This is a genomic window from Acinetobacter sp. AYS6, assembly GCF_025630795.1.
Classification (GTDB): Bacteria; Pseudomonadota; Gammaproteobacteria; order Pseudomonadales; family Moraxellaceae; genus Acinetobacter.
The window spans coordinates 1-115,343 of the sequence record NZ_JAOTNV010000008.1 but is presented as its reverse complement, the minus strand read 5'-3'; the positions used below and the strand labels follow the sequence as shown (position 1 = coordinate 115,343).

At 39.6% G+C, this 115,343-nt stretch carries 111 protein-coding genes; 71 read left to right on the top strand and 40 right to left on the bottom strand.

The features are described 5' to 3' along the window. Positions 1-86 precede the first annotated feature (86 nt). The 20 genes from OD757_RS13325 to OD757_RS13230 are packed head-to-tail and all read left to right on the top strand — an operon-like array spanning position 87 to position 17,395. Entirely contained in the window at positions 87-701 is a 615-nt protein-coding gene (locus tag OD757_RS13325; RefSeq protein ID WP_263032175.1) for a beta-ketoacyl synthase chain length factor, read from the top strand. After that, the gene (locus OD757_RS13320) at positions 686-1,489 is read left to right on the top strand and encodes a lysophospholipid acyltransferase family protein (RefSeq protein WP_081400101.1); all 804 of its coding nucleotides are present in this window, start codon (positions 686-688) and stop codon (positions 1,487-1,489) included. The genes OD757_RS13325 and OD757_RS13320 overlap by 16 nt, the downstream gene beginning before the upstream one ends. A gap of 1 nt (position 1,490) precedes the next feature. After that, positions 1,491-1,751, top strand: coding sequence for a phosphopantetheine-binding protein (locus OD757_RS13315; RefSeq protein ID WP_009390745.1), 261 nt, complete (start codon positions 1,491-1,493; stop codon positions 1,749-1,751). A 5-nt stretch (positions 1,752-1,756) separates the two neighbouring features. Further along, positions 1,757-2,011 (top strand): acyl carrier protein, encoded by a 255-nt coding sequence (locus tag OD757_RS13310; RefSeq protein WP_080649511.1) that lies wholly within the window; start codon positions 1,757-1,759, stop codon positions 2,009-2,011. After that, positions 2,008-2,562, top strand: coding sequence for a septation protein IspZ (locus OD757_RS13305; RefSeq protein WP_263032174.1), 555 nt, complete (start codon positions 2,008-2,010; stop codon positions 2,560-2,562). Before OD757_RS13310 ends, OD757_RS13305 begins: the two co-directional genes overlap by 4 nt. A 9-nt stretch (positions 2,563-2,571) precedes the next feature. Next, on the top strand, positions 2,572-4,230 hold the full coding sequence (locus OD757_RS13300) for an AMP-binding protein (protein WP_263032173.1): 1,659 nt from the start codon (positions 2,572-2,574) through the stop codon (positions 4,228-4,230). A gap of 2 nt (positions 4,231-4,232) precedes the next feature. Beyond that, a complete protein-coding gene (locus OD757_RS13295) occupies positions 4,233-4,973 on the top strand; it encodes a glycosyltransferase family 2 protein (RefSeq protein WP_263032172.1) in 741 nt (246 codons plus the stop codon). A 2-nt stretch (positions 4,974-4,975) separates the two neighbouring features. Beyond that, positions 4,976-5,902 carry an acyltransferase gene (locus tag OD757_RS13290; protein ID WP_263032171.1) on the top strand — a complete coding sequence of 309 codons (927 nt, stop codon included), beginning with the start codon at positions 4,976-4,978 and terminating at the stop codon, positions 5,900-5,902. Between the two features lies 1 nt (position 5,903). Continuing rightward, positions 5,904-7,439, top strand: coding sequence for a histidine ammonia-lyase (gene hutH / locus OD757_RS13285; protein WP_263032170.1), 1,536 nt, complete (start codon positions 5,904-5,906; stop codon positions 7,437-7,439). A gap of 9 nt (positions 7,440-7,448) precedes the next feature. Next, positions 7,449-7,877, top strand: a complete 429-nt coding sequence (locus tag OD757_RS13280; protein ID WP_000542808.1) for an acyl-CoA thioesterase — start codon at positions 7,449-7,451, stop codon at positions 7,875-7,877. After that, the gene (locus OD757_RS13275) at positions 7,877-8,506 is read left to right on the top strand and encodes a LolA family protein (protein ID WP_263032169.1); all 630 of its coding nucleotides are present in this window, start codon (positions 7,877-7,879) and stop codon (positions 8,504-8,506) included. Before OD757_RS13280 ends, OD757_RS13275 begins: the two co-directional genes overlap by 1 nt. After that, positions 8,481-10,796 carry an MMPL family transporter gene (locus tag OD757_RS13270; RefSeq protein ID WP_263032168.1) on the top strand — a complete coding sequence of 772 codons (2,316 nt, stop codon included), beginning with the start codon at positions 8,481-8,483 and terminating at the stop codon, positions 10,794-10,796. Before OD757_RS13275 ends, OD757_RS13270 begins: the two co-directional genes overlap by 26 nt. Before the next feature lie 29 nt (positions 10,797-10,825). Continuing rightward, positions 10,826-12,121, top strand: a complete 1,296-nt coding sequence (locus OD757_RS13265; RefSeq protein ID WP_263032167.1) for an NAD(P)/FAD-dependent oxidoreductase — start codon at positions 10,826-10,828, stop codon at positions 12,119-12,121. Positions 12,122-12,123: 2 nt separating this feature from the next. Then, a complete protein-coding gene (locus OD757_RS13260; RefSeq protein ID WP_263032166.1) occupies positions 12,124-12,669 on the top strand; it encodes a DUF3261 domain-containing protein in 546 nt (181 codons plus the stop codon). Continuing rightward, positions 12,666-13,868, top strand: coding sequence for a beta-ketoacyl-[acyl-carrier-protein] synthase family protein (locus OD757_RS13255; protein WP_263032165.1), 1,203 nt, complete (start codon positions 12,666-12,668; stop codon positions 13,866-13,868). The genes OD757_RS13260 and OD757_RS13255 overlap by 4 nt, the downstream gene beginning before the upstream one ends. Beyond that, a complete protein-coding gene (locus tag OD757_RS13250) occupies positions 13,868-14,293 on the top strand; it encodes a 3-hydroxylacyl-ACP dehydratase (protein ID WP_000762337.1) in 426 nt (141 codons plus the stop codon). The genes OD757_RS13255 and OD757_RS13250 overlap by 1 nt, the downstream gene beginning before the upstream one ends. A 23-nt stretch (positions 14,294-14,316) precedes the next feature. Then, complete coding sequence (locus OD757_RS13245) at positions 14,317-15,042, top strand: 3-ketoacyl-ACP reductase FabG2 (RefSeq protein WP_263032164.1); 726 nt, start codon at positions 14,317-14,319, stop codon at positions 15,040-15,042. Continuing rightward, on the top strand, positions 15,042-16,268 hold the full coding sequence (locus OD757_RS13240) for a beta-ketoacyl-ACP synthase (RefSeq protein WP_263032163.1): 1,227 nt from the start codon (positions 15,042-15,044) through the stop codon (positions 16,266-16,268). Before OD757_RS13245 ends, OD757_RS13240 begins: the two co-directional genes overlap by 1 nt. Positions 16,269-16,279: 11 nt before the next feature. Further along, on the top strand, positions 16,280-16,714 hold the full coding sequence (locus OD757_RS13235) for a hypothetical protein (RefSeq protein WP_004794675.1): 435 nt from the start codon (positions 16,280-16,282) through the stop codon (positions 16,712-16,714). 24 nt (positions 16,715-16,738) lie between these two features. Further along, a complete protein-coding gene (locus OD757_RS13230; protein WP_263032162.1) occupies positions 16,739-17,395 on the top strand; it encodes a 4'-phosphopantetheinyl transferase family protein in 657 nt (218 codons plus the stop codon). 68 nt (positions 17,396-17,463) lie between these two features. Here OD757_RS13230 and secB read toward each other — a convergent pair whose 3' ends face one another. From secB to rsgA, 4 genes are all read right to left on the bottom strand, one after another. Continuing rightward, positions 17,464-17,916, bottom strand: coding sequence for a protein-export chaperone SecB (secB, locus tag OD757_RS13225; protein ID WP_003654925.1), 453 nt, complete (start codon positions 17,914-17,916; stop codon positions 17,464-17,466). Positions 17,917-17,943: 27 nt separating this feature from the next. Continuing rightward, positions 17,944-18,201 (bottom strand): glutaredoxin 3, encoded by a 258-nt coding sequence (gene grxC, locus OD757_RS13220; protein WP_009390671.1) that lies wholly within the window; start codon positions 18,199-18,201, stop codon positions 17,944-17,946. Positions 18,202-18,212: 11 nt separating this feature from the next. Beyond that, complete coding sequence (locus tag OD757_RS13215) at positions 18,213-18,629, bottom strand: rhodanese-like domain-containing protein (protein ID WP_004794673.1); 417 nt, start codon at positions 18,627-18,629, stop codon at positions 18,213-18,215. 98 nt (positions 18,630-18,727) lie between these two features. After that, the gene (rsgA, locus tag OD757_RS13210; protein ID WP_263032161.1) at positions 18,728-19,789 is read right to left on the bottom strand and encodes a small ribosomal subunit biogenesis GTPase RsgA; all 1,062 of its coding nucleotides are present in this window, start codon (positions 19,787-19,789) and stop codon (positions 18,728-18,730) included. A gap of 125 nt (positions 19,790-19,914) precedes the next feature. Between rsgA and orn the strand changes: the two genes are divergently transcribed. From orn to OD757_RS13195, 3 genes are all read left to right on the top strand, one after another. Then, positions 19,915-20,481, top strand: coding sequence for an oligoribonuclease (orn, locus tag OD757_RS13205; protein WP_009390807.1), 567 nt, complete (start codon positions 19,915-19,917; stop codon positions 20,479-20,481). Between the two features lie 155 nt (positions 20,482-20,636). Next, positions 20,637-21,368, top strand: a complete 732-nt coding sequence (locus OD757_RS13200) for a Bax inhibitor-1/YccA family protein (protein ID WP_263032160.1) — start codon at positions 20,637-20,639, stop codon at positions 21,366-21,368. Positions 21,369-21,505: 137 nt separating this feature from the next. Next, positions 21,506-22,309 carry an enoyl-ACP reductase gene (locus tag OD757_RS13195; RefSeq protein ID WP_003654938.1) on the top strand — a complete coding sequence of 268 codons (804 nt, stop codon included), beginning with the start codon at positions 21,506-21,508 and terminating at the stop codon, positions 22,307-22,309. Between the two features lie 68 nt (positions 22,310-22,377). Here OD757_RS13195 and OD757_RS13190 read toward each other — a convergent pair whose 3' ends face one another. From OD757_RS13190 to leuS, 6 genes are all read right to left on the bottom strand, one after another. Beyond that, positions 22,378-23,772: an efflux transporter outer membrane subunit gene (locus OD757_RS13190; protein WP_263032292.1), complete on the bottom strand. Its 1,395-nt coding sequence runs from the start codon at positions 23,770-23,772 to the stop codon at positions 22,378-22,380. Between the two features lie 22 nt (positions 23,773-23,794). Continuing rightward, positions 23,795-25,789 (bottom strand): MacB family efflux pump subunit, encoded by a 1,995-nt coding sequence (locus OD757_RS13185; protein WP_009390666.1) that lies wholly within the window; start codon positions 25,787-25,789, stop codon positions 23,795-23,797. Between the two features lie 2 nt (positions 25,790-25,791). Next, entirely contained in the window at positions 25,792-27,129 is a 1,338-nt protein-coding gene (locus OD757_RS13180) for a MacA family efflux pump subunit (protein WP_263032159.1), read from the bottom strand. A gap of 107 nt (positions 27,130-27,236) precedes the next feature. After that, the gene (holA, locus tag OD757_RS13175; RefSeq protein WP_009390791.1) at positions 27,237-28,226 is read right to left on the bottom strand and encodes a DNA polymerase III subunit delta; all 990 of its coding nucleotides are present in this window, start codon (positions 28,224-28,226) and stop codon (positions 27,237-27,239) included. 18 nt (positions 28,227-28,244) lie between these two features. Then, positions 28,245-28,754: an LPS assembly lipoprotein LptE gene (gene lptE, locus OD757_RS13170; protein ID WP_009390692.1), complete on the bottom strand. Its 510-nt coding sequence runs from the start codon at positions 28,752-28,754 to the stop codon at positions 28,245-28,247. 27 nt (positions 28,755-28,781) lie between these two features. Then, positions 28,782-31,406 (bottom strand): leucine--tRNA ligase, encoded by a 2,625-nt coding sequence (gene leuS, locus OD757_RS13165; protein ID WP_263032158.1) that lies wholly within the window; start codon positions 31,404-31,406, stop codon positions 28,782-28,784. Positions 31,407-31,939: 533 nt separating this feature from the next. Between leuS and OD757_RS13160 the strand changes: the two genes are divergently transcribed. From OD757_RS13160 to OD757_RS13140, 5 genes are all read left to right on the top strand, one after another. Beyond that, complete coding sequence (locus OD757_RS13160) at positions 31,940-33,664, top strand: acetolactate synthase 3 large subunit (RefSeq protein ID WP_009390847.1); 1,725 nt, start codon at positions 31,940-31,942, stop codon at positions 33,662-33,664. Beyond that, on the top strand, positions 33,664-34,155 hold the full coding sequence (ilvN, locus tag OD757_RS13155) for an acetolactate synthase small subunit (RefSeq protein ID WP_001215920.1): 492 nt from the start codon (positions 33,664-33,666) through the stop codon (positions 34,153-34,155). Before OD757_RS13160 ends, ilvN begins: the two co-directional genes overlap by 1 nt. Before the next feature lie 32 nt (positions 34,156-34,187). Next, a complete protein-coding gene (ilvC, locus tag OD757_RS13150; protein ID WP_003654954.1) occupies positions 34,188-35,204 on the top strand; it encodes a ketol-acid reductoisomerase in 1,017 nt (338 codons plus the stop codon). A 325-nt stretch (positions 35,205-35,529) separates the two neighbouring features. After that, positions 35,530-37,584, top strand: a complete 2,055-nt coding sequence (locus OD757_RS13145; RefSeq protein WP_263032157.1) for a GGDEF domain-containing phosphodiesterase — start codon at positions 35,530-35,532, stop codon at positions 37,582-37,584. Between the two features lie 1,045 nt (positions 37,585-38,629). Next, positions 38,630-39,190, top strand: a complete 561-nt coding sequence (locus OD757_RS13140; RefSeq protein ID WP_263032156.1) for a TetR/AcrR family transcriptional regulator — start codon at positions 38,630-38,632, stop codon at positions 39,188-39,190. A gap of 276 nt (positions 39,191-39,466) precedes the next feature. On the opposite strand, the gene OD757_RS13135 is transcribed toward OD757_RS13140, so the two are convergent. Beyond that, positions 39,467-40,039, bottom strand: coding sequence for a TetR/AcrR family transcriptional regulator (locus tag OD757_RS13135; RefSeq protein ID WP_009390751.1), 573 nt, complete (start codon positions 40,037-40,039; stop codon positions 39,467-39,469). A 323-nt stretch (positions 40,040-40,362) separates the two neighbouring features. Here OD757_RS13135 and OD757_RS13130 point away from each other — a divergent pair, with 323 nt between their 5' ends. From OD757_RS13130 to OD757_RS13100, 7 genes are all read left to right on the top strand, one after another. Beyond that, a complete protein-coding gene (locus tag OD757_RS13130) occupies positions 40,363-41,226 on the top strand; it encodes a hypothetical protein (protein WP_263032155.1) in 864 nt (287 codons plus the stop codon). 232 nt (positions 41,227-41,458) lie between these two features. Further along, positions 41,459-43,051, top strand: coding sequence for a peptide chain release factor 3 (locus OD757_RS13125; protein ID WP_009390900.1), 1,593 nt, complete (start codon positions 41,459-41,461; stop codon positions 43,049-43,051). Between the two features lie 69 nt (positions 43,052-43,120). Further along, positions 43,121-43,963, top strand: coding sequence for a hypothetical protein (locus OD757_RS13120; protein WP_263032154.1), 843 nt, complete (start codon positions 43,121-43,123; stop codon positions 43,961-43,963). Positions 43,964-44,054: 91 nt separating this feature from the next. Then, positions 44,055-44,996: an RsiV family protein gene (locus tag OD757_RS13115; RefSeq protein ID WP_263032291.1), complete on the top strand. Its 942-nt coding sequence runs from the start codon at positions 44,055-44,057 to the stop codon at positions 44,994-44,996. Next, a complete protein-coding gene (locus OD757_RS13110) occupies positions 44,996-45,808 on the top strand; it encodes a TatD family hydrolase (protein WP_263032153.1) in 813 nt (270 codons plus the stop codon). Before OD757_RS13115 ends, OD757_RS13110 begins: the two co-directional genes overlap by 1 nt. 124 nt (positions 45,809-45,932) lie before the next feature. After that, entirely contained in the window at positions 45,933-48,689 is a 2,757-nt protein-coding gene (acnA, locus tag OD757_RS13105) for an aconitate hydratase AcnA (protein ID WP_263032152.1), read from the top strand. A gap of 335 nt (positions 48,690-49,024) precedes the next feature. Beyond that, positions 49,025-49,786, top strand: a complete 762-nt coding sequence (locus OD757_RS13100; protein ID WP_263032151.1) for a tRNA threonylcarbamoyladenosine dehydratase — start codon at positions 49,025-49,027, stop codon at positions 49,784-49,786. Between the two features lie 65 nt (positions 49,787-49,851). Here the strand turns inward: OD757_RS13100 and OD757_RS13095 are convergent, their stop codons facing one another. Next, positions 49,852-49,974 (bottom strand): hypothetical protein, encoded by a 123-nt coding sequence (locus tag OD757_RS13095; protein WP_263032150.1) that lies wholly within the window; start codon positions 49,972-49,974, stop codon positions 49,852-49,854. A 102-nt stretch (positions 49,975-50,076) separates the two neighbouring features. Here OD757_RS13095 and OD757_RS13090 point away from each other — a divergent pair, with 102 nt between their 5' ends. Further along, entirely contained in the window at positions 50,077-50,970 is an 894-nt protein-coding gene (locus tag OD757_RS13090; protein WP_263032149.1) for a LysR family transcriptional regulator, read from the top strand. An 8-nt stretch (positions 50,971-50,978) separates the two neighbouring features. Here the strand turns inward: OD757_RS13090 and OD757_RS13085 are convergent, their stop codons facing one another. The 5 genes from OD757_RS13085 to OD757_RS13065 form a co-directional block, all read right to left on the bottom strand. Further along, a complete protein-coding gene (locus tag OD757_RS13085) occupies positions 50,979-51,488 on the bottom strand; it encodes a hypothetical protein (protein ID WP_263032148.1) in 510 nt (169 codons plus the stop codon). A gap of 334 nt (positions 51,489-51,822) precedes the next feature. Then, the gene (gene dusA / locus OD757_RS13080; RefSeq protein ID WP_263032147.1) at positions 51,823-52,827 is read right to left on the bottom strand and encodes a tRNA dihydrouridine(20/20a) synthase DusA; all 1,005 of its coding nucleotides are present in this window, start codon (positions 52,825-52,827) and stop codon (positions 51,823-51,825) included. A 141-nt stretch (positions 52,828-52,968) separates the two neighbouring features. Then, the gene (locus OD757_RS13075; RefSeq protein ID WP_263032146.1) at positions 52,969-54,159 is read right to left on the bottom strand and encodes an MFS transporter; all 1,191 of its coding nucleotides are present in this window, start codon (positions 54,157-54,159) and stop codon (positions 52,969-52,971) included. Positions 54,160-54,177: 18 nt separating this feature from the next. After that, complete coding sequence (locus OD757_RS13070; RefSeq protein ID WP_263032145.1) at positions 54,178-54,585, bottom strand: RidA family protein; 408 nt, start codon at positions 54,583-54,585, stop codon at positions 54,178-54,180. Between the two features lie 67 nt (positions 54,586-54,652). Beyond that, positions 54,653-55,579 (bottom strand): DMT family transporter, encoded by a 927-nt coding sequence (locus OD757_RS13065; protein WP_263032144.1) that lies wholly within the window; start codon positions 55,577-55,579, stop codon positions 54,653-54,655. A gap of 238 nt (positions 55,580-55,817) precedes the next feature. On the opposite strand from OD757_RS13065, the gene OD757_RS13060 reads away from it, so the two are divergent. Genes OD757_RS13060 through OD757_RS13050 form a run of 3 tightly spaced genes read left to right on the top strand, consistent with a single transcriptional unit; the run spans position 55,818 to position 58,738 of the window. Further along, positions 55,818-56,945 (top strand): Re/Si-specific NAD(P)(+) transhydrogenase subunit alpha, encoded by a 1,128-nt coding sequence (locus OD757_RS13060; protein WP_263032143.1) that lies wholly within the window; start codon positions 55,818-55,820, stop codon positions 56,943-56,945. An 11-nt stretch (positions 56,946-56,956) separates the two neighbouring features. Continuing rightward, complete coding sequence (locus tag OD757_RS13055) at positions 56,957-57,271, top strand: proton-translocating transhydrogenase family protein (protein ID WP_003654992.1); 315 nt, start codon at positions 56,957-56,959, stop codon at positions 57,269-57,271. 12 nt (positions 57,272-57,283) lie between these two features. Continuing rightward, a complete protein-coding gene (locus tag OD757_RS13050; protein WP_004794591.1) occupies positions 57,284-58,738 on the top strand; it encodes an NAD(P)(+) transhydrogenase (Re/Si-specific) subunit beta in 1,455 nt (484 codons plus the stop codon). Positions 58,739-58,801: 63 nt separating this feature from the next. Here OD757_RS13050 and OD757_RS13045 read toward each other — a convergent pair whose 3' ends face one another. From OD757_RS13045 to OD757_RS13020, 6 genes are all read right to left on the bottom strand, one after another. After that, positions 58,802-59,623, bottom strand: coding sequence for an SDR family NAD(P)-dependent oxidoreductase (locus tag OD757_RS13045; RefSeq protein ID WP_263032142.1), 822 nt, complete (start codon positions 59,621-59,623; stop codon positions 58,802-58,804). Positions 59,624-59,851: 228 nt separating this feature from the next. After that, positions 59,852-60,253, bottom strand: a complete 402-nt coding sequence (rsfS, locus tag OD757_RS13040) for a ribosome silencing factor (RefSeq protein ID WP_034678192.1) — start codon at positions 60,251-60,253, stop codon at positions 59,852-59,854. An 81-nt stretch (positions 60,254-60,334) separates the two neighbouring features. Further along, complete coding sequence (locus tag OD757_RS13035; protein ID WP_263032141.1) at positions 60,335-61,129, bottom strand: hydroxypyruvate isomerase family protein; 795 nt, start codon at positions 61,127-61,129, stop codon at positions 60,335-60,337. A gap of 13 nt (positions 61,130-61,142) precedes the next feature. Then, positions 61,143-62,012: an NAD(P)-dependent oxidoreductase gene (locus OD757_RS13030; RefSeq protein ID WP_009390890.1), complete on the bottom strand. Its 870-nt coding sequence runs from the start codon at positions 62,010-62,012 to the stop codon at positions 61,143-61,145. Between the two features lie 11 nt (positions 62,013-62,023). Beyond that, on the bottom strand, positions 62,024-62,812 hold the full coding sequence (locus tag OD757_RS13025; RefSeq protein WP_263032140.1) for a crotonase/enoyl-CoA hydratase family protein: 789 nt from the start codon (positions 62,810-62,812) through the stop codon (positions 62,024-62,026). A 93-nt stretch (positions 62,813-62,905) separates the two neighbouring features. Beyond that, positions 62,906-65,713: an ATP-binding protein gene (locus OD757_RS13020; protein ID WP_009390709.1), complete on the bottom strand. Its 2,808-nt coding sequence runs from the start codon at positions 65,711-65,713 to the stop codon at positions 62,906-62,908. A 172-nt stretch (positions 65,714-65,885) separates the two neighbouring features. Here OD757_RS13020 and cysM point away from each other — a divergent pair, with 172 nt between their 5' ends. From cysM to OD757_RS13000, 4 genes are read left to right on the top strand one after another with little or no spacing between them, the layout of a single operon-like run. Further along, positions 65,886-66,809: a cysteine synthase CysM gene (gene cysM / locus OD757_RS13015; protein WP_009390787.1), complete on the top strand. Its 924-nt coding sequence runs from the start codon at positions 65,886-65,888 to the stop codon at positions 66,807-66,809. A gap of 12 nt (positions 66,810-66,821) precedes the next feature. Beyond that, complete coding sequence (locus OD757_RS13010) at positions 66,822-67,640, top strand: 3'-5' exonuclease (protein WP_263032139.1); 819 nt, start codon at positions 66,822-66,824, stop codon at positions 67,638-67,640. 9 nt (positions 67,641-67,649) lie between these two features. Next, entirely contained in the window at positions 67,650-69,041 is a 1,392-nt protein-coding gene (gene rlmD, locus OD757_RS13005) for a 23S rRNA (uracil(1939)-C(5))-methyltransferase RlmD (protein ID WP_263032138.1), read from the top strand. 30 nt (positions 69,042-69,071) lie between these two features. Beyond that, positions 69,072-71,378 (top strand): RelA/SpoT family protein, encoded by a 2,307-nt coding sequence (locus OD757_RS13000; protein WP_263032137.1) that lies wholly within the window; start codon positions 69,072-69,074, stop codon positions 71,376-71,378. Positions 71,379-71,428: 50 nt separating this feature from the next. Here OD757_RS13000 and OD757_RS12995 read toward each other — a convergent pair whose 3' ends face one another. After that, complete coding sequence (locus tag OD757_RS12995) at positions 71,429-72,202, bottom strand: SDR family oxidoreductase (RefSeq protein ID WP_263032136.1); 774 nt, start codon at positions 72,200-72,202, stop codon at positions 71,429-71,431. A gap of 112 nt (positions 72,203-72,314) precedes the next feature. Here OD757_RS12995 and mazG point away from each other — a divergent pair, with 112 nt between their 5' ends. The 9 genes from mazG (at position 72,315) to yjgA (ending at position 78,951) form a co-directional block, all read left to right on the top strand. Beyond that, a complete protein-coding gene (gene mazG / locus OD757_RS12990; protein ID WP_263032135.1) occupies positions 72,315-73,121 on the top strand; it encodes a nucleoside triphosphate pyrophosphohydrolase in 807 nt (268 codons plus the stop codon). Then, entirely contained in the window at positions 73,090-73,494 is a 405-nt protein-coding gene (locus OD757_RS12985; protein WP_263032134.1) for a ComEA family DNA-binding protein, read from the top strand. The genes mazG and OD757_RS12985 overlap by 32 nt, the downstream gene beginning before the upstream one ends. 125 nt (positions 73,495-73,619) lie before the next feature. Then, entirely contained in the window at positions 73,620-75,083 is a 1,464-nt protein-coding gene (gene pcnB, locus OD757_RS12980) for a polynucleotide adenylyltransferase PcnB (RefSeq protein WP_263032133.1), read from the top strand. After that, on the top strand, positions 75,080-75,562 hold the full coding sequence (folK, locus tag OD757_RS12975) for a 2-amino-4-hydroxy-6-hydroxymethyldihydropteridine diphosphokinase (RefSeq protein ID WP_263032132.1): 483 nt from the start codon (positions 75,080-75,082) through the stop codon (positions 75,560-75,562). The genes pcnB and folK overlap by 4 nt, the downstream gene beginning before the upstream one ends. Positions 75,563-75,608: 46 nt before the next feature. Further along, entirely contained in the window at positions 75,609-76,418 is an 810-nt protein-coding gene (panB, locus tag OD757_RS12970) for a 3-methyl-2-oxobutanoate hydroxymethyltransferase (protein ID WP_009390809.1), read from the top strand. Between the two features lie 3 nt (positions 76,419-76,421). Beyond that, positions 76,422-77,270, top strand: coding sequence for a pantoate--beta-alanine ligase (gene panC / locus OD757_RS12965; protein WP_009390714.1), 849 nt, complete (start codon positions 76,422-76,424; stop codon positions 77,268-77,270). Positions 77,271-77,294: 24 nt separating this feature from the next. Continuing rightward, positions 77,295-78,146 (top strand): RNase adapter RapZ, encoded by an 852-nt coding sequence (rapZ, locus tag OD757_RS12960; RefSeq protein WP_003655028.1) that lies wholly within the window; start codon positions 77,295-77,297, stop codon positions 78,144-78,146. Further along, positions 78,143-78,412 carry an HPr family phosphocarrier protein gene (locus OD757_RS12955; protein ID WP_000567533.1) on the top strand — a complete coding sequence of 90 codons (270 nt, stop codon included), beginning with the start codon at positions 78,143-78,145 and terminating at the stop codon, positions 78,410-78,412. Before rapZ ends, OD757_RS12955 begins: the two co-directional genes overlap by 4 nt. 2 nt (positions 78,413-78,414) lie before the next feature. Beyond that, positions 78,415-78,951, top strand: coding sequence for a ribosome biogenesis factor YjgA (yjgA, locus tag OD757_RS12950; RefSeq protein ID WP_004794549.1), 537 nt, complete (start codon positions 78,415-78,417; stop codon positions 78,949-78,951). Positions 78,952-78,997: 46 nt separating this feature from the next. Here yjgA and OD757_RS12945 read toward each other — a convergent pair whose 3' ends face one another. Then, positions 78,998-80,635 (bottom strand): acyl-CoA synthetase, encoded by a 1,638-nt coding sequence (locus tag OD757_RS12945; RefSeq protein ID WP_263032131.1) that lies wholly within the window; start codon positions 80,633-80,635, stop codon positions 78,998-79,000. Between the two features lie 395 nt (positions 80,636-81,030). On the opposite strand from OD757_RS12945, the gene thrS reads away from it, so the two are divergent. The 4 genes from thrS (at position 81,031) to OD757_RS12925 (ending at position 84,845) form a co-directional block, all read left to right on the top strand. Further along, positions 81,031-82,953, top strand: a complete 1,923-nt coding sequence (thrS, locus tag OD757_RS12940) for a threonine--tRNA ligase (RefSeq protein WP_263032130.1) — start codon at positions 81,031-81,033, stop codon at positions 82,951-82,953. A gap of 5 nt (positions 82,954-82,958) precedes the next feature. After that, positions 82,959-83,510 carry a translation initiation factor IF-3 gene (infC, locus tag OD757_RS12935; protein ID WP_080592984.1) on the top strand — a complete coding sequence of 184 codons (552 nt, stop codon included), beginning with the start codon at positions 82,959-82,961 and terminating at the stop codon, positions 83,508-83,510. A gap of 228 nt (positions 83,511-83,738) precedes the next feature. Beyond that, positions 83,739-84,359 carry a glutathione S-transferase N-terminal domain-containing protein gene (locus tag OD757_RS12930; protein WP_009390762.1) on the top strand — a complete coding sequence of 207 codons (621 nt, stop codon included), beginning with the start codon at positions 83,739-83,741 and terminating at the stop codon, positions 84,357-84,359. 57 nt (positions 84,360-84,416) lie between these two features. Then, the gene (locus tag OD757_RS12925; protein ID WP_004794540.1) at positions 84,417-84,845 is read left to right on the top strand and encodes a YqaA family protein; all 429 of its coding nucleotides are present in this window, start codon (positions 84,417-84,419) and stop codon (positions 84,843-84,845) included. Positions 84,846-84,890: 45 nt separating this feature from the next. On the opposite strand, the gene nreB is transcribed toward OD757_RS12925, so the two are convergent. After that, positions 84,891-86,144 carry a nickel resistance MFS transporter NreB gene (gene nreB / locus OD757_RS12920; protein ID WP_263032129.1) on the bottom strand — a complete coding sequence of 418 codons (1,254 nt, stop codon included), beginning with the start codon at positions 86,142-86,144 and terminating at the stop codon, positions 84,891-84,893. Positions 86,145-86,380: 236 nt separating this feature from the next. On the opposite strand from nreB, the gene rpmI reads away from it, so the two are divergent. The 4 genes from rpmI (at position 86,381) to OD757_RS12900 (ending at position 88,155) form a co-directional block, all read left to right on the top strand. Next, positions 86,381-86,575 carry a 50S ribosomal protein L35 gene (gene rpmI, locus OD757_RS12915; protein ID WP_003655048.1) on the top strand — a complete coding sequence of 65 codons (195 nt, stop codon included), beginning with the start codon at positions 86,381-86,383 and terminating at the stop codon, positions 86,573-86,575. A gap of 11 nt (positions 86,576-86,586) precedes the next feature. Then, on the top strand, positions 86,587-86,946 hold the full coding sequence (gene rplT, locus OD757_RS12910; RefSeq protein WP_000124858.1) for a 50S ribosomal protein L20: 360 nt from the start codon (positions 86,587-86,589) through the stop codon (positions 86,944-86,946). A gap of 90 nt (positions 86,947-87,036) precedes the next feature. Beyond that, on the top strand, positions 87,037-87,594 hold the full coding sequence (locus tag OD757_RS12905) for an NADAR family protein (RefSeq protein ID WP_263032128.1): 558 nt from the start codon (positions 87,037-87,039) through the stop codon (positions 87,592-87,594). Between the two features lie 57 nt (positions 87,595-87,651). After that, entirely contained in the window at positions 87,652-88,155 is a 504-nt protein-coding gene (locus OD757_RS12900) for a GNAT family N-acetyltransferase (RefSeq protein WP_263032127.1), read from the top strand. A gap of 6 nt (positions 88,156-88,161) precedes the next feature. On the opposite strand, the gene OD757_RS12895 is transcribed toward OD757_RS12900, so the two are convergent. Continuing rightward, entirely contained in the window at positions 88,162-89,154 is a 993-nt protein-coding gene (locus tag OD757_RS12895) for a hypothetical protein (RefSeq protein ID WP_263032126.1), read from the bottom strand. A 158-nt stretch (positions 89,155-89,312) separates the two neighbouring features. Here OD757_RS12895 and pheS point away from each other — a divergent pair, with 158 nt between their 5' ends. The 3 genes from pheS to OD757_RS12880 are packed head-to-tail and all read left to right on the top strand — an operon-like array spanning position 89,313 to position 93,000. Next, on the top strand, positions 89,313-90,293 hold the full coding sequence (gene pheS / locus OD757_RS12890; protein ID WP_004794529.1) for a phenylalanine--tRNA ligase subunit alpha: 981 nt from the start codon (positions 89,313-89,315) through the stop codon (positions 90,291-90,293). Between the two features lie 32 nt (positions 90,294-90,325). After that, positions 90,326-92,707 (top strand): phenylalanine--tRNA ligase subunit beta, encoded by a 2,382-nt coding sequence (pheT, locus tag OD757_RS12885; protein WP_263032125.1) that lies wholly within the window; start codon positions 90,326-90,328, stop codon positions 92,705-92,707. Continuing rightward, entirely contained in the window at positions 92,704-93,000 is a 297-nt protein-coding gene (locus tag OD757_RS12880; protein WP_000126166.1) for an integration host factor subunit alpha, read from the top strand. Before pheT ends, OD757_RS12880 begins: the two co-directional genes overlap by 4 nt. Positions 93,001-93,094: 94 nt before the next feature. Here the strand turns inward: OD757_RS12880 and OD757_RS12875 are convergent, their stop codons facing one another. Then, a complete protein-coding gene (locus tag OD757_RS12875; RefSeq protein ID WP_263032124.1) occupies positions 93,095-93,325 on the bottom strand; it encodes a hypothetical protein in 231 nt (76 codons plus the stop codon). Positions 93,326-93,419: 94 nt separating this feature from the next. On the opposite strand from OD757_RS12875, the gene OD757_RS12870 reads away from it, so the two are divergent. Beyond that, the gene (locus OD757_RS12870) at positions 93,420-93,572 is read left to right on the top strand and encodes a hypothetical protein (RefSeq protein ID WP_081400098.1); all 153 of its coding nucleotides are present in this window, start codon (positions 93,420-93,422) and stop codon (positions 93,570-93,572) included. Positions 93,573-93,736: 164 nt separating this feature from the next. Here OD757_RS12870 and rho read toward each other — a convergent pair whose 3' ends face one another. Then, a complete protein-coding gene (gene rho, locus OD757_RS12865) occupies positions 93,737-95,005 on the bottom strand; it encodes a transcription termination factor Rho (RefSeq protein ID WP_004794523.1) in 1,269 nt (422 codons plus the stop codon). Positions 95,006-95,327: 322 nt separating this feature from the next. After that, complete coding sequence (gene trxA, locus OD757_RS12860; protein ID WP_003655060.1) at positions 95,328-95,654, bottom strand: thioredoxin; 327 nt, start codon at positions 95,652-95,654, stop codon at positions 95,328-95,330. 279 nt (positions 95,655-95,933) lie between these two features. Here trxA and ppx point away from each other — a divergent pair, with 279 nt between their 5' ends. Genes ppx through OD757_RS12835 form a run of 5 tightly spaced genes read left to right on the top strand, consistent with a single transcriptional unit; the run spans position 95,934 to position 101,033 of the window. Further along, a complete protein-coding gene (gene ppx, locus OD757_RS12855) occupies positions 95,934-97,454 on the top strand; it encodes an exopolyphosphatase (RefSeq protein ID WP_009390850.1) in 1,521 nt (506 codons plus the stop codon). An 18-nt stretch (positions 97,455-97,472) separates the two neighbouring features. After that, complete coding sequence (locus OD757_RS12850) at positions 97,473-98,294, top strand: acetyl-CoA carboxylase carboxyltransferase subunit alpha (protein WP_004794519.1); 822 nt, start codon at positions 97,473-97,475, stop codon at positions 98,292-98,294. Continuing rightward, positions 98,231-99,631 carry a tRNA lysidine(34) synthetase TilS gene (gene tilS, locus OD757_RS12845; RefSeq protein WP_263032123.1) on the top strand — a complete coding sequence of 467 codons (1,401 nt, stop codon included), beginning with the start codon at positions 98,231-98,233 and terminating at the stop codon, positions 99,629-99,631. The genes OD757_RS12850 and tilS overlap by 64 nt, the downstream gene beginning before the upstream one ends. Then, complete coding sequence (gene proC, locus OD757_RS12840; protein ID WP_155757891.1) at positions 99,606-100,442, top strand: pyrroline-5-carboxylate reductase; 837 nt, start codon at positions 99,606-99,608, stop codon at positions 100,440-100,442. Before tilS ends, proC begins: the two co-directional genes overlap by 26 nt. A 21-nt stretch (positions 100,443-100,463) precedes the next feature. Next, on the top strand, positions 100,464-101,033 hold the full coding sequence (locus OD757_RS12835) for a YggT family protein (protein WP_009390679.1): 570 nt from the start codon (positions 100,464-100,466) through the stop codon (positions 101,031-101,033). Between the two features lie 53 nt (positions 101,034-101,086). Here the strand turns inward: OD757_RS12835 and polA are convergent, their stop codons facing one another. Then, positions 101,087-103,858: a DNA polymerase I gene (gene polA / locus OD757_RS12830; protein ID WP_263032122.1), complete on the bottom strand. Its 2,772-nt coding sequence runs from the start codon at positions 103,856-103,858 to the stop codon at positions 101,087-101,089. 154 nt (positions 103,859-104,012) lie between these two features. Here polA and OD757_RS12825 point away from each other — a divergent pair, with 154 nt between their 5' ends. Next, positions 104,013-106,817, top strand: coding sequence for a DUF2339 domain-containing protein (locus tag OD757_RS12825; RefSeq protein WP_263032121.1), 2,805 nt, complete (start codon positions 104,013-104,015; stop codon positions 106,815-106,817). Here the strand turns inward: OD757_RS12825 and OD757_RS12820 are convergent. Both OD757_RS12820 and OD757_RS12815 read right to left on the bottom strand, forming a co-directional pair. Beyond that, positions 106,807-107,724, bottom strand: coding sequence for a mechanosensitive ion channel family protein (locus tag OD757_RS12820; protein WP_263032120.1), 918 nt, complete (start codon positions 107,722-107,724; stop codon positions 106,807-106,809). The two genes, OD757_RS12825 and OD757_RS12820, sit on opposite strands and share 11 nt — an antisense overlap. Positions 107,725-107,733: 9 nt before the next feature. Continuing rightward, positions 107,734-108,555 carry a hypothetical protein gene (locus OD757_RS12815; RefSeq protein WP_009390731.1) on the bottom strand — a complete coding sequence of 274 codons (822 nt, stop codon included), beginning with the start codon at positions 108,553-108,555 and terminating at the stop codon, positions 107,734-107,736. A 96-nt stretch (positions 108,556-108,651) separates the two neighbouring features. On the opposite strand from OD757_RS12815, the gene gspE reads away from it, so the two are divergent. Next, positions 108,652-110,142, top strand: coding sequence for a type II secretion system ATPase GspE (gene gspE, locus OD757_RS12810; protein WP_263032119.1), 1,491 nt, complete (start codon positions 108,652-108,654; stop codon positions 110,140-110,142). Between the two features lie 59 nt (positions 110,143-110,201). On the opposite strand, the gene OD757_RS12805 is transcribed toward gspE, so the two are convergent. The 7 genes from OD757_RS12805 to OD757_RS12775 form a co-directional block, all read right to left on the bottom strand. Beyond that, on the bottom strand, positions 110,202-110,633 hold the full coding sequence (locus tag OD757_RS12805) for an organic hydroperoxide resistance protein (protein WP_009390777.1): 432 nt from the start codon (positions 110,631-110,633) through the stop codon (positions 110,202-110,204). A gap of 88 nt (positions 110,634-110,721) precedes the next feature. Then, a complete protein-coding gene (locus tag OD757_RS12800) occupies positions 110,722-111,159 on the bottom strand; it encodes a MarR family winged helix-turn-helix transcriptional regulator (protein WP_263032118.1) in 438 nt (145 codons plus the stop codon). A gap of 166 nt (positions 111,160-111,325) precedes the next feature. After that, positions 111,326-111,700 (bottom strand): DUF4951 domain-containing protein, encoded by a 375-nt coding sequence (locus OD757_RS12795; RefSeq protein WP_009390722.1) that lies wholly within the window; start codon positions 111,698-111,700, stop codon positions 111,326-111,328. Between the two features lie 14 nt (positions 111,701-111,714). Beyond that, positions 111,715-112,539 carry a carbon-nitrogen hydrolase family protein gene (locus tag OD757_RS12790; protein WP_263032117.1) on the bottom strand — a complete coding sequence of 275 codons (825 nt, stop codon included), beginning with the start codon at positions 112,537-112,539 and terminating at the stop codon, positions 111,715-111,717. Between the two features lie 26 nt (positions 112,540-112,565). After that, positions 112,566-113,087 (bottom strand): anti-anti-sigma factor GigB, encoded by a 522-nt coding sequence (gene gigB / locus OD757_RS12785; protein ID WP_002117273.1) that lies wholly within the window; start codon positions 113,085-113,087, stop codon positions 112,566-112,568. A 102-nt stretch (positions 113,088-113,189) separates the two neighbouring features. Beyond that, a complete protein-coding gene (gigA, locus tag OD757_RS12780; protein WP_263032116.1) occupies positions 113,190-114,158 on the bottom strand; it encodes an RsbU family protein phosphatase GigA in 969 nt (322 codons plus the stop codon). A 111-nt stretch (positions 114,159-114,269) separates the two neighbouring features. Continuing rightward, positions 114,270-115,148: a VacJ family lipoprotein gene (locus OD757_RS12775; protein WP_009390771.1), complete on the bottom strand. Its 879-nt coding sequence runs from the start codon at positions 115,146-115,148 to the stop codon at positions 114,270-114,272. Positions 115,149-115,343 lie beyond the last annotated feature (195 nt).

The following is a 115,343-nucleotide window of genomic DNA, read 5'->3' as shown; positions in this document are numbered from 1 at the left end:
AATTTCATAACGAATGCTATAATCAGCATCTTTATAAAATAATTTATATTTCCACAGAATAACGCTGCTTAGGGTTCACTTTTAGCATGGTAACATTACATCTTGCTCAGCTTACATTTACACATGCTCAGCCCTCATATACAGCTCTTGATTGTATTCCAGCGATGCAACGTAGACGATTATCGCCATTAGCTAAACTTGCGTTGAACAGCGCGCTTGGTGCATTAAATAGTAGTAAAGCCGACTATATTGTTTGGGTGTCACGATATGGTGATGAGTCTAAAACTTTGAATATCTTGCAAGATGTTTTAAGTGAGCAAACTCCCTCACCTACACAATTTTCAACGTCTGTTCATAATGCAATTTCCGGGCTTTATTCTATTTTATGTCAGGATGATACTCCCTCTACAAGCTTAAGCTGTTCATGGACTGAAGGTTTGATTGAGGCCTATGCTCTTTTAAAGTCAATGAAAGATATTCAGCGGGTGTTAGTGGTTGCCTATGATGAACCTTTACCCAATATTTATGCTGAGGCAGTTGATTTTCCTGCCTATGCTTTAGCTGCGGTCGTTACTTTAGAGCAACCTAATTTACAAATTACTGCGTGGACGCATACAGATGAAGCAGATGCTCCTGCTTTTGCTCATTTTTGGCAGGATGCTGACCAGTTAATATCTGCATTTGGGTGGAACAAATGCTAAATCTTAAAAATCTGAAACGAAAAGGCAATTATTGCTGGCGTGTAGCGGCAACTGGCTTTAGTTTTGCCAGTTTCGGTCTGGGTGGTATGGCAATTGCCACCGTTATTGCACCTGTGCTGAATGCCACAACCTCTGATTCTGACAAGCGTCAGCAGCGTGCACAGAATGTGATTAAGTATAGCTTTAAAGGTTTTACCGAAATGATGGTTAAACTTGGCATCATGACTTACTCGGTAGAAGGTTTGGAAAAGCTACAGAATAGTCGCCAAGAGTTAGTCATTGCCAATCATCCGACTTTAATTGATGTTGTAGTACTAATTGGTATGATGCAGCAGGCTAATTGTGTCGTGAAGCAGTCTCTTTGGTCGAACCCATTTACCAAAGGACCCGTACAAAGCGCAGGTTATATTTTAAATGCAGGTTCTCAGCAGTTTGTTGAAGACTGTGTGACGCGTCTGAAAGAAAATAATGCGGCTTCTCTTTTAATTTTTCCGGAAGGAACGCGTACTGAAAAGGGAATGACCCTAAATGAATTTCAGCGCGGTGCAGCCAACATTGCCATTCGCGCAAATGTACCAATTCGCCCAGTAATTATTACCTGTACGCCATCGACATTAACCAAGAATGAAAAATGGTACCACGTGCCATCTCAACCCTTTCATATTGAAGTGAAAGTACTCGATGCTGTGCAGGTATCAGATCTGTTAGATGATTTAACAGTAGGACCTAAACAAGTTCGTCAGTTAAGTCGTAGTTTTTATAAAATTTTTGATGAAGAGTTATCTTGAAATGAGCAATCTTGCTGATGAACTAAAGCAAATGATTATTGATGTTTTAGCACTAGAAGATATCACTATTGCGGATATTGAAACAGAAGCTCCATTATTTGGAGAAGGTCTAGGATTAGACTCGATTGATGCACTTGAGTTGGGACTGGCTTTGAAAAAGCGTTACAACATTCACTTAAATGCAGAGTCGGATGAAACCAAACAGCATTTTAAATCAATCCAGAGTTTAGTTGCTTTAGTTGAAGCTCAACAGAAGTCATAAGGAGCGTGATGATGTTATCTCAAGAACAAGTATTAACTAAACTCCGCGAATGGATGGAAGATTTGTTTGAAATTGAACCAGAGTCTGTTCAACTCGATTCGAACCTTTATTCAGACCTTGATGTCGACAGTATTGATGCTGTTGATTTAGTTGTAAAAATTAAAGAGTTAACGGGCAAGCAAGTCAAACCTGAAGACTTTAAAAATGTGAGAACCGTACTTGATGTTGTAACGGTAATCCAGAACATGACTGCTGAATGAAGTTTCTTCTTAAGGGGATAATTGCAGTACTTTTTGTGCTGTATCCCTTTATTGTAGGCTGGAGTTTGACACACGGACAATTTGTTTGGGTAAGTCTTTTACTCATCGGGTTGGGTGTAGTTAGACTTTTGGGTAAAGGCAACTCGCTATTATGGCCTTTAACTGGTTTTGCCATTGTTTGTGGCAGTCTGAGCTTGCTGTCACATAATCATACTTGGTTGAAGTTATATCCAGTTGGTATGAGTTTAGGCGCATTAATTATTTTTTCGCTGACACTCATCAAACCGCCGTCTATGATTGAACGCTTTGCCCGAATCGTTGAACCCGATTTACCTGCATCTGGCGTGCAGTGGACCAGACAGGTCACTAAGGTCTGGTGTATTTTCTTTTTGTGTAATGCATTGATTGCCTTGATCACTGTGCTTTTCACTTCAATGCAGGTTTGGGTCATTTATAATGGCTTTATTTCTTATGTGCTGATGGGCATTTTGTTCCTTGGTGAATTTATTTTACGTAAGCGACATCAGCGTTTACATTCTTCAAATCATTAATTAAAAACTATGCATTGTCATTTTCAGAAATTCATTGATTCAGCTCAGCCACTTTGTATAGATAGTGCTTTGCATTCGACCAGTTTTACTCAATTTTGGCAGGACGTTGCTTTACAAGCTGCAGCAATTGCTCAAATGGAAAATCTAACTTGGGCATTATGGGAGGCAGATAGCTATGAATTTCTGGTTTTATTCTTTGCCGCGTTGCTTGCGAAAAAACAGATTCTTTTACCACCAAATCGAGTGCGTGAACTAGAGCAGCAATTTGCAGCACAACAGATTTATTTTTTAAAGCGCCAAAATACTGAAAAAGTTGTTCCTTTATCTTTTACATTAGACGATGCTTTTTTAGAGCAGGCTCAACTCTATTTTTATACTTCAGGTTCAACGGGTGAACCTAAAAAAATTCCAAGAACTCTCAGACAGTTACTTAACGAAGTTCAAGGGTTGAGTCAGAGTTTTACTTTCGATGAACATGCAATTGCGATTGCAACGGTCAGTCATCAGCATATTTATGGATTACTATTTAAATTATTGCTCCCACTTGCTACAGGCCGAAGTTTTTATGTGCCTCAAATGGCATTCCCTGAAGATGTGGTACAAGCTCAAAAACAATTAGAAACACTGGGATTAAGCAATTATTTGATCTCAAGTCCTGCATTATTAAAACGTTGGACGACCGATGTTATTTTACAACACTGCCAAATGGTCTTTAGTTCTGGTGGCAAGCTAGAAAGTGGTGTTCGCCCTTTCTTAAATCGTCCGATTATTGAAGTTTTGGGAAGTTCAGAAACTGGTGGTATTGCCCATCGTGCTAAAGATGAAGATGCTTGGATTGCATTTAGTAATGTAGCTATTCGGATTGAAGACCAACAGCTTATGGTCAAGAGTAATCATGCCTATGAGGATGACTGGATCATCACAGGTGATGGTGCAGCATGGTCAGATGAAACGTGTCAGACCTTTAAGCTGATGGGACGTACAGATCGAATTGTAAAACTTGAAGAAAAGCGTTTGAGTCTAGATGCGATCGAGCAAAGCATTCAAGCTTTAGATGTGATCCAACAATGTCATGTATTGGTACTCGAACATGAGCATCGTCAAATATTGGGATGTATTGTTGTTTTAAAAGAACAGGCTCGGGAACAGTTACAGCAACTAGGTAAGTCGGCTTTTGTTAGCCATTTAAAACAACAGTTGAAAGATCACTTGGAAACGATTGCGATTCCACGCCAATGGCGGTTCCTCAGTCAGCTACCGCAAAACTCGCAGTCTAAACTCAATAAAAGTTATTTGCAGACTCTATTTAAGCCCATGTTACAACCGGTGGTGCTGTCTCAGTCTCAAAGTTCAGATGACTCTATTTTTAGCCTTGAGTTTTCACCTGAGTTAGCTTGTTTTAAAGGACATTTCCCAACACAACCTATTTATCCTGGGGTCGGGCAAATAGGTTTTTTACAACATTTTGCTAAATCAATTTGGTCGGACTTAAATTGGTGTCAGGGTTATGAACAACTAAAATTTCAAAACCTGATCCGTCCTTATGCAATTGTACAACTTAAGCTTTCTCGAAAAGAGCATAAAGTGAGTTTTGAGCTACGCGATTCAGAACAGATTTTGGCTTCTGGGCGTTTATTATTCGCTTTGCAAACGGAAGTAGAGGGTTAAAAATGCAGACCAACTATGGCTTTGTTATCCCAGTTTATAATCATCCACATTATTTAGCAGATTTGATTGCTTATCTGGACAGTTTCCATCTACCGATTGTGCTGGTAAATGATGGAAGTGAGAATGCTTGTAGCCAAATTTTAAGAGCATTGGCAGAACAATATTCGCAAATTCATTTAATTGAACATGAAGTGAATAAAGGCAAAGGCCAAGCCGTAATGACGGGGTTACGTGCGGCTCATCAGCTTGGTTTAAGCCATGCACTACAACTCGATTCAGATGGTCAACATTGCTGGGATGACATTCCAAAATTTATTGAGCAGTCTCGACAACATCCAGATGCAATGGTGATTGGTCAGCCATACTTCGATGAATCTATCCCCAAAAAGCGCTTATATGGTCGTTACATCACCCATTTTTGGGTCTGGTTAAACAGTTTGTCTTTTGAAATTAAAGACAGTATGTGTGGGTTTCGAGTATATCCGCTTGAAAGCACGATAAAGGTATTGAATAGCGCTAAATTCCAGCCACGTATGGGCTTTGATAGTGAAATTTTAGTGCGTTTAAAATGGGAAAATATCCCTTTTATTAATGTCCCGACACCTGTGGTTTATCCAGAGCAGGGTATCTCTCATTTTCATGTTTGGCGAGATAACTTAGGATTAAGTAAAGCACACGCAACTTTGTTTATGGGCATGCTGATCCGCTTACCGAAGCTGTTAAAGCAAAAGCTGCAAGGTTAACCATGACACAATCAGCTTCTCCAAAATGGAATGATATTAAAGAGCGAGGAGGCATGTTGCCCCTCATGCTCGTGTTGTGGTTTTACCGTTTTGGTGGACGTTGCTTATGCAAGTTGGTGATGTACTTTGTCATTATGTGGTACTGGTTATTCGCTGCCACAGCAAGACAGGCTTCTTTACTTTATTTACAAAAATTGCATCATTTTGCTGGCACACAGTCTCCTTTTAGCCATCAGCCTACTTGGGCAAATAGCTATGCGCATTTTATGCAATTTGGCGAATGTATCTTAGACAAAATTGAAGGTTGGCTAGGTCATATCTCCGAGCAAAATCTAGAAGTTTTTGGACATGAAAACTTCTCGCAGCATTATCAAAAAGGTGCTCTGATTATTGTCTCGCATTTTGGCAATATTGAATTGCTTCGGGCAATTAAGTCTGAGCATCCACAGAAAATTAACGTGCTGGTTTATCAAAAGCATGCGACAAAATTTAATGAGTTTTTAAAGAAACTCAACGATAAGGCTGATGTCTGTCTTTTATCTGTTGATGAGCTGGGCATTGAAACCGCGATGTTGCTGCAAGATAAAATGCAGCAAGGTGAGTGGGTCATCGTGGCGGCAGATCGAGTACCTGTGCAGTCAGAGCGTGTACAGCACATTGATTTTTTAGGGGAGTCAGCAGCTTTCCCGCAAGGTGCATGGATTCTGGCAAATTTACTTAAAGTGCCTGTCATTGCCGTATTTTGCTACCGCATGCAGCAGCAGTTTCAGGTGCATATTCATTCAATTGCCGAGCAGGTGAATTTACCCCGCGCTAATCGTGTTGAAGGTATGCAATCTTTAACTAAAACTTATGTTGCTATATTAGAACAGCATTGCATGCGTGCCCCTTATCAATGGTTTAATTTTTATAATTTTTGGACGAAATAACATGCGTGTGTTAACCGTAGGTGAACAGCCACTGAGTATTGAAGATGTCGTTTCTGTAGCAAGAGGCGAATGTCAGGTTGCTTTACCTGAATCATCTTCGTGGCGTGAACTGATTCAAAAAGGCGCTGATTTTCTTGATCAGTTACTTGAAGAAGAAGGCGTTATCTATGGTGTGACCACGGGTTATGGTGATTCATGTTTGGTTGAAGTGCCATTACATCAGGTCAATGAATTGCCGCTGCATCTTTCACGTTTTCATGGTTGTGGTCTAGGTGAAAATTTAGATGTCATCACTGCACGTGCAGTCGTGGTGACGCGTTTATGCTCGTTAGCTCGTGGTTATTCAGGCGTTTCGATAGCACTACTTGAACGCTTGGTTTGGTTGCTGAATGAAAATGTAATTCCAGTCATTCCATCTGAAGGTTCAGTCGGGGCAAGTGGTGACTTAACACCGTTGTCTTACATTGCGGGCACTTTAGTCGGTGAGCGTGATGTCTATGTTGATGGACAAATTGTTCCAGTTGCTCAAGTCTATACTGAAAAGAATATGCTGCCTTTAACGCTCAGACCTAAAGAAGGTTTGGCGCTCATGAATGGCACTGCGGTAATGACGGCGATTGCTTGTTTAAACTATAAAAAAGCAGAGCAGATTGCACTTGCAAGTACTCTAATTACCGCTCTAAATGTATTGGCCTTGGAAGGTAATCCCAGTCATTTTGATGAAGTCCTGTTTGCACAAAAACCTCATCCAGGGCAGCAGCAAATTGCCAAGCAATTACGTGACTGGCTGAACAGTGAAGTACAAACAGCACATCAAAGTCCACGCTTGCAAGACCGTTATTCGCTTCGTTGTGCACCACACATTATTGGTGTGTTTGAAGACTCAAAAGTATGGTTACGTCAGTTTATTGAAAATGAGTTAAACTCGAGTAATGACAATCCATTGATTGATCCAGTAGGGATGCGTGTGTTGCATGGTGGACATTTTTACGGCGGACACATTGCACAAGCAATGGATAGCTTAAAAATTATGATTGCCAATATTGCCGACCTGATGGACAGACAGATTGCACAGCTAGTCGATCATAAAATGAATCATGGTTTACCACGCAATTTAACAGGTGCAACAGCCGAACGTTTACCATTGAATCATGGTTTTAAAGCGGTACAAATCGGAGTGTCTGCGTGGACGGCTGAAGCCTTGAAAAATACTTTAGCTGCTTCAATTTTTTCACGCTCAACCGAATGTCATAACCAAGACAAAGTCAGTATGGGAACCATTGCTGCGCGTGATGTGAGCCGTGTGATTACCTTGACACAGCAAGTCATTGCAGCTCTTTGCTGTGCAAGTGTGCAGGCGATTCATTTGAAAGGCCTCACCACACAGTTAAGTCCAACATTGCAGGCATTTATGCAATGGACCTTACAAAGCTTTGCATTTGTCGAAGAAGACCGACCATTACAAACCGAATTACAACAGATTGTTGATCGTTTAGACCAACTTGAATTGTTTAATCAACCAGAATTTATGGGATAAGGTGAGCCAATGCATGCAGATGTAATCATTGAAATTCCATTTCATGATGTCGATACCATGAATGTGGTTTGGCATGGTCATTATTTAAAATATTTTGAGATTGCACGCTGCAAATTGCTCGATCAATTTCATTATAACTATATGCAGATGAAAGAATCAGGCTACGCATGGCCTGTGATTGAAAGCCATGTTCGCTATGCATATGGGATTGAGTTTGAACAAAAGATTCGGGTTCGGGCCATTTTAAAAGAATGGGAAAACCGTTTGAAAATTGATTATTTGATTTTTGATGCTGAGTCAGGAAAACGTTTAACCAAGGGTTATACCACACAGGTCGCGGTAAATATTGAAGCTCGTGAAATGTGTTTTCAATCGCCACAGGTTTTATTTGATCGCTTGAATGCATGGTCTGAGTTTCAACCGAAGAGGAATGCGTGATGTCTCAATTCATCAAAACTTTAGGTTTAGGTGCTGCTGTTTGGATGAGCAGTTTAAGTGCGGTCTATGCAGCGCCAACACAGATCACTCAAATTTTTCAGCAACTGTCACAGTCTCCTACGGTTCGTGCTGATTTTGAACAGCAAAAAAAATTGCCATCGTTGAATAAAACTTTTGTATCGAACGGCTCTTTGTTGTTCTCAAAATCTTATGGTGTGGCATGGCAAATCAAACGTCCTGTACAAGCAGATTTGATTGTTACCCCAACCAAATTGGTACAGAAAACTCAGCGTACATTTAGCCAAATACAAGTTGATCAATCGCCATATAGTTCAGTCGCGACTTTATTTTTACAGCTCATGTCTGGTAATGAACAGGCTTTGGCAAAGAATTTTAATGTGGTAAGTGCCACTTATAGTCCAGCGGGTTGGAGCATGAGCTTAACTCCGAAAAGTAGCTTGTTTAAAAAGTTATTTGTGCGTGTTGATGCTCAAGGACAACAGTACGTCAACCAAATCGTGATTACCGAGAAAGCGAATAATTTAACGACCATTCGCTTTAGTCACCAGACTTCTCAACCGACGACTCTAACGGCTGCTGAGCATGCGATTTTCCAACTGGCAAAATAAATTCACTGCGCTTTGGTTAATTGCTCTGCTACTGATCGCGGTGGGGCTTGGCGTGACGTGGCTGAATAAAGATATTCATATTCAAACTAATATTTTTGCGTTATTGCCTAAAGTTCAGCAGGACCCAGAACTTGCACGTACTCAGCAGTACATGAATGAGCAACTCAACAATAAAGTATTTGTGGTGGTAGATGCCAAAGATGAAGCTGCGATACAACAAGCGACTCATTTCTTAACAGCACAGGCCAAGCAAAGCCAGTTGTGGCAACCGCTGAAGCCACAACTTGATTTTGATCAATTTGCAAAACAGTTGTATCAACATCGAGCAGGTTTGTTGAGTGCTCAAGATCAAGCCTTATTGCAAAAAAAGGATTATGCTGCGCTGACTGAACAAAGTCTGATGCAGATGATGAGTCCAGGCATGCCTGTCACTGCTGAGTCTCTTAAGCAAGACCCGCTATTGTTGTTTCCTCGTTATGCTATGCAGTTGGCAACCCCGTCACAACAAGATATTGAAATGGAGCAGGGCTTTGCCACGATTCATCATGAGCAAGGTATCTCTCGGCTTTTCGTATTACAGTTGACGCAAAGCCCATACAATATTGATTACCAAGAACAGACCTCTACTTGGATTGAGCAAACTAAGCAAAAGTTAGCTGCAATGGGATTAAAATCTCATTGGACTGGAACGATCTTATTTTCAAATTTTGGGACGCAATCGGCTAAACAGGAAATCTCAACCATTGGTGTTGGCTCGACACTGGGCTTAATTTTTCTGGTTTGGTTTGGCTTTCGCTCACTACGGCCTTTAGCGACCGAGTTTATTGCAGTTTCGACTGGAAGCTTTGTGGCGTTTGCAGTCACACATTGGGTGTTTGGTGAAATTCACCTGATGACATTGGTTTTTGGTGCAAGTCTCATTGGCGTTTGTGTCGATTTTTCATTTTATTTTATGGCGATGCAATCGCAGCACAGACAGCTTGGTGGTTTTCAAATTTTAAAACCTCTATTGCCAAGTTTGTTTATGGGCTTAATGACCACTTTGGTTGCTTACATCTTTTTGAGTTTTACCCCATTTCCGGGGTTCAAGCAGATTGCAGTATTTTCAATTGTAGGATTAACCGCAGCTTGGATTAGTAGTGTGCTTTTATTGCCAAGACTACCTGCGCTAAATGCCCAGCCAGCCATACGAGCATTGTCTTGGATTGGACAAGCACGGTTATGGTTTCAACAGCGTACCAATATACGTTATGGCTTGATTGCAGTCATTTTAGCAGTAGGTACGGCGAGTCTTTTCTATCTTAAAAGTAATGATGATATCCGTAACTTACAAGGTATGGACGCGAGTTTAAAGCAGCAGGACCAAGCAGTGCGTGGGCAATTTGGCCAGCAACAAAGTAGTGATTATTTTGTGGTGCGTGCAGCATCTGCAAATGAAATGCAGCAACAAGAGCAGCAACTGATTGGACATTTGCAACAGTTACAGTCACAAGGAAAAATCAGTGCATTTCAAGCTCTGGGACAATGGATTCCACCATTGGCGGCCCAACAACAGAATGTACAACTCTTAAGAAATATTCCAAAAGCGACTTTGCAGCAATATGCCCAAAGTATGGGTCTAAATGTCACTGATGTTTTACAGTGGCAACAACAACTGGCAATACAACCACTATTAGATTTTGCTGTATTTAAAGATCATCCCTTAGCTTTTTTACAGCCTCAAACCAATGAACGATTAGTGATGGTGACAGGGGTGAAACAACCTGAAGCGTTAAAGCAACTTCAGAATGATCACATACATTTCCAGCAACCGATTACCGAAATGTCGCAAATGTTTGCTGAACATCGAGTACAGGCTCAACATCTTCTCATTTATGCCTTAATTGGTCTGGCGGTTGGTTTAGCGCTTATTTATGGTCTAAGTTCAATTGTGCCTTTGGTTTTGCCAGTCAGTTTGGCATTACTGAGCACTTTTGCTGTTCAAGCATGGTTAGGCGTGGAGATTAATCTGTTTAGTATTATGGCGACTTTCCTGATTATTGGGATCGGCGTCGACTATGCAATTTTCTACCGACATGGACATGATCACCCGCAAGTGGTTGGAATGGCATTATTTTTATGTATGATGTCGACCTTACTTGGCTTTGGATTACTTTCATTTAGCCATACTTATGCAATTCATTGTTTTGGTTTAACGGTTTTATTTGGAGTTATTTTCTCATTTATCTATGCGACGTTGTTAACCCCCGCAGATGAAAAACATATCGTGAATTTACAAGACCATTCATAATTTGAATAAATTAAAAAGGAAGTTGTGCTATGGGCACTTTAGAAAAAATTGATGTCGTGATTATTGGGGCTGGGCCATCAGGTAGTTCTGCTGCTGCACTTCTTCGAAAAAAGGGCTATACCGTTACGGTCATTGAAAAACAGTATTTCCCTCGTTTTTCGATTGGTGAGTCATTGCTACCGCAGTCTATGGCGTTTTTAGAAGAGGCTAGTTTATTAGAAACAGTCAGTGAGCATGTTGAGCAGTATGCTTTTCAATTTAAAAATGGGGCAGCTTTTCTACGTGGCAAACAGCGTAGTTTTTATGACTTTACAGAAAAATTTACCGATGGTCCGGGAACAACTTGGCAAGTTCGCCGTGCAGATTTTGACAATTTGCTAGCAAAACAGGCTCAAGCTTATGGCGCAGACATTCGTTTTGGGCATGAGGTTTTAGATGTTGATGTTGCATCTGAACAGCCTTTGCTTACTGTATTAGATGAAGAGCAACAGCTTTATCAGATTCAAACTAAATTTTTGTTAGATGCGAGTGGTTTTGGACGCATTTTACCAAAGCTTTTAGATTTAGAGAGCCCATCAAATTTTCCAGTACGACGTGCGCTGTTTACCCATATTGAAGATGGTATTGCCGATGATCCGGAGTTTGACCGCAATAAAATTTTAATTACGGTGCATGAAAAAGATCATCGTGCATGGTATTGGCTTATTCCATTTGCGGACGGAAGGGCCTCTTTTGGTATCGTTGCAGAACAAGATTTTTTTGACAAATACACGGTCGAAAACGCTGAAGATAATGAACCTGAGGCAATGTTTAAACGCATTTTAGCCGATGAACCAAGCTTGTCACATGTCTTGCGCCGTGCAAAGTTTGATACACCAGTGCGCACCTTGGTTGGTTATTCAGCGAATGTAAAACACTTGGCAGATCGCAACTATGCGCTATTAGGTAATGCGGGTGAGTTTCTTGATCCAGTCTTTTCATCAGGTGTGACGATTGCTCTTAAATCTTCAAGTTTGGCGGTTCCTTTGGTTGAACGAGTTTTACAAGGTAAGCAAGTCGACTGGTTACAAGAATATGAAAAACCATTACGCCGTGGTATTCAGGTATTTCGTGCCTATGTTGAATCATGGTACGAAGGCGAGTTCCAAGATGTGGTGTTCTCGCAAAATCAGAATGAAGGTATTCGCCGTATGATTTCTTCATTATTGGCTGGTTATGCGTGGGATGAAAAAAATCCAATTCATAAAAATGCCAAACGCAGACTTAGCACCTTAGCAGAATATTGTCGTGAAGGCTTGGCGCAAGAACAGGTACTTGAGGGATAACCATGCAACGCAAATGGGCAACGATATTACTCAGCAGCTTTTTATTTTTAAATGGCTGTCAGGTCATGCCACATGCCAAAGGGCTACAAAGTCCTCTATGGCAGGCTCAAGCTTATCAACGGCAAGACCAGGTTGAAGTTCAGTGGAAGCAGCAAAGTTTTAGCTTCTTGTTATATCAACAGCAAAAGGGTGCTGTACTGGATATGGTCGCTTTGAGTCTGACAGGTCAGCAATTATTTAAGTTACAGTTTGATGGGCATCGGGTTCATGTTGAACAACGCATTGATCAAATGCGTTTATTGCCTTTTGAGTTTGTGGTGCGTGACCTTTTATTTGCGACATACCCTCAGTTTTCTCATTTAGGGCAGCAAGCTGTAGAGATGAAACAACAAGCAGACAAGCAAGTTGTTTATATTGAAAAGCAACCTGTGTTGCAGCTTAAACAGGGGCAAGGAAGCATTGAATTGATTAATGAACAAGTCCCTTATACCATGACGCTGAGTTCGATTGAGAACACCTTGCAGACAGAAGAAAGTTCTACGCCATGAAACATTTACCTTCAGCAAATGCAGCTCCAATGGCAGTAGGCATACAATTTAGTGTTGGTTTATCTGCATTAGGCTGCGAACTTAATCAAATTAAACAGGCATTACAACAGCCGCAGCAAACCTTGAGTTTGCGAGATGATTTAATCGCTGATCGTGATGTTTGGGTGGGACAATATACGCATTCATTATGTTCGAGCGTACCTGATGCTTTACAGTCTGTAGATTCACGTAATCTACGTTTTGCATTAACCGCATTATCTGAAATTGAAACAGAGTTAAAAGCTTATACAGCATCCTTTGAAAATAAACGTTTGGCCATTGTGGTGGGCACATCCACTTCTGGTATTGCAGATAATGAATTATTGCTTAAGCAATATTTTCAAGGGCAAACCGAGTTATCAATATCTCACTATCCACAAGAAATGAGTTGTTTAGCGAAAGCATTGCAGCAGTACTTAGGATGGGAAGGGCCAGCATATACGATTTCAACAGCTTGTTCTTCAAGCGCTAAAGCATTAGCGGCGGGGCAGAGATTACTTCACGCAGATTTAGCCGATGTTGTGCTAGTCGGTGGCGTCGATACCTTGTGCAAGTTGACCCTAAATGGATTTAATAGCCTAGAAAGTTTATCTGAACATGTTTGCCAGCCCTGCGGTGTAAACCGTGATGGTATTAATATTGGTGAAGCCGCTGCGTTTTTTGTACTAAGTAAAGAACAAGCACCTGTCATGTTAATAGGAGCGGGTGAATCTATGGATGCATGGCACATTTCGGCCCCGCATCCTGAAGGTGAAGGTGCCGCTTTAGCTATGCAACGTGCATTAGATATGGCTCAAATTTCAGCTCTAGAGATTGGTTATATCAACTTGCACGGAACAGCAACTCCACAAAATGACGCAATGGAAATTAAGGCTGTACGACAAGTTTTTGGTGATTACCAAGTTGCTTTAAGTAGTACAAAACATAAAACTGGACATTGCCTCGGCGCTGCTGGTGCCATAGAAGCTTTTATTTGTGAGCAAGTTTTAAAAGATCAAAATTGGTTGCCTTTACATCAAAATGTTGAGGTTGATCCAGAATTGGCCGACCAAAACTATGTGCAAGATGCTGAGCTAAAACAGCCTATCCGCTATGTTATGAGTAACTCTTTCGCTTTTGGGGGAAGTAATATTAGTCTTGTTTTTGGAGTGAAGCCCTGATGAAACTAGATGCAATTCAATATATTCCTCATGAGCAACCGATGGTATTTATTGATCATTTAACAGAGGTTGCAGAAGGGCGGGCGCAAGCAGAACTCACGATTACGCCAGAGCTGATGTTTTGTGAAGCAGAAGGTTTGCCGACATGGGCAAGCATTGAAATTATGGCACAAACGATTAGTGCTTATTCTGGCTGGCAAGGTCAGCAGTCAAAACAAGCGCCAAAAGTCGGTTTTTTATTGGGAACGCGTAAGTTAAATTTGCCGATTCCTTATTTCGCCTTGGGTTCACGATTGATCATTCAAATAGAACAACAATATTTTCATGAAGGACTTGGGCAATTTTCCTGTGAAATCCAATATGCTGAGCACTGCATTCAGGCAACGTTAAGTGTATTTGAGCCAACAGAATCACCATTTGAATAACCACAAAGAATTAGGAATACATTGTGACAAGACGAATTTTAGTAACGGGTTCAAGTCGAGGAATTGGGAAAGCGATTGCCTTACAACTGGCAAAGGCTGGTTTTGATGTAACAGTGCATGCACGTTCGCGTCAGGCAGAGGCTGAGCAAGTCGTACAAGAGATTCAAGCGTTAGGACAAAATAGCCATTATCTAATGTTTGATGTAACTGAACGCCAAACCGTTCAACAGATTTTAGAACAAGATGTAGAGCAGCATGGCGCATTCTATGGTGTTGTTTTGAATGCTGGTCTTACTCATGATGGCGCTTTCCCAGCACTCACCGATCAAGATTGGGATGAAGTTATTTCGACGTCTTTAGATGGTTTTTATAATGTATTAAAGCCATTAGTTATGCCAATGATCCATTTGCGTAAAGGTGGCCGTATTGTCACTTTATCTTCGGTTTCTGGGATCATGGGTAACCGTGGTCAGGTTAACTATAGTGCTGCAAAAGCTGGATTGATTGGTGCGACCAAGGCTTTAGCACTTGAATTGGCTAAGCGAAAAATTACTGTGAACTGTGTAGCACCAGGACTCATTGAAACTGAAATGGTGACAGATGAAGTCAAAGAACATGCGCTTAAAATGATTCCATTGCAACGTATGGGGCAGGTCGATGAAGTGGCGAGCGTAGTGAAATTCTTATGTTCAGATGAAGCGTCTTACGTCACTCGACAGGTGATCTCTGTGAATGGGGGACTTATCTGATGAAACGTGTTGTTGTGACAGGAATGGCTGGAATTACCTCTTTAGGTGAAACCTCCGATGAGATTTTTGCTCGATTTGACGCTGCCAAAAGCGGTATACGCTACATGCCAGAGTGGGAGCAATATGTTGATCTTCGGACTAAGCTTGCTGGCCCTGTTGAAACATTCCATGTTCCAAAACATTTTAACCGTAAAGTTACCCGTGGCATGGGACGCGTGGCCTTAATGTCTGTGGTTTGTGCCGAAACTGCTTTACAAAATGCTGGTTTGCTTGGACACGAAATTTTATCTAGTGGCGAAGCCGGGGTCGCTTTTGGTTCATCTGCGGGTAGTGTAGATGCCGTGGGTGAATTTGCGAGTATGTTGCTTCATCAGAGCATGAGTAAGATCAATGCAACAACCTATATTCGTATGATGGCCCACACAAGCGCGGTAAACATGACCGTATATTTTGGCCTAAAAGGCTTAACTTTACCGACCTCAAGTGCATGTACCTCTGGTTCTATGGCCATTGGGCAAGCCTATGAAGCGATCAAATATGGCAAACAACAGGTCATGATTGCAGGTGGTGCTGAGGAACTCAGTGCAGCAGGTGCGGCAGTTTTTGATGTATTGTTTGCGACTAGTGGCATGAATGACCAACCAGAAAAAACACCACGTCCATTTGATGCTAAGCGAGATGGATTAGTGATTGGTGAAGGGGCAGGCTGTTTAATTTTAGAAGAATACGAACATGCCAAAGCTCGAGGTGCTCATATCTATGCAGAGGTGATTGGCTACGGTAGCAATACTGATGGTCAACATGTAACCAAACCAGATGCTGAGATGATGGGCCGTTGTATGCAATTAGCCCTTAAAGATGCATCTGTAGAGGCTAAAGACATCGCTTATGTGAATGCGCACGGCACTTCAACAGATCAGGGGGATGTAGCTGAAAGTCAGGCGACAGCAACAGTTTTAGGACGTAAACCAATCAGCTCTTTAAAAAGCTACTTTGGACATACGCTGGGGGCGTGTGGGGCTATTGAAGCTTGGCTGAGCATTGAAATGATGAATCGTGGCCGCTTTATTCCAACTTTAAACCTAGATGAAATTGATCCATTGTGCGGTGATCTGGATTATATCGTTCAGCAGCCGAGAAATTTGGATGCGGACATTATTATGAGCAATAACTTTGCTTTTGGCGGAATTAATACTTCGCTTATTTTTAAACGTGTTAAACAATAAGGAACACAACAATGTTAAATAAAAAACTTTTATTTGTAGCAATGCTAAGTGCGGGTTTTACTGCCACTGTTCAGGCTGGAGATGAAGTACATCAGTTAAATTTTAAAGAAGCTGTAGACCGTGCAGTTGCAGATGGGACTTTAGATGGTTCAGTAAAGTTTTATTTAAAGGGTACAAAGTCTGGCGGTAAAATTATTCAAAAAGATGCGGTGACCAATAAAAAGACCAATGGTTTTGGTAAGTCAGCAGCAACGTCTTGTGACTGGGTTTTACGTTCAGCGCTCATCCAAATGCAAAACAATGCTAAAGCACAAGGTGCAAATGCTGTTACCAATATTGTGAGCTATTTTAAAGCCAATGAAACCACAAGTACCACAACTTACGATTGCTATAAAGGTGCCATGATGGCGGGTGTTACCTTAAAAGGCGACGTGGTTAAATTCTAATTAATTTTAAATAAGGTCGGGACAATGTCTAAGCGTAATATTGAAGTCTATACACAAACATTGTCCCAGCTTCTTTTAAAATCTAAACAAGATTTCCCTGACTTTCGTACATTTAATCATTATAAAAAACAGCAAATACATGACATTAGAAACGAGCTTATAGCGCAGAAATTACAAATTACAATAACGGATTTAGAGTTTGCGAAGCATGAACATGGCAAACCATATTTATTGAATCACGATTTAGATTTTAATCACTCTCATAGCCAACAGTATTATGCTTTAGCGATGAGTCAGCATGTTAACGATATCGGTATAGACGTTGAAGAGTTAGACCGTAAAGTACGTTTGGAAGCTCTAGCTCAGCATGCATTTCATCCTGATGAATATGCAACCTGGCAAAGTCTAGACCAAGATAGAGAATATTGGTTTAAAGTCTGGACGACTAAAGAAGCTGTTCTAAAAGCTTCAGGCCTTGGTATACGTTTAGATTTAAATACTTTAAATACTCAAGCACACCCTACAGACCGTGGTGGAATATGTTCTCATGCACTTATCGGGACATTTGCTTATCAAAACTTCGTTGTGGGTAATATGATTTTAACAGTGGCATGGCGCTCAGAATTATCTTGCCGTGGTTTTCAGTTTCCTACAATTCAGCTTCATTCACTTGATGTTTAATAAGCGAAATAGCAGACATAAAAAAACCGCGAATTACGCGGTTTTTTAGTTTAGAGCAAGCTATAAAATTAAGCTTGACCTTCAACAGCTTGAGCACGTTGCATATTTGCTTCGAACTCTGCATCAAAGTTGATTGGTGTAAGAAGTAACTGTGGGAAGCTACCTTTAGTCACTAAATCATTTACCGCTTCACGTAAGAACGGGAATAAAATATTTGGGCAATAAGCGCCTAAAATATATGGTAAGCGGTCTTCTTCAATATTATCAATCAAGAAAATACCTGATTGAGTAATATCTACAATGAACGCTGTTTCGTTGTCGTTATCGGCTTGTACCACAACTTTTAAAGAAACTTCAAAATGAGTTGGATCAATTTTTTCTGCAGCAGAAGAAAGATTGATATTGAGTTCAGGTTGCCATTGTTTCGTAAAAACCTGCGCCCCAGGAACCTCAAAAGAAATATCTTTTGTATAAATACGCTCTAAAGCTAATTGTGGTTGAACTTGTTGTTCTTCGCTCATTGTTTTTTCCTTAATATGGATGCGATGTTAAGCCAATAATTCGTCAAGTTTACCTTCACGCTCTAAAGCATAAAGTTGGTCAAAACCACCGATAAACTGATCGTTAATAAAAATTTGTGGGACAGTACGATGATTAGTGCGTTGCATTAATTCAACACGTACTTCCGGCGCTTCAACAGAAAGATTTACTTCTTTGTAAGCAATACCTTTACGCTCAAGTAACTGTTTAGCACGAACGCAATACGGGCATACAGAAGTTGAGTAAACAATGACATTTGCAGCCATAATAATTCTCCTTAAGCTTTTGGTTTGCTTTTAACAAGAGGTAAGCCTTGTGCTTTCCAGTTACTAATACCGCCATCAAGACGATAGCTGTCATGGTGAGCAACTTTTTGCAAAGCACTACCAGCAACTTGCCCCAGATTGCAAATAAATACCAATGGACGGTCACTTGCTTTTAATTCATCAGCATGACTTGCAATTTGACTGAAAGGAATATTGCGGCTGCCGCTAATATGACCTTCACGGAAGTCTTTACTATCGCGCAAGTCGATGAGTATGGCATTTTTCGCTTTCACTAAAATACCAAGCGACTGTGGTGAAATTTTACGACCATTACGTTGACCTTCAAAAATGAAGAACAACACGACCAAGACTCCGAGCGTACCAAACAAAATGGGGTGATTCCCCATAAACTCTAACCAGCGTTCCACAAGTCACCTAAAAAAAATTAAAAACAAAATTGACCTAGAGTATAGCGTATATAGATGGTGATCAAAATCACCACTTCAAGGGCAAAGCGGGCAGAAAATTAGTTTTTTTGCTGTGCTTCTTGAATCTCATCATTTAAACGCAAAAAGCTATCTAGGCGCCGTGGTAAAATTTCACCAGATTCTACAGCGTGTTTTAACCCACAGTTCTTTTCATGGGTATGGGTGCAATTACGGAATTGGCAAGAACCCAAATGTGCTTCAATTTCTGGAAAGCCCATACGAATTTTTTCTAAATCAAGATGCCAAAGTCCAAACTCACGAATTCCCGGAGAGTCAATTAACGCGCCATTTTTACCGAAATTCATTAAACGTGTAGAGGTGGTTGTGTGCTGACCGAGTGCAGAGTTTTCAGAAATAATATTTGTTTTTTGCTCTGCATCTGGAATGAGCACATTAATTAAAGAGCTTTTCCCTACACCCGATTGTCCAACAAAAGCTACTGTTTCGCCATCTAAACGTTCGGATAAAGCAGAAATATCTCCCTGTTTAGACTGACAAATCATCACTTCATAACCCAAATTTTTATATTCTTCTAATAGCGTAAGAATTGGGTCATTCTCGGTTAACAGATCAGATTTATTTAAGACTAAAAGTGCAGGAATGTTAGCATCTGCGCAAGCTACTAAATAACGATCAATTAACGTTGGCGCAGGCTCAGGAAGTGGAGAAAATACAATTACAATCAAACTGATATTTGCTGCAACTGGTTTAACCTTGTGATAACGGTCTGGACGGGTAAGTAAAGAGGTACGAGGGTGAATGGCTGTAATAATGCCTAAACCCGTGTTTGGGTCAGCTTGCCATTTAACTCGGTCACCAGTCACAAGTAACTCAAGGTTTGTTCGAGTATGGCAGCGCCATACACTTTTGAGCTCGATAGGTTTCCAGAAGGGTTCTGGTTCTCCTTCGGCGACTTGAGGTTTTTCTGGGTGATGCTCAGGTACAGAGAGTGCCTGTACTTCGAGTTGGCGACCATAATGTTGTACAACAAGTCCGTCCAAATCTTGTGAAGTATCGGCCTCTTCTTGGCGAGTTTTGTGCTGTTTTTCAATACGACGTTGCTGTTGTTCAGTTAAACGACGCTTACGAATTAAAGCCATTCATATCCCAAAAAAACCACTGTTTGAAGATGGCAAAAATAGCATGAAGCGGCTATAGAATTACAGCGCAGATGCAAGAAATTTGCTACTATTGATGTTTTTACGGCATTTTAGAACGTACATACATGAGCAGTACTTTAAATACACGATTAATTTGGATTGATTTGGAAATGACCGGTTTAGATACTGATAATGACCAAATTATTGAAATCGCAACAATTATTACAGATGATCATTTAAATGTACTTGCCGAAGGTCCGGTTTTAGCCGTTCATCAGCCTGACCGTATTTTAAATGCAATGGATGAGTGGAACACCCGCCAACATGGGCAATCTGGCTTGGTTGAACGAGTTCGTCGCAGCAAATTAACAGCTCGTGATGCTGAGTTACAGACTTTAGAATTCCTAAAAAAATGGGTCAATCCAAAAGTTTCACCGATGTGCGGTAACTCGATTTGTCAGGATCGCCGTTTCTTACACCGTCTTATGCCTGAACTAGAGCAGTACTTCCACTATCGTAATCTTGATGTATCTACGATAAAAGAACTCTCAAAACGCTGGCGTCCTGAAATCATGAGCGGTCTGAAAAAGAATGCATCACATTTGGCAATGGATGATATTCGTGATTCGATTTCCGAGTTGAAATATTACCGTGAATACTTTTTTATTATGAACACTGACGGTAAAGATTAATAACTTTGCCCAAGTGATATGAAAGGGGGCTATTGCCTCCTTTTTTACTGTTTAAAGGACATTGTTACAATAATGCCGACCCTGTGATTTGGCTTTCATATTCATTTTGCTTAAAATGATGTTTTAAATTTTTTTATTATAAAAAGAGAGCATTTATGCAAAGTAATAATCCGATACTGACGCGCGTTGAAACGGTCAGTGACTATAGTCAACCGATGACTGTGCAAGGTGCGATTCAAAAATCTATTATGTTGACAGTCATTGCAGCGACTGTGGGCATTTCTTTATTTTTATACGCAGCTTTTACTGCAAATGTGGGTATTGCTTACGCCGCTTCAATTGTTGGTGCAATTGGCGGATTGGTTTTAGCCTTAATTGCAACATTCAAACCGACGACTGCACCCACCTTGGCAATTCCATATGCACTCTTTGAAGGCGCATTTTTAGGTGGTATTTCATTTACTTTTCAAATGAAATACCCAGGTGTACCGTTACAGGCCTTATTAGCAACCTTCGTTACGACTTTGGTGATGTTTGGTTTATATAAATTTAAGATTGTACGTGCAACTGAAAAATTTAAGTCAGTCGTGATTTCTGCGTCTTTGGCTATTTTTCTTGTATTTATTGTGCAGATGATCATGCGTTTAGCGTTTGGTTCAAGCATTCCTTATATTTTTGAAAGTAACTGGTTAGGCATTGGCTTTGCTGCATTTATTGCAGTCATTGCTTCACTTAACCTGATTTTAGACTTCGATTTAATTGAAACCAACGCAGCTTACCGTGCTCCAAAGTTTATGGAGTGGTTATGTGGTATTGCGTTACTCTCAACTTTAGTTTGGATGTATATCTCTTTTTTACGTTTGATTGGTTTGTTATCTGACGACTAAGATTATATTCATCTAGAAGTCGCTCCTCATGTGGAGCGATTTTTTTTCGTGCGATTTTTGAAAAAAGATGCATTATGCAATTTCGAAAAACGTTGAATATTGGCATTATGCTTTAAATTGTTTTGAGTGAGATCGGCATGACACAAGGACTTTTAGCAGGTAAACGCTTTTTGATTGCAGGCGTTGCTAGTAAATTATCAATTGCTTTTGGTATTGCCCAAGCATTACACCGTGAAGGTGCAGAGCTTGCGTTTACTTATCCAAACGAAAAATTAAAAAAACGTGTGGATGAGTTTGCTGAGCAATTCGGTTCTAAGCTTGTGTTTCCATGTGATGTTGCAGTTGATAGTGAAATTGACAATGCATTTGCAGAACTTGCAAAACATTGGGACGGTCTAGATGGCGTAGTTCACTCTATTGGCTTTGCTCCTGCACATACGCTTGATGGTGACTTTACTGACGTGACTGACCGTGACGGTTTTAAAGTTGCTCATGACATCAGTGCATACAGCTTTATTGCAATGGCACGTGCTGCAAAACCATTATTACAAGCTCGCCAAGGTTGTTTATTGACTTTGACTTATCAAGGTTCTGAGCGCGTTATGCCTAACTACAACGTTATGGGTATGGCAAAAGCTTCTTTAGAAGCGGGTGTTCGCTACTTGGCATCAAGCTTGGGTGTTGACGGTATTCGTGTAAATGCGATTTCTGCGGGTCCAATCCGTACTTTGGCTGCTTCTGGTATTAAATCTTTCCGTAAAATGTTAGATGCCAATGAAAAAGTTGCTCCGTTAAAACGAAATGTAACCATTGACGAAGTGGGGAATGCAGCGTTGTTCCTATGCTCACCTTGGGCTTCAGGTATTACTGGTGAAATTCTATATGTAGATGCTGGTTTCAATACTGTAGGTATGAGCCAATCTATGATGGATGATGAATAAGTTTTAAAATTTATTCAGCCATAAAAAAGCCGTAGTTGAAGGACTACGGCTTTTTTAATTGGTGCAAGTTATTGAGGAAGTTCTTTTACAGGTGAACCACCTAAAGCTTGCATGAGGGTGACATAAGCGTTGTATTGACTTTGTTTGGTTTCAACAAGGCTTAATCTTGCGGTGCGTGTGGTTTGCTGAGCATCGAGAAGTGTTTTTAAAGCAACAGCACCATAACGGTAGCGAACTTCAGTTAAACGTTCAGTTTTTTCTGCAAGTTCAACATTACGTTCTTGTAAGGCTACTTGTTTGTCCAGTTCAGTACGACTCGATAAAGCATTTTCGACATCAGCAAAAGCCTGATAAAGCGTTTGTCGATATTGAATAATCGCTTTTTCATAATCCAGATTGCTAATCGCGATATCTTTCTTCATATCGTTATATTGCAAAAACGGTAAGCTTAAACTTGCACCTAAAGTTAGGGCAGGGTTACGTAACAGTTCTGTCAACGATGTACTGCTTGAGCCCAAACTACTGGTTAAGCTAATTGATGGGTAGTAGCTTGCTTTAGTTGCATCTTTAGTCGCTAGCGCCTTTTTCAAACGAAGCTCAGAGGCTTGTAAATCGGGACGACGCGATAAAATATCAGCAGGTAAACCAGCACCAATTGCAGGTAGAGCAGTGCGTGGTAAGCGCTTTGGCTCTTGAATGTTTAATTGTTGCAATGGCTCATGCAATAACACAGCAATAGCCGTTCGTGTTTCAACCAATTGTTGTTCAATCTGGCTTAAACTCGCTTTCTGGCTTTGTACTGATTGTTCTGCTTGAGTCAGATCTACACCTGAAACAGCACCAGCTTTATATTGAATTTGTACCAAGTCATAAAGCTTTTGAGAGGTTGCTAGACTTTGCTGTGCAGTTGTGTAGCGCTCATTTAAATAACCCAGTTGCCAATAAAGTTTAGCAGTGGTTGCAATTAAACTTTGCCCAGTGGCTTGCAGATCTTGTTCAGTCGCTAAAGCTTCCCATTTGCTTGCTTCAGTTTGACGTGCAAGCTTACCGAACAAATCAAGCTCATAGCTTACACCCGCACTCATTGATAGCCCTTTAGAACTGTCATCTCCTGAGTTCAAATCAAAAGAGTGTCCAGTTGAAACACTAGAGTTAGTACGTAAGCCTTGTTTATTTGCTGTTAGGTCAGCTTGTAGACGAGCTTGTTTTAAGGTAATGCCAGCAACTGCTAAATCGCTGTTACGTTCTAATACATTGTTTACAAGCTGATTGAGCTGCGCATCGTTGAAAAGAGTCCACCAACGATCAGAGTATTGATCGGCAGACATGTTTTTTGCTTTTGCTGTGTCATATTGAAAACTACCCGGAACTTGTACCGCAGGTGTTTCATAAGGGGTTTTTACTACAGCTGCGCATCCTACAAGAGAACTCGTGAGGAGAAGTGCTGTGCTAAGTTTAGTCATAGAGAAAGACATGCAATTTTCCTTATTCTCGTGATAGTGCTGCAACAGGGTCAAGTTTCGCGGCATTCTTGGCTGGCAAGAATCCAAAAACCACACCAATCAGGGTTGAACACACAAAGGCCGCAATAATTGATGTGCTTGAATAAGCTACGCTAAAGTTACCGCCGGCAAATTTATTAATGAGTTGTCCAAGGCCGAGCGATAGCAAGACGCCAAGCACACCACCAATTAAACACACTAAAATTGCTTCAATCAGGAATTGCTGCAAAATATCACTTTGTCTCGCACCCACAGCCATACGCACGCCAATTTCTTGAGTACGTTCAGTCACAGAAACCAACATAATATTCATTACCCCGATACCACCAACGACCAGTGAAATTACGGCAATTGCTGAAACCAGAAGGGTCATGGTACTGGTTGTTTTCTCGATGGTTTGACGGATACTGTCACTGTTCATGGTGAAAATATCTTGTGCACCATGGCGCTGGGTTAATAGGTTTACAATCGCATTTTCTGCGGCTGTAGTTGAATATTTGTCATTAATGCGGACCACGATATTGCGTACATTAGACTGACCCAGCATACGGCTCATTACGGTTGTATAAGGCATATAGACATTTAAAGTATCGTCTGAACCCATACCACTTGTTTGTGGTTCTACAACGCCAATAATACGCGCTGGTACACTACCAAGTAGTACTACTTGGCCAATTGGGTTGGTACCGTCACTAAAGAATTGTTTTTCAGTATTGGTATCAATCACAACATCCTGTGAGCGATCACGAACACTACGCTGATCAAAAGTTTGCCCATCTTTAAAAACAAGACCTTTCACATCGAAATAATCGTTACTCACACCATTAATGGTGGCGTTTGCTTCATTCTGCTGATAACGCATGGTCTTTGAAGTGCTGACCATTGGGCTGACAGCACTGACATACGGCTGGGTCATTAATGCATCAGCATCGGCAGGCACCAAGGTTTTAAAACTGGCGGTTTTAGAATTGTCACCAAATCCTCGGCCTTGAAATACCGTAATCGTATTGGTTCCAAGACTACTAATATTACTTAAAATTTGTTGTTGAGAACCTTTACCTAGTGCAACCACCGTAACAACAGAGGCAATACCAATAATGATCCCAAGCATGGTTAAAAAAGTACGCATGCGATGGGCATTCATAGATAATAAAGCCATTTGGAATGCTTCTGACAGGCGGTCTAAAGTCGAGCGCCATGCAGAAATACTTTTGCCTTTCTTCTGTTTCCCTTGTAATGCTGGAGCCGCATCAGGATCAGATTTAATGGGCTCTGCTGCTTGATCAGGAACATTAGGGCGGTCACTAATAATTTCTCCGTCACTAATCTCGATAATACGAGTCGCATTTTTTGCAACTTGCATATCGTGGGTGACTAAAATAATAGTGTGACCTGCGGCATTAAGTTCACGTAAAATACGCATCACTTCAACACCACTATGAGAGTCGAGTGCCCCGGTTGGTTCATCCGCAAGGATAACGTCACCGCCATTCATAAGCGCACGGGCAATCGAAACACGTTGCTGCTGACCCCCAGAAAGTTGGCTTGGTCTATTAAGTGTTTTAGTGCCTAATCCTAATTCGGTCAGTAGGGCCGTTGCACGTTGTTTACGCTCAGAAGGTGTAACACCTGCGTAAACTGCTGGAACTTCAACGTTACCCTCAGCAGATAAGTCACCGAGTAAATGGTAGCGCTGGAAAATAAAACCAAAATATTCACGGCGTAGTCGAGCGAGCTGGTCTGGTTCAAGTTTTCCGGTTTCTTGCCCACTTACCTTGTAACTACCACTAGTAGGGCGGTCCAAACAACCCAAAATATTCATGAGGGTGGATTTACCAGAACCAGACTGACCAACAATGGCAACCAGTTCACCTTCATAAATAGTAAGGTCGATCCCTTTTAAAATTTGTATTGTGCTTTCGCCAGCAGGGAATTCCCGGACCAGATTGCTGACTTCAAGCAAAGCTTGTTTTGTCATGCTTACATTCCCATTGGGCCACGGCGACGGTTATTACCACTATTTGCAGAAGCAGCAGAATTTTCTGAACTATCTGCAATCACAACTTGGTCACCTTGTTTTAATCCGGCAAGCACTTGTGCATTTACACGGTTGTTAATACCAACCAAAATTTGTTTCGGTTTGGTTGTACCATCAGCTTGTAATACGCGTACAACACTTAAAGTTAATTTGCCTTGTTCAATTAATTGTTTTTGCTCAGCAGTTAAATTTAAACGTTCTAAACGAGCACCATTACCTTGATGTTTGCGTTCTGTACTTGGAGCCGAAGCAGCTTTATCTGTAGATTGACCTGATTTTCTTTGGCCTGAAAATTGTTTAGAGCTCAGTGCAGATGACGGAACGAGTAAGGCATTTTTAGCTGAATTTAATACGATATAAACTTGTGCTGTCATATCAATACGCAATTTACCATCCGTATTTGGCACATCGAATAAGGCATTATAGTAAACAGCCGAACTGGTCGTTGAACTTGTATTACTTGTTGATTCGCTAGAAATTGAGTCAGGAGCAGGTTCAATCTGACGTAACGTTGCGTAGCGCTTAGTTTCATCGCCTAAAGTTGTAAAGTAAACCTGTTGTCCTTTTTCAACTTTCATAATGTCAGCTTCACTGACCTGCGCTTTAATCGTCATGTTTTGTAATTTTGCAATTTTGACAATAGTTGGTGCACTTTGGTTGGCGTTTACGGTTTGGCCTTCTTCAGTCACAATTGCGACTACCGTACCATCAGTTGGAGCAACAATGCGCGTATAACCAATATTGGTTTGTGCCGTAGATTTTGTCACTTTTGCAGATTCGATTTGCGCATCTAAAGCTTTAATTTGTGCCTGAGCTGTTTTATAGCTTGCCTCGGCCGATTCTAAATCTGCACGCGGTGTTGCATCTTGCGCATACATTTGTTGCTGACGACGGTATTCAAGTTGTTTTTCATTTAAAGAAGCAACTTGTTGAAGACGCTGTGCTTCTAAATTTTTAATATTTGCATCAGAAGTTTTTAAACTATTTTCTTGGGTGGTTGAGTCAATTTGTGCAATAAGTTGGCCTTGCTTAACCTGATCGCCAAGTTGTACATACATCTTTTTGACCTGACCTGATACCTGTGCACCGACACTAATAAGTTTGGTTGCATCAAGTGTTCCTGTCGCAAGTACATTATTTTCAATATCCCCACGTGTCACCTCAGCAGTAATATATTGGGGCTGCTGTTGTTTAGGTTTTAAAAACTTCCACGCTAATACAGCAATAATGACTATACAGACGATGATAATAACAAGTTTGATTGGCTTTATTTTTGGCATGGCGAGAGGTCGAAAAGTTTAAAATTTAATTAAGTATAAAAGCGAAATGAGGATAAAACGTGAATTTTTATGATATTTCAGGAATGAAGAAAAATGATTCAGCCGAATTAATGTATAAATAATGTTTTCCCACATAATTCAGCAATCGCTTGCTGCATTAAATGTTCTGCATTTTCGTTCGACATTCCTTTGATTGCTGCATCAATTTGCAATAGCAGGGTAGACCAGCCTAAAAACTGTTGTGGATTTAATCTTCTCAAAGCTTGTTGATATAAACCCACCTTTGTTTTCCATATGCCAAGCTGTAAGGCATTATGAGGCTGTTCAAACAATTGCATTAACAAGCGCATTTCTTTACTTAAAGTCCATAAAATCAGACTATCAGGTTCGCCTGCTGCAATTAAATATTGAAAAATCTTAATAGATTGGCCAAGGTTGCCTTCTAATAATGCATCACTTAAATCATAGGTGGTATAGCGTGACTGATCTTGTAGACAAGCATATAAATGCTCAATCAAAATCAGTTTTTGATCTGGAAAGGTATCTCTTACACGCATCAAGCTGTTTTTAGCTGCGAGCAAATTGTGCTCATGATGTTGCATTAACCACTGCCAAGCATCGTTATCGAGCTCGATCTCAAGCTTTTCTGCTTCTACGTTTAAAATACGTTGACGGTCTTGTGGGTAATTTGCTGTTAAGGAAACAACTACGCCATTTGCTTCAACGACTTGAAAAAAAGCAGATTTTAAACTACTACTATCTTGTTTGGGTAAAACAATTAACAGCAGGTTGTGTTCATTATGTTGTATATAACTTTTAAGTTGTTTTAAGCCATTCGCATCAGGTTTTATATTGCCGTGTACTTCAATAGCAAGCTGCTGAGAGAATAAAGATAAGCTATTAAGTGCGTTAAAGACATTTTTCCAGTCGCTCACGCTACTAATATCATAACGCTGTCTTTCAACTTCTTGTTGCTGCCAGCTTTTGCGAAAAGCATCTAATAAATTTTGTTCTAGTAAGGGCTCTTGCCCATGCAAAATCCACGCACCCCGAGCTTCCGGAGTACGTTTTAAGGCTTGTAAATAGTCAATTTTCATTGCTGGCAAAAATACAGATTAAGGCTGAGCTTTTGGTAAACGATTTGCTGAAATCTGACGAGTAATCTGTTGTGCAATATCATCAATTACAAGACGTTGTAAGTAACTTTCTTGCTGATTTTCAGTGTTGACTGTTGCCAAGTCATATTGATAACTACGAGATGCGGTTAATGAGCGTGGTTCAGTAATTTTATTACCCTGACGATCTTCAATCTGGAAGGTTACAGTTAAGCGTAATAATACTTCAGTCAGTTTTCCGTTTAAAAGCTGACGACGTGGTGTGTACTCTAAAACACGGAGTACATAGGCATCATTATCATTGCTGAATTGAACACCATTGGCAGCCAAATATACTTTTAACTGCGTTTCCAAATCATCAGTTTTTGCGGGTAACTCAAGGCTTAACTTTTTATAAACAAGCGGAGTCGCAGTCGGGTTGGTTCCTTTTAAATGAAATCCACACCCGACTAAGCCTGCACTAAGGCCTAAGGTTAAAACAACAGCGGCTAAACGTTTGGCTAAGTGCATGCTTGATCCTCTCATCAATAACTTTAATTAAACCACGAGGTTAACTAATTTATTTGGAACCACAATTTCTTTTTTTGTTGGTCCAGTTAAGAATTGTTGAACTTCAGGTAGAGCTTTAGCTTGAGCTAATAGATCTTCCTTAGAAATATCAACAGAAACTTCAAGTTTACCGCGAAGTTTACCGTTAACCTGTACAACAATCGTTTGCGTATTACGTGTTAACGCAGAAGCATCCACTTCAGGGAAGGTTGCTTTTGTTACATCTGTACCAAATTGAGCCAATAAAGTTTGGCTTAAATGCGGTGCAAACGGTTCAAGCAAAGTTAAAAGTGTGGTGATCGCTTCACGCTCTACAGCAATGTCGTTGTCATCTTTTGCTTCAAACTTGTTGCTTGCATTTAATAATTCCATTAACGCAGCAATCGCAGTATTGAATGCATGACGACGTTCAATATCATCACTTACCTTTTGAATGGTTTCGTGTGTTTTACGACGTAAATCTTGAGCGTCTTTAGATAAATTAGCTGTATCGATTGTAGAAGCTGAGTTGCCTTTTTCAAGGAAGCCAGCTACAAGGCGCCATACACGTTTCAAGAAACGGTTTGCACCTTCAACACCTGCATCAGACCATTCTAAAGATTGATCTGGTGGAGCAGCGAACATCATGAATACACGAGCAGTATCTGCACCGTATTGATCAATAATCGCTTGTGGGTCAATACCGTTGTTTTTCGACTTAGACATTTTTTCTTGTCCGCCGATGACAACTTCTTGACCGTCACCTGAATATTTTGCAGAAAGAATACGACCTTTCTCATCACGTTCTAATTCGATGTCAGCAGGGTTGAACCAAGTTTTCTTACCATTTTCTGCTTCACGATAGAACGTATCTGCAAGCACCATGCCTTGAGTTAACAAGTTAGTAAATGGCTCGTTACCTTGTACTACGCCTTCATCACGCATTAATTTGTGGAAGAAACGTGCATAAAGTAAGTGAAGAATTGCGTGCTCAACACCACCGATGTATTGGTTTACAGGAAGCCAGTTTTGAGCTGCTTCAGGTTTAACCATACCGCCAGTGAAGTCAGGAGAAGCATAGCGTGCATAGTACCAAGATGACTCTACGAAAGTATCTAGAGTATCTGTTTCACGACGAGCATCGCCGCCACAGCAAGGACATTTAGTTTCATAGAACTCAGGCATTTTGTTAAGTGGATTGCCTGAACCATCTGGTACAACGTCTGTTGGTAATACAACAGGAAGTTGGTCTTCTGGAACTGTGACTTGACCACAAGTGTCACAGTTAATCATTGGAATTGGACAACCCCAGTAACGTTGACGAGAAACACCCCAGTCACGTAAACGGAATTGAACTTTAGAATTTGCTAAACCTTGTGGTTCTAATTTCGCAAGGAATGCGTCAAACGCAGCTTGGAACTCTAAGCCGTCAAACTCGCCAGAGTTAACAAGTTTACCTTCTTTAGAACCGTACCATTCTTGCCACTCAGTTGCAGAGTAATCTGCATCGTCCGTGCCTTTGGCATCAATCACTTGTTTAATTGGCAAGCTGAACTTGTTTGCAAATTCAAAATCACGTTCGTCATGTGCAGGCACAGCCATTACCGCGCCAGAGCCATAAGACATTAATACGTAGTTTGCAATCCAAACAGGAAGCTCTTCACCAGTTACAGGATGTTTTACAAACAAGCCTGTTGCCATGCCTTTTTTCTCGGCTGTTGCCAAGTCCGCTTCAGCAACTGAACCCATGCGGCACTCTTCAATGAATGCAGCCAATTCAGGGTTGTTTTCAGCAGCTTTAAGCGCAAGAGGGTGTTCTGCTGCAACAGCAACATACGTCACACCCATTAAAGTGTCAGCACGTGTTGTATAAACAGTTAAGCCATCAGCATAGATTTCTGTATTGGCAGATGGGAAAGTAATTTCCATGCCAGTAGAGCGACCAATCCAGTTACGTTGCATGGTCAACACTTGTTGAGGCCAGCCATCTTGTAAAGTGTCAAGATCGTCTAATAATTCTTGTGCATAATCCGTGATACGGAAGTAGTACATTGGAATATCGCGTTTTTCAACCAATGCACCTGAACGCCAGCCACGACCATTTTCAACTTGTTCGTTTGCCAAAACTGTTTGGTCAACCGGATCCCAGTTTACTGTTGAAAGTTTACGGTAGATCAGGCCTTTTTTATAAAGCTGAACAAATAACCATTGTTCCCAGTGATAGTACTCTGGTGTACAGGTTGCAAACTCGCGGTCCCAGTCTACAGATAGACCTAATTTTTTTAATTGGTCACGCATGTAGGCAATGTTTTCAAATGTCCATTTTGCCGGAGCAACTTTATGGGCAATTGCAGCGTTTTCCGCTGGTAAACCGAATGCATCCCAACCCATAGGTTGGAGCACAGTTTCACCTTTTAAACGATAAAAACGGCTAATTACATCGCCAATTGTATAGTTACGCACATGCCCCATATGCAGCTTGCCGCTTGGGTAAGGAAACATTGACAGGATGTAGCGATGTTTACCTTCGACAGTGTCGGCAACTTTAAAGACTTTACGATTTTCCCAATCTTGTTGAACTGATGGTTCAATCGTGTTTGCTTGATATTCGGGGTCAATGTGAGAAATAGTCATAGACGTAAGCTATACAACAAAAATTGATATTAAAGATTGTTGCACAGCATAGCGCAAAATCGACAAAAATGCAGTTTTGGGATGGATTTATTTTCCGCTAAAAATTAAACAGGAATAAACCTGAAAAAAGCAGGGCAGTCATAAAAAAAGAAAAGTGGAAAAATCAAATAAGATGAAAAAATAGACAGTTAAAAAATAATCATAGAAAAGTGTTTCTTTAATCTTGACTTTAGTGAATTAAACAACAAAAATGCTCCTTTAGTTTTATATGCGATTATTTGATCACCCTTCGAATAACCGTCATGTTTTGTAATAGACATTCTCTCTAGCCGAGAGATTGATTTTACTTAAAGTATGTATATCCAGACTTGCTTTATTAATGTTAAAAAAGCTTATACGGCTGAAAAACAGAAATTTTTCTATTGCAACGAAAACTAGACAATATGTGTGCTATAACAGTGCAGACAATTCAATGAATGAAACACTATTTGTGCCTTCCATAAATAGTGATAAAGATTTTAGGGTGAATCACGTTGGAACTTTTATCTGGTGGTGAAATGCTCGTTCGTGCTCTTGCGGACGAAGGCGTTGAACATGTTTTTGGTTATCCAGGCGGCGCTGTATTACATATTTATGATGCGCTATTTCAACAAGACAAAATTAATCATTACCTCGTACGTCATGAACAAGCTGCTGGTCATATGGCAGATGCTTACTCGCGTGCTACAGGTAAGACTGGCGTAGTACTGGTCACTTCTGGACCTGGCGCAACTAATACTGTGACTCCAATTGCAACAGCTTATATGGACTCAATCCCAATGGTGATTTTGTCTGGCCAGGTTGCATCACATCTTATTGGTGAAGACGCTTTCCAGGAAACTGATATGGTGGGTATTTCACGTCCTATCGTGAAACACAGCTTCCAAGTTCGTCACGCAAGCGAAATTCCTGCAATTATCAAAAAAGCATTTTATATCGCATCTAGTGGTCGCCCTGGCCCAGTTGTTGTCGATATTCCTAAGGATGCGACAAATCCTGCAGAAAAATTTGCGTACGAATATCCTGAAAAAGTGAAGATGCGTTCTTATCAGCCACCTTCACGTGGTCATTCTGGTCAAATTCGCAAAGCGATTGATGAACTTTTAAGTGCAAAGCGCCCTGTAATTTATACGGGTGGTGGTGTTGTTCAAGGTAATGCATCAGCATTATTGACTGAGTTGGCTCATTTGTTGGGCTACCCAGTGACAAATACACTTATGGGTCTTGGTGGCTTCCCTGGCGATGACCCACAGTTCGTGGGCATGTTGGGTATGCACGGTACTTATGAAGCAAACATGGCGATGCATAATGCTGATGTCATTCTTGCAATTGGTGCTCGTTTTGATGACCGAGTAACCAATAACCCTGCAAAATTCTGTGTGAATGCAAAAGTTATTCATGTTGATATTGATCCGGCGAGCATTTCAAAAACGATCATGGCGCACATTCCAATTGTAGGGGCGGTTGAGCCTGTACTTCAGGAAATGTTGACGCAGTTGAAACAATTGAATGTGTCTAAGCCTAACCCTGAAGCAATTGCTGCATGGTGGGATCAAATTAATGAATGGCGTAAAGTTCATGGCTTGAAGTATGAAACACCGGCTGATGGCACAATGAAGCCGCAGCAAGTTGTTGAAGCTTTATATAAAGCGACCAATGGTGATGCCATCATTACTTCTGATGTGGGTCAACACCAAATGTTTGGCGCGTTGTATTACAAGTACAAACGTCCACGTCAATGGATTAACTCAGGCGGATTGGGCACCATGGGCGTAGGTTTACCTTATGCAATGGCTGCGAAGCTTGCTTTCCCTGATCAACAAGTTGTTTGTATTACTGGTGAAGCTTCAATTCAGATGTGTATTCAGGAGCTTTCAACTTGTAAGCAATACGGCATGAACGTGAAGATCTTGTGCTTGAATAACCGTGCTTTAGGTATGGTTAAGCAGTGGCAAGATATGAACTATGAAGGCCGTCACTCAAGCTCATATGTTGAATCATTACCTGACTTTGGCAAGTTAATGGAAGCATATGGTCATGTTGGTATTCAAATTGATCATGCTGATGAACTAGAGTCTAAGCTTGCTGAGGCAATGGCAATTAATGATAAATGTGTATTCATTAATGTCATGGTTGATCGTACGGAACATGTTTATCCAATGCTGATCGCAGGTCAGTCCATGAAGGATATGTGGTTAGGTAAAGGGGAGCGTACATAATGAGACATATTATTTCTGTACTCGTTGAAAACGAAGCTGGTGCGCTTTCTCGTTTGGTAGGTTTATTCAGTCAACGTAACTATAACATTGAGACGTTGAATGTAGCTCCAACCGAAGACCCAACGTTATCACGTTTGACGTTAACCACTTATGGTGATGACCATAAGATTGAACAGATTACAAAGCAGCTCAACAAACTTGTTGAAGTTGTAAAAGTAGTGGATTTATCAGAAGGTTCACACATTGAGCGTGAACTGATGTTGATTAAAGTAAAAGCGTTAGGTGCTTCACGTGCTGAAATTAAGCGAACAGCGGATATTTTCCGTGCGCAAATTGTAGACGTGACACCAACTACCTATACCATTCAAATAGCAGGGACAACTGAAAAATTAGATGGTTTTATCGATGCACTTGCAGAAAACACTATTCTAGAAGTCGTTCGTTCAGGTGTATCTGGTATCGCCCGTGGCGAAAAAGTATTAGCCATTTAATTTTTTAAAAAGTATTTTAGCGGAGAACACAAATGCAAATTTTTTACGATAAAGACTGTGACTTATCAATCATCCAAGGCAAGAAAGTAGCGATTGTTGGTTACGGTTCTCAAGGTCATGCTCATGCACTTAACCTTAAAGACTCTGGCGTAGACGTAACTGTAGGTTTACGCGCAGATTCAGCTTCTTGGAAGAAAGCTGAAAATGCTGGTCTTAAAGTTGCAGAAGTGCCTGCTGCTGTTAAGCAAGCTGACCTCGTAATGATTTTGACTCCAGATGAATTCCAATCACAACTTTACCGTGACGTGATTGAGCCAAACATCAAAGAAGGTGCAACTCTTGCATTTGCTCATGGTTTCTCAATTCTTTATAACCAAGTTGTTCCACGTAAAGACTTAGACGTAATCATGGTTGCTCCGAAAGCACCTGGTCACACAGTTCGTTCTGAATACCAACGTGGTTCAGGTGTTCCTGACCTTATCGCAATTCACCAAGACGCTTCTGGTAATGCACGTAACGTTGCTCTTTCTTATGCTTCAGGCGTAGGTGGCGGCCGTACTGGTATTATCGAAACTTCATTCCGTGAAGAAACTGAAACTGACTTATTCGGTGAGCAAGCGGTTCTTTGTGGTGGTGCAGTTGAACTCGTGAAAATGGGCTTCGAAACTTTAGTTGAGGCTGGTTATGCTCCAGAAATGGCTTACTTCGAATGTTTACACGAACTTAAATTGATCGTTGACTTGATGTTCGAAGGCGGTATCGCTGACATGAACTACTCAGTATCTAACAATGCTGAGTACGGTGAATATGTAACTGGTACTGAAGTAATTAACGAACAGTCTCGTGAAGCAATGCGTAATGCGTTGAAACGTATTCAATCTGGCGAATACGCGAAGATGTTCATTCAAGAGGGTGCATTAAACTACCCATCTATGACTGCTCGTCGTCGTCAAAATGCTGCACATGGTATTGAAGTAACTGGTAATAAGTTACGTGCGATGATGCCATGGATTCAAGCGAACAAAATTGTAGACAAAGAAAAGAACTAATCTTCTTTTTCTAAAGCTTGAAAAGAACCCTGCTTAGTGCAGGGTTCTTTTTTATACTGTTTTTGTTTTAATATGAAAAAGGGCGATTTGGTCAACTTGAATAGATTATAGAAATTCTATATTTTTCATATAATTGGCTGCTTAATTTTTGGTTACTCTATTGATTTATAAAGTAAAAAATACTTGACCAAAAGATAGATAATGTTATTGTTTATAACTGACTAAAAAAGTCAAATTTACTAAATTTTTTAACGTGTTTAATTGTATTTTGGGCAATGAGTTGAACAAAATAAAAAAAAGTATTGAATAATCATGGAAGTCCAATATGGGTCATGTTGATTACGATAGCACATTGATCGTCGGCTCTTTTATTGCAGCTGGCTTGATTTGTTATCTCGTAATTTCCATGGAGCAATTAATATTTAAAAAAAAATATAAGAAATTTGAGTCCTTAATTTTATTTATCAACGGCTTATTACTCGCATCAGCAATTAGTATTGTTCATATTATCGGTATACAAGCTTATCATCTGTCTGAAACAGTCAACTCGAATATTCCTTTGATTACAGTTTCATTTGCCATTAGCGCACTGCTATCGTGCATTGCCATGTGGTTGACTTCGCGTTTTACGCTCCCTTTATTCCGACTCATTTTAAGCTCTATTATTATGGGAATTGGAATTTCGGCTTCATATTACATCAGTATGTTGGGCTGGAATATTAATATCTATAAAAAAGATTACACCTCTTTCTTGCTATTATTTTCTATATTAATTGCGATGAGCGGTTCCGGACTGGCATTTTTATTGGCCTATAAATTAAAAGATACCGAACGTCATCGTCTCACTTTAAAAATCGCATTTTCGGTTATGATGACCTTAAGTATTATGGGGATGCACTATACAGCGCTCATTGCGACGAATATTACAGATAAATTTATTAGCCAATATCAGGCTGAACATGACCTACTATTATTTACGATTATTTTAGTCACGTGTTTGGTACTCGTAGCAAGTTTTATTGTTGCGATGTTGGAGCAGCGGCTCACTCAACAAAATTTAGAATTGCGTAAGGCCAATAAAGAATTAGCAAACCTCTCGATACAAGACAATTTAACTAAATTACCAAACCGCCTTTATTTAGTTGATTATGCAGAAGTATTACTCTCGGATCATCGATATAAAGACCAGAAAATTGCTTTTTTATATATTGATTTAGACCGTTTTAAATCGGTAAATGATGCTTTTGGACATCATGTCGGTGATCAATTACTCATTCAAATGGCGAACCGTTTACATTGGCAACTCAATGAAAAATGTAAACTGCTTAGAATCGGTGGCGATGAGTTTTTGCTTATCGCAGAAAATACAAATGCAGAAGAAGCCGTTGTTTTAGCCGAAAAAGTTTTACAACTGATTCAAGAAAGTTACCAAATTTCTGGCAAGGAAATTAATATTTCTGCAAGTTTGGGCGTGGCGCTCTTTCCTGAGCATGGACAGAATGTTCAGGACTTACTCATGAACGCTGATGCCGCCATGTTGATGTCTAAAGAACAAGGCCGGAACACATATACCATCTTTAGTTATTCAACCCATCAACAAGAAACAAGAAGTCAGTCAAAACTGATCAATGATCTTTATAAAGCAGTAGAAGAAAAACAGTTCATCTTATATTACCAACCAAAATTTAATACGAATCTTGAAGTTTGCGGTGTTGAAGCACTTATCCGTTGGAACCATCCAGCCTTAGGCATACTTACTCCACATATGTTTATAGAAGGTGCGGAAAAGACTGGTTTGATCATTCCAATGGGATATTGGGCACTTGAGCAAGCTTGCCAGCAAATTCAGGAATGGGAACGCACCAACACACCATTTTATCCAGTCGCTGTGAACTTATCGGCCCTACAATTTGAAAATAAAAAATTATTTAGTACGCTCGAAGCATTGTTAAAAAAATATCAAATTCAACCTCACCACTTAATTGTTGAGATTACTGAATCAACCGCAATGCGGCATATTGACTTGAGTATTCGAGCCTGTGAGCGGCTACGTGACATGGGTATCCGTGTTGCCATTGATGATTTTGGAACAGGGCATTCGAGCTTCTTGTATTTAAAAGATTTGCCTGTAGATGAATTGAAAATTGACCGTGGCTTTATTGTTGATTTAAAACCAGGTTCAAAAGAAGAAGTTATTCTAGAAAGTATTATTCATTTAGCTAAAAAGTTAGGTTTAACCGTAACGGCAGAAGGGGTGGAAACTCAGCAGCAGGTCGAGATTTTAACCCGTTTAGGATGCCAGCAATTCCAAGGTTATTTATTAGGAATGCCTGTTCAGGTTGATCAACTCATTGAGTCTCAAGGCGCTCATTTTGCTTAGGCGTTTTAGAAGGAAATAAATTTTTAAAATTTATATTTATAAATTATCTAAAAATACATTTTAGATAAACTAAAAAGTTAAATAAATTTAATGGGTTAAGTAGATTTTTTGGTTGACAGTTTTCATATCTCGGTCTATCTTTTTCATGATTGAGCTGTACAGCTAATTCATTAATCAAGTCTTGTTGAAGTTCAGAATAGGCATGTGCTTTAAAAGGGATGGTTTAATTTTTTGATGGTTGAATGAAAGTGGGACATCTATGGTGTGCTGGTTATGTCTTTCACCAGTCTGTCAACCCGCTTTTGTTCTGCCGCCATCATTTGTAGGCTGAGCTATATAGCTGATTTACTGGTTAAGTTTTGTTAAATTCAGCAGAGGTATATGCTTTTAAAGTAATGGTCTGCTAAACCTCTTGTGTTTTGCCATCTAAAATACTGTTTAAAGATAGCCATGAAAAAAAACATGGTTTTTATATTTATATAATATCTTAAATTATAATTTAGTTAATCTAATGAAAAATAATAAGAAATTTAAAAAATTGGCATAAATTCCACATTGACACTTCTAAACTCTCAGATTATGCTTTGCCTGCTGGCCTACATTGCCAGCCGGTTTTAGCAGACCGCATAGTAAGAGCATCAGATTATTCCTTCTGAGGAGTAGTCTTATGTATACAATCGTCCCTCGCTTGCTGCGGTAGGGCGAGTGAGGGACACCTTTGGGTGTGCTGGTTCTTACTATCAGTCTGCTAACCCTTGCTCGTTCTGCCACCATAATTCTAAATTAATGCTTTGGCAGAACTCCCAAGTTAAGGAGTTGGCTATGCATACTATTTCTATACCACCAGATTAGTCGTTAACAGGGTTTGATCACTTTTGAGTTTTCAGACTTTAGTTCGTCACGACTAAAAAATCATATCAATAATAAAACTTGAGATGCGCTAGGGCTATCTTTAGGGCCTTTGTATGCCTTTTTTGCTCGTTAGAGCCGCGGCAGTCTTATCTCATTTAGATACAACAAAAATTTATTTTATAACGGTCAATATATGCCACATTTAAATCTCTCTTTTCGTGCTTTAAGCGTGCTTCACACTTCAAGATATCTCTTTAACAGTCATGGGTTTCATAACGTAGGAGTAGACCGAATTATTGAGCTGTCTAAAATTCCTAAAGCAACTTTCTATAACTACTTTCACTCTAAAGCACGACTCATTGAAATGAGCCTGACCTTTCAAAAAGATGCACTTAAAGAAGAGGTGTCTTCGGTTATTTACACACATAAAGATTTAACCCTGCATGAAAAACTTAAAAGAATTTTCTTTTTACATGCCAACTTAGAGGGTCTTTACCATTTGCCGTTTAAGGCTATTTTTGAAATTGAAAAGCTATATCCAAAAGCCTATCAGGTTGTGGTTGAATACCGAAACTGGCTGATTAATGAAATTTATACATTGCTTTTGACCAAGATTCCAAATGCCTCAAAAAAAGATGCATATATGTTTTTATTTGTGATTGACGGGGCAATGGTTCAGCTTTTGGGTGACAACAGTGTGGATGATAGAGAGGTATTGTTAGAATATATTTTAAAGAATATTGCTATGGTTTAATAATATATAAAGTATATATTTATACTCAGTAAAAATTTAGTTATTCTTAATAAATCTTTTATTGAAACTACTCAAATATATATAGGTTTTAAAATTAAAAAGAAAAAGCTGACAATAGCTCATGCATTTAAACTAGCAAGGGCTTTGCTTTTGTGGGGTTGTAGAAATAAGTTAGATAAGTTTTATCAGTAGAGCTGTAGTTCATGCTCTACTCATTTTTTTTAATGATATTTTAATTCTTCTACAAAACACTTAATAAATTATTAATTTGATATGTTAAGCGGCTGCATACGCTTGGGTTGCTTCAAAATTAATAAGTTTGTTGATATAAGACCATGTTTGTTCAGAATTAATTTTTGTTTTATTTATTGTGCCATCAATAATGATGCCATCAATAATATTAAGAAAAAGACTGGTAAGCGTATGAGCATCTTTGATTTCTAATTCTAGAAATGTTGAGAAAACCAATTTGTAAATCCAGTCTCGATATTCATTAACTTGATCTTTAACAGACGGGTACATTTGTAGAACTTCTATAGTCGCTTTTTTAAATAAGCAACCATTGAAATCATCTGTATTAATCCAATCTATATACCAATTGAAAATACTTTTAATTTTAATTAACGGATTGTTAATATTATTAATTTTTTCAAAAATTGAAGATTGGATTTCTAAATTTCTTTCGTGAAGACACACTTCAATTAAGTTTTCTTTAGACGAAAAGTACTTATAAAAAGTCATTTTCGCAACATTGGACTCAGCAATAATCTTATCAACACCAACAGATGTATAGCTTTTTTGGTTAAAAAGGGATGTTGCTGTTGTTATAATATTTTCTCTTTTTGTCATTGGGTACACCATCGCGAATATTTTTGATTAACTTTGCTATTGTATGTGTTAAAGCTTAAATAAAACTTATTTTATGATATTTAAAAAATCATATTTATTCAATAGTTTGGTTAATCTTAAAAAATAATATTTTATGTATTTAATTGGCAATAATTTACTTTTTTAAATATTATTAATTAATCCATTGATTTGTTGAGTTAATAGACATAATATCAGCTTGTTAAGGATGGGTATATAAATTTTATTTTAGCAATTGAATGCAACTTGAAATAAAGGGAATCCCCAACTTAACTATAAGAAAAAACTTTTTATTGAGAATGATTATGTCAAAAAAATTTGAAGATTTTAATAATCCACGAGAAAAAGCATTGCAGGGGATGAGAAATAGTATTCCTGCACAACAATGGGATGAAAATCTAAAGTTTCTCAAACAGTTAAGAAATAAAATTGCTGAGTTACCAGTTTGTAAACACCCTGCAATTGAAATGTTAAATAACGGATATCTAGATAAGAATACTTTAACTCATATTCATTTAGAATATCGTCATGCAATTGTACAGATTTTTACTGATGCTTTATTACAAGCGCAGTTCCAAACAAAACAACTGGAACCAAAACTCCATTCTGGAGCTAAAATGTTTCCACGGGTATTATTAAGTTTAAATGTACTTGATGAATTCGGTTTTAGACCAGGATTAGGCAAAGATGATTATTATTTGGGGAATCCTGAATATGCTCATTATCCATTGTATGAAGATTTGCTTAATGATTATGGCTTAACTGAGCTTGACCGTCGTAATTATAAGCCATCAAAAGCTGCCGATCAGGTGAGAGCCTTTTTAGAATCGTCTTATGACAGTTATATCAATGTAGTGGCATTATTAGCTGTTGCAGAGGAAGAGGTTATTCTTTTTAGCCCTCCATTACGTCAAGCGACTAAATTTGTGAATATCGATGTTGAAGGTGGTGGGTATTACCATGTGCATGGTGTATCTACTGATAAAACATCTGAAGCGGCTGATGATGATCATCAGGACGATCTGTGGTTTGCGTTAGCACAAGCAATTACAGAAGAGGATTACGAAGGTTTAACTCAGCTATGTCTTGATTATTGTGCCCTATGGAATGAGTTCTGGGACGTACAAATTGCCGATGTTCAATTTATTGAAGAAAAGAAATTGGCATAAGATATTCTGCTAAGTTCTAAAAAAGCCCATCCATAATCAGATGGGCTTTTTTGATTGTAAAATTTCTAATAAACCAATTTATATTCTCAAAAAACATTCAAAAATCTTATGAGTAACTGATGGCATATCAACAAACATTAAACAGTTCTATAAATCTGCTACAATTACGCCAATTTTTATTTTGATCGACTTTAGATCTTTGGCACTGCAATCTCCGCAGTAGGTGTATTTCATGAGTTTTAAAGATGAGTTAGCGGCACAGGTTGCTCAACGCCGCACATTTGCCATTATTTCCCACCCCGATGCCGGTAAAACCACCATGACAGAGAAATTGCTGTTATGGGGTAAAGCAATTCAGGTTGCAGGGATGGTAAAAAGCCGTAAATCTGACCGTGCAGCTACATCTGACTGGATGGAAATGGAAAAAGAGCGTGGTATTTCGATTACCACCTCTGTTATGCAGTTCCCTTATAAAGGTCATACGATTAACTTACTCGATACACCGGGACACGAAGACTTCTCGGAAGATACTTATCGTACCCTAACCGCAGTTGACTCTGCGTTAATGGTAATTGACGGTGCAAAAGGTGTCGAAGAACGTACCATCAAATTGATGGAAGTTTGTCGTATGCGTGACACTCCCATCATTTCATTCGTAAACAAGATGGACCGTGAAATTCGTGAACCACTTGAGTTACTGGATGAAATTGAAAATGTCCTCAATATTCGCTGTGTGCCAATTACATGGCCATTAGGAATGGGACGTGATTTTGCTGGTGTATACAACATTATTGAAAATAAATTGTATGTATATAAAGCAGGCTTTGGTTCAACCATTACCGATATTGAAGTACGTGATGGATACGATCATGCAGATATCCGTGAAAAAGTAGGTGATTTGGCTTGGGCATCTTTTGAAGAGTCGCTTGAGCTTGTGCAAATGGCGAATGAGCCATTAGACCGCGAATTATTCTTACAAGGCAAACAAACGCCAGTTCTATTTGGTACGGCATTAGGTAACTTTGGTGTTGACCATGTATTGGATGCTTTCATGGACTGGGCACCTGAACCTAAAGCGCATCCTACACAAGAGCGTGTAGTTGAAGCGAAAGAAGAAGGTTTTTCTGGTTTTGTATTTAAAATTCAAGCCAACATGGACCCGAAACACCGTGACCGTATTGCCTTCATGCGTATTTGCTCTGGTAAATATGAAAAAGGTTTAAAGATGAACCACGTGCGTCTTGGTAAAGATGTCCGCATTAGCGATGCTTTGACATTCCTTGCAGGTGAACGTGAGCACTTAGAAGAAGCGTGGCCAGGTGATATTATTGGTTTACATAACCATGGCACAATTCAAATTGGTGATACTTTTACCAGTGGAGAAAATTTACACTTCACGGGTATTCCTCACTTTGCCCCAGAAATGTTCCGTCGTGTGCGTTTAAAAGATCCATTAAAGTCAAAACAATTGCAAAAAGGTTTGAAAGAGTTGTCTGAAGAAGGGGCGACTCAGGTATTTATGCCACAAATTAGCAATGATTTGATTGTGGGTGCGGTAGGTGTGCTTCAATTTGACGTAGTTGCTTATCGTTTGAAAGAAGAATATAAGGTTGACTGTGTTTATGAGCCTGTAAGCGTTAATACAGTTCGCTGGATTCACTGTGATGACGAAAAAACTCTGAATGAATTTAAGAAGAAAGCACATGACCAGCTTTCTATCGATGGCGGTGGACACTTAACCTATCTTGCACCAAGCCGAGTGAACTTGCAGATTATGCAAGAGCGTTGGCCCGATATTCAGTTCCGTAATACACGTGAACACTGATCATTTTAATGTGACAAACAGCTTCGAATAGAAGCTGTTTTGTTTTGAAAAATAAGAAAGGATGATGAAATGAAATTGAATAGAAAAACAGTTATTGCGCTTTTAGTTGCAGTAATCATATTAATTTTGGCTATTGGTCTTTTGGTTTGGAAAAGAACTCAGCCTTCATCATCTTCTCAAACAAAACTAGCGTCTACTCAAACTCAAAATATAGAAAAGGCTGAAGTACTACCATTTCTTAACTTACAACAAGTAAAAGCTGATTATGCTTTGCCATTTTGTGAGAAGAAAAATTGTATCGATGTTGATATTCAAACTGTAAAGACTCAAGACGCATGGCTAAATGATTGGATCGCCAAAAGTCAGGCTAAAGTCATTCAAGATCAAATTGATTTGAAGAAAGACTTAAGTTTGCAGCAAGCCATTAATGCCTATGTTAAAAAGTCTGATGAATGGCAAGATAAATATTCAAAGAATCGGGCTTATGAATTGCATCTTCATACGCGTATTGCTTCGCAGCGTAATCAATATGTTTTATTGCAATTGGGGCTTGATACCAAGCAAGAAGAGCTGACGATTAAAGATCGTTATTACTTTTTCGTTGCTGACCGAAAATTGCATAAAAGTTTAAGTTTATTAGATGTTTTAAAAAAGGATCAGCAAACGGCTATGCATCAAATGGTGCAGGTTGCCTATCAAGACTGGTTAAAAAAGCAAACTGTTGAGATAAAGAAAGAGGCACCAAAAACTTTATATTGGGGACAAGCAGATTGGTTCTTTGATGGTGAAGGTGTTGGCTTGCATTACCAGGCAAACCAAATTACTAAAGAAGCTCCACAGCTCGATATATATTTATCTAAAGAGCAAACAAAAAAAATATTACAACCCGAGGTTTATGAACAAATGTTTTAAGATGGTAGCAGAATTTGCAACCTCTATTTATATGCGCTAATTTCTTAGAAAAGGCACTGCGTAATCTCCTTAGAATAAAAGGCAAAATATGATGTTATCTTCTAAAGCTTCACTGCGATTAACTTTGCTTGCTTCGGCTATATTTTTGGTGGCATGCCAACCTAAAGCCGATCCTAAGGATTCTCAAGAGCAACAGAAACCAGCAGTTGAAGAGCAAAAGCCGGTAGAGCTGACTTTGAAAGGCGAAACAATTCCTAGCAAGGTTGTTTTACCTGATTGTGATGGTAAAAATTGTCCGGAATTTACAGTAGAGCGTTTACAGAGTAATTTTCCATTTATTGATAAAATTATAGATCAGCAAATCTTAAAGGCTCTAGATCAAATTTTAGAGATTGCTGAACCCGATGCTAAAGCGAAGCAAGCAGATCAAAAAACTGAAGCTTCTGCGGTTGCGGGTGCAGAGCAAAAAAATAGCTTTGATGCTCAGGTGCAACGCTATGCAAATTCGTTCATTGGTCTGGACAATGAATTAAAAGCTTTAAGTAGCAATCATCAGATTAATCTTTTAGTTAAACCTAAAATCTTGCAGGCTCAAGGTAAAGTCGTCACGGTTGTACTTAATAGTAGTAGCTATTTAGGTGGGGCGCATGGCTCTGCTGCACAGCATTACTATAACTTTGACTTAAAAGAACAAAAGCAGATCAAGCTTGAAGACTTGTTACGTCCACAGCAAAAAGCAGCGTTAGAAAAATTGGCGCATGAAGCCTTTAAGACTTGGGTAACGGACTCTAAATTGGCTGATAATGTTGCTGACTATGAACAAGCTTGGCCATTTAAGTTATCTGATAACTTCTTGTTAGGTGAGCAAGGTTTAATTCTTCAATATGGTGAATATGAAATTGGTCCCTATGTGGTTGGGCTACCTCGATTAGTGATTTCATATGATCAATTACAGGAAGTCTTGAAAAAAGAGTATTTACCTCAGCCTAAAGCGCAACCAGCTTCAGCACCTGTTGCAAAAAGTGGAAGCTAATGCATCTGTTCGATACCCATACGCATTTTGATGTTGCCGATTTTGATGAAGATCGGCAGCAGTTAGCGCTTAATGCGAAAAAAGCTGGGGTTGATGCATTGGTCTTAATTGGTTTTGTGCAATCACGATTTGATGAGTTAATACAAACGCATCACCAGTTAAAGAGCTGGGAAAATGTACCAACTTCATATTTAGCGCCCGGCTTACATCCGTTTTATATTGAGCAACACCAGCCAGAACATCTTTCTCATCTTGAACACATTTTGCAGCAACAAGACTGTGTAGCGGTGGGCGAAATTGGCTTAGATACTTTTTTAAAAGAGCATAAGCACCCAGATATATATGCGAAACAAAAACAATACTTTGCCGATCAGTTAGAATTAGCAACCCAATATCAAAAACCTGTACTGCTTCATATTAGAAAAGCTCATGGCGATGTACTTGCAATATTAAAAGCTCAAAAATTTAAACTGGGTGGAATTGCGCATGCATTTAGTGGCGGCGTAGAAGAAGCCAAAGGTCTCATTAAACTGGGGTTTAAAATTGGTGTGACTGGACAAATTACCAATCCGAATGCAAAAAAGCTTCATACCGTTGTGCAGGCCATAGGGGCAGAGCACTTGGTGATTGAAACAGATTGTCCAGATATGACGCCGCTTTGTTGCCAGACCTCAACTGAGCAGCGTACTCGTAATACTCCTGTTAATTTGCCTTATGTTTTGCAAAGTTTGGCAGAAAACTTAAACATATCAGAGTCAGATTTGTCGGAACAGCTTTGGAAAAACTCTCTCTCGGCTTTGAAATTATCGTAATAAAAATCAAAGATTAGAAATATTAACTAAAACAAAACACAGCGATTAAAAAAGAAGCTTAAAGTAAGAAAACAACATGTAAAAACGTGAAAAATAACATTGCCAGACATGGGAGGATAACCCAATGGCTAAGTATAGCAAGATCAATAGTTTTAATGCTTTACAGACGCTAACAGTAGGTTCCAGCAATTATCAGATTTTTAGCTTAGCCCAAGCAGAGAAAACGCTAGGAGACATTGCTAAACTGCCAAAATCTTTAAAAGTATTATTGGAAAACTTATTACGGTTTGAAGATCAGCACAGCGTTAAAACTGAGCACATCCATGCTTTAGCAGAGTGGCTAAAAAATCGAAGCTCAGATCAAGAAATTCAATATCGACCTGCTCGCGTTTTAATGCAAGATTTTACGGGTGTCCCTGCGGTGGTTGACTTAGCAGCAATGCGAGCAGCGATGGCACAAGCGGGTGGTGACCCTGAAAAGATTAACCCATTATCTCCTGTTGATTTAGTCATTGATCACTCTGTAATGGTTGACTATTTTGCTGACGATCAAGCATTTGAAGAAAACGTACAAATTGAGATGCAACGTAATGGTGAGCGATATCAATTTTTACGTTGGGGACAGTCGGCATTTAATAACTTTAGTGTGGTCCCGCCGGGTACGGGAATTTGCCATCAGGTCAATTTAGAATATTTAGCCCAAGCGGTGTGGTTAGGCGAAGATAATGGGCAAACTTTTGCTTTTCCCGACACATTAGTCGGTACAGACTCACATACCACCATGATTAATGGTTTAGGTGTTTTAGGTTGGGGTGTAGGGGGTATTGAAGCGGAAGCAGCAATGTTAGGCCAACCTATTTCGATGCTGATTCCTGAAGTCATTGGTTTTAAACTTACAGGCAAATTACCAGAAGGGATTACGGCAACCGATTTGGTGCTGACCATTACTCAAATGCTTCGTCAAAAAGGCGTCGTGGGTAAATTTGTAGAATTCTATGGAGATGGTCTGGCAGATTTGCCTCTTGCTGACCGTGCCACTATTGCCAACATGGCACCAGAATATGGCGCAACGTGTGGTTTCTTCCCGATTGATGAAGTGACATTAGGATATTTGAGATTAACCGGTCGTCAAAGTGATCGTATTGAACTGGTTGAAGCGTATAGCAAGGCACAAGGCTTATGGCGAAATGCAGGTGATGAACCTGTTTTCACAGATACTTTAAGTCTTGATATGAGTACTGTCCAAGCAAGTTTGGCAGGTCCAAAACGTCCACAAGACCGAGTGCTTTTATCAGAAGTACCTAAAACCTTTAATGCGTTGATGGAGTTAACTTTAAAACCAGCCAAGGAAGCCAAAGAACGTTTGGAAAATGAAGGCGGTGGCGGTACGGCGGTAGAAGCAAAAAAAGCGAATATTCAACATGAAAGTCCATCATGTACCATTAATGGGCAAATTTACCCATTAAATCATGGTGATGTTGTTATTTCGGCCATCACATCTTGTACCAACACTTCTAACCCGAGTGTAATGTTGGCTGCAGGGTTACTTGCTAAAAAAGCCATTGAAAAAGGCTTACAACGAAAACCATGGGTGAAAAGCTCGTTAGCACCAGGCTCGAAGGTAGTGACTGATTATTTACTGGCTGCTGGGCTTACGCCGTATTTAGATGAGTTGGGCTATAACCTGGTGGGATATGGTTGTACAACCTGTATTGGTAACTCAGGTCCACTACCTGAACCAGTCGAAGATGCAATTCAATGTCATGATTTAAACGTAGCATCTATACTTTCCGGTAACCGTAACTTTGAAGGACGAGTACATCCATTAGTTAAAACGAACTGGCTTGCTTCACCACCTCTTGTTGTTGCTTATGGTTTGGTTGGTAATATTCGTACCGACTTGACCACACAACCTATTGGACAAGGTAAAGATGGACAACCTGTCTATTTAAAAGATATCTGGCCAAGTCAGGCAGAAATTGATGAAGTCTTGCAAAAAGTGAATACAGACATGTTCCACAAAGAATATGCTGCTGTATTTGATGGTGATGTAACATGGCAAGCGATTCAGATTCCACAAAGTAAAACTTACGAATGGGCAGATGATTCGACTTATATCCGCCACCCGCCGTTCTTTGAAGGAATTGGCGAGCCGCCAAAAGCGATTAAGAATATTGAACAGGCTCGTATCTTGGCAGTGCTTGGTGACTCGGTAACGACTGACCATATTTCACCAGCAGGTAATATCAAAAAAGACAGTCCGGCAGGTCGATATTTACAAGAGCAAGGCGTTGAACCGAAAGACTTTAACTCTTATGGTTCTCGACGCGGTAATCATGAAGTCATGATGCGAGGCACTTTTGCCAATATTCGTATTAAAAACGAGATGCTTGGTGGCGAAGAGGGTGGTAATACCATTCATGTACCAAGTGGTGAAAAGCTTGCCATTTATGATGCAGCGATGCGTTACCAACAAGAACATACCCCGCTTGTAATTATTGCTGGTAAGGAATATGGAACAGGCTCTTCACGAGACTGGGCTGCTAAGGGAACAAACTTATTAGGCGTAAAAGCAGTGATTGCCGAGAGCTTTGAGCGTATTCATCGTTCAAACTTGGTGGGTATGGGCGTGTTGCCACTACAGTTTGTTGATGGTCAAACGCGACAATCTCTGAACTTGACTGGACATGAGGTGATATCAATTCGAGGTTTGTCGGATGGGATTGAACCTCACCAAATTCTTGAAGTCGATGTCAAAGGGCCAAATGGTGTAGCCAGCCACTTTAATGTGTTATGTCGAATTGATACCTTAAATGAGGTCGAATACTTTAAGGCAGGTGGTATTTTGCATTATGTACTTCGGAATTTGATTGCTTCATAAATCGATAAACTTAGCACTGCCTTATAATGAATATGTATGAGCTAGTGTTGGATTTATAGATGTATCTTTACTTTTTAAGAGGATAAAAAGTAACAAAAATCCTTTGTCGGGCTGACGGTATATCCTTATACCGCAGCCCAACTAGGCGGCATCCATGCCGCCTGTCACGTTAGTAAATGATGACTTAAATCTTAAATAATATAATTTGATTTATAATGAGAGACTTAACGTGAAATAAAGTATCCCCATCCCAAGTTTTCTTTGATATGAAATACACTTTCTTCTGAAAAGCAGTAAAATACTCCCCGTGTTTTATATCCCCTCAAAGAGTAGCAATGACCGATCTCCAACAAGATGAATATGAACGTCGTTTTGCAGGTGTAGCCAAAGTTTATGGTGATTCATCGTTCGAGCACTATGAAAAAAGTCATGTAATGGTGATTGGTATTGGTGGTGTCGGTAGTTGGGCGGTAGAAGCTTTAGCGCGGACAGGTGTTGGTGAGTTGACTCTGGTGGATATGGACGTGGTGGCTGCATCAAATGTAAATCGTCAGCTACCTGCAATGACATCAACTCTGGGTTGTGAAAAAGTTGAAATTATGGCGGAGCGTTGTCGCCAAATTAACCCGCGTATTAAAGTTAATATTATTGATGATTTCTTAACACCTGAAAATGTCACAGAGCTTTTAAAACCTGTGCCAGACATTGTTTTGGACTGCATTGATGACGTTAAAGCAAAATTGGCTTTAATGCTTCATTGTCGTTTTAATAAAATTCCTTTGATTGTTTCAGGTGGGGCTGGTGGTAAGCTCGATCCACTTAAAATTCGCGTGGCGGATCTATCAAAAACAGAACAAGATCCAATGTTAGCTAAATTACGTAGCCAGCTCCGTGCTCGAGGCATATGTAAAAAGCCTAAAGAGAAATTTGGAATTACTTGTATTTACTCAATCGACAACCCCTTTTCAAGTGCGGATGTTTGTCCATCGGCTGGTTTACGCTGTGGTGGTTATGGGTCAGCTGTGGTTGTGACTTCAAGTTTTGCGATGATTGCTGTCGCTGAAGTTTTAAAGAAACTCGATTTAAAGAAAGCCTAATTTAAATATTAAAAAGGCATGTTCTTATCGTGAGGGGATGCCTTTTATTTTTTGAGGAAAATTATTTAATCATATAACTCTATTGTGTCGTGTTTGGGCTGTGTTGGAAGCTGCTGATCATAAAATTTAAAGCACCATAAAATTAGAATAACGATGGTGAATAAAGTGAAAAATTTTAAATACTTCATGAATACTTCAATCAGGTGACTGGTCTTGAGAAAATTCTAGCGAAGGTAAACTATCTAATCTAATATGGAAAATAGACCTAATGATCTAATTTTGAGATAGTGATGCTCACATTAAAACAATTTCAATATTTCATAAAAATTGTTGAAGAAGGTAGCTTTACGGCGGCTTCAGAAAAACTCTTTATTGCCCAGTCAGCTTTAAGCCGACAAATGAAACTATTAGAAGAAGAAATTGATTTTCAGTTGTTTGATCGTACTGACAAAAGAGCAAAACTCACGACAGCGGGAGAGGTCTTCTATAAGAAAATAAAAGATAACCTGCTTTACTTAAATGAAATTATTGACCTGTCTAAAAGTGTTTCGGATGGGAAAAACCGTCAGATTAAAATTGCTCACTCGAGCAGCATTGTTATGGATTATAAAAAGGTTCAAATATTAAAAGAAGTTAGCTTAACTCAGCAACTGAGTTTTGAGCTGAATACCTTGTCCTCGGAACAACAGATCTTAGCTTTAATGAATGGTGAAATTGATATTGGTTTTATTAGGCCTCCCGTTCGGCACACACTAGATGAGATGAGTGTTCTTAAGTTATATGAAGAACCGTTAATGGTGGCTGTGCATATTGATCATGCCAAATTTGCTAAAGAGGAAAAGGTTTATTTAAAAGACTTAAAAGATGAGTGTTTTGTATCTACACCTCATGCTGAAAGAGGGGGCTTAAGTTATTTGGTCGCAAATCTGTGTTTAGCCGCAGGATTTACCCCACAAAAAGCCCTAATTCAGTCACGGAAGGTTTCGCAGCTACAATTAGTTGCTGCAAATTTAGGAATTAGTATTGTTCCTCAAGAGTTTCGGCAGATTTTGCCTGCCAATGTAAAGTTGTTACCTTTGGCAGATCATCTATTCTTTTCAGAGGTCGTTTTAGTCTATAGGAAAGATAACGATGAAATTATTCAGCATTGTGCCGAATTCATTCATCAAATGTTTCAATCTTAGAAAATTGATTAAGCCAATCTATAGTAAGTGTAGGTGACGCTATCGTCTTTATAGACATCATAGCTATTTTGTTTGAAGTCAGAGACCCATTCACTTCCAGTGTAGCCAGCAATATGTCCATAAACATGGTTACGGGTTCTATGAATGATGTAAATGTCACCTTCTTGAGGTTCATCAAAAGCTGGATTAATTTCTTTATAGCCGATCTTTTTGAGGGTATCGCCCCAATCTGAAGCTGCGATTGGATGGTTTTCGACATTGGCACCAGCAGATTCTAGTGCAAGACGGATACTACGTGCGCAACGCGCTTTACTGCGTCTAGAGGTAATACTTTCTAATTTTTCTACAAATTTATCAACATCTATAGCGGGAGTACTGGAAGTGTCTGTCTGATGACTATTGGGTTTCATGGTGAAGGGATAAGGAAGGCTTGGGGTGCTGTGCGATACAACAATGGCTGCCTGATTTGAATCCTGATACATGTAATTATCAGCTACTTGTCCGTCGTAAATAATCATCGTGAAATCTCTACCGTACTATCTATATCCATATTTAAAAAATCACCACCTACCTGTGGCGTTGAGAGATACTAATAGGCGTACCTTAAAAGTTTTGTTTATGTTATGTAATAACGTATCTTTTTCCCTGAGATTACGTATTGGTGCTAAAAAAATATTTATTCAAATAACTAACAAAAACAATTCAATATAAGTTATTGATTATATTTACTATAAATAATTAATCAGAGCTTAAATTTGAATATTTTAATTCAGTATTTGCGAATATACTCAAAATCTAAGTCTCTGATTTAAAATGCCACATTTTCTTACAATTTAAGAAGCCATCACAAGCTTAGGCTTGGTGCTCTTTTACATATTCTTCAGTACGAATTAAAGCTGCTCGCATATTGCTAATAGCTTGTTCTACATCAGCTAAAGTTTTTGCATTTCCGCCACTTAGGGCCTGACGCCATTTGCGTGCACCTGGTAAATTCTGGAATAAACCTAAAATATGACGGGTAATAATTGATAGAGGAGCACCTTCAGCCATACGTTGTTCAATATACGGTAGCATTTGTTCCATAATATCGAACCGATCCGGAGCGTCTAAATTCCAAAGCTGGCCGAGCTCAGCAAGTAAATAAGGGTTGTGATAGGCTTCACGGCCAATCATAACGCCATCAACGTGCTGTAAATGGGTTTGAGTTTCAGCAAACGTTTTAATCCCGCCGTTGATTTCAATGGTGAGATTTGGACGCTCTAGTTTTAAACGATAGACATCTTCATAGCGTAAAGGTGGAACTTCGCGGTTTTCTTTCGGTGAAAGACCTTTCAAAATAGCGATGCGAGCATGCACTACAAAATGAGTGCAACCTGTTGCAGCGACTGTATCTACAAAATGAAGCATCTCTTCGTAAGAGTGCATGTCATCAATCCCGATACGGTGTTTTACTGTCACAGGAATGTTTACAGCCTTTTGCATGGTATGGATGCATTCAGCAACCAAATCTGGCTCTGCCATTAGGCAAGCACCGATTTTATTGTTCTGTACACGATCACTTGGGCAACCTACATTGAGGTTAACTTCATCGTAACCCCAGTCTTCAGCCATTTTGGTGCAGGTCGCAAGCTCTTGCGGATTTGAACCACCCAACTGTAATACGATAGGGTGTTCTTGTGCGCTGTAGTCCAAATGGCGTTTAGCATCGCCAAAAAGAATCGCACCTGTAGTCACCATTTCTGTGTAGAGCACAACATTTGGGTTAAACAAGCGCGCAAAGAATCGATAATCCTTCGTTGTCCAATCCATCATGGGTGCGACAGAAATACGAGGTTGTAACGATTGAAGTGATTGCATAACCAATAGCCCAAAAGTCGCTAAATTAATGAAAGGGCAGCATTATACGAGGTTTATGCTTGAATCGACAGGGGCATTTAACCGAGTAATTTATAACCACCCTTGGGTTGGATATAGAAAGATGATTTATAACAAGTTAGCTTATTGGGAAACCATTTTCTTTTTTTGTAAGATCGCATCAAACATACTAAATAAAATACAAAGAACAACTAACCCAATACCTGCAAGGCAAGTCATAGTCCAGCCACCATGGTTCCACGCAAAAATTCCTAATGCCGAACCCCCTGCACCTCCAATAAAGTAAGTCGTCATATAAATGGCATTAATACGAGATTTTGCATCTGGTCGTAAACGGAAAATAATACTCTGGTTACTGGTGTGTACGAGCGCGAGTGCTAATTGAATTAAAGCAAAACCAATAATATAAGCAGAGAGTAGAGTTTGCCCATAATAGAAACAAGCCCAGCTCACCAAGAATAATCCACAGCCCATCCAGGTGAGCAAGCCCGTATGTCCTTGATCTGCATATTTACCAATGTAGCGCGTTGATAAGGCCCCAAAAATCCCGACTAAAGGCACCAGTCCAATAAACAGGTCAGGTAAGTGATGTGCTGAGGTTAAGAGTAAAGCGATGGTAGAATACAAAATACTTACTGCTGCAAAGGCGAAAGCACCGGTAAGCGCTCTTAATAATAATCGCTTTTCCTCTTTTAAAAGCTGAGCCATGGAACCAAAGATCTGTCCATAGTTCATTTTCATACGCAAGACATAAGGCAAGCGACTTTTTAAGGTATAGGCCAACAGAAGCATTAATATACCGCTTACGACATAAACCACTTTCCAGTGGAAAAGGTTAGAAAATAAACCCGCTAGACTGGTTGAGAGTAAAATCCCGACCAATAAGCCGCTCATTAAGAAGCCAATGATCTCACCAGTTTTTTCAGGTTTTACAGTCATTGTAGCAAGTGGAATCAGCACTTGAGCTGCAACCGAAAACAATCCGGCTAAAATTGTACCGATCCATAGCATGGGTAAGTTAACAGCAAAAGCAGAAGTAAATAGGCCAACGGCACAAAGCACCATTAAAAAAGGAATAGCCTTGGCTTTATTGACAATATCTCCCATTGGGACAATGAAGAGCAGTCCGAGGGCATAAGACACCTGTGCAAATGTCACTGTTAAAGCTGCTTGTGCTTGAGTTACAGCAAAATCTTGCTGAATCGAGTGAATCAGGGGCTGACAATAATAATTCACACCTGCACATAAACCACATGCTGCTGCCATCAACCAAAGCAAAGGTTTATTTTGACTGATATCTTCAGGGGTAGACATGATGTTCTCTCGATTTTATTAGGTGTATGCGGTTGCTTCGACTTCAATGAGCATATGCTCTAATGCAAGGCGTGGTACAGGAATGAGTGTACAGGCTGGAAAAGGATGATTTTTCCATAAATTTTGCATAACTTTAATTAAAATTTGATGTTTTTCGACCGAATGGTCAACAACCAAAACTCTTAATACGGCAATGTTGCTAAGTTCTGCATTGGCAGCGATTAAAGCATGTTGAATGTTATCAAAAACCTGAGTGGCTTGTTCTTTAAAATTTGGACTTAATTCACCTTTTGAGTTTTCGCCTCCTTGACCCGCAATATGAATAATCCTTTTAAAATTTTCTACCACAGCAACATGACTATAAGCATTTGGGGTAGGGTCATATAAAGTGGATGGATTTATTATTTTAAAAGTTTTTTGAATCATGGAACTCAACCGTTCAGTAAAATTTAGATGAGTATCCAACCTCAACTTAAGTTGAGGTCAAGAAAATTTAATGTTTTAGTCTTTTCTTTCTGAGTGTAATCATCATCACACCAATAATGTTTAGAAGACAACCGACCCATTGCCACATATTTAAATGCTCATTTAAAAAAGCAACGGCAAGCAAAATCGTTAAAACGGGTCCGATTGAAGCAATCATTGCCGATTGAGAGGCTCCAAGTCTTTCAATACTTTGCATGAGCATAACGGTAGGCAACACGGTAACTAAGAAGCCTAAACCAACCCCATACCAAATCACACTCGAGGGTAGTTGTAATAGTAGTTGAATAGGTTGAGGTGTGCTGAGTGCATAGTGCGTTAGTGTACCGATACAAGCCACAGTTAAAGCTAAACCTGTGAAATTCCAAGAACCAAATTTCTTAATTAATGGTGGGGTTAGTAATAAATAGCCCGCAAAAGCCACCGCACTTGCAAAGACCAAACTTGTTCCTAGCCAAAAGTTGCCCTGAATTGGTGCGTTGTTGTGCTCTTGAAGCATGACCAACACGGTTCCACCATAACTAAGAAAAATGGCACATAAACTTTTTGCATCTAATTTTTGTTTGTATAGAAAGCTTGAGACTATGACTGTAAGCGTGGGATATAAAAATAGAATAATTCTTTCTAGAGAAGCACTAATAAACATAAGACCCGTAAAATCGAGCCAACTGGCAAAGTAGTAGCCTAATAGACCAGCAAAAATTAAAATTAGCCAATCCTTCTTTTTTATGCCCTGATTATGATGCCTGTTAAACCAACAAATTAATAGAAAGAACGGTAAAGCGCTTAACATGCGTAAAGCCATCAGGACGGTACCGTCTACTAATGGAGAAAGGGCATAAGTCTGTTTAATAAAGATTGCTTTTGTACTGAATAGAAAAGCAGAGCAAAGAGCAAAAAAAGACCCGATTTGAAACGAAGATAAAGAAATTTTCATATACAAGACTGTATAAGAGAGACTGTTGTCTGCAAAAAAAGAAAAAGCTTCCTATGTTACACCTCAAATCAAACAACGTGAATCATCAGTTCAAAATATGGGTATTTATTAAATAAATATTGGGTGGTATTTTAAAAAAGTTCAATTAGAATCCAAATTCTGTACAAAGAATACACATGGGGGAAACATTGCAGCTTGCAATGTTTTTGACAATGAGAAATTAGCTTGAGGAACGCTCATGCAGATCGGAATCCCAACCGAAACTGTCGTCGGTGAAAATCGTGTAGCTGCTACGCCAGAGACAGTAAAGAAGTTGATTAGCGCTGGTCATAGCGTTGTGATTGAACGTGGTGCTGGTGTAAAGGCCGCGTACATTGACAGTGCTTATGAACAGGTCGGTGCAACCATTACGGATGATGCCTATACGGGTAGTCAAATTATTTTGAAAGTTCGTGCGCCACAAGGCGGGGAAATTCAAAAACTTGCAGCAAATACTGCTGTTGTAGCCATGTTTGATCCTTATCGTAATACCGAGCTAGATCAGTTTGCGAGTCAGCAAGTTTCTGCTTTTGCTCTGGAATTGCTTCCTCGTACGCTTTCTCGTGCGCAGAATATGGACGTATTGTCTTCTCAGGCAAACCTTTCTGGTTATAAATCAGTTTTGCTTGCTGCTGCTGAATATCAGCGTATGTTCCCAATGCTTATGACTGCTGCCGGTACTGTAAAACCTGCGCGTGTTGTGATTATGGGTGTGGGCGTTGCAGGTCTTCAGGCAATTGCAACCGCAAAACGTTTAGGTGCAATTGTTGAAGCGACCGATTTACGTCCTACTGCAAAAGATCAGGTTGAATCTTTAGGTGGTAAGTGGTTAGACGTACCAATGTCTGAAGAAGAACAACAACGTGCAGCAGATGCCGCTAAAAATGGTTATGGATGGATGCCAGGTGAGCAATACATCAAAGACCAAGCCGCGATTGTTGATAAAGCGGTTTCTAACGCTGACATCGTGATTACTACTGCGTTGTTGCCAGGCCGTGATGCTCCACGTCTGATTAAGGCTGAGACTGTTGCCAAGATGAAACCGGGTTCTGTCATTTTAGATATGGCTGTTGAAACCGGTGGTAACGTTGAAGGCTCTAAAGTAGGCGAGACTGTTTTTACAGAAAATGGTGTGAAAATTTTGGGTATTCCAAATATTCCGGCAACTGTAGCGACAGAAGCTTCTGCGCTATATGCACGTAACGTTTTCAATTTCGTAGAGACTTTATTCGACAAAGAGAAAAACTTTGCGATTAATCAGGAAGACGAAATCCAAAAAGCCCTATTGGTCACTCATGGCGGTCAAGTACTGCTTAAGCGTGGTTAAGGAGATTTCTCATGGTTGAAACTATTACAATTTTCGTCCTTGCCATCTTCGTAGGTTATTACGTAGTTTGGGGTGTTACACCAGCTTTACATACGCCACTTATGGCTGTAACCAATGCGTTGTCATCTATTATTGTGGTGGGTGCGATGTTGCAAACTGTGGGTCTACCTATTTTGGGTGTAGATGCTAACGTTGCATTTCAAAGTGTGAATGTGGTGAGCGTACTGGGTGCGATTGCAGTATTTTTGGCAAGCATTAATATTTTCGGTGGCTTTGCAGTAACTGCACGCATGCTGGAAATGTTCAAGCCTAAGCAAAAGAAATAAGAGGGCTTTGACATGGAATTTATTCAAGCAAATGCAAACTGGTTGTACCTTGTTGGCGCAATCCTCTTTATCTTGACACTTCGTGGCTTGTCTGGTCCGAAAACAGCAATTCAAGGTAACCGTTACGGCATGATCGCAATGGCGATTGCAGTTGTAACGACTTTCTTTGTTGCGAATAACCCAGTGATCTGGATGATTGTTGGTGCAATGGTGCTCGGTGCAATCGTAGGTATTGCACGTGCTCGTACTGTACCAATGACGCAAATGCCGGAAACTGTTGCGCTTATGCACTCTTTAGTTGGTTTGGCTGCTGTTTTAATTGCAATTGCTGCGATTTTACACAACAACCAACTTACTGAATTGTTTGCTCAAAATGAGGCGGCTTTAACTGCTGCTGGTGTACAACATGTGCATATGAGCAAAGTTCACTTATTTGAATTGTTCGTAGGTTGTTTCGTTGGTGCGATTACCTTTACTGCATCTGTGTTTGCGTATGGTAAATTGGCTGCGAAAAAATGGGCGAAAACAATTTCTGGTGCATGGGTTAAGCCTGTTCAAGCGCTTATCTTTATTGCGATGTTGGCTTGTGGTTTCTACTTCTTCACGACTGGCAATATGACTGCGTTCTGGGCAATGACAGCACTTGCACTTGCATTTGGCTGGGTATGGATTGCACCAGTCGGTGGTGGTGATATGCCTGTAGTGGTATCGCTTCTTAACTCATTCTCGGGTTGGGCTGCGGCAGGTATTGGTTTTACACTTGAAAACAACATGTTGATCGTTGCGGGTTCTCTCGTAGGTTCATCTGGTGCGATTCTGTCGTACATCATGTGTAAAGCAATGAACCGTTCGATCATCAATGTATTGTTTGGTGGTGCAATGGGCGGTGCAGCGGTTGCTACTGCTGCCAAAGGTGAGCAAGTTCAACGTAACCATCGTTCTGGTTCTGCTGATGATGCTGGCTTCTTAATGTCAAATGCTGACAGCGTTGTGATTGTACCTGGTTATGGTATGGCGCAAGGTCGTGCACAAAATGCTGTAAAAGAGTTATGTGAAATTCTAAAAGAGCAAGGTGTTCGCGTTCGTTTCGCAATCCATCCTGTTGCTGGTCGTATGCCTGGTCACATGAACGTATTGCTTGCTGAAGCAGACGTAGCATATGAAGACATCTTGGAAATGGATGAGATTAACTCAGACTTCCCAGCAACAGATGTTGTGCTTGTAATTGGTGCAAACGACGTAGTTAACCCTGCTGCAAAAGATGATCCAAGCTCACCAATCTATGGCATGCCAATTCTTGAAGCTCATAAAGCGCGTACGATCATGGTGATTAAGCGTTCTATGGCAACAGGTTACGCGGGTCTAGACAACGATTTGTTCTATAACGAAAAAACTATGATGATCTTTGGTGATGCGAAGAAAGTTGTGGAAGATATGACAAAAGCAATCAATGGTGGTGGTCACTAATCTGACCTCGATCAGGATTGTAAAAGCCACCCTCGGGTGGCTTTTTTTATTTGGCTTATTTGTTTAAAGAAATTTTTCTACAAGGTCTATTGACTGTTGGTAGAGGTTGCGTGCCAGTTGCTGGTTTTTGGCGTGTGAGGATTTCCAATCTGGCATATGCGCACTGACATATTCGCCATTACGATTCTGCCACGCATCTCCGATAGCCATCTCTGTAATGAGCTTTGCTGGCACTGAAGTTGGCACTAAGCCTAATTTCATTGCTGCATAAACTGGTTTTGGTAATTCACGATAAATGTCAGAAGCAACACCGCCAGGGTGTAATGCATTGTTGGTAATAGAACTACTTGCTAGTTGCTCTGCTAATGCATTGCTGAATAATAAATTTGCAAGCTTTGATTGTCCGTAATAGAACAGGGGATTGTAAAAACCTTCTGCACGAAACTTGTTGGGTTTAATTGATCCTACCCAATGGGCAATTGATGCAAGATGAACAATACGTGCTTTTGGAGACTGCTGTAAAACTGGAAGTAATTTTTGAGTTAGTAAAAAGTGACCTAAATAATTAACACCAAATTGCTGCTCAAAACCATCTACAGTCAGTTGTTTAGTTTTAGCAAATAAGCCTGCATTGTTAATGAGTACATCAAGGCTGCCATAGCGGTCAGCAATTTCATCGGCTGTTTTTCGAGTCAATTCAAGGCTGTTTAAATCAAGGGAAACTAAATCGACTTGTCCTTGGTTAAGGGTGCGTAATTTGTTTTGTGCATCTTGTGCTTTTTCTGGATTTCGGCAAGCTAAAATAACATGTTGCCCTTGTTTAACGAGTTGCTCTGCTGTGGCGAAACCAATACCTGTGTTGGCGCCTGTAATTAATATCTTCACTTTCTGTGCTCCGGTTATGCTATTTATTGGTGGGGACTTCAAGAGTTTGTATATTGCTGTAAAACTGACAATTTGTCATGTCAAATTTAGAAGTGGGTGATGACTGGCTATTTGCAGTAGGTGTTAAAGTATTTGTGTAAGAGGGGAAAGTTATTTAAGAGTTATTAACATGACTTTTAGATAAACAAAAAAGCGGCTCAAAAGAGCCGCTTTTTTAAAAGCAAAATTTTAAGCAACCGACTCTGGAGCGGTACGCCATAAGCTTTCTAAATCATAGAATTTACGAGCTGTTGGTAGCATCACATGTACTACAACAAAGCCAAGATCAATCAAGATCCATTCTGCATCTCGTTCACCTTCAACGCCAATCGGGCGGAAACCGGCTTTTCGAGCTTCTTCTGCAACATTGTCTGCGAGTGCCTTCACGTGACGAGTAGAAGTACCGCTCGCAATTACAATAGCATCAGCGACATTGCTAATTGAGCTAACATCTAACTGGAGAATATCTTTTGCTTTTACATCAACTAAAGCGTCGTGGACGACTTTGAGACAAGTTTGTACGTCTTTATTTGAAGCATTCATTGCGAAATCGTGAGAATTAGACACGCTGGGCGATGGTTCTAAATTCATATAGGGTATATTTTCCTGACAATTACTCACTATCTAATATAGTGGTTTTTGAACTAAATTTCAAACAGAACTCGTAACAGTTTATATATTTACATCATCTGAAAAATACTTTTTCTTCCAAGTAAATGACTGATTTGAAGAATTTTCAGGTTTATATTCTGCTGCAATATAGTTTTGATAAGTGCTTTGCTTTAACCAAGAAAAAATTTGTTCATAAGGAATTTGGGCTGTATCTGGCTCATGACGACCCGGACAGTCCGCAAATTGAATATGGCCAATTAAGTTAATATTCTCTTGCAAACCCTCAAGTACATCTTCGCCCATCATTGCCATGTGATAGCAGTCATATTGCATTTTTAGAGCAGGATGATTAACTGCTTCAAGCATCTCTTGTGCTTGCGCAATGTTTTGCACTAAAAAACGTGGCATATCTGTACCGTTAATCATTTCAAAAACGGGTTCTATCTCATGTTCACTGAGCAAGTTACAGGCAAATTTTAAATTAGCTGCTAAAGTTTTTAAACAAGGAAGTAAATCGGCATCTAAAGGTTGTTTACCCGCTAAAATATTAACCCGAGGGACCTTTAAAGCAGTGGCATAGCTAATGGCTAATTCTAAAGCTTCATAAAAAGCTGTTTCTTGCCCAGGTATGCCTGCTAAACCATTCCCACCTTGCATCAGATCACCAGCAGGCACATTGATTAGACAGAGACTAAGATTGTAGCGTTCGAGTTGAGTTTGAATATCGGAAATAGCCAATTCATAAGGGAATTGAATTTCTACATATTCAAAGCCCTGTGCATGGGCCAGAGCAAAGCGTTCAATTAAAGGAACTTCGGTAAAAATCATGGATAAATTGACTGCAAGGCGACCCATACTCAAACTCCGTTTATTTTTGCTCTATTAATTGAATCATAGTAGCTAAATCTTTCTCAGCAAAGCCATTTTTTTGGTGAGTTTGTAGCTGTAATAGAGCTTTTTGTGCAACTGGGATATCTAAATTAACATTGTTAGCCAATGTTACTGCGTTGTTAAGATCCTTAGATAATGTTTGAACTTTCCACTGAACAGGTTCAAATGTATGCGTTGCCATACGTGGGGTAAGAATTTGAAAGGGTTTGGAGTCCGCAAATCCGCCTGCTAAGGCAGGAGCGAGCAATGTCGTATCTACACCCGCTCGGTCTGCAAGCGCGACAGCCTCTGCAATAAGGGCGCTGTTGGCTGCAACGATCAGTTGATTACAAATTTTGGTAGCTTGGCCTGTTCCTGTGTCTCCCATTCGGGTCACGCGTTGGGATAGAACATTATAAATAGAAGTTAGGTCTGTAATCGTTTGAGCATCACCGCCTGCAAAAATGACAAGTGTGCCTTGTTCTGCTCCCGCTGTTCCACCTGATACAGGTGAGTCAATCCATGTGACGTCATGGCTAGCAGCTGCTTGAGCAAGTGTTTTTGTTGCAGCAACAGATAAGCTTGAAAAATCAACAATAACCTGTCTAGCTTTTAAGTTAGGCTGGATTTGCTCAAATACAGCTTGTACGGCTTTATCATCTGCTAGGCAGGTTAAGATAACTGGATATTCACCAATCTTTGAAAGTTCTAAAGGTTGTGCACCGATATCAATCAATTCTTCACATGCAGAGAAAGTTCGATTCCAAACCGCAACTTGAAAGCCGGCTTGAATAAGGCGGGTTGCCATCCGACTTCCCATAAGGCCCATACCTAAAAAAGCAATAGGGGTGTTGCGATCAAAATTCATAATCTAAGCTCTTATTTATATTGGCGTGGTAAGAAATTAACTTCCGGATGTTTGTCTTTTTTACGAGCAAGTTTGCTATTTTTACCAAGTAATAATTTAAGTTGCCAGATTTTTTCTAGACGCAATGATTTTTCTGGTTGATGCTCCATTGCATCAAGTACACGTTTTGCCGCAGTGAGGGCATCAGGTGAGCGCTGTAACATTTCAGAGGCAAGCTCATGTGCTCGCTCTAGAGGAGAGTCACTTAAATGAGTCACAAGACCAATTTCTTTTGCATAATTCCCATCAAAAACTCGGGCAGTTAAGGTGAGTTCTTTTGCGAGATCAACGCTAATTAAACCTTTTAATGAGCGAGTAAGTCCCATATCAGGGACTAAACCCCAACGACTTTCCATAATCGACATTTTAGTTTCTGGATGAGAAATTCGAATGTCGGAAGCCAAGGCGAGTTGCATACCCGCGCCGAAACAATATCCTTCCAATGCCGCAATAACTGGTACAGGTAAATTCTGCCAAGTTAAAAATGCTTTTTGAAAAAGGCTTTGTCCGGGTTTTACAAGTTCCCAAATGGCAAAAGCAGAGTTTTTGGGGTTGTTAAGGTCAGATAAATCAATGCCGGCACTAAACACATTCCCTTCGCCTGTCAAAATAACACAGCGAATATCTCTATCTTTTTTAAATGCTTTTGCAGTGGAAACTAACTCTTTTAATAAGGCAAAACTCATCGCATTGCGCTTGTCTGGACGGTTTAAATATACCGTTGCAATGCCATTATTTTTTTCAATACGTAAGAGTGCCATGAGATTCCTGCTTCTTTTTTATAGATGAAAGGAGCATAACATGGCTGTAATTTGGAAACATGACAGCTCAGTCATGCCTATTTGTTAGATATGTTAGTCAGGTATCACCAAGATCTGGTGAGCAGCACTTTCTACCTCTTTAACGACCAGACCTAATTCATCAAAGCGCTGCATAACCTCTTCAATAAAGCTTTCATCTGCTACACGACGTTCTTTACGCAGTGTTGAAATAAATTGCTCAAAGTCGCCCGTCACTTGCTGTAGTTTCGGGGCGCCTACATAGCGAGTGGCACCATACAGGCGATGTAAAACATGCTCAAGTTGAGGGAAGTCTTCAAGCTCAATGAGCTGCTGCATTTCGTCTAGCTCAGTTGGAAAACTATCAACTAACATTTTAAGTAGATCTTGTGCTAAGTCTTCTTTATTTGCTGCGAGCTGCAAACTTTGTTGCCAATTTAAAATTTGTGGGTCTAATGCTTCTGCGACTACATGATGGTCTTTATCTAAGGCTTTTGCTGTAAAGTTATTTTTAGTCCATTGCGTTAAGATCTGGATGATTTGTTCCATTTGAATTGGTTTGGTGACATAGTCATTCATACCAACTTTAAGAAGCTTTTGCTTTTCATCTGCAAGGGCATGGGCGGTTAACGCAATAATTGGAAGCTGCATTTCCCCATCTAAAGTCGACTCTAAAGAACGGATCGCACGAGTTGTATCAATGCCGGACATAACTGGCATTTGAATATCCATAAACACCAAATCAAATGGTTTGAGTTTCTGATCAATTCGCTCTTGGATCAGGTTAAGAGCTTCTTGGCCACTCAGCGCTTTAGTTGTTTTAACGTTTAGTTCACCTAATAAAGCTTCTAAAACAATTAAGTTAGGAAGGTGGTCATCCACTGCTAGAATGTGTAAACCCTGACCATTAAAGTCTTGTTGTTCCTCTTCAAAAATAGGTTGATCATTTAATAGTTGAATGAGCCCACTTCGACTTAATGGTTGATATAAAGGACGAGCGCGGTATTCACTGAGCATGTTTGGCTCAAGCGTCATTTGATAACCATAGACGGCTAAATTGCCTTGATAACGGCTACGAATTTCTTTTAATAACGCTTCTGTATCACCACTATGATCAACAATGAGCCATGTATTATCTTTCTGATCAAGATGTTTTAAACGACTAAACAGGTCCAGAATCGATTGTGTTTCGATATGAGACACATGGTAGTTTTCAAGGTAGTAACGTAAAACACTTGCTGTAGCAGGATGCGCAAGATAAGACACTACTTGTAAATGCTCAAAGTGTGGATGTTCGATTTCATAATCTTCATCTACCACAAATTGTGCAGTAAACCAGAAAGTTGAGCCTTTTTCTGTGGGTGCACGTTCCTGATTATCTTCAAAGCCAATTTGACCATGCATCAGATGAACAAGCTGTTTAGAGATGGCAAGACCTAGACCAGTACCGCCAAATTGACGTGTAACGGATGCATCACCTTGCGAGAATGATTCAAATAATTTTTTACGATCTGTACCACTTAAGCCAATACCACTATCTTGAACACTAAAATGAAGCAGACATTGTCCAATATCATCATGTTCCATACGAACACGAACAATAATTTCTCCGTCTGGAGTGAACTTGATTGCATTAGAAATTAGGTTGGTCAGAATTTGTTTGAAACGTAAAGCATCACCAATAACTTCTTGTGGAATGTTATCCGCATAGTAAAAAGCCATGGCGATATGTTTTTGAGCAGCCAACGGTGACAGCATGTCCATGACATCAAAAATGGCTTCTTCTAAGTCAAACGGTGCTGTTTCAAGTTCTAGCTTACCCGCATCAATTTTTGAGAAGTCTAATACATCGTTAATTAATGCCAATAAATGGGCAGATGACTTGCGAATGGTTTGTAGATAAAGATTCTGTTCGTTATTTAAATTTTGTTGACGAAGTAATAAATGAATAAAGCCATCAATACTGTTGAGAGGTGTTCGAAGCTCATGACTGATATTGGCAAGGAAAACGGACTTCGCTTGGTTTGATGAAATCGCTTGGTCACGTGCTTGACGATAGGTAATGTTTTGGACTTCTAAGGTATCTAATGTTCTGCGTAAGTCTTCTTCTGTTTGTTCAGTGTGTTCTTTTAACTCTAAAAAACTAAAGTGTAATCGCTTAACAACATTTGCAATATCACGCTGTAGTAAGCGTAACTCCCCAGTACTGTTAATCACGAGGTGTTGGTCTAAAGTATCGGCATTTAAACGTTGTAACTGCATGCGAATTTCATACATCGGCGCAATCCAGCGACGAGAATAAAAATTCAGGCAAAGTAAAAGTAACAGTAAGGTCATTAACCCAGTAATGACGAGAGCAATCATAATGCGATAACGTGCCAGCTCGAGAGGCTGGTTATCCATTTCAATGACTAGCCAGACTGGCGCTTTTCCTGGGGTATTGCTAATTTGCAGTCCATAAATATTGTTGCGGTTATAAGAAATTGGACCAAAAAAATTATTGCTACTAGGAAAACTAGGCCAATAACGATTATCACGATAACCAATACTTAAATAAGTTTGTCCGTTGTTATCGATGAGTACCGCACGTCTTAGATTTTTTTCGCTAAACATGCTTTGCATGATGTGCTGGGCATGATCGTATTCATCAGGCTCTAGTTCGACTAGCGTATACAAGTCTTTCGCAATTTGATTGTAGCGAGCTAAAATTGCTGAGGCATGATGTAGCTGTTGTTGTTTTACCGAATGGGATGTTTCAGTTAAAACCAGAAAAGCACCGACCCCTGTTAAAATCATAATCGGCACAAAGATGAGAGCAATCAATTGCCCATATGCATGATTTAGACGTAAGCGTTTCGATAAGGTTTTATTGAAATTAAACATGGCTACATCAGATTTATCTCTCTGTACGGCATCTTATCACGCTTTATTTTAAAACAGACGGCATTTTATAAATGACCGAGCTTTAATCTCTTTCATGAAAAAGCATATTGAAATGGGTGCAGTGCCGAGCATTTTTTCATACAATAGGCCCACCTCGATATAGGTGTTGATCATGAGTAATACACAACCTGATTTTTTAGCCGACGAATTTTTGTTAGATCACTATGTAGGTAAGACACCTCTAGTTCGTTTGCAGCGATTAGCTTCTCATACGCAAGCGACAGTTTTAGCAAAATTAGAAGGTAATAATCCGGCAGGTTCTGTAAAAGACCGTCCCGCATATAACATGATTATGCAGGCAGAAAAACGTGGTCAAATTAAGCCAGGAGATACATTGATTGAGGCAACCAGTGGGAACACGGGTATTGCTTTGGCAATGGTTGCTGCAATGCGTGGCTATAAAATGAAATTAATCATGCCGGGGAATTCAAGTCAGGAACGTAAGGATGCGATGCGTGCTTATGGTGCAGAATTGATTGAAGCGCCAAATATGGAAGCTGCACGAGATATGGCATTGCAAATGCAAGCTGAAGGGCTAGGTTTGGTCCTCAATCAGTTTGGCAATCCAGATAATGTCGAAGCTCATTATTTAACAACTGGCCCTGAAATTTGGAAGCAAACGGGTGGAAAGATTACCCATTTTGTAAGCTCAATGGGTACAACTGGTACCATTATGGGTATTTCAAAATATTTAAAAGAACAAAACCCAGATATTCAAATTATTGGTTTACAGCCTTCAGAAGGTTCAAATATTGCTGGGATTCGTCGTTGGCCACAAGAATATTTACCTACGATTTTCGATCCAAAGCGTGTTGATCAAATTATGGATATTCCGCAAATTGAAGCGGAAAAAATGGCTCGCCGTTTAGCACGTCAGGAAGGAATTAGTGCAGGCACATCTTCTGGTGGGGCGGTGTGGGCTTCAGTAAAAATTGCAGAAGAAAATCCAGATGCTGTTATTGTTTGCATTATCTGTGACCGTGGCGACCGCTACTTGTCTACAGGGCTGTTTTCAGTACAGGACGATAACTCATAATTGAGAGAAATAATGCGTTTCCCTACCTTAGTTTTTGATATTGAAACTTTAACTGATTTAAAAGCGGGAGCGCATTTATATCATCTTGATTTACCAGAGGCTGATGTAGAGCAAGCATTGACTAAACTGCGCCGACAAGAATCAGGCATGGATTTCCAGCGCTTACCATTGCATGAAATTGTTTGTATTTCTGGCCTATGGATTGATGAATCTGGTTTCAGATTATTCTCTTTTAGTCGGGAACAATATTCTGAAGCTGAGATTTTGCAGAAGTTCTTGTCAATTTTTGATAAGCGTCATCCAACTTTAGTGAGTTGGAATGGTTCGCAATTTGACTTACCCGTTATTCTATTTCGCGCGATGTACCATGGCCTTTCTGCACCGGGCCTATTTGATCAAGGCGAAATTGATAGCCAGAAGCGTTTTAATAATTACCAAAACCGTTATCACCATCGCCACATTGATTTAATGGATGTGATGGCAATGTTTAACGGACGTAATTTTCAGAAGCTCGATGATATTGCCTGCATTTTAGGTTTGCCGGGGAAACGCGGTGAGTCGGGTTATCATGTGCCAGAATATGTTCGTACACAGCAGTGGTTAAAACTGACCAGTTATTGTGAAGGAGATGTACTGAATACATGGTTTATCTATATACGTTGGTTGCTACTAAAAGGACAATTAACTGTAGATGAGCATAATGATTGGGTAAACTCTAGTATTGATTATTTGAAAAATATTCCTCAGCAATCAGATTTTCTTGAAGTATGGGAACGTACCTCGAAACATACTGAATTTACTTCACACTATTTTAATCCTTTAGATTTTTAGGTTCATCCTTTGAAACAACAAGCCAAATCTCGCAAGCCCCAACAACCTGAATATATTTTTCAAGTTGAAACACTTTCTCATGAGGGGCGGGGAATTGCGCATTATGGTTCTCATCCTGATCATCCCGCAGATAAGCATGGCAAGAAAGTTTTTATTCGTTATGCATTGCCCGGAGAAACTGTAAAGGCTCAGATTACCCATCAAGCGAAGCGTCTTGAAGAAGCCGAGATGGTGCAGTTATTAGGAGAGCCTTCAACTCATCGTATAGATGCAATTTGTCCTCATTATGGTATTTGCGGTGGCTGTAGCATGCAGCATATTCATCCTGATGAACAAATTCGTTTAAAACAAAGTGTGCTTCAATCGCATTTACAGCATTTTGCAGGTATTCAACCTGAACAGTGGTTAGAGCCGATTCGATCTTTACAAAGTGATTATCGTCGTCGTGCACGAATCGGTGTGCGCTATTTGCCTAAACCAGATCGCTTAATTATGGGGTTTCGTGAACATCATAGTAATCGCTTAACTTCTATCCATAGCTGTAGCGTTTTGGATAAAAATTTATCAAATAGTTTGCCTGAGCTGCGTATTTTACTCCAAAGTCTAAAAGGCAAAGCGCATATTGGTCATGTAGAATTAGCAAAAGGTGATCATGAAATTTCTTTATTGGTTCGTCATGTAGAAAAATTAAACAATTCTGATGTCAACCAATTAAAGCAATTTGCGTTAGACAAGGGGTGGCAGTTGTATTTGCAACCTAAGGGGCCTGAAAGCATTCATCGTATTGATGATGAAAAAGGCGCTTTACGTTTACATTATGCTTTAAAGAGGTTTAATGTAAATTTTGCTTTTTCGCCATTGGATTTTACTCAGGTCAATGCCACAGTAAATGAACAAATGGTCCAATTGGCATGTGAATTGCTTCAATTGCAACCGGGTGAAAAAGTACTTGATCTATTTTGTGGATTAGGCAATTTCTCGCTCCCGTTAGCACGATGTGTTGGTGAGAGTGGTCAGGTTGTTGGTGTGGAAGGGAGTGAAGAAATGGTGAAGCGCGCAACAGCTAATGCAAAAAGCAATAGTTTGGTGCAAGCAACCTTCTTTACACAAGATTTAACAAAAGATTTTTCGCATCATTCTTGGGCAAATCAAGGATTTGATGCATTATTAATTGATCCTCCTCGTGCTGGTGCATATGAAATTATGCAATATGTATCAAATTTTGGAGCAAAAAGAATCGTTTATGTATCATGTAATCCAGCTACACTGGCAAGGGATGCGGGTGTTTTGGTCCAATATGGTTACCAGTTAAAAAAAGCAGCGGTGATGGACATGTTTACGCATACAGAACATGTTGAATCCATTGCACTATTTGAAAAAATTCAAGAGATAAACGATTAAAAACATGAGTTACATATTGAGGAGAATGGTATGGTCACAGTACGTGAACAGTTACCTGAACAACTAACTGAGTTGTCCGAGGAAACGACTGTAGAGCATGCCGCCGAAACGCAAATCGGTTTAGCCTCATGGTTGGATCGGGTGCGTGAAATATTAGATGGGGCGAAGCTTGAACAGCTTGAAAAGGTTGCGAATGAGACCCTGCAAAAAGAGTTAGAATCAACGGTTAATCATCGCTCCAATACTTTTGCTACAGGCGTTGGAATGGCTGACATTCTAGCGCATCTCCATGTAGATGAAGATACTTTATCGGCAGCAATGCTCTATCGTAGTGTTCGTGAGGACATTACTGATATAGAAGAAGTAAAACAGAAATTCGGAGAGCAGGTCTATAACCTTGTCAAAGGCGCTTTGGCAATGGGTAAACTCTCGGAACTTATTGAGAAAAATAAGCGGTTAGAAGACCACTTTAATAACAATCAACGAGAACATTTAAGTGGCATTTATAAAATGCTGATTTCGGTCACTGAAGATGTTCGTGTTGTTTTAATTAAACTTGCTGAACGTACCTATTCTTTACGAGAGCTGGCAAATTCCTCTCGTGAACGTCAAGAACGCGTAGCACGTGAAATTCTTACTATTTATTCGCCATTGGCGCATCGACTCGGTATTGCCCAGCTTAAATGGGAACTTGAAGATTTAGCTTTTCGTTATTTGGCTCCAGACCGTTATAAAGAAATTGCTTCATTACTGAATGAAAAACGTTTAGAGCGTGAACATTATATTCAGTTCGTCATTGACCGTTTAAAAAATGAGTTGGCGTCATACGGAATTGAGGCAGAAATTACAGGTCGAGCAAAACACATTTATTCGATTTATCGGAAAATGAAAAGCAAAAACCTGAGTTTTGATCAGCTTTATGATATTCGTGCCTTACGTGTATTGGTGAATAGTGTTCCTGAGTGTTATCACTCTTTAGGTATCGTTCATCAAATCTGGCGTCATATTCCGCATCAGTTTGATGACTATATTACCAACCCGAAAGCAAATGGCTATCGTTCTTTGCATACTGCTGTAATTGCCGAGAATAAATCGCTTGAAGTACAAATTCGTACTCATGAGATGCACGACGAAGCAGAGTTAGGTGTATGTTCGCACTTTAACTATAAAGAAGGTTCGAAGAATACTGACCATTCCTTTAATCATCGTTTGCATTCATTGCGTGCTGTTCTAGAACACTACCAAGAACGCAATGAAACGACGGTACATCAAAACGAAGATGAAACAGAAGGCTTTGAACAGTTACAAGACTTTGAAGGTTTTGAGAAGATTTACGTTTTTAGTCGTGATGGTGACATTAAGGAATTGCCACGTGGCTCAACAGTTTTAGATTTTGCTTATCATGTGCATACGGAAGTAGGGAATAAATGTTACGCAGCGCGAGTTAACCAGCGTTATGTGCCACTTACCTATACTTTAAAAACTGGTGAGCAGGTTGAGATTTTAACTAAAAAAGATCGTGATCCAAACCGAGATTGGTTGGTGAATTCTTTAGGTTATATTAAAACCTCTCGTGCCCGTGACAAGCTACGTCATTGGTTCAGACAACAAGACCGTAGTAAAAATCTTGAAGTAGGTCGTGAGCTTCTTAATAAAGAGTTAGCTCGTCTAGCGATTCATCCAAAAAGTATCGACCTAAACGATTATTCATCACATTTTAACGTGAAAACGGGTGATGACATTTTAGTGAGTCTGGTAAGCGGTGATATTAGCTTACATGCCTTGATTAATCAGGTGAATCGTCAAATGCATCTAGATCAGGATGAACCTGAACTAGTGCTTAAACCAGCATTAAATCCACGTGCTAGCCATACGTTATCGGCCCACGGAATTTTAATTGATGGTTTAGACAATGTAGAGCTGCATATCGCGCAGTGCTGTCAGCCCGTACATGGTGAGTCAATCGCTGGATATATTACTTTGAACCGTGGTGTTAGCATCCACAAAGTCATTTGTTCAGACTATCAGCGTATGATTAAGCAAGAACCAGAGCGTGCTGTTGAAGCCGATTGGGAAATGCAACCAACACGTGGTCAAAGCGTTCAAATTGTGGTGGAAGCTTATGATCGTCGTGGTCTGCTTAAAGACTTAACTCAAGTGATTTTCTCTGACCAAATCAATATTCGTCAGGTCAATACAATTTCTGAAGCAGATGGTATTGCCAATATGAAATTGTTAATTGAGGTTAAGGGTTTAGCGCAGCTTTCTCGTTTGTTGGCACGCTTAGAGCAGCAGCCGGGAATCATTAGTGCGCGACGCATGATTCAAGGCGTTTAAATAAATTGAGTAAAAAAAGGCTGTCAAATGACAGCCTTTTTTATATTGGATTATTTTCTCGATAAATAAATGTTAGTGAGCCGATTTAAAAACTGCGGGCTTAAGGTCGAGAGTTGATAAAGCAACTTAGTTTTTATGCCAACTGGAGTGTGAGTAGGTGTCCAGAAATGAGCCTTTTTCTCTACGAGCGTAAGTACCTGTTGAGCAATATCATTTGGTGTTAAATCTATCCCCATATTTTGAATAGTGCCTGCATTCATATTGTTGACCATTGCAGTTTGTACGAATAGCGGCATCACATCTAAAACACGAATACCATATTTTTTCCATTCTACATCTAAGCCTTCAGTAATCCCCCGAACAGCAAATTTACTGGCTGAATAAGAAATCAAATCGGCTTGTCCATAAATTGCAGAAGCTGACGAAAGATTGATAACACGTGCAAAAGAAGCTTGCTTTAAATAGGGGAGTGCCGCGTGGCAGCCATTGATAACGCCGTTTACATTAATATTTATTGTTCTTTGGTGAGCTTTAATATCAGTTGTTTCAAATGCACCAGAATATAAAATGCCAGCGTTATTCACCAAGATATTGAGTTCGCCAGCCCAGTCAGTAAATTCTTTTAATATACGTTGCCACTGACTGTAATCACTTACGTCTAGATAGCCAGCACGGGCATTTGGCCCTAAGCCGTTTGCCAATTCTTGAGCAAGCGATTCATTAATATCATAAATACCTACTTTATATCCTTGTTTGTAGAATACACGTGCAATTTCAGCCCCAATACCTTGAGCGGCGCCACTAATCAGAATACTGTATCTCATCTTTTTTCTCTTTGTCAGTACAATAGTGCGACTGATTTAATCGCTTTGATTTTGATCATAACAAATTAAGATCTTAGTTTGACTGACCGACTTTTTGAACTTGAGGGTTACCATGGATAAGTTGCTTAAAATTATGCAAGAGTTACGTGAAAAATGTCCGTGGGATCAGGCGCAAACACCTATGACTCTTACTAAATATGCTATTGAAGAAGCCTATGAGGTTGAGGCTGCTATTCGTCAGGGCGATATCGATGAAATCAGAAATGAGCTGGGCGATTTGTTATTACAAGTTGTGTTTCAATCACAAATGTTTAGTGAGCAAGGCGCTTTTAACTTTAACGATGTGGTTGAATCGATCTGTGAAAAGTTAATTCGTCGTCATCCCCATGTTTTTCAGGCAGATCAATTTAATAACTTAAGCTCTGATCAAGTAAGTGAGCTTTGGAAACAAATTAAACAACAAGAAAAACAAGGAAAGCCGCAATCAAGGTTAGATGAAATTAAACATGGGCCAGCACTAAATCAAGCTCAGGAAATTCAAAAAAATGTCGCAAAAATTGGGTTCGATTTTGAAACCGTAGAAGATGCTTATACAAAACTAGAAGAAGAGCTAGATGAGTTCAAGCAGGCGCTAAAAAATCAAAATATGGATGAAATTCAAGATGAATTTGGAGATTGCCTGTTTTCATTGGTGAATGTTGGACGTAAACTTGCGATTTCAAGTGAAACATCACTTTTATCAACAATACATAAATTTAGAATCCGTTTTGCTTTTATTGAAGATCAAGCGCACAAACAGCAAAGAACATTAGAGGACATGACCTTGTCTGAAATGGATGAATTGTGGAATCAGGCAAAGCGGCAGTTAAAGTTAGGGGAAAAAACACATGCAGATCAGCATGAGTCTTTGGAAGAGTAAATATTATATTTTTATTATTTTATTTGGGAGCTTGATTTCATCAACAATGATTCAAGCCCAATCTTTTGATCAAAATTTTAAGGAGTGGAAAGCTAAACAGCAGATGTATGATCAGAAGTTGAGCATGCAACACTCCTCTCATTCTAGTGTCTCAAAAAGTACAACTATGACTGATTCTTCAGGGCAAATTCACTTGAATCAAGCCACTATTGATGAGCTTCAAAAGCTAAAAGGGATTGGTGAGAAAAAGGCTCAGGCGATTGTGGAATACCGTCAAAAGAATGGTGGCTTTAAAAATATTGATGAATTTAAAAACGTAAAGGGCATAGGTCCAGCCATTTTTGAAAAGAATAAAGCGCGGTTGAGTTTATAAATCATGTGTTTGTCAATTGTCATTTCATACGCAAACTACAGAGAATCAAATTGCCCTTTGTGTGCGTTAGAGCTATGATTAGCGACAACTTGTTATTTACGTACTGACGTAGGAGACAGCGTCTTTTGCAAACCTTGCGAGCGTCAAAATGTGGTTTGTCCACAGCCCAACTTCCTTCTTCGATTTTAGATGTGATCGATAGCCTGAATAAAGCTGGCTATGAGGCTTATATTGTTGGGGGTGGTGTCCGTGATTTAATGCTAGGGCTTAATCCTAAAGATTTCGATGCAGTCACCAATGCGACACCTTCTCAAATTAAAGAAGTTTTTGGCCGACGTTGCCGAATTATTGGTCGTCGATTTGAATTAGCACACGTGTATTCTGGGCGTGAGCTCATTGAAGTTGCAACATTCCGTGCCCCCCCTAAAAAAGCAGTTACAAGTGCCTCGGGCATGATTTTACGTGACAATAACTGGGGTACCATCGAACAAGACTTTGCTCGACGTGACTTTTCTATCAATACTTTATATTACCAACCGCGCAAGAGTATTGTGCTCGATTTCTGTAAAGCGATTGACGATGTTAAAAACAAAACTTTGCGTTTATTGGGCGATCCGGCACAGCGCTTTGAAGAAGACCCTGTGCGTATGCTTAGAACGCTACGTTTTGCAGCCAAATTAAATTTCAAAATTGATTCAAATATTCTCGATATATTTAATGCTGAAATGACGCAACTATTGCGTGATGTCTCTCCGCATCGTTTATATGATGAATCTCAAAAGCTGTTCACAATGGGGCATTTGGCGCGAGTTTTGCCAATGTTGATTGAGTTTGGCGTCTGGAAGCAACTTTTTGCCGATGTTCAGCCTAATCTCACGCCATTCATTCAAAGAGCAGCAAAGAATACAGATCAACGTATCCAAGTAGGTAAAACTATTAACCCTGCATTTTTCTATGCAGTGTTATTGTGGCAGCCGTTTTTAGAGCGTTGTGAGTTTTATTTATCTAAAGGTATTGTGCCAGCTGAAGCCCGCGCACAGGCTGGTTTAGATGTCTTAAAACGTCAAGCGACACGCACAGTTATTCCTCGCTTTGCAGAAACTTTTATTCGTGAAGTTTGGGAAATGCAAACCCGTTTGCTCAATCCAAAACCACAGCAAATAGAGGCATTGGCAGGACATGCTCGCTTCCGTGCTGGTTTTGACTTCTTGTTACTTCGTGAAAAGTCAGGTGATGACACAACACAAGGAATGGGAAGTTGGTGGGAAACCTACCAAGAAATGTCAAATGACGAAAAAGAAGCTGCTATTAGCCAATATAATCGTCAAAAAGCTAAAAACCGTCGTAAGGTAGCTGCTGAGCCTATTGAAAGTAATAAAGTTGAAACGGAAATTGAACCTTTGGTTGATATTCCGGAACCACGCACTCGCCGTGGGAAAAAAGAACGTACGAGACCAGATCAGGCAGTAAGCCGATTTGTTGAAAAAGCGACCACTTCCGAAGCAGGTGTGACGGGTGATCATCCAATTTTAAAACGTAAGCGGGTACAACGCGATTTAAGCCAAGTTGTTTTTGGGCCAACGCAATGACAATCACCACTTATATTGGTTTAGGAAGTAATTTAGGCGATTCGCGTCAAATTTTATCTGAAGCTATTGCTAAGCTTAAAACCTTAGGAATGGTTAAAGTTTCTAGACTTTATCAAAGTCCACCTATGGGGCCTCAAGATCAGCCAAATTATTTAAATGCAGTTGCAGAATTAAATACGAATCTTGCACCTTTAGAGTTGCTAGATCATTTGCAACGTTTTGAGCAAGAAGCCGGTCGTGTGCGACTTCGCCGTTGGGGCGAGCGAACCTTAGATCTGGATTTGCTTATATATGGCAATGAAAAAATTCACAATGAGCGCTTAACTGTGCCGCACATAGGAATTTTACAACGAGATTTTGTTGTAATTCCCTTATTAGATTTAGATGCAGATTTACAATTGAATGGTCAGCCACTCAAAGATTTAGAGCTGATACAGCAGCCGACACTGACTGTACTTGCTGATGAGTCTTGGGCTTAAGCTCTCGATTCATTATGTTCTGCGAACTCCTGTAGAGGATATCATCATGATTAGTCTAAGTGACTTAAGAAAATTTAAAACCGAAGGACGCAAGTTCTCTTGCCTGACTTGCTACGATGCAAGCATGGCAAAAGCAATGGAACTTGCCGAAGTTGATACAATCTTAATTGGTGATTCTCTTGGAATGGCAATTCAAGGGCGAGATTCAACTTTGCCAGTAACTGTTGAAGATATGGCTTATCATACGGCAGCTGTTCGTCGTGGTAACCAGCATGCCTTGATTATGACTGACTTACCATTTATGAGTTATGCAACCTTAAATGATGCTTTGCAAAACGCAAGAACAGTCATGCAAGCCGGCGCTCAAATGGTGAAAATCGAAGGTGGTGCATGGTTGAGCGAAATCGTGCAGGTTTTAACCCGTAATGGTGTGCCTGTTTGTGTACATTTAGGCTTAACACCTCAATCTGTACATGTGTTTGGTGGCTATAAATTACAAGCTAGAACACGTGAAGCAGCAGATCAGCTTATTGCTGATTGTACAGCAGTGGTTGAGGCGGGCGCAGCGGTATTATTACTTGAATGTGTTCCTGCTCAGTTGGGACAAGAAATTGCTGAATTATTCCCAAATACGCCTGTAATTGGTATTGGTGCAGGTAATGCAACCGATGGCCAAGTATTGGTTGTACAAGATATGTTAGGTTTAACTTTTGGTCGAGTTGCGCGTTTTGTACGTAACTTTATGAAAGAACAATCAGGTGAAACTGCCATTTTAGATGCTTTTAAAGCTTATCATGCTGCGGTACTTGATCAGTCATTCCCTGCTAAAGAACATACTTTTCACGTTGAGCTGTAATTCATGAAAACAGAAACCACCATACAAGGTCTTGCAGCTTCTTTAAATCCTGCTAGAGCTGCACGTAAAATTATTGGTTTTGTCCCAACCATGGGAAATCTACATGAAGGACATCTCACCCTTGTTCGTGAAGCGAAAAAGCTATGTGATGTTGTGGTTGTAAGCATCTTTGTAAATCCGACTCAATTTGGACCGGGCGAAGATTTTGACAACTATCCTCGTACTTTAGAGCAAGATAGCCGTCTGCTTGCCGATGTCGGCTGTGACATTATTTTTGCGCCATCAGTTGAGCAAATGTACGGTACACAACCGCGCTTAACTAACATTAGTGTCAGCCAGATTACTGATGCTTTATGCGGTAGTTCACGTCCAGGACATTTTGATGGTGTAGCTTTGGTTGTAACGAAGCTCTTTAATATTGTGCAACCGAACTACGCTTTCTTTGGACAAAAAGATTACCAGCAGTTAGCCGTTATTCGCCAGTTTGTACAAGATTTAAATATTCCTTTAGAAGTAATTGGTGTACCAATTGTTCGCGCAGCAGATGGTTTGGCACTTAGCTCAAGAAATGGTTATTTAAGTGCTGAGCACCGTCAGGTGGCTCCGGTTATTTATCAAAGTTTGAAGCACGCCGAGCAACAGTTACATCAAGGCAAAGATTTGCAACAAGTTATAGAAGATATCAAAACTCAGTTGACAGATAATGGTTTTGTTGTTGATTATGTCGAAGCTCGTCAGACAAATCTGTTACCTGCTACTCAATTTGATCGTGATATTGTGTTATTTGTCGCGGCAAAACTGGGGGCAACACGTTTGATTGATAATTTAGAAGTCGCCTTTACACCCCAATAAAAGAGATCAAAGGACAGCCATGCCATGAAGCGTATACTTATCGTGACAGGACAGTCTGGTTCAGGAAAATCTTCAGCCCTTCAAGTATTAGAAGATTTGGGCTATTACTGTATTGATAATTTGCCTTTGGCATTGCTGCCTGAAATTGTGGCAAAGCTCGATCATGAAAATAATCTGGAGCAATTAGCTTTAGGTGTGGATGTGAGAAGTACTCGGGCAGATATGCAAGAGTTCGACCATGTTTTTGAGCAATTACAAAGACATGGCACTGTTGATGTTATTTATCTGACTACGCAAGATCAGGATTTGATTGCACGTTTTAGTGCATCACGTCGTCCACATCCACTCGCTAACCGTTTTAAAAGCCTGTTGCAATGTATTCATGAAGAAAAGCAGTTGCTGCTTCCTATTCAGTTCCGCGCTACGGTTCACATTGATACAACGGATAAAAGCGTTCATGATTTAAAGCATATTTTACTGTCTAAATTAGGGCAGTCAGATAAGCTTATTGTCATATTGCAGTCCTTTGGATATAAACATGGTATTCCTTTAGATGCCGACTATGTTTTTGATGTACGGCATTTACCAAATCCCCATTGGGATTTAGAATTAAGACGTTTTTCTGGTTTGGATGAGCCAGTAAGACAATTTTTAGAAGCAAGTCCACAAGCAAACGAAATGTTTGATGATATTCTTCACTTCTTAAAAAAATGGCTTCCAGCATTTGCTGAAGGACATCGTCACTATATGACGATTTCTATTGGTTGCACTGGAGGTCAACATCGTTCGGTTTATATCGTAGATAGACTAAAACAAGCACTTGAGGCAGAATGGTCTGTTCAGGTCTTACACAGAGAAATGAAGCACTGGTCATGATAGACACAACTGTTGATGTAATTAATAAACTCGGTTTACATGCTCGTGCATCAGGAAAACTGATAGAGGTCACTACAAAGTTTCGTTCGTCGATCCAGATTGGAAAAGGCGATCATTTGGTAGATGCAAAAAATATTATGTCTTTGCTGATGTTAGGTGCAGGTAAAGGGACCACTTTGCGATTGGTCATTGATGGCACCGATGAAGAACAGGCATTAAATGAAGTACAGGCGTTATTCGCAGCAAAATTTTATGAGGCAGATTAATCGTGGCACGTGGTTCCCAACGTTATACTGAAGAAGATTTCGGTTCTTTAGAAGGACGTGCAAGTAAAACTGAACAGAAAAAAGCAGTGCAACGCATGGCTGCTTTAGGTGAGCAACTCGCACAACTTTCTATTAAACAAATTCAGAAACTTCCAGTTGATGAGCGTTTAATTGATGCTTTAATGGAAGTGCAGAACATTAGTTCTTTTGAAGCACGTCGTCGCCAATTTCAACGTATTGGTAAGTTATTGCGCAATGAAGATGAGACGATTATTTTGTCTTATTTAACTCCGCAACAAGGCGCAAAAAGACAGGCTCAATTAATGCGTTGGGTTGACCGCATGATTGAACAGGGTGATCCTGCAATTAATGAATTTAGTAAAATTTATAATGCATCGGAACGTCATACCTTGCGTCAGCATGTGTTGAGAATCAATCGCGATAAAACTCAACAGGCGAGTGAAGCAGATATTGAGGCATCAAAAGTTAAATTTGTTAACTATGTGCAGCAAATTGCATTATTGTCTGATCAAGGCTAAATGCACTTAAATAAAAAAGCGACGCTCAAAGCGTCGCTTTTTTTATCTATATATTTTCTGCGCGTTCTTTTGCCCATTCACGCAAAATAAACTTTTGTAATTTGCCGGTCGATGTTTTTGGAATTTCTGTAATGACCACATCTTTAGGAACTTTAAAGCGTGCTAATTCTTTTTGGCAATGTGCAATAATTTCTTCAGGCGTTGCTGTCGCACCCATCTTTAATTCAATAAAAGCACATGGCACTTCTTGCCAACGAGCATCGGGTTTAGCCACTACCGCAGCGGTTAAAACAGCGGGGTGTTTATATAAAACATCTTCTACTTCTAGAGATGAAATATTTTCTCCACCTGAAATAATAATGTCTTTCGAGCGATCAGTAATTTTTGCATAACCATCAGGATGGCAAACGGCTAAATCTCCCGTGTGGAACCATCCGCCAGCAAAAGCTTCTTGGGTGGCTTTCGGGTTTTTTAAATATCCTTTCATGACAATATTGCCACGAAACATTATTTCTCCCATAGTTTGCCCATCATTGGGTACAGGCTGCATTGTTTCTGGGTCTAACACACGCATACTGTCTTGCAATGGATAGGGTACACCTTGACGAGAATGAAGCTGAGCTTGCTCGGCAATTGAAAGCTCATTCCATCCCGATTGCGAAGCACATAAGGCAGAAGGACCATAGGTTTCTGTTAAGCCATACACATGGTTCACATTAATTCCCATATTTCGCATACCTTCAATAATAGCGACAGGTGGAGCTGCTCCGGCAACCATTACTTCAACATGGTGGTCAAAGTTAGTTTGTTTTTCTTTAGGTAAGTTAATAATCATTGAAAGAACAATCGGTGCACCACAGAAATAATCAACTTTATGTTCTGCAATGAGTTGCATGACTAATTCTGGGTCGACTTTGCGCAAACAAATATTGGTCCCACCGCTGGCAGCGATACTCCATGCGAAACACCAGCCATTACAATGGAAAAGCGGTAATGTCCATAAATACACAGCGCGAGGTTTCATTCCGCAGGCCAATATATTACTTGCAGCATTGAGGTAAGCCCCACGATGATGATAAACAACGCCTTTAGGATTACCTGTAGTTCCGGATGTGTAGTTTAAGCTAATTGCATCCCATTCATCTTCTGGTAAATGCCAAGTAAAGTTAATGTCGCCTTGGGCAATCCATTCTTCATATTCAAAAGATCCGATAAACTGATTTTCACCTTCATATTCATCATCAGCTACGTCAATCACAATAATGTGTTGGTCAGGAATAAGAGAGAGGGCTTCTCTTGCTAAATTAACAAATTCAGGGTCAACCAACAGTACTTTGCTTTCAGCATGTTCAAGCATGAAAGCTATTGTTTTTGCATCTAAGCGTGTATTGAGTGTATTGAGTACGGCGCCAGCCATAGGAACTGCAAAATGTGCTTCAACCATGGCTGGAATATTTGGTAATAAGACTGATACCGTATCATTTTTTTTAATTCCCAGTTGTTTGAGCTGAGAAGCAAATTGGCAACAACGTTGATAAGTTTCTTTCCATGAAATTTGGCGCTTACCATGAATAATCGAAGCTTGATTAGGATAAATATAAGCTGCACGCTCTAAGTAGCGTAGAGGTGACAATGCAACAAAGTTTGCGGGTGTGCGTGGTAACTCATCATAAGCACTAACCATGGTAAACAACTCCGTGTTCTATTTTTAATTCATTCTTTGAAAATATGACTTAATACTCATCAAAGCATCTATGCTTTAGTCTTAAAGAGAAATACCCTTCAGTCAGAAAATGAGCAAAAATGCTATTTTCTTCATCTTAAACCACTTGCGTTGAGTGTGTTTAAAAAATCTTCCCAATATATTTTTTAAGTCATTTATTGCTGTTTACCTGATAAGCAAAATGTATTTATGATTTTATGGGTTCAAAGGTTTTCACTTTGCTTGAACAAGTGTAAAATCTTTCAGGTTTTTTTAATTTTGCTTTACACCGTTTTTATATTTTGAGGTTCGCCTCGATCATAATCTCGCGGTGAAATGCTCCTTCGTATAGGGCATCACTCCTTAAGGATTTTTTTATGCCAATTATCACATTGCCAAATGGCGATCAAAAGAATTTTGATCATGCCGTATCTGTTATGGAAGTTGCCCAAAGTATTGGGCCCGGTCTAGCAAAGAATACTGTTGCCGGACGAGTAAATGATCGCTTAGTTGATGCATGTGACTTAATTACCGAAGATTCAACCTTACAAATTATCACTCCAAAAGATGAAGAAGGTCTTGAAATCATTCGCCATTCTTGCGCGCACCTTGTGGGACACGCTGTTAAACAGCTATTCCCTGAAGCCAAGATGGTGATTGGTCCAGTCATTGAAGAAGGTTTTTACTACGACATCTGGATGCCTCGTCCTTTTACATTAGACGATATGGCAGCTATCGAAGAGCGTATGAAAAAGCTCATCGATCAAGATTACGATGTCGTTAAAAAAATGACACCACGTGATGAAGTAATTGCTGAATTTACTGCACGTGGCGAAGAATACAAATTACGCTTGATTGCGGACATGCCAGAAGAAACACAAATGGGCTTGTACTACCATCAAGACTATTTGGACATGTGCCGTGGTCCACACGTACCAAACACCAAATTCTTAAAATCATTCAAGCTGACAAAAATCTCTGGCGCTTACTGGCGCGGTGATGCGAAGAATGAACAGCTTCAACGTATTTATGGTACAGCATGGGCTGATAAGAAACAGCTTGCTGCATACATTAAGCGTATTGAAGAAGCTGAAAAACGCGACCACCGTAAAATTGGTAAAGCTTTAGACTTGTTCCATATGCAAGAAGAAGCACCAGGTATGGTGTTCTGGCATCCAAATGGTTGGACGATTTACCAAGTTCTTGAACAATACATGCGTAAAGTTCAGCAAGACAATGGTTACCTTGAGATTAAAACACCGCAAATCGTAGATTTTACGCTTTGGGAAAAATCAGGTCATGCGGCCAACTACGCTGACAACATGTTTACGACTCATTCTGAAAGTCGTAATTATGCGGTTAAACCAATGAACTGCCCATGTCACGTGCAAGTTTTCAACCAAGGTTTGAAGTCTTACCGTGATTTGCCAATTCGTTTGGCAGAGTTTGGTTCTTGCCATCGTAATGAACCATCTGGTTCTTTACACGGTATTATGCGTGTACGTGGCTTTACACAAGATGATGCTCATATCTTCTGTACGAAAGAACAAATCGGTCAAGAAGTTGCAGACTTTATTAAACTGACACTTGATGTTTATAAAGATTTTGGCTTTGAAGAAGTGCAAATGAAACTTTCTACACGTCCAGAAAAACGTGTAGGTGATGATGCGCTTTGGGATATGGCTGAGAAATCTTTAGCAGATGCTTTAGATGCAGCGGGACTTGAGTGGGAATTACAACCAGGTGAGGGCGCGTTCTACGGTCCGAAAATTGAATTCTCATTGAAAGACTGTCTCGGACGTGTATGGCAATGTGGTACTATTCAGTGTGACTTCAATTTACCAGAACGTTTAGATGCATCTTATGTGACTGAAGACAATGATCGTGATCAGCCTGTTATGTTGCATCGTGCAATTCTTGGCAGTTTTGAACGTTTTATTGGTATACTAATTGAACACTACGCTGGTTTCATGCCACCTTGGTTGTCGCCGTTACAAGCATGTGTTATGAATATTACTGACTCTCAAGCTGAAGCTTGTGAGAAAGTCGTAGCAAAACTCAAAGAAAATGGTCTTCGTGCTATTTCTGACTTGAGAAACGAAAAAATCGGATTTAAGATTCGTGAGCGTACTCTAGAGCGTATTCCTTACCTGTTAGTTCTTGGTGATCGAGAAGTTGAAGAAGGTACAGTGAATGTACGTACGCGCTCAGGAAAAAATTTAGGTACTATGTCAGTAGATGCATTCATTGACTTAGTGAAGTCTGCCGTCGCCGAACGCGGCCGGTATATTGTGGAGTAAGAAAGATTAAACAGCCTGACCGTAACCAACAACAAGGTGCAAAAAGCAACCGTCCAGCAATTAACGATGAGATCCGTGCAAAAGAAGTACGCCTCGTCGGTGCTGAAGGTGAGCAAAAAGGAATTGTTTCATTAAGTGAAGCACTGCGTGCTGCTGAAGAGGTTGAACTTGATCTTGTTGAGATCGTTGCAAACGCCGAGCCGCCTGTTTGTAAAATTATGGATTACAACAAGCACTTGTTTGACCTTAAACAGAAGCAAAAAGATGCGAAGAAAAAACAGCATCAAGTGCAAGTGAAGGAAATCAAACTGCGCCCTGCAACTGATGTTGGTGATTATCAAGTTAAGCTTCGTGCTATTTTGAAATTCCTTGAAGAAGGAAACAAAGTGAAGATCACTTTACGTTTCCGTGGTCGTGAAATGGCTCATCAACAGCTTGGCTTAGCTCAATTGCAAAAAATTGAAGCAGATGTAGCTGAGTTTGGGGTTGTGGAACAAGCACCGAAAATGGAAGGCCGTCAAATGGGTATGTTACTTGGACCGAAAAAGAAAAAGTAATACTCAAAAAAAGCACTGCAAAAGCAGTGCTTTTTTATATCCTCATAACAATAAAAAAAGATTATTTAACTTTTCTCTATTCAGTTTTATTTAAGACAATTGGTGTATTTTTTAAGAAATTCAATTCATGAATTTTATGTATTTTTTAGTGTTGGAAATCTAATCGTCTCTCTTAAAACATGATATAACGCAAGACGCAGTCATGATAACGATGAATAGGAAAATAGAATGATTGATCTATATTATTGGGGAACGCCCAATGGACATAAAATCACAATTGCCTTAGAAGAAATGGGACTGGATTACACCCTTTACCCAATCAATATTTTAGAGAATGACCAATTTCAACCAGATTTCCTGAAAATTTCCCCAAATAATAAAATTCCTGCGATTGTGGATCAAAATGGACCTCGTGGTGAGCCGATATCTATATTTGAATCGGGTGCTATCTTGCAATATTTAGGTCGAAAAACTGGGTTATTTTATCCAGCCGATGAGCAAGAGCGAGTTGAGGTTGAGCAATGGCTTATGTGGCAAATGGGTGGTTTAGGGCCTATGCTTGGGCAAAATCATCATTTCAATCGTTTTGCTCCAGAAAAAATCCCCTATGCTATAGAGCGCTATGTAAATGAGACTAAACGTTTATATGGTGTACTTAATAAGCAATTAATTGGTCAGAAGTTTGTTGCAGGTGAATATTCTATTGCTGATATGGCAATTTTGCCGTGGATTTTACGTTATGAATGGCAAGGTATCCAAATTGAAGACTATCCATACGTACAAGAATATATTGTCCGCTTAACAGCACGTCCAGCCGTTCAGAAAGCACTATCAATTAAAGTAGCTTAATTTCTTGCCTAGATTTAGTAAATGTTTAAAGCGAAAAGTCGTTTGGTGTAATTGATTATGCTGAGTTACTTTTTGCTTTTTATCAGTGCTTTTGGCGCTGCCACATTATTACCTCTACAGTCTGAAGCGGTATTAGTAACCTTATTATTAAAGGGACAATATTCAGCTTTGCTTTTAATCAGTACTGCTACTTTGGGTAATGTATTGGGTTCTTGTGTCAATTGGTGGTTAGGCCTAAAGATAGAGCAGTTTAAACATCGAAAGTGGTTTCCAGTTTCTGAAAAGCGTTTAGAACAAGCCCAGCGCTTTTATCATAAGTATGGCTTTTACTCTTTACTTTTAAGTTGGGCGCCCATCATTGGCGATCCAATTACTTTGGTTGCTGGACTCTTCAAAGAAAATTTTTGGCGCTTCCTTGGTATTGTTATTATTGCTAAAGCAGGGCGCTATTTGTTTATTTACTGGGTGGTGATGGGTTTTATTTAAAATAAAAAAAGCATCCGAAGATGCTTTGATTTATTACTATTTAAATTAATCTTCTGAACTTCTGGTGATATCAACTTTAAATAGATCGTTCGTTTTAATCCAACAGAAAGTCACAACAACCAGAGTCATGCAGCCTCCAAAAATTGTAGCGGTAATCGTGCCTAAATATTTAGCCGCTAAACCTGATTCAAAGGCTCCTAATTCATTACTTGAAGATACAAACATACCGTTTACGGCAGCAACGCGGCCTCGCATATTTTCTGGTGGGAAAATTTGCAAAATGGTTTGTCTTACAACAACAGAAATACTGTCACAAGCGCCTGTCATAGCAAGAGCAAAAAGAGATAACCACATATTGTTTGAGAAGGCGAATAGAATAGTAAATATTCCAAAACCTGCTACAGCAAGTAACATGTTACGCCATGCATGCTGAGTTGGTGGAAAGCGAGTCAAAGCAATCATGGTAATAAGTGCGCCAATAGATGGAGCAGCTCGTAAATATCCAAGCCCTTCTGGACCGACTTTTAATATATCTTCTGCGAAAATTGGTAATAACGCGATAACGCCGCCAAATAAAACAGAAGCTAAATCAAGAGAAATTGCCCAAAGAACAATTTTGGTTTTCCAGATAAAACGGAAACCTTCTCCTAAGCTTTCTAAAATATTGTCAGTTTCAATTTTAGGGAAATTACGTTTATGCAATAAGTTAATTAAAATAAAGCAAATACCAAGTAAAACAGCAACGCTAAATAGGCTGGTTTCTCTGCCTAAATAAGCAAGCATAAAACCACCCAGCATTGGTCCAATAATTACACCACTTTGCCAACCAATGGTTGTCCATGTCGCACCATTTGCATAAAGTTCGCGTGGAATTAAAAATGGTTTTAAAGATGTTGCAGAAGGATTGTAGAAACCACGGATTGTTCCTAAGCCAAAAATAACAGCATAAATGCCCCAAGAAAGGAAGATAACACTGATATGCCCTAAACCATGTAAGTGGAAAAGTAACCATAAAACCAGGGGAAGGGGAACCGAGAAAAATAAACAGATTTTCATAATAATCTGTTTATTAAACCTATCTGCAAAATAGCCTCCCCAAAGAGAAAGGGCAATAAACGGAATAGCCTCTGCAAGTCCGATTAAACCTAAAGTTAGTGGGTCTTTGGTGATTTGATATAATGAATAGGCAACAATAATTTCTTGAATCAAAATTGCGAGCGTTAAGCAAAACTGATTGATCGTAACGATAGAGAAGTCTCGATACCGTAATGCAGCGAAAGCATCATTTTGTATATTCATATTCTTTTGAATTTAAGAGATTGCACTTATTATAGGCGATGATTTTGTGGATTTTCTCGTAATTTGATAATTGATTATAGAAAATATCGTTTATATAAAATACACAATTTACTATCAAAAAATGAGCATTTTACTTTTGTTTTAAGTTGGGATGCTTTAGAATATCGGCTCCCTTACCTGCAGGTCGTTTTTGCAATGGTGCAAACGTTCCGAACAGGTGTTCAAAAGAGGTTGTTATGCCTAAGATGAAAACTCGCCGCGGTGCTGCTAAACGCTTCAAAGCGACTGCACACGGTTTCAAGCGCAAACAAGCATTTAAGCGCCACATTTTGACCAAAAAATCTGCTAAACGTATCCGTCAATTACGCGGCTGTGTAATGGTTCATGTTTCTGACGTGAACTCAGTTCGTCGTATGTGCCCATACATCTAAGGAGATTATAAATGGCTCGTGTAAAACGTGGTGTAGTGGCTCATCGTCGTCACAAAAAAATTCTTGCTCGCGCTAAAGGTTACTATGGTGCTCGTTCACGCGTTTACCGCGTAGCGTTCCAAGCGGTAATCAAAGCTGGTCAATACGCTTATCGTGACCGCCGTCAAAAGAAACGTCAATTCCGTGCTCTATGGATTGCGCGTATCAATGCTGGTGCTCGTCAAAACGGTTTGTCTTACAGCCGTATGATCGATGGCTTGAAAAAAGCTCAAGTGATCATCGACCGTCGCGTATTAGCTGACATCGCTATGCATGATGCAGTAGCATTTGCTGCTTTAGCTGAAAAAGCTAAAGGTGCATTAGCTGCATAAGCTTAGAGATTCAAAAAAAGGCCGCTTTTTAGCGGTCTTTTTTATTTTTAGTGGTTTTATTTTAAAAAAGAAAATAATCAGAGATAAATGATGAAAGACGAAAAATTTCTAAATAACTTAATACAAAAAGTACAGCAAGGTCACCAGTTTAAGTACTTATGTTTCTGGGGGCATACTCCTAAACAAGCTGATCTTGTTGATAAAAGCTGTTTTAGCCAGTGGTTTCCTGCGCAACTTAAAGTAGAAGGTGAGGAATACTTTACTACTGAGCACTATATGATGGCGCAAAAAGCAAAATTATTTAATGATGAAGAAATTTTTGCACAGATTTTGCAGGTTAAACATCCGAATGAGGTGAAACAGCTAGGTCGTAAAGTACGTAGTTATGACGAACAGATATGGCGAGAAAAACGTTTTGACATAGTGATGCAGGCGAACTTTGCTAAATTCTCCCAGCATCTTGAACTGAAAAAATTCTTATTAGCCACAAAAGACCGTATTTTGGTTGAAGCATCTCCAGTCGATAAAATTTGGGGAGTTGGTATGGCACAAGACCATCCACATATTCAAGATCCATCTCAATGGCAAGGCTTAAATTTGTTGGGTTTTGCTCTAATGCATGTTCGAGAGCGGCTTTTAGCTGAATAAGTTTGTATGAAACAAATTAGTGCTTTACTTTAAAAGTAGTGACATGAGGGGGACGAATTGCAATTACTAAATGAAAGAGAAATTCGTATAGCTACTTTTAAGGATGCATTATCTATTGCAGAAGTACATGTGCAGTGTTGGAAAGAAACCTATACAGGTATGCTTAAGCAGGAAATATTAGATGAGCTTAAAGTACTAGATAAAGAACAGTTATGGAAAGAAATCACCAAAAGCCCTGATCATAAGTTATTTATCTATACTGAAAATGGAATAGTGAAAGGCTTTCTCGATGGTTACTTAAATCCAGAGAATAATATTGCTGAAATTCTTGCTTTTTATCTTTTGAAAGAAATCCAAAGGCAAGGTATAGGACAAGAGTTGTTTCAAAAGTTTTATCAATGTGCTTTAAATCATAGGTGCAGTTTTATTCGTTTAGAAGTTTTTAATAAAAATCCAAGCCGTTTCTTCTATGAAAAAATGGGAGCTAAAATAATTGGCGAAACCGAACTACCTGAGTTCGGTTTCGAAATAACAGAATTACTTTATCAATGGAAACTTTAATCTGAGTTAAAGCCCAAAATAATAAGCCAGAGCACAAATAATAATCGTTAGAATAATCAGCTTAATAACGCCTGAACCAGTGCCTTTATGGTGGTGAGATTTCAACTGTTGTGGAATTTCATTTGATTGTTCAAACGGAGAGACCTTAGCAACTGGAATTATTTGAGCTGTTTGGTAGTGATTAGCAGCTTTAACAATAAGTTTGGCAAACAAATCATCAGTCTTTTGCGTAAAATTTCTTAAATTAATGAGTTGTTCTTGGTCTAGCTCTTCTCCTAACGGATCATTTGCAAGACGTTTTTTCTGTTCTAAATAATTGGCTAATGCTTGAGTACGAGATAAAAGTTGGTGAGCATAATCTGCAGGATAAGTCTCTGGAATTAAAGCAAGCCTTTGTTCTTGGCTCGTAATGTTGGTGCCATCAAAGTAAGTTTTTTGAAATTCTGGTTCCTCAAAGCCTGCTGCATATTTACTACGAAATAATTCACTCTCCATAAAATCAGCTATTTCTTGCCATGGTGGATTTTTTAAATCTGCGTCTACTTTTTTTGATAATTTTTCATTGAGTTCAAAACGCCAGAAAGTTTCTAAACGAAGCTCGCAGGTTTGTGAAGCTGGGGCTTCAAACTCATTGTCATTGTTATACCATTCAGCAAGTTCATGGCCGAAAATCCATGCAAATTTCTTATCATTTTGATGGCTAACAATAAAATGAGTATAAGGCAAAAGCTCAACGTTGCTGTTTGGATTTTGCTCTTCATTTAGAAGGCTTGATAAATGTAAACTGAGCTGAGTGGTACCTTGTTTTTTTAGGGCCTCTAGCCAAACTTGAAAGTGTTGAGCAAGTAAATGCTGCGAAGCTAAGTCACGAAACTGAAAACTATGGTGGTCAAAAATATGATGTTGTCGCCATTGGGTGAAGCTTAAATTTTGGCGGAGGTATTCATTACCATACGTCACAAGCGTAAGTTGTTGTTTCCAAATTTGATTGAGCGCCATAATAGTTGATCTCATTGACGATGCTATTATCTTATACGTTTTATCTTTTTGTTGCCTAATACATTTTTCATGATGGATAAACTTCATCAATCTGATGAAAAACTGTTAGAATGCAGTGTTTTATTATATTTTTTTAATTTGTTGCTTTGAGAGTTAATATGTCACTGGAAGCCCTGACCACAGAAGCGCTTGCTGCCATTGCAGCAGCTCAAGACCTTGTTGCACTTGATCAGGTGCGTGTGCAATTTACAGGGAAAAAAAGCCAGCTTGCAGAACAATCGAAAGCATTAGGGAAAATGGACCCTGAAGAACGCAAAGTACAAGGTGCTGCGATTCATGCTGTTCGAGAAACAATTAATACTGCTTTAACAGAACGTCAAGCGGCATTACAACAGGCAGCACTTGAGCAAAAACTAGCAAGTGAAACGATTGATATTACTTTGCCGGGCCGCGGTCAACGCGTTGGTACAGTTCACCCTGTCACTCAAGTACAAGAAAGAATTTGTCAGTTCTTCACTAAAGCTGGTTTTACAGTTGCGACTGGTCCAGAAGTTGAAGATGACTATCATAATTTTGAAGCATTAAATATTCCTGGTCACCATCCAGCGCGTGCTATGCACGATACTTTCTATTTTGATGCCACTCATTTACTGCGTACGCATACGTCTGGTGTACAGATTCGTACAATGGAAACAAGTGAGCCACCAATTCGTATTGTATGCCCTGGGCGTGTTTATCGTTGTGACTCGGATCAGACGCATTCGCCAATGTTCCATCAGATCGAAGGCTTGTATGTTGCTGAGAACACCAGCTTTGCTGAATTAAAAGGTTTATTAATTAACCTGCTGAATGAATTTTTCGAGAAAGATTTAAAGGTACGTTTCCGTCCATCATATTTCCCGTTTACTGAGCCAAGTGCAGAAGTAGATATTATGGATGAACGCGGCCGTTGGTTAGAGGTTTTAGGCTGTGGCATGGTGCATCCAAATGTATTAAGTGCTGCGGGTATTGATCCTGATAAATACAAAGGCTTTGCTTTTGGTTTAGGGGTAGAGCGCTTTGCTATGTTGCGTTATGGCATTAATGACTTGCGTATGTTCTATCAAAATGATGTGCGTTTCTTACGCCAATTTGCCTAACAGTTTTTCAGGATTAAAAAAGGTTTATAAAGATGAAGATTAGCGAAAATTGGCTACGCACATGGGTTAATCCAGCAATTGATAGTGATACATTGTCTGATCAGTTGACGATGCTTGGTCTTGAAGTTGATGAATTGGCACCTGTGGCTAAACCATTTACGGGTGTAGTAATCGGTGAAGTGCTCACGGTTGAGCAGCATCCAGACGCAGATCGTTTGCGCGTTACAACTGTGAATATTGGTTCGGGTGAGCCACTACAAATTGTTTGTGGTGCACCAAATGTCCGTGCTGGAATGAAAGCACCTGTGGCAACCATTGGCGCGGTATTACCTGGTGATTTTAAAATCAAAAAAGGTAAGCTTCGTGGTGTTGAGTCACAAGGAATGCTTTGTGGAGCTTCTGAGATTGATCTAGAAGATAAAATCGATGGTTTACTTGAATTACCAGCTGATGCTCCAGTAGGCGTAAATATCCGTGAATACTTAAAACTTGACGACAATGTTATTGATATCAGTATTACACCGAACCGTGGTGACTGTTTTAGTATTCGTGGTATTGCTCGTGAAATTGCAGTTATTAATAAGCTGCAAATGAATGAACCTGAAATCAAGTCAGTTGATGCCACCATTGCTGATGAGAAAAAAGTAGTTATCAGTACTGATGGAGCTCCACGTTATTTAGGGCGTGTAGTTAAGAATGTTAATGTAAAAGCTGCTACTCCTGAGTGGATGGAACAAGCTTTAGCGCGTTCAGGAATTCGTACTCATAGTATTTTGGTTGATGTGACTAACTATGTCTTAATGGAATTGGGTCAACCAATGCATGCATTCGATTTGTCTAAAATCGAAGGGACTGTACATGTTCGTCAAGCAATACAACAAGAAAAGTTACAACTCTTGAATGATCAAGAAGTTGAGTTGCAAGAAGATATAATGGTAATTGCTGATGACCAAAAAGCTTTGGCAATTGCTGGAATTATGGGTGGCTTGGCATCAAGTGTAACCGATGATACAACTGATATTTTCCTAGAAAGTGCTTTCTTCGCGCCACTCGCGATTGCTGGTCGTGCTCGTCGTTTCGGTTTACATACTGATTCTTCGCAGCGTTATGAACGTGGGGTAGATTTTGAGTTACCTTTACTTGCCATGAATCGTGCTTCTCAGCTTATTCAAGAGTTAGCAGGCGGCGAGTTTGGTCCAATTACTGTAGCTGAAAAAACTGATCTACTGCCTAAGCGTGAAGCAATTGAATTGAAACAAGCTCAGGTAGACCAATTGTTGGGATATCAAGTTGCGGGTGAGTTCATTGCAGATGCTTTAACTCGACTAGGGTGTAAGGTAACAGTTAAGGCTGAAGGTGAATGGAGTGTAGTGCCCCCATCACATCGTTACGATATGGCTATTTATCAAGACTTAATTGAAGAAGTAGCGCGTATTGATGGTTATGACAATATCCAGATTAGCTTACCAAGCATGGATGTTAAGTTTGCTAAATATCAAGATCGCTTTGAACTTGCTGAATTGCGTCAAACAATCGTGACTTTAGGTTATCAAGAAGCAATTAGCTTTAGCTTTGCTGATGCGAAACTTGAAAAGCAATTAAATCCTGAAGTTAAGCCATTGATGTTAGCAAATCCAATTTCAAGTGATTTGGCCGCAATGCGTAGTACTTTACTTTCTAGTTTAATTCCTTGCGTACAATATAACCTCAACCGTCAGCAAAATCGCGTGCGCTTTTTCGAGTTCGGGCTACGTTTTGATTATCAAAATGCGAAGAACATTGAAGACTTACAACAGACTCCTACTCTGGCTCTAATTGCAGTAGGCTCGCAAAAACCAGAAACATGGCATTCTAAGCCTCAACCAATGGATTTCTTCGATTTCAAAGGAGAGGTTGAAGAGATTTTAGCTGCTGGTCGCGTCAAAGTTGAATATGTGCGTTCAGAGCGTGCATGGTTGCATCCAGGGCAGTCTGCTGAAATTTTAGTTGATGGACAATCAATTGGTTACTTAGGTCGTTTGCATCCATCTTTAGAAAATGAGCTAGATTTAAGCACAACTTGGGTTGCTGAACTCGATCAAACAGCTGTTTTGCAATCTTATGTATCTAATTTTACAGAATTATCACGTTTTCCTTCGATCAGACGTGATATTGCGCTTTTAATCTCTGATAATATAAATGTTAGAGATATTCAGCAGTTAATCGAACAAACTGGTGGAGAGCTTTTAGACTCTACATGGCTGTTCGATGTGTATACGGGGCAGGGTGTCGAAGAAGGTAAGCGCTCATTAGCGTTTGCACTATTATGGCAACATCCTTCACGTACGCTTGAAGATGCTGAAATTAAATCTGGTATGGACAATATAATCCAAGTGTTAGAAAACACTTATCAAGCGACATTGAGGGCCTCATGACAGCATTAACTAAAGCAGACATGGCTGATCATTTAAGTGAGTTAACCAGCTTAAATCGCCGTGAAGCAAAACAAATGGTCGAGTTGTTCTTCGACGAAATTAGCCAAGCACTTATTGCAGGAGAGCAGGTTAAGCTCTCTGGTTTTGGTAATTTCGAGTTAAGAGATAAACGCGAACGTCCAGGACGTAATCCTAAAACAGGTGAAGAAATTCCAATTTCGGCACGTAGGGTAGTGACCTTTAGAGCAGGTCAGAAGTTTAGACAACGCGTTGGAAATGAGCAGATCGATTGATCTGCTTTTTTTATTTATAGTTTTTATATTTTTCTAAAATTTAGACATAAAAAAAGAGGACAAAATGTCCTCTTTTTTCTAATCTAAGTATAGATTAGTGTGCAGCAGAAGCAGCAGCAGGTGCAGAAGCAGCAGGTGCAGAAGCAGCAGCATCAACAGCTGTAGAAGCAGCAGTAGCAGCTTCAGAAGCAGCAGTAGCAGCAGTAGAAGCAGCAGCTACAGCTTCAGAAGCAGCAGCAGCAGGAGCTTCTTCTTTCTTAGAACAACCAACGAAAGCTAAAGTAGCAGCAACAGCAGCAGCAACAGCAAATTTTTTGAATAACATGGCATCACTCTCACAAAAAAGATTTGAGATTAAAAAAACCTAAGTTGGACTGTTTTGCTTTTATTATTCCTAAAACGTAGCTAGGTAACAACGCATGGAGCAGTCTAACTGGTCTGCCGCTATGCTATCACTGCAAATGCTGAAATACTACTGTCGTCTATCAAAAAAACGTATGAAAAAGAGAAAAACAGTCTGTTTTTTAACAGAAAAAAACAATCAATCAGTCCGACTGTATTGGAAAAGGTAGAGATAAGCTACTAAAAAACTTAATTTTTTTAATTCAAAAATATTTATTATCAAAAGCTTATAAATAATTTTACATAAAAAACTGCAAAATGTATCTTTGTGTAAAGTTTGTCAACCAAATAAAAAGCCACTCAAAAGAGTGGCTTTTTATGGAAGATTAATCGATTAAGTTGAAGCTTTACGTTTCATTTGATCGAAGAAATCATCATTTGTTTTAGTTTCTTTCATACGGTCAAGTAAGAATTCCATGGCCGCCAACTCATCCATAGGATGGAGAAGCTTACGGAGGATCCAAACTTTACGTAAGTTATCATCATCCATTAAACGCTCTTCACGACGGGTGCCGGATTTCTTAATGTTCATGGCAGGGAAGACGCGTTTTTCAGCGATACGGCGATCAAGAGTAATCTCTTGGTTACCTGTACCTTTGAATTCTTCATAAATGACGTCATCCATTTTACTGCCTGTTTCAATCAAAGCAGTTGAGATGATCGTAAGAGATCCACCTTCTTCAATATTACGTGCAGCACCGAAGAAGCGTTTAGGGCGTTCTAATGCATGAGCATCCACACCACCAGTTAATACTTTACCTGATGAAGGAATGACAGTGTTATATGCACGCGCTAAACGGGTAATCGAGTCAAGCAGAATCACAACGTCTTTTTTATGTTCAACAAGACGTTTTGCTTTTTCAATTACCATTTCTGCAACTTGTACGTGGCGAGCTGGAGCTTCATCGAATGTTGAAGCAATGACTTCACCGCGAACAGTACGTTCCATTTCAGTTACTTCTTCTGGACGCTCGTCAATTAATAGAACAATCAGGAATACTTCAGGATTGTTTCTAACAATAGATTGAGCAATATTTTGAAGTAACATTGTTTTGCCCGCTTTTGGCGGTGCAACAATAATAGAACGTTGCCCTTTACCAATTGGCGCAACTAAATCAACAACACGAGCAGTTAAATCTTCTGTCGTACCATTACCTAGTTCCATAACCAATTGTTCAGTCGGGAAAAGTGGAGTTAAGTTTTCAAATAGAATTTTATTTCGAGAATTTTCTGGCGTGTCATAGTTAATCTGGTTAACTTTGAGCAACGCAAAATAACGCTCACCTTCTTTTGGAGGGCGAATAGTACCTGTGATGGTATCACCTGTACGCAAGTTAAAGCGTCGGATTTGTGAGGGACTCACATAAATATCATCCGGACCTGCTAAATACGAACCTGCGGCAGATCGCAAAAAACCAAAACCATCAGAGAGAATTTCAAGAACGCCATCACCAAAAATTTCTTCGCCATTCATCGCATGGCGTTTCAAAATGGCAAAGATAATATCTTGCTTTCGGTTACGAGCCATACCTTCCAGGCCCATAAATTCAGCAATTTTAATTAATTCACCAATTGGTTTTTTCTTGAGTTCAGTTAAATTCATAAGGGTCAGAATTAGGAAAGAGTAGAGTGTGGTTTAAAAAGAAGAAAAATCGCTCGCATACAAAAAAGATTATCGCAATTGTATTTACACAATAACAATTCAGAAGTCTGATTGATTGTTTCGAAGAAAAATGTGAAAAAACAATTTCTGTTGCCGAGTGGCGATCTTTATGTTTGTGTCTTGTAAGAAGCCGGACGAAGATGATTCCCTTCAGTGCCTCTTGAGCATGCAATATAAGCCAGCTTGGTTAATTTGTCAATTTATAGCCGAAAAAAATACGCTATAAAAAAGTATAGCGTATTTTCATTCTTAGCATTTTGACTTAAACATTTTCATCAATAAAGCTAACAAGTTTAGAGCGAGGTACAGCACCAATTTGTTGAGCTACAACCTCACCATTTTTGAAAAGTAATAAAGCAGGAATATTACGGATATTGTATTTCACCGCAATATCTTCGCAAGAAGTCACATCAACTTTAACAATTTTTACTTTACCAGCATATTCACTTGATAGGTCTTCAAGAACAGGTGCAATTGCTTTACAAGGTGCACACCAACCTGCCCAGAAGTCAACAAGTACTGGTGTTTCAGCATCTAGAACATCTGCTTGGAAGTTATCATCAGTTGTATTTACAATAGTCGCAGACATGGTACGGCTCCAATTTTTAGAAAAAAGTGCTATTACTACAGGAGAAATTTATCTCTATCAGTATTACATAGCTACTTAGTTCAATGTAAGGGTTTGATGCTATTATTCAAGGCTTCACTAAATTTGTCTAATGGATGCTCACGATATTCATCATCGACTTGTACAATCAACTCATAAATAGAAAAATATAAATGACAGTTAATTGTTGATGAAAATGACTTTTCAATTGCATTCGTGTGAATTACTCTAGGCGTGAATTGTTATGGGTTTAGTTCAATAATGTCTGACTTTCTGATTGATGAAGAATTACTTGCCGCCATAGATATGGGGTCGAACAGTTTTCACCTTGCAATTGCACGGGTAGATCATGGTGAAGTTAAAAAAGTTGCTTCGATGTCAGAAAAAGTACAGCTTGCAGCTGGTTTAGATGAGAATAAAAATTTAACAGAAGCTGCTCAGCAACGTGGTTTGGCATGTCTAGCACGTTTTGTCGGAAGATTGAGTTCGGTTCAACCTAATCGTTTACGAATTGTGGCTACAAATGCCTTGCGTCAGGCAAAAAATGGACATGAATTTATTCAAAAAGCTGCAGAAATTTTACCTAAACCTATTGAAATTATTGCAGGACGAGAAGAAGCCCGTCTGATCTATCTGGGCGTATCGCATACAATGGCCAATGGCGGGCGTCGCTTAGTCGTCGATATTGGTGGTGGTTCTACTGAATTCATTATCGGCGAAGAGTTTGAACCTATTTACACAGAATCATTACAAATGGGTTGTGTGGCCTATACAACAGCTTACTTTTCTGATGGGGAAATTACCCAGAAATCATTTGATAAAGCAGTAGTTGCTGCCCGTAAAGAACTTTCTGCTATTGCAACGACTTATAAAATGGAAGGATGGGATACTGTCGTTGGTTCGAGTGGAACGATTAAAGCCTGCCGCCAAATTATGGTGAATATGGGCTTAAGTGATGAACAAGAAAATGTCACTCGGGAAGGGCTATATAAACTTAAAGATAAACTGCTTAAGTTTAAAAATGTTTCTGAAATTGATTTTGAAGGGTTAAGAGAAGATCGACGAGCAGTTTTGCCAGCCGGATTGGCAATTTTGTACGCAGTTTTTGAAGTTCTAGAAATTGATCGTTTGGCATATTCAGATGGTGCTTTACGCGAAGGTGTTATGTATGACCTATTAGGTCGATTTAAACATGAAGATATCCGCGACCGCAGTGTCCAAGCCCTAATGGGCCGTTATAATGCCGATCCTAAACAAGCAGAACGTGTGGTCAAAACAGCACAACACCTATTTGATGGTGTGGCGAAATCCCTGAATTTAACTAGTGAAGACAGTGACTTACTGCGTCGATCAGCTTATTTGCATGAAATTGGTTTAGCAATTAGTCATGGTGGTTATCATCGCCATGGTGCTTATTTATTACAGCATTCTGATATTCCTGGTTTCTCACAAATTGATCAAAATCATCTTTCACATTTAGTTGCTCATCATCGTCGTAAATTGCGAAATGATGTAAAAAACGAAATTTTGAAGGCTGGTGGTCATAAATTACTTTACTTAAGTTTATTGCTTCGCCTAGCAGTTTTACTCAACCATAGTCGAAGTGATCAGATGCTTCCTGCCATTGAACTGACCATCATAAATGATCAACAATGGCAGCTTAGTGTTTCTGGTGATGCCAAACAATGGCCATTGTTAGTTGCCGACTTGCACGATGAGCAAGAGCAGTTTAAGCATTGGGACATTGAATTGAATATTCAGTCGGAAAAATTTATCGATTAAAGGGATAATATTCGACCTATGAAAAAATCTACTCAGTCCAAAGCTTGGACAACGGTTCAAATTGCACGTCATCCTGAACGTCCGCAGTTTCTAGATTATGTCGGTGAAATCTTTACAGAGTTTGACGCCTTGCATGGTGATCGTTTGTTTGGTGACGATGGTGCGATGGTAGGTGGTCTTGCTCGTTTTGACGGTCAACCTGTGATGGTCATTGGACAACACCGTGGTCGTAGTACCCGTGAAAAATTAAAGCATAACTTTGGTATGGCTAACCCTGAAGGTTACCGTAAATCTCAACGCCTATTAGATATGGCTGAGCGTTTTAATCTTCCGGTTTTCACATTTATTGATACGATGGGTGCTTACCCTGGTGTTGGTGCTGAAGAGCGTGGACAAGCCGAAGCAATTGCAACGAGTCTTGCTCAACTTTCAAGTTTGAAAGTTCCTGTTGTTGCAACAGTACTCGGTGAAGGTGGTTCTGGTGGCGCTTTAGGTATTGGCGTTGCTGACCGAGTAATTATGTTATCGCACAGTATCTATTCTGTGATTTCACCAGAAGGTTGTGCATCTATTTTATGGAAAACTGCTGAAAAAGCGGCTCAAGCAAGCGAAGCTTTAGGTTTGACTGCTGATAAATTACAATCTCTAGGTATTGTTGAATATGTAGTAGATGAGGGTGAAGGGGCACATTTAGACCCTGAGCAAGTCATGCAAAACCTAAAAGTAGTTTTGAAGCAAGCTTTGGATGAGTTGCTACCAATGGATGCAAATGAACGATGCGAAGAACGTTATCAACGTTTAATGAAATTTGGCAGCGCAAACTTAGGCATAATGTCTTAAGGCAAGCTCAACAGTTTTCGGAAAGTAGTTCTTTTCTTATTGGATGTAGTGGTGGCATGGATTCTATGCTGCTGCTACATTTGATGTCTCAAATTTTCCCTCAAAAGATCCGAGTAATCTATATCGATCATCAACTGCAATCACAAAGTGCAGAATGGGGCAAACTCGTTGCTGAACAAGCCACTTGCATAGATATTCCTTATATTATTCAAAAAGTTCAGGTTACCGACGGTAATCTGGAAGCCCAAGCACGTCAGGCACGTTATCAAGCTTATCGACAGCATTTACAAGCAAACGAAATTTTAGTGCTTGCTCATCATCAGCAAGATCAGGCTGAAACGGTAATACTACGTTTATTGTCAGGTGCGGGCGTTGATGGATTAGCTGCTATGCAGTCTATTGATTATCGTGTGGATATGACGATTTGGCGTCCTTTTTTAGACTTATCTCGTGAGCAAATTGCTGATTGGACTACTCAACTTGAAATTGAGTATGTAAATGACCCGACAAATTACGATATTCGTTATGATAGGGCGTGGTCACGTGAGGAACTTTGGCCTTTTCTACAAAATCGCTTTCCTAAAATGCAGCAAGCCCTGAGCCGAACCAGTTATTTGATGCAAGATGCTTCTGAAATTTTAGAAGAAGTTTTGAAAGTCGATTTAAAACATTGTGGTACTGCTGAGTGTTTAGACTTAACTAAACTTTTAGATTTATCAGCTGCCCGTCAGCGCCAGTTGCTTTCGGTTTGGATGAAAGGTGATGGACAATATCGACCTGCATTTGAAATGGTTGAGCGCTTAAAAAATGAAGTGATTGATTCAAAGTTGGATGCACAAGCAGCATTACACTGGAACCACTTTTACTATGTCCGTTATCAACATCATCTTTATAAATTGAATAAGCAGACTTTTCTTGCTGAAACATTAAGTTCAGTTGAAGCGGAATCAGAGCATCATTTCCAAATGGGGGAAATAGTGCATTACGCTTCAGGAAGTTTTCAGATTACACAGAAAAATATCGGGTTGGCTCCATCTTTATTAAATAAAAAATTGACAATAATTCGACGTCAAGGTGGGGAAAAAGTCCATTTATATGGTCGTGTTGGCCAATGGCCATTAAAAAAAGCAATTCAAGAAGCACATATTTTGCCTTGGCTTCGTCATACAATTCAAATATTAGTCATAGATAATGTTATGCTTGGGGTTTTTACACCGAAAGGATTTTGGTTGGCTCAGTCTCCGTATTGTGAGCAAGGAGGATGGCAACCAGATTTAATTTCTCATTCTTGTAATCTGGTAAATGGCGAATATAGTTATGGCAAGTGCAGTAAATAGTAATATCTGTTTTATTGGTGGCGGTAATATGGCCCAAGCTTTAATTGGCGGGCTGATTTCAAGAGGTTTACCACCGACACGTATTACCGTTTCAGATCCTGTTGAGCAGATCCGTCAATTATTACAAGAGAAAGAAGTCCACGTAACACAAGATAACGTGGTTGCAATTCAAAATGCTGATGTTGTTGTGCTGGCGGTAAAACCACAAGTTTTGGCGAATGTTTTACGTCCGTTGAAAGGTCTGTTATCAGATAAATTGGTCATTTCAATTATTGCTGGTGCTGAAATTCAAACGATATCAAATTTAATTGATAGTGATCGAATTGTGCGAGTTATGCCAAATACGCCAGCTCTAGTTCAAACTGGTGCGCATGGTATTTATGCAAATGATGTGGTAGGTGCTTCGGATCGTGAATTAACAAGTCAGATTTTGGCAGCCACAGGCTTAACAATTTGGGTAAACTCCGAAGCTCAAATTGATGCGGTAACAGCAGTTTCTGGCTCAGGTCCTGCATATTTTTTCTATCTCATGGAAAGCATGATCCGTGCGGGTAAAAATTTAGGATTGGATGAAAAAGTTGCGACCGCGTTGACTCTTCAAACGGCGTTAGGTGCAGCTCAAATGGCAATTACCAGTTCAAACACTCCATCTGAACTTCGTAAGAATGTGACATCACCAAATGGTACGACACAAGCTGCACTTGAAGTTTTTGACCGTGCACAAATCTCCCAAAATATTCAATCTGCATTGGCTGCTGCACAGAAGCGTAGCCAAGAATTGGCTCAAGAATTGAGTGACAGTGCGAAATAGCTTAAATAGGATAAGACAACTATGGGTGCAAATTCTGCGCTAATTTTTGGAATTTTAATTAATGTCGCGATTTTATTGGTCTTTTTCCGTTTTTTAATGCAATTGGCGGCAGTAAGTCCTTATAATCCTGTGGTTTTATCGACCGTAAAGGCGACTAAAATTGTTGATATTTTTGGCCGAATTTTTCCGACGGTCGCAAAAGGCCGATTTAATTTGGCTGCGTTGGCTCTTTTAATTATTTTATATTTACTGAAAATTTTCGGTGTAATGTATCTTTCTGGTTCTATGCCAAATAGTCCGGTTCATTTAGTGATTCTGACTTTTGTGACAATGATTCAGGACTTGATTCGTTTCTGCCGTTATTTAATTTTTGCAACAATCATTTTGAGTTGGGTGGTTATGTTTACTCAATCGCGTTCGCCTTATATTGAGGTGATTCAAGATTTGGCTGAACCCTTACTCGCGCCATTCCGTCGTTTATTGCCTAATATGGGAATGATTGACTTATCTCCAATTTTAGCATTTTTGGCACTCTATATTGCCGAGATCTTAATGAATGAAGTCGCAAAAGTTCTATTAACAGGACTTTAAGCTGACTCAATAAAAAAGGGCTGTATTTAACAGCCCTTTTTTATTTCTGTTAATTAATGGGCATCATCCCAGTTTAGTCCCTGTCCTACTTCAACAAGTAAAGGCACAGAAATTTTTACTACTGACTCCATAACATTTGCAATTTGCTTAGAAAGTTCATTAGCAATGTTTTGATCTGCTTCAAAAACTAATTCATCGTGCACTTGAAGAAGTAATTTTGCCTGATCTTTTGGCAGCATTTTATCGACTTCAATCATTGCAAGTTTAATGATATCAGCTGCACTACCTTGCAAAGGTGCATTAATCGCAGCCCGTTCAGCAGCTTTACGTACCATCACATTTCGTGCATCAATATCCGGAGTATAAAGACGACGGCCTAAAATAGTTTCAACAAATCCTTGCTCTGATGCAACTTGACGCGTGCGTTGCATATATTCATAAATGCCAGGATAACGTTGGAAATATTGCTTGATATAGTTTTGCGATTCTTGACGTGTGAAGCCTAATTGGCGAATCAAGCCAAACTCAGACATACCATAAAGTAGACCAAAGTTGACTGCCTTGGCTTGACGACGCTGATCATTGGTTACATCTTCAATTGCAATACCCAACACTTCTGCTGCAGTACGGCGGTGAACGTCTTGTCCGTGCTGGAACGCATGTACTAAAGCATCATCCTGAGAAAAATGAGCCATCAAACGAAGTTCAATTTGCGAGTAATCGGCTGCTAGTAAAACTCGGCCTTCTGGTGCAATGAATGCTTTACGAATTTGACGGCCAATTTGTCTACGAATTGGGATGTTTTGTAAGTTAGGATCGGAAGAGGAGAGGCGACCTGTCGCTGTGAGTGCCTGATGATAGCTCGTATGTACACGATGCGTATCATTATGAGATTGTTCAACCAGACGGTCCGTATAGGTGCTCTTTAGCTTTGCCAAACCGCGATGCTCTAGAATAATTTCCGCTAAAGGATGTTCGATTTTTTCTAAAACACTTTCACTGGTGCTGTATTGCCCAGTTGCAGTTTTTTTGCCGCCTTTAATTCCTAATTTATCAAATAGGATTTCGCCTACTTGTTTAGGAGAAGCAATATTAAAAGTTTCATCTGCAATTTCCATGGCCTGATTTTCAAGACCTTCCATCGTTTTTGCAAATTCAACGCTTAGTTTATCTAGGAATGCATGATCTAGACGAATACCATTTTCTTCCATGCCTGACAAAATTCGGGCAACTGGCATTTCGATGTTATATAAAATATTTTCTAGCTCAGGAAATGGCTTAAGTTTATTTGAAAGTACTTCATACAAACGATAGGTCACATGTGCATCTTCTGCTGCATAGTGGGCAGCTACTTCAATCTCAATTTGATTAAAAGTTTTCTGCTTTGCACCCTTGCCAGCAATTTGCTCAAAAGTGGTGGTTAAGTGGCTTAGATAGACGCGAGCAACATCGTCCATTCCATGTCGAGTAGCTGCAGCATTCAGTACATAAGATGCCAACATGCTATCGAAATACCAGCCTTTAAGTTCTATACCATGATTGGCAAAAATATGGGCATCATATTTAAGGTGATGTCCGATTTTTTTAACCGCTTCATTTTCTAGTACAGGCTTAATTTGAGCCAGAATTTGTTCACGGTTCAGTTGCTCAGGAGCATTTTCATAGTTATGCGCTAAAGGCACATAATATGCATCTTCTGCGTCAAATGCGATTGAAAAACCGACCATTTCGGCAATACGATAATCAAGACTCGTGGTTTCTGTATCAATAGCAAAATGATCGGCATTTTGCATGCGTTGCCAGAGTTGATCCCATGCTTCTTGCGTTAAAACTGTGTGATAATTTGCAGTTCCAAGCTGATCATCTTGACTGGTTAAGCTGGCTTGATCTTCAGTTTCTATAGATTCAGCAGGTTTAACTTCATTTTGAACAACAGTCTGCGAAGCTTGTTGTTTATAAGTAGAACTGTTTGGGTTGTTTGGATGATCAAGTGACTGTAATTGGTTTCTAAACTCAAGCTCAGTATAAAGATTACGTAGAGCTTCTACGTTTGGATCAGTAAGCTTTAACTCATGCCAGTCGAGTTCTAGAGGAAGATCACAAACAATACTAGCCAACTGGTGATCAAGTTTAATATTGTCTAAATTATCTTTAATATTTTGGCTAATCTTGCCTTTAAGTTGATCTGCATTGGCAATGATATTGTCTAAAGTGCCATATTCAGTCAGTAACTTAGCTGCTGTTTTTGCCCCTACGCCCGGTACACCCATAATACCGTCAGACGCATCACCCATTAGCGTTAAATAGTCGATAATCTGATTTGGCCAAACACCAAATTTTTCAAATACACCGTCAGTGTCGAGTACACGATCTTTAAAACTATCTTCGAGTTTTACATGATCATTGACGAGCTGAGCCATATCTTTATCTCCGGTCGAGATAAGCACATGATGGCCTTCGAGTACGGCACGTTTAGCAAGTGTACCGATAATGTCATCTGCTTCTGCACCAGGAAGACTATATAAAGGAATTCCTTGAGCTTTAATCAATGCATGCAAATATGGAATCTGTTGAGACAACTCTTCAGGCATGGTTGGACGATCACCTTTATAGATTGGTGAAAGCTTATGACGGAAAGTTGGTTCTGGGGTGTCAAAAATTACGGCCATATGCGTCGGTTGCATACGACGCATAAGTTTTTGAATCGCAGAAATTGCTCCACGTATTGCATTGGTATGTAACCCTGTAGAGGTCGTCAATGGTGGTAATGCATGATATGCACGAAATAAAAAATAGGACCCATCAACCAAGACAAATGGTGGCATTGAACAATTCCTTAATTTGAATTACGGCTATTTTACGTGAAAATGGCTATGAATGCAGGTTTATGATTTTTGCAGTATTTTGTATGTATAAATATACGCTTGTATTGGCTTGAAGTAAGATGACATGTAATGAAGGTGTCATATTGCTAAGCCCATGTATAAAAAAGACAAACAGGGAATGATCATCGTTTTGATCGCTTTGACTTTGTTTTTAGCCATTTCAATTGGTTTTAAATTCCAGAGTGCTGTTGCTGCTTTATCTATTGCACTCGCCGTAGTACTGGTTCAGTTATTATCTAATCTGCATCAGCGTCTGACACATTTAGAACAACAGTTTTCGCGTCAAGCAACCCCACTTTATTCTATTCATACGCAAACAATAGTGATTTATGCGGCCGCCTTGGTTGCATTAGTTGCTTATATGAATCACTGGATGTGGATTGCGGGCGGAGCATTGCTGGTTTTATTGTTATGTTTGGTCCAAACGATTAGTGCGTTTCATACTCGGCTGTTGTATCTCGAGTCGGCAAAACAAAACGTTAATATAAATGAGACTCTACAAACAGAAGCTGTAACGTCCGTACTAGGACAAGCTGATTCGAGTAATACAACCACATTGCTACCAGTTGAAACAGCACCTTTAAATCAACCCGAACAACCCGCTCAGGTACAGACCGCATGGTGGCAACCAGCAGTCGACTGGATGGTCCATGGCAATCCAATTTTAAGAGTTGCTGTCGCTGTGCTGATGGTTGGGGTGGTGCTGTTATTGCGTTTTGCAAGTGAGCATTGGCAATTAAGTTTAGGTGTGAAACTTGGGTTTATTGCTATTGCTGGAGCTGTATTAACTGCATTTGGTTATACTCTGCAAAAGAAAAATCAGCTTTTTGCTGTGGCATTGCAGGGTGTTGGGTTGGCTGTTGTATTCTTAACACTCGTGTTTTCGCATCATTTTGGTGTAATTGCCAATTTAATGACAGCGAGTATTCTATTTACGATTTTATTAGCAATCACCGTATTCTTAAGTTTAAAACAACAGGCAATTTATTTAGCAATTTTAGCACTTGGTATGGCTTACGCTGCACCACTGGTGATTCCGCAGTATCGTCCCGATGTGGTTTTCTTATTTAGCTATTACTTGGTCATTAATCTTGCTGTTGCTGCGGTTAACTTTATACAGCCTTGGAAAATCTTAAATCAGATTGCTTTCTTTGCCACAATGTTTATTGGTGGTAGTGCGATAGGTTTTTATGCAGAACCAGCAAAATTTGACACATTAGACTGGATTTTATGGCTACATATAGCCCTGTTTATTTGGCTTAGTGTCCGTTATAGCCAAAATATCTCTCGAGTTTCAGCAGGTGAACACCAAGAAGGCATTCGTTTACCTCCTTTGCTAGATGTAGGCCTTATTTTTAGTGTGCCTGTATTAGGTTTTACACTTCATGCTTACTTGGTACATGAGTCTACACAAGCATTGACGATTGGTGCTGCTGTTTTGGCGGGTACTTATGCAGTATTAACTTTCTGGATCAAAAAGACCCATCCTCAACTTTCGGTACTTGCAAAAAGCTTTTTCATTCTCGCCGTTGCATTTTTTGCCTTAATCTTTCCACTCGCGAAAGGGGCGCATTGGACCGCGATTGGTTGGGTTGCTCAAGGTACGGCCCTCATTGTCTGGGGAGTAACTGAGCGCTACCGTTTAAGCCGATATATTGGTGTAATTTTAGTTTTACTCAGTTCAGTTGCATTGTTTTATCAATTTTGGGCGAATGCAGAGTTCCCGACCCTAAGCACAAGCATTTATGCAATGGCTCAATTTATTTCAGCCTTCTATTTGTTGCAATACAACAGTAAAGAGCAACACTATTTTAGTGCCAGCATGTTTAGCGGTATTTTCTTGTGTTTAGGGATGTATGCAGGTGCTATCGCTGGTGTAGAAATTTTGACATGGCAACATCACGGCTTAAGTCCATATTTGATGATTGCGATACTCTTATTATCAATATTTAGTGTAATTGTTCACTACAAACTAAGGGTCCAATGGCAGAGTCTACAGTTAAGTTTAATTAGCCTATTATTGTTGTTAATTTTGGGTGAGGCTTTTACCAGTCAAGTATTCAGCATGTTTAAATGGCCGAGTATCTTGCAGCAGGGTACTTTCCTCATTGCGGCAATGCTCCTCAGTGCTTTATTCATAACGGCTCAACCACAATCAGGTCAGTTTGGATATTTAAAATTATGGGCTGGTTTAAGCTGGTTAGCATTAGCCGTGACTGGACTGGCGATCTTTCCACAAATGCCAATTGTTGCTTTGGCTTTTGTACCTGTGGTTTATTCATTTTGGGCGTATAAAACTTCTAAAACTACATTGTTACATCAAATTCCGGTGTGGTGTCTAAGCTTGGTCTGGTTGCTTGTAGTCAGTGTTGATATGCATTCTGCCCAGTATCTTTATTTTATTCCTTTGATTAACTTAACTGACTTTCTCTCAATTGTGGTATTTGCAGGTCTACTCTTTATTATTTATCAACATGCTTTTGATCAGGATAAATCATTGGAGTGGACTTTTAAAATTACAACAATTCTAGTGGGGTTATTAGTATTCAGTAGTGTGGTGGTCAGAGGTTTGCACCATTACTGGGCAACGCCACTCTGGAGTGCTGCAATTTGGACAAATGGCGTAGTGCAGTTAAGTTTGACATTGCTCTGGGTAATCTTGGCATTCATTTTAACCACCTTCTCAAGTCGCAAAATGATTCGTCAATTGTGGTTTGTCGGCGCTGCACTTTTAGGAATAGTCGTATTAAAGTTAATTTTGCTTGATCTATCGCAAAGTGCGACATTAACTCGGGTCATTTCGTTTATTGGAGCAGGTGGGGTAATGTTGATTATTGCTTATCTTGCGCCATTACCGCCGTCATCTGCTATACAAAAAAATGAAGAGCCTAAGCTTTAGGCTCTTGTTTTAACTCTCTTTGATTACTGTATTGATCGATATCATCTTCAGCAAAAACACTAGATGGTCGATCAATTAGTCCCATTTTAGGAACAGGAATTTCGATCTGGTTATCTAAAAATCCATTTCGAATTCGTTCTTGCATCTCATCCCGAACTTTTAAAGAGTTTTCTTGTCTACACCACATTGCAAATAAAAGTTCAATCGATGACTCTCTAAACGCGGTAACTGTAACTGCAGGTTTTGGGTCATCTAACACAAGCGGATAATGGGCTGCCACATCAAGCAGAACCTCGCGGACTTTAATAATGTCTTCATGAAAGTTGATTGCGAGTGTAATTGGAATGCGCCGTATTGGGTATTTAGATAAGTTATGTACAGGTGCACGAATAAGTTGTTCATTCGGCAAACGGATATAGACATTGTCGAGTGTAAGCAGCTTAACCGAAAGCAAATCAATGGAAATGACTTCGCCTTCGATGGTATTGCCACGAATGAGGGTAATCTGGATCGTATCACCGACTTCAAACGAACCTTCGCCAATCAAAAATAAACCACTAATCAAGTTGCTGGCAGATGTTTGCGATGCGAAACCGAGCGCTACGGTTAAAATACCTGCTGCGCCAAGAAATACACTGAGTTTAAAACCGGCTTCTTTTAAACTCGTCATAATGAAGAGTAAGAAAATAAAATAAAAAATACCGCGGCGCCACACCAGACGTTGATGAGCATTAAAACGTGAACCAACGGTTCTAATAAATGTATTTGAAATAATACGGGCAAGAACAAAACCAATAAAACACAGCACAACACCGACTAAAATTTCACTAATACGTTCGGTATTAATATTGGTAAATATGCTTGTGAGGCTATCAGCGATATCCTTAGGAATACTTGTATCAGCCATATAAACCTCTTAAAAGAATGAATCAAACATATTGAATAATGCTCCACCAGGTGAACGTGGCGGATGAACATAGGTCACCTCACCAGCAAGTGGGGGCGTACGATTTTCAATACGAATGCGTGCGGGGCGATCAGAGCCTTCATAATAAACTTTAATTTGAGAAGTCCATAAACGCCCCGTACTTTCACTATAAAAAAGAGGCAGGGCAGTAACTGGCACGTTCATGCGGTCAAAACGCAATTGATGGTTACTGGTATTGTGAAAATCAATCGGTGTAACCGCACGAAAAGCACGTGGCGTTAACAGGTTCAAATCGGTACGCCCATCTACTGAAGTGGCATAACAAATTTCGCCTTGCTGGGCATTTGGACCAAACCATGTATCTTTGGGCTGAATTAAAGGAATTTCAAACAAAGGCTCATGCTGACTTTCAACCAAACCGGCAATCCATAAGGGCGTACTAATATAAAGAGTTCCGCGTTGTCCCGCTGGAATGTAGATAGGGTCAACAGGTTTAATTACCACAGAGCGGTCTGCTAGACGTGGCATCAGTAGGAATTCTGGATTAGTTTTCCGAAACATGTAGCGTTCTACTTGAACCGTATGCGGAAAGGCAAAATTCGGATCTGCGATTGGGTGCCAATCTTGCTCATTATCATCTTGAAGAGATGGGCGATAATATTCGATGCGCCATTCTTTTATGCCGCGTGTTAGACGAAAAAGCATTGAACCGAATTGCCATGCTTTAGACTGGTTAATTTCAAAGTGCTGTTCACCCCACCATTTTAAAGAATTCTGGGGGCGAGGCTGATATTCATTATTTTCAAACAAGACGTAAAATTCCTCTACCGAGTTGTTAAACAGACTTCACGCTGTAATCTGCTTAGAGTACACTCAAAATCATCTTACTCATCATTATAAATTGTGATGCAAATATTGAAACAAATACAAGTTCCATATAGTTTTGCCAAGCGTCATGGTGTTTTATTTCGTTATGACGGTGATCAAATATTTATTATTAGACGTCAAAATACTGAAAAAATTGCATTGCAGGAAGCAAGACGAATTTTAGGTAAGCCAGCTCATTACCAATTATGTACTGAACAAGAATTTAATACACTCTTAAGTACAAGCTATGCCGGCGATACAGGGGAGTCACAACAAGTTGCAGCAGGTTTAGAAGACCATCCAGATTTATTAAGCTTGGCCGATCAGGTTCCTGAAACAGAAGACCTGATGGACCAAGAAGATGATGCTCCAATTGTTCGTCTTATTAATGCCCTACTTTCAGAAGCAATTCGGGTGGGCGCTTCCGATATTCACATTGAAGCTTTTGAAAAGAAATTATCTGTGCGATTGCGTGTAGATGGTCAATTACGTGAAGTTGTACAGCCACGCCGTGAGTTGGCACCGTTGCTTGTTTCACGTATTAAAGTCATGGCAAAGCTCGATATTGCAGAAAAGCGGGTACCGCAAGATGGGCGTATTTCTTTACGTCTTGCCGGACGAGAAGTAGATGTCCGTGTTTCGACTTTACCTTCATCACATGGTGAAAGAGTTGTAATGCGTTTGCTTGATAAACAAGCGGGTCGTCTTAATATGATCCATTTGGGTCTAATGGCAAATGACTATGAGCGTTTAACTCAGTTAGTACATCGCCCCCATGGCATTATTTTAGTAACTGGTCCTACCGGCTCGGGGAAAACGACGACCTTGTATGCAGCCTTATCTGATCTAAACGACAATACGCGCAACATTTTGACAGCCGAAGATCCGATTGAATATCAACTTGAAGGTATTGGGCAAACACAAGTCAATACTAAAGTAGATATGACTTTTGCTCGTGCTTTAAAGGCAATGTTGCGTCAAGATCCAGATGTGGTGATGGTGGGTGAGATTCGTGATTTGGAAACGGCTGAAATTGCAGTACAAGCATCCTTAACGGGTCATTTAGTGTTGTCTACACTACATACCAATACCGCTATTGGTGCGGTCACTCGACTTAAAGATATGGGGATTGAACCATTCTTATTATCTAGTTCTTTAATTGGTGTTGTTGCTCAACGTTTGGTTCGTACCTTATGCCCACATTGCATGGCATGGCGTGAAGCTGATACTTTTGAAAGACAGGTTTTTCAACATATCCATAGTGAACCTTTATTGAAGTTACCTGAAGCTAAAGGGTGTGATCACTGTTCTCACTTGGGCTTCAATGGGCGTACGGCTATTTATGAAATCGTGCCTGTTGATGAACCTATGCGCCGTCTGATTCACGGTAATGCAGCTGAATTTGAATTAGAAAATCATGCTCGTCAGTATTCGGGTTCTATTCGTGATGATGGTTTACGCAAAGTACTTACAGGTAAAACTACACTTGAAGAAGTGCTTCGAGTAACCAATGAAGCAAGTGAAGTATAATTTATAACGTGCAATAAAAATGCCCGATAAGATTCGGGCATTTTTTTAAACTTAAAAAATTACTCAGTTACAATATTAAAAGTTACATCAATATTGTTGCGTGTTGCATTTGAATATGGGCATACAATATGAGCTGCTGCAACTAACTTTTCAGCCTCTTCACGATCCATGCCAACCAAGTAAACATTTAAAGTTACTTCAATACTAAAACCTGTAGGAATTGGACCAATACCTACTTCGCCTTCAACATAAGCATCTTTGGGAATATTAAATTTATCGCGGTTCGCAACAAATTTTAAAGCTCCTAAAAAGCACGCTGAATAACCAGCTGCAAATAATTGCTCAGGATTTGTTACAGCACCACCGGCACCACCCATTTCTTTAGGCACACCAAGTTGTACATCTAATACACCGTCAGATGAGGTTGCACGGCCATCACGACCACCGGTTGCTTTAGCTTTTGCACGATAAACAACTTTTTCTAATGACATCGTTTTTATTCCTAAAATAAATTGAACACAAATATATCGTACACGACTTAATTATTTTGACAAGTATATTTTTTGAAAAAATTGCTGTTTATTTGACTAGGTTTGTACGGAGTTTAGTAAGTTGATCTTTTAGGCCCAGTAGCGTTGTCATATCACATGAGCTTGCGTCTAATACTTCGGCTGGAATATCCATTGCTCGATCTTTTAATTTTTTTCCTTCATCGCTTAGCGTAATAATAACTTGGCGTTCATCTTGTGTTGAGCGAGTGCGGTGAAGAAAGTGTAGGGCTTCTAATTTTTTCAAAATGGGGGTGAGGGTAGATGATTCTAAAAATAGCTTTGCGCCAATTTCTGAAACAGTCACTTCATCCTGTTCCCATAAAACTAACATCACTAAATATTGAGGATAAGTAATACCCAAAGGTGCTAGAAGTTTTCGGTAGAGCTGATTAAGAGCTAAATTTGTTGAATAGACGAGGAAACATAGTTGATTCTCAAGCTTTAAGTTTTGACAGTCTTGGTCCATATCTTCCTCAAAGAAACTAATATTGCTTTTGTAGTATATCGCGTTCTATTCAGTTTCTTAAATGTTCATAAGAATAGGTTATGAATAAAATAAATTAAGAGATATAAAAAATGGAATAATTGATTCAATTATTCCATAAGATAAAAAATATTTTGGATAAAACTGGCTACCATAGATCTGCGATTTTTTTCATTAAACGCGCGCGATATTTAGCAGTAGGATTATTCGCATTACGTTGTTGCTCTTGTTCATAAAAATCTTGCCAAGCAGTGATCATTTCAAGTGTTGTTCCTTGTTTTTTAATCATAGAAACATCTGCAGGTTGAATATTTTCTAAACGTTGTCTCGCACCTTCTGCACCCGTTCCCCATCCAATTATTCTCTGACCAAATGCAGGCAAAGGAATATTTTTAGGAGTAGAGGGGAGAATATCTGAGTTGAGCTGTGCGGTTGGTGAAACGAAATGATTCGTTGTACCAAACTCTGCATAACAATGAATATTTGCCCCCAAGCAAAAAAAGCTAAATAAGTATTTCCACATGAATAATTAAACTTTTAATAGTGAATCAATTTACGGTGTGTCATTAGAGGCATTGAAGAGCGGACAAGTTCTTGTGCAGTTAAATCAAAGGGTACAGTAATTAATCCATTTCCTTCATATCCAACCATACTTAAAATTTGACCACGACTATCTGTTGCCCCAGAGTGTCCCCAGGTTTGTCGTTTTTCACCATGCCAGCCCTGTTGTGCTGCACCTAAAACATAACATTGGCTATCCATTGCCCGAGCCTGTAGCAAAAGCTGCCAGTGCATTTGTCCAGTTGTGTAGGTAAATGCAGCAGGAGCAGTAAGAATATGAGCACCTTGTTGTCTTAGCGTTAGAGCAAGCTCTGGAAAACGTAAGTCATAACATACCATTAAGCCAATATTGCCAAAAGGAGTAGATGTGACTACTACGTCTGTTCCTGGTTCAAAGAAACGAGACTCTTGATAACCACCGACAGCATCACCCACTTGTACATCAAATAAATGGATCTTGTCATAACGTGCTTCTGTACGTTCAGGACTGATACAGAGGCTAACAGTTCGGACTCGCCCATCTTGAATAGTAGATCCATCTGGACGGAATGGACATGGCAAGGTGCCCGCCACAATCCAGATTTGATATTGATGTGCTAGTTTCTCAAGCCTTTGCTGAATAGATTCAAATTGCTCAGCAGTTTCACGTTGTTTTCCAGCAGCAAAACATACAAAGTTTTCGGGGAAAACAATCAAACTGGCATTTTGCGCCTTGCTTTGTTGAATCAAAGACTCAATGACTTGAAAGTTATTTTCAATATCATCTTGAGAGTTCATTTGAGCAACAGAAACAAGGGTCATATTCTAATCCGGCTTAATGGTGAAAATCAGGCATTTTGCTTGTCAGAAACCTGTTCAAGCGTATCTTGTTCTTTCTGTAACTGCTTCACAAGTGGCTCAAACATATTCTGATTATTTGCATTGAGTTTCATCAATGTCTTATGTGCATCCAGAACAGTTCTTAGCATTGCATTATGAGTGATTTGTTCATCTGTTAACGTTAACGTACAAACATTAGGATCACCACAATAATTCAAAATAACAAAAACCTGCCCTAGCCCCATACTGTTGGCTAAGGTTGTGATATCTGGATTGGTAGATAGCATCACAGCTTGAATATGATGAGTCTGTTTAAGCTTTAAACCTAGCTTAGCTAGGATGCCTAATACAGTACTATCAATAAATGTTGTTTGGGTTAAATCAACGATTGCACCTACAACATTCTCTTGCTGTTCAATTCTGTTTAAAAGTTTGTCTAGACTTATACAAGAATGGGCTCGCACTTCACCAATAAGTTTGAAAATATGCGTTCCATTTAAACTTGCATATTCAACATGACCTGTTGACATATAAATGCCATTTTCAGAGAAGGATAGAAAAATTATCACATAGTGCCATCCCAGACTCAAGAGTCCTTAGGTCGTATATTATGTAATTAATTGATTCGTAAATTAATTCATTCGACAAAGACTGAAGATGGCAATATCGTCGGCCACGTGATCGGGTGCTTGAAATGATTGATTTTGCAAATGATGGACCAATTGTTGGAACTGATCATTCAAACCACCATCAAAAGGTTCAAGAGCTCCATCTGAGCAAACAATGAAGCGTGCGTGGCGATTTAATGTACAAACATGCTCTTCAACTTCAAGTTCATCGGTTAAACCTAATGGGAAACTACTCGTTGTTAGAATCTTCGGTGCTTGATTGGGCTCAAAAATGATAGGAGGGGGGTAATGTCCAGCACTTGACCAGCGAAGAGTATGGGTTTCAAGATTTAAAATACCCACCACAATCGTAATGTGCTTTTCAATATTTTCTTGAACTAACATCCCATTTAATTTTTTAATTAATTGTCTCGGTGTTTTAGATCGACCATGAAAAGCTGCCATCCATGATGTTAATAAACTACTGGTAACACCATGACCTGAAACATCAGCCAGATAGAATAAAACTTCTTTGTCATTTAATTTCCAATAGTCGTACCAATCACCGGAAAGGTAAGCGGAAGGCTGAAAGAAAGTTTCGACTTCATAATTTAATAAATCAATTGGATTGGGTAATAACCGTTTTTGCAGTTCAGCAGCCGAAGGTAAATCACGACTATCTTGGTTACGCTTATATTGAGCATCAATTCTTGATAGAGCTTTATTTAAATCGCTAGGTAACTGGTTCCATACCCAACCTGCAAGAGCACCTGCTTCCCATGCATGAGCTAAAGCACTACCTTCATTTTCAAAAGCAATTACAATAGTGGGTAAATTCCACTTATAAGTTAGGAAATCTTGTACATCTGCAATTGCAATGATGGTTGGATCATATAAATCTAAATCATCTATGTTAATGACTTGTAAGCCTGGTAGTTTATCCAAAGCTTGCTCTAAATAAGGAATAGAGCGTGTCGGTTTAATAAAATACATAGAAGATATGGTAGTCCTTTTATATGATCACTTTATTCATCATAGAGTATGTATGACCAAAATCAAGGTATTGCCGAACTCTCAATTCAAGCAATACCTTTATTTCATCTTTTAAGGGTTTTGATTCTCATCAGGTGTATCTTCTGAATCATCATCAATGAAAGATACATCCGCTGAGTCGCCCTTTTTCTCTGCAATCTGGAATGCTTTACGTTGGAGATATAAGTCTCGAATCATAGCGTATTGATCACCTTGTAAGGTTTGATCTAAGTCTAGATATTGAGCGCGAGTATCAACAGCTTGTAATAGATTACTTGACCAATAAAGCCCGTCTTGGTCATCCATAACGTATTTTTGTGGACGAGCTTGAGCATCTACTGCTAAACCAAAACCATCACGTAAGGTACTTGGTCCAAAGAAGGGTAACATAAGGAATGGTCCCGAAGGCACACCATAGTAGCCTAGAGTTACACCAAAATTCTCTTCCTCAGTCGGTAAACCTAAGCGGCTGGCTGGGTCAGCTAAACCAAGAGTAGTTAATGTATTAATCGTAAATCGGCCTAAAGTTTTTGCTGCACGACCAGGACGGCCTTGAATAAGCTGATTGACAGCATTCCATGGTTCACCAAGATTTTTACGGAATTGGCGATAAGAGCCACGTACATCTTCTGGGGTTTTTTCTCTATATTGAACGGCAACTGGGCGTAAAAAATTGCGATCCAACATATCATTAAAAGAATAAATTGGACGGTTCAATGATTGCAAAGGATCTTTTACAGGATCTGGTTGCGCTGCATTCGCATTAATTTTTAAATCTTTAACTTTAATATTTTTTAAATCTTTAATAATTTGTGAACGGGGATGATTCGACCCTGTTTCTTCTAATGAACTCGCATTAGCAGATTCACTTACCGTGTTTTCTTGAGCATATATAGAGGTACAAACACCTACAGATAACACGCTGAGTAAAATTAAATTAGAATAATTCATATAATTCCTTAACCGCCAGCCAGGCTAATACTTAAGTGCAGTTGGATGGAGATATGCTTTAATACAAAATTGATAACCTATTATCAATGTAAAATTGATCAAATAATATAGATAAAATGCTAAAAAGGCTAAAAAACAAGCATACGATAATGTTTGTTTAAAAAAGGGGTTGCAAAGGGATTGGGATGGTCTATA

Coding starts and splice junctions, on each gene's coding strand:
- OD757_RS13325 (WP_263032175.1), top strand. CDS start 87: ATGGTAACATTACATCTTGCTCAGCTTACATTTACACATGCTCAGCCC.
- OD757_RS13315 (WP_009390745.1), top strand. CDS start 1,491: ATGAGCAATCTTGCTGATGAACTAAAGCAAATGATTATTGATGTTTTA.
- OD757_RS13305 (WP_263032174.1), top strand. CDS start 2,008: ATGAAGTTTCTTCTTAAGGGGATAATTGCAGTACTTTTTGTGCTGTAT.
- OD757_RS13300 (WP_263032173.1), top strand. CDS start 2,572: ATGCATTGTCATTTTCAGAAATTCATTGATTCAGCTCAGCCACTTTGT.
- OD757_RS13295 (WP_263032172.1), top strand. CDS start 4,233: ATGCAGACCAACTATGGCTTTGTTATCCCAGTTTATAATCATCCACAT.
- OD757_RS13290 (WP_263032171.1), top strand. CDS start 4,976: ATGACACAATCAGCTTCTCCAAAATGGAATGATATTAAAGAGCGAGGA.
- hutH (WP_263032170.1), top strand. CDS start 5,904: ATGCGTGTGTTAACCGTAGGTGAACAGCCACTGAGTATTGAAGATGTC.
- OD757_RS13280 (WP_000542808.1), top strand. CDS start 7,449: ATGCATGCAGATGTAATCATTGAAATTCCATTTCATGATGTCGATACC.
- OD757_RS13275 (WP_263032169.1), top strand. CDS start 7,877: ATGTCTCAATTCATCAAAACTTTAGGTTTAGGTGCTGCTGTTTGGATG.
- OD757_RS13270 (WP_263032168.1), top strand. CDS start 8,481: ATGCGATTTTCCAACTGGCAAAATAAATTCACTGCGCTTTGGTTAATT.
- OD757_RS13265 (WP_263032167.1), top strand. CDS start 10,826: ATGGGCACTTTAGAAAAAATTGATGTCGTGATTATTGGGGCTGGGCCA.
- OD757_RS13260 (WP_263032166.1), top strand. CDS start 12,124: ATGCAACGCAAATGGGCAACGATATTACTCAGCAGCTTTTTATTTTTA.
- OD757_RS13255 (WP_263032165.1), top strand. CDS start 12,666: ATGAAACATTTACCTTCAGCAAATGCAGCTCCAATGGCAGTAGGCATA.
- OD757_RS13250 (WP_000762337.1), top strand. CDS start 13,868: ATGAAACTAGATGCAATTCAATATATTCCTCATGAGCAACCGATGGTA.
- OD757_RS13240 (WP_263032163.1), top strand. CDS start 15,042: ATGAAACGTGTTGTTGTGACAGGAATGGCTGGAATTACCTCTTTAGGT.
- OD757_RS13235 (WP_004794675.1), top strand. CDS start 16,280: ATGTTAAATAAAAAACTTTTATTTGTAGCAATGCTAAGTGCGGGTTTT.
- OD757_RS13230 (WP_263032162.1), top strand. CDS start 16,739: ATGTCTAAGCGTAATATTGAAGTCTATACACAAACATTGTCCCAGCTT.
- secB (WP_003654925.1), bottom strand. CDS start 17,916: ATGAGCGAAGAACAACAAGTTCAACCACAATTAGCTTTAGAGCGTATT.
- grxC (WP_009390671.1), bottom strand. CDS start 18,201: ATGGCTGCAAATGTCATTGTTTACTCAACTTCTGTATGCCCGTATTGC.
- rsgA (WP_263032161.1), bottom strand. CDS start 19,789: ATGGCTTTAATTCGTAAGCGTCGTTTAACTGAACAACAGCAACGTCGT.
- orn (WP_009390807.1), top strand. CDS start 19,915: ATGAGCAGTACTTTAAATACACGATTAATTTGGATTGATTTGGAAATG.
- OD757_RS13200 (WP_263032160.1), top strand. CDS start 20,637: ATGCAAAGTAATAATCCGATACTGACGCGCGTTGAAACGGTCAGTGAC.
- OD757_RS13195 (WP_003654938.1), top strand. CDS start 21,506: ATGACACAAGGACTTTTAGCAGGTAAACGCTTTTTGATTGCAGGCGTT.
- OD757_RS13190 (WP_263032292.1), bottom strand. CDS start 23,772: ATGACTAAACTTAGCACAGCACTTCTCCTCACGAGTTCTCTTGTAGGA.
- OD757_RS13185 (WP_009390666.1), bottom strand. CDS start 25,789: ATGACAAAACAAGCTTTGCTTGAAGTCAGCAATCTGGTCCGGGAATTC.
- OD757_RS13180 (WP_263032159.1), bottom strand. CDS start 27,129: ATGCCAAAAATAAAGCCAATCAAACTTGTTATTATCATCGTCTGTATA.
- holA (WP_009390791.1), bottom strand. CDS start 28,226: ATGAAAATTGACTATTTACAAGCCTTAAAACGTACTCCGGAAGCTCGG.
- lptE (WP_009390692.1), bottom strand. CDS start 28,754: ATGCACTTAGCCAAACGTTTAGCCGCTGTTGTTTTAACCTTAGGCCTT.
- leuS (WP_263032158.1), bottom strand. CDS start 31,406: ATGACTATTTCTCACATTGACCCCGAATATCAAGCAAACACGATTGAA.
- ilvN (WP_001215920.1), top strand. CDS start 33,664: ATGAGACATATTATTTCTGTACTCGTTGAAAACGAAGCTGGTGCGCTT.
- ilvC (WP_003654954.1), top strand. CDS start 34,188: ATGCAAATTTTTTACGATAAAGACTGTGACTTATCAATCATCCAAGGC.
- OD757_RS13145 (WP_263032157.1), top strand. CDS start 35,530: ATGGGTCATGTTGATTACGATAGCACATTGATCGTCGGCTCTTTTATT.
- OD757_RS13140 (WP_263032156.1), top strand. CDS start 38,630: ATGCCACATTTAAATCTCTCTTTTCGTGCTTTAAGCGTGCTTCACACT.
- OD757_RS13135 (WP_009390751.1), bottom strand. CDS start 40,039: ATGACAAAAAGAGAAAATATTATAACAACAGCAACATCCCTTTTTAAC.
- OD757_RS13130 (WP_263032155.1), top strand. CDS start 40,363: ATGTCAAAAAAATTTGAAGATTTTAATAATCCACGAGAAAAAGCATTG.
- OD757_RS13125 (WP_009390900.1), top strand. CDS start 41,459: ATGAGTTTTAAAGATGAGTTAGCGGCACAGGTTGCTCAACGCCGCACA.
- OD757_RS13120 (WP_263032154.1), top strand. CDS start 43,121: ATGAAATTGAATAGAAAAACAGTTATTGCGCTTTTAGTTGCAGTAATC.
- OD757_RS13115 (WP_263032291.1), top strand. CDS start 44,055: ATGTTATCTTCTAAAGCTTCACTGCGATTAACTTTGCTTGCTTCGGCT.
- OD757_RS13110 (WP_263032153.1), top strand. CDS start 44,996: ATGCATCTGTTCGATACCCATACGCATTTTGATGTTGCCGATTTTGAT.
- acnA (WP_263032152.1), top strand. CDS start 45,933: ATGGCTAAGTATAGCAAGATCAATAGTTTTAATGCTTTACAGACGCTA.
- OD757_RS13100 (WP_263032151.1), top strand. CDS start 49,025: ATGACCGATCTCCAACAAGATGAATATGAACGTCGTTTTGCAGGTGTA.
- OD757_RS13095 (WP_263032150.1), bottom strand. CDS start 49,974: ATGAAGTATTTAAAATTTTTCACTTTATTCACCATCGTTATTCTAATT.
- OD757_RS13090 (WP_263032149.1), top strand. CDS start 50,077: ATGCTCACATTAAAACAATTTCAATATTTCATAAAAATTGTTGAAGAA.
- OD757_RS13085 (WP_263032148.1), bottom strand. CDS start 51,488: ATGATTATTTACGACGGACAAGTAGCTGATAATTACATGTATCAGGAT.
- dusA (WP_263032147.1), bottom strand. CDS start 52,827: ATGCAATCACTTCAATCGTTACAACCTCGTATTTCTGTCGCACCCATG.
- OD757_RS13075 (WP_263032146.1), bottom strand. CDS start 54,159: ATGTCTACCCCTGAAGATATCAGTCAAAATAAACCTTTGCTTTGGTTG.
- OD757_RS13070 (WP_263032145.1), bottom strand. CDS start 54,585: ATGATTCAAAAAACTTTTAAAATAATAAATCCATCCACTTTATATGAC.
- OD757_RS13065 (WP_263032144.1), bottom strand. CDS start 55,579: ATGAAAATTTCTTTATCTTCGTTTCAAATCGGGTCTTTTTTTGCTCTT.
- OD757_RS13060 (WP_263032143.1), top strand. CDS start 55,818: ATGCAGATCGGAATCCCAACCGAAACTGTCGTCGGTGAAAATCGTGTA.
- OD757_RS13055 (WP_003654992.1), top strand. CDS start 56,957: ATGGTTGAAACTATTACAATTTTCGTCCTTGCCATCTTCGTAGGTTAT.
- OD757_RS13050 (WP_004794591.1), top strand. CDS start 57,284: ATGGAATTTATTCAAGCAAATGCAAACTGGTTGTACCTTGTTGGCGCA.
- rsfS (WP_034678192.1), bottom strand. CDS start 60,253: ATGAATTTAGAACCATCGCCCAGCGTGTCTAATTCTCACGATTTCGCA.
- OD757_RS13035 (WP_263032141.1), bottom strand. CDS start 61,129: ATGGGTCGCCTTGCAGTCAATTTATCCATGATTTTTACCGAAGTTCCT.
- OD757_RS13030 (WP_009390890.1), bottom strand. CDS start 62,012: ATGAATTTTGATCGCAACACCCCTATTGCTTTTTTAGGTATGGGCCTT.
- OD757_RS13025 (WP_263032140.1), bottom strand. CDS start 62,812: ATGGCACTCTTACGTATTGAAAAAAATAATGGCATTGCAACGGTATAT.
- OD757_RS13020 (WP_009390709.1), bottom strand. CDS start 65,713: ATGTTTAATTTCAATAAAACCTTATCGAAACGCTTACGTCTAAATCAT.
- cysM (WP_009390787.1), top strand. CDS start 65,886: ATGAGTAATACACAACCTGATTTTTTAGCCGACGAATTTTTGTTAGAT.
- OD757_RS13010 (WP_263032139.1), top strand. CDS start 66,822: ATGCGTTTCCCTACCTTAGTTTTTGATATTGAAACTTTAACTGATTTA.
- OD757_RS13000 (WP_263032137.1), top strand. CDS start 69,072: ATGGTCACAGTACGTGAACAGTTACCTGAACAACTAACTGAGTTGTCC.
- OD757_RS12995 (WP_263032136.1), bottom strand. CDS start 72,202: ATGAGATACAGTATTCTGATTAGTGGCGCCGCTCAAGGTATTGGGGCT.
- mazG (WP_263032135.1), top strand. CDS start 72,315: ATGGATAAGTTGCTTAAAATTATGCAAGAGTTACGTGAAAAATGTCCG.
- OD757_RS12985 (WP_263032134.1), top strand. CDS start 73,090: ATGCAGATCAGCATGAGTCTTTGGAAGAGTAAATATTATATTTTTATT.
- folK (WP_263032132.1), top strand. CDS start 75,080: ATGACAATCACCACTTATATTGGTTTAGGAAGTAATTTAGGCGATTCG.
- panB (WP_009390809.1), top strand. CDS start 75,609: ATGATTAGTCTAAGTGACTTAAGAAAATTTAAAACCGAAGGACGCAAG.
- panC (WP_009390714.1), top strand. CDS start 76,422: ATGAAAACAGAAACCACCATACAAGGTCTTGCAGCTTCTTTAAATCCT.
- rapZ (WP_003655028.1), top strand. CDS start 77,295: ATGAAGCGTATACTTATCGTGACAGGACAGTCTGGTTCAGGAAAATCT.
- OD757_RS12955 (WP_000567533.1), top strand. CDS start 78,143: ATGATAGACACAACTGTTGATGTAATTAATAAACTCGGTTTACATGCT.
- OD757_RS12945 (WP_263032131.1), bottom strand. CDS start 80,635: ATGGTTAGTGCTTATGATGAGTTACCACGCACACCCGCAAACTTTGTT.
- thrS (WP_263032130.1), top strand. CDS start 81,031: ATGCCAATTATCACATTGCCAAATGGCGATCAAAAGAATTTTGATCAT.
- OD757_RS12930 (WP_009390762.1), top strand. CDS start 83,739: ATGATTGATCTATATTATTGGGGAACGCCCAATGGACATAAAATCACA.
- OD757_RS12925 (WP_004794540.1), top strand. CDS start 84,417: ATGCTGAGTTACTTTTTGCTTTTTATCAGTGCTTTTGGCGCTGCCACA.
- nreB (WP_263032129.1), bottom strand. CDS start 86,144: ATGAATATACAAAATGATGCTTTCGCTGCATTACGGTATCGAGACTTC.
- rpmI (WP_003655048.1), top strand. CDS start 86,381: ATGCCTAAGATGAAAACTCGCCGCGGTGCTGCTAAACGCTTCAAAGCG.
- rplT (WP_000124858.1), top strand. CDS start 86,587: ATGGCTCGTGTAAAACGTGGTGTAGTGGCTCATCGTCGTCACAAAAAA.
- OD757_RS12905 (WP_263032128.1), top strand. CDS start 87,037: ATGAAAGACGAAAAATTTCTAAATAACTTAATACAAAAAGTACAGCAA.
- OD757_RS12895 (WP_263032126.1), bottom strand. CDS start 89,154: ATGGCGCTCAATCAAATTTGGAAACAACAACTTACGCTTGTGACGTAT.
- pheS (WP_004794529.1), top strand. CDS start 89,313: ATGTCACTGGAAGCCCTGACCACAGAAGCGCTTGCTGCCATTGCAGCA.
- pheT (WP_263032125.1), top strand. CDS start 90,326: ATGAAGATTAGCGAAAATTGGCTACGCACATGGGTTAATCCAGCAATT.
- OD757_RS12880 (WP_000126166.1), top strand. CDS start 92,704: ATGACAGCATTAACTAAAGCAGACATGGCTGATCATTTAAGTGAGTTA.
- OD757_RS12875 (WP_263032124.1), bottom strand. CDS start 93,325: ATGTTATTCAAAAAATTTGCTGTTGCTGCTGCTGTTGCTGCTACTTTA.
- OD757_RS12870 (WP_081400098.1), top strand. CDS start 93,420: ATGGAGCAGTCTAACTGGTCTGCCGCTATGCTATCACTGCAAATGCTG.
- rho (WP_004794523.1), bottom strand. CDS start 95,005: ATGAATTTAACTGAACTCAAGAAAAAACCAATTGGTGAATTAATTAAA.
- trxA (WP_003655060.1), bottom strand. CDS start 95,654: ATGTCTGCGACTATTGTAAATACAACTGATGATAACTTCCAAGCAGAT.
- ppx (WP_009390850.1), top strand. CDS start 95,934: ATGTCTGACTTTCTGATTGATGAAGAATTACTTGCCGCCATAGATATG.
- OD757_RS12850 (WP_004794519.1), top strand. CDS start 97,473: ATGAAAAAATCTACTCAGTCCAAAGCTTGGACAACGGTTCAAATTGCA.
- tilS (WP_263032123.1), top strand. CDS start 98,231: ATGCGAAGAACGTTATCAACGTTTAATGAAATTTGGCAGCGCAAACTT.
- OD757_RS12835 (WP_009390679.1), top strand. CDS start 100,464: ATGGGTGCAAATTCTGCGCTAATTTTTGGAATTTTAATTAATGTCGCG.
- polA (WP_263032122.1), bottom strand. CDS start 103,858: ATGCCACCATTTGTCTTGGTTGATGGGTCCTATTTTTTATTTCGTGCA.
- OD757_RS12825 (WP_263032121.1), top strand. CDS start 104,013: ATGTATAAAAAAGACAAACAGGGAATGATCATCGTTTTGATCGCTTTG.
- OD757_RS12820 (WP_263032120.1), bottom strand. CDS start 107,724: ATGGCTGATACAAGTATTCCTAAGGATATCGCTGATAGCCTCACAAGC.
- gspE (WP_263032119.1), top strand. CDS start 108,652: ATGCAAATATTGAAACAAATACAAGTTCCATATAGTTTTGCCAAGCGT.
- OD757_RS12805 (WP_009390777.1), bottom strand. CDS start 110,633: ATGTCATTAGAAAAAGTTGTTTATCGTGCAAAAGCTAAAGCAACCGGT.
- OD757_RS12800 (WP_263032118.1), bottom strand. CDS start 111,159: ATGGACCAAGACTGTCAAAACTTAAAGCTTGAGAATCAACTATGTTTC.
- OD757_RS12795 (WP_009390722.1), bottom strand. CDS start 111,700: ATGTGGAAATACTTATTTAGCTTTTTTTGCTTGGGGGCAAATATTCAT.
- OD757_RS12790 (WP_263032117.1), bottom strand. CDS start 112,539: ATGACCCTTGTTTCTGTTGCTCAAATGAACTCTCAAGATGATATTGAA.
- gigB (WP_002117273.1), bottom strand. CDS start 113,087: ATGTCAACAGGTCATGTTGAATATGCAAGTTTAAATGGAACGCATATT.
- gigA (WP_263032116.1), bottom strand. CDS start 114,158: ATGTATTTTATTAAACCGACACGCTCTATTCCTTATTTAGAGCAAGCT.
- OD757_RS12775 (WP_009390771.1), bottom strand. CDS start 115,148: ATGAATTATTCTAATTTAATTTTACTCAGCGTGTTATCTGTAGGTGTT.